Source organism: Tatumella sp. JGM91 (assembly GCF_018257575.1).
GTDB classification, from domain to species: domain Bacteria; phylum Pseudomonadota; class Gammaproteobacteria; order Enterobacterales; family Enterobacteriaceae; genus Tatumella; species Tatumella punctata.
On the sequence record NZ_JAERJP010000011.1, the window covers coordinates 57,672 to 171,151 of the forward strand.

General features: G+C 51.2%; 127 protein-coding genes (2 of these 127 cut by a window edge). 70 read left to right on the forward strand and 57 right to left on the reverse strand.

The genetic code is table 11. The annotated features are described in order from the left end of the window. Positions 1-671, reverse strand: the 5' portion of a protein-coding gene (locus JK198_RS09000; protein WP_249213288.1) for a zinc ABC transporter substrate-binding protein. It extends 322 nt beyond the left edge of the window; only the first 671 of its 993 coding nucleotides appear in the window; it begins with the start codon at positions 669-671; its stop codon lies off the left edge, out of view. A 159-nt stretch (positions 672-830) separates the two neighbouring features. Continuing rightward, positions 831-2,150 carry a shikimate transporter gene (gene shiA / locus JK198_RS09005; protein WP_212710638.1) on the reverse strand — a complete coding sequence of 440 codons (1,320 nt, stop codon included), beginning with the start codon at positions 2,148-2,150 and terminating at the stop codon, positions 831-833. A gap of 387 nt (positions 2,151-2,537) precedes the next feature. Here shiA and JK198_RS09010 point away from each other — a divergent pair, with 387 nt between their 5' ends. From JK198_RS09010 to dsrB, 5 genes are all read left to right on the forward strand, one after another. After that, on the forward strand, positions 2,538-3,257 hold the full coding sequence (locus tag JK198_RS09010; protein ID WP_212710639.1) for a phosphohydrolase: 720 nt from the start codon (positions 2,538-2,540) through the stop codon (positions 3,255-3,257). A gap of 161 nt (positions 3,258-3,418) precedes the next feature. Beyond that, entirely contained in the window at positions 3,419-3,697 is a 279-nt protein-coding gene (locus JK198_RS09015) for a hypothetical protein (RefSeq protein WP_212709306.1), read from the forward strand. A gap of 77 nt (positions 3,698-3,774) precedes the next feature. Continuing rightward, positions 3,775-4,689 carry a DUF808 family protein gene (locus JK198_RS09020; RefSeq protein WP_212709305.1) on the forward strand — a complete coding sequence of 305 codons (915 nt, stop codon included), beginning with the start codon at positions 3,775-3,777 and terminating at the stop codon, positions 4,687-4,689. 34 nt (positions 4,690-4,723) lie between these two features. Next, complete coding sequence (locus JK198_RS16940) at positions 4,724-4,855, forward strand: hypothetical protein (RefSeq protein WP_256441190.1); 132 nt, start codon at positions 4,724-4,726, stop codon at positions 4,853-4,855. Positions 4,856-4,958: 103 nt separating this feature from the next. Further along, positions 4,959-5,153 (forward strand): protein DsrB, encoded by a 195-nt coding sequence (dsrB, locus tag JK198_RS09025; protein ID WP_212709304.1) that lies wholly within the window; start codon positions 4,959-4,961, stop codon positions 5,151-5,153. Between the two features lie 56 nt (positions 5,154-5,209). Here dsrB and rcsA read toward each other — a convergent pair whose 3' ends face one another. The 14 genes from rcsA to fliF form a co-directional block, all read right to left on the reverse strand. Then, positions 5,210-5,842, reverse strand: coding sequence for a transcriptional regulator RcsA (rcsA, locus tag JK198_RS09030; protein WP_212710640.1), 633 nt, complete (start codon positions 5,840-5,842; stop codon positions 5,210-5,212). 273 nt (positions 5,843-6,115) lie between these two features. Continuing rightward, complete coding sequence (gene fliR, locus JK198_RS09035) at positions 6,116-6,889, reverse strand: flagellar biosynthetic protein FliR (RefSeq protein WP_212710659.1); 774 nt, start codon at positions 6,887-6,889, stop codon at positions 6,116-6,118. A gap of 5 nt (positions 6,890-6,894) precedes the next feature. After that, the gene (gene fliQ, locus JK198_RS09040) at positions 6,895-7,164 is read right to left on the reverse strand and encodes a flagellar biosynthesis protein FliQ (RefSeq protein WP_212709301.1); all 270 of its coding nucleotides are present in this window, start codon (positions 7,162-7,164) and stop codon (positions 6,895-6,897) included. 39 nt (positions 7,165-7,203) lie between these two features. Beyond that, positions 7,204-7,935, reverse strand: coding sequence for a flagellar type III secretion system pore protein FliP (gene fliP, locus JK198_RS09045; RefSeq protein ID WP_349290192.1), 732 nt, complete (start codon positions 7,933-7,935; stop codon positions 7,204-7,206). Then, complete coding sequence (gene fliO / locus JK198_RS09050) at positions 7,932-8,321, reverse strand: flagellar biosynthetic protein FliO (RefSeq protein ID WP_212710641.1); 390 nt, start codon at positions 8,319-8,321, stop codon at positions 7,932-7,934. Before fliO ends, fliP begins: the two co-directional genes overlap by 4 nt. Positions 8,322-8,323: 2 nt before the next feature. Further along, on the reverse strand, positions 8,324-8,728 hold the full coding sequence (gene fliN, locus JK198_RS09055; protein WP_212709298.1) for a flagellar motor switch protein FliN: 405 nt from the start codon (positions 8,726-8,728) through the stop codon (positions 8,324-8,326). Next, a complete protein-coding gene (gene fliM, locus JK198_RS09060; protein ID WP_212710642.1) occupies positions 8,721-9,728 on the reverse strand; it encodes a flagellar motor switch protein FliM in 1,008 nt (335 codons plus the stop codon). Before fliM ends, fliN begins: the two co-directional genes overlap by 8 nt. A 3-nt stretch (positions 9,729-9,731) precedes the next feature. Beyond that, positions 9,732-10,226, reverse strand: a complete 495-nt coding sequence (gene fliL / locus JK198_RS09065; RefSeq protein WP_212710643.1) for a flagellar basal body-associated protein FliL — start codon at positions 10,224-10,226, stop codon at positions 9,732-9,734. A gap of 160 nt (positions 10,227-10,386) precedes the next feature. Continuing rightward, positions 10,387-11,562 (reverse strand): flagellar hook-length control protein FliK, encoded by a 1,176-nt coding sequence (locus JK198_RS09070; protein WP_212710644.1) that lies wholly within the window; start codon positions 11,560-11,562, stop codon positions 10,387-10,389. Beyond that, positions 11,550-12,002 (reverse strand): flagellar export protein FliJ, encoded by a 453-nt coding sequence (gene fliJ / locus JK198_RS09075; protein WP_212710645.1) that lies wholly within the window; start codon positions 12,000-12,002, stop codon positions 11,550-11,552. The genes JK198_RS09070 and fliJ overlap by 13 nt, the downstream gene beginning before the upstream one ends. Continuing rightward, positions 11,999-13,372 carry a flagellar protein export ATPase FliI gene (gene fliI / locus JK198_RS09080; RefSeq protein ID WP_212710646.1) on the reverse strand — a complete coding sequence of 458 codons (1,374 nt, stop codon included), beginning with the start codon at positions 13,370-13,372 and terminating at the stop codon, positions 11,999-12,001. The genes fliJ and fliI overlap by 4 nt, the downstream gene beginning before the upstream one ends. Then, positions 13,372-14,100 (reverse strand): FliH/SctL family protein, encoded by a 729-nt coding sequence (locus JK198_RS09085; protein ID WP_212710647.1) that lies wholly within the window; start codon positions 14,098-14,100, stop codon positions 13,372-13,374. Before JK198_RS09085 ends, fliI begins: the two co-directional genes overlap by 1 nt. Beyond that, positions 14,084-15,076, reverse strand: a complete 993-nt coding sequence (gene fliG / locus JK198_RS09090; RefSeq protein WP_212710648.1) for a flagellar motor switch protein FliG — start codon at positions 15,074-15,076, stop codon at positions 14,084-14,086. The genes JK198_RS09085 and fliG overlap by 17 nt, the downstream gene beginning before the upstream one ends. Next, the gene (gene fliF, locus JK198_RS09095; protein ID WP_212710649.1) at positions 15,073-16,785 is read right to left on the reverse strand and encodes a flagellar basal-body MS-ring/collar protein FliF; all 1,713 of its coding nucleotides are present in this window, start codon (positions 16,783-16,785) and stop codon (positions 15,073-15,075) included. The genes fliG and fliF overlap by 4 nt, the downstream gene beginning before the upstream one ends. Before the next feature lie 218 nt (positions 16,786-17,003). Here fliF and fliE point away from each other — a divergent pair, with 218 nt between their 5' ends. Next, complete coding sequence (fliE, locus tag JK198_RS09100) at positions 17,004-17,312, forward strand: flagellar hook-basal body complex protein FliE (protein WP_212710650.1); 309 nt, start codon at positions 17,004-17,006, stop codon at positions 17,310-17,312. Between the two features lie 26 nt (positions 17,313-17,338). Here the strand turns inward: fliE and JK198_RS09105 are convergent, their stop codons facing one another. From JK198_RS09105 to JK198_RS09180, 16 genes are all read right to left on the reverse strand, one after another. Next, the gene (locus JK198_RS09105) at positions 17,339-18,631 is read right to left on the reverse strand and encodes a DUF3596 domain-containing protein (RefSeq protein WP_212710651.1); all 1,293 of its coding nucleotides are present in this window, start codon (positions 18,629-18,631) and stop codon (positions 17,339-17,341) included. 10 nt (positions 18,632-18,641) lie between these two features. Then, the gene (xisR, locus tag JK198_RS09110; protein WP_212710652.1) at positions 18,642-18,914 is read right to left on the reverse strand and encodes an excisionase family protein; all 273 of its coding nucleotides are present in this window, start codon (positions 18,912-18,914) and stop codon (positions 18,642-18,644) included. An 86-nt stretch (positions 18,915-19,000) separates the two neighbouring features. Next, positions 19,001-19,216 carry a hypothetical protein gene (locus JK198_RS09115; protein WP_212710653.1) on the reverse strand — a complete coding sequence of 72 codons (216 nt, stop codon included), beginning with the start codon at positions 19,214-19,216 and terminating at the stop codon, positions 19,001-19,003. 10 nt (positions 19,217-19,226) lie between these two features. Next, positions 19,227-19,550, reverse strand: coding sequence for a hypothetical protein (locus tag JK198_RS09120; RefSeq protein WP_212710654.1), 324 nt, complete (start codon positions 19,548-19,550; stop codon positions 19,227-19,229). A 64-nt stretch (positions 19,551-19,614) separates the two neighbouring features. Beyond that, entirely contained in the window at positions 19,615-19,887 is a 273-nt protein-coding gene (locus JK198_RS09125) for a hypothetical protein (RefSeq protein ID WP_212710655.1), read from the reverse strand. 302 nt (positions 19,888-20,189) lie between these two features. Continuing rightward, positions 20,190-20,522: a hypothetical protein gene (locus JK198_RS09130; RefSeq protein WP_212710656.1), complete on the reverse strand. Its 333-nt coding sequence runs from the start codon at positions 20,520-20,522 to the stop codon at positions 20,190-20,192. 55 nt (positions 20,523-20,577) lie between these two features. Next, complete coding sequence (locus JK198_RS09135; protein ID WP_212710657.1) at positions 20,578-21,045, reverse strand: single-stranded DNA-binding protein; 468 nt, start codon at positions 21,043-21,045, stop codon at positions 20,578-20,580. Positions 21,046-21,058: 13 nt separating this feature from the next. Further along, on the reverse strand, positions 21,059-21,940 hold the full coding sequence (locus JK198_RS09140; protein WP_212715361.1) for a RecT family recombinase: 882 nt from the start codon (positions 21,938-21,940) through the stop codon (positions 21,059-21,061). Further along, the gene (locus JK198_RS09145) at positions 21,937-22,755 is read right to left on the reverse strand and encodes a PD-(D/E)XK nuclease-like domain-containing protein (RefSeq protein ID WP_212710411.1); all 819 of its coding nucleotides are present in this window, start codon (positions 22,753-22,755) and stop codon (positions 21,937-21,939) included. The genes JK198_RS09140 and JK198_RS09145 overlap by 4 nt, the downstream gene beginning before the upstream one ends. A gap of 2 nt (positions 22,756-22,757) precedes the next feature. After that, positions 22,758-23,018, reverse strand: coding sequence for a hypothetical protein (locus JK198_RS09150; protein WP_212710412.1), 261 nt, complete (start codon positions 23,016-23,018; stop codon positions 22,758-22,760). Further along, positions 23,008-23,208, reverse strand: coding sequence for a hypothetical protein (locus JK198_RS09155; protein WP_212710413.1), 201 nt, complete (start codon positions 23,206-23,208; stop codon positions 23,008-23,010). The genes JK198_RS09150 and JK198_RS09155 overlap by 11 nt, the downstream gene beginning before the upstream one ends. Before the next feature lie 112 nt (positions 23,209-23,320). Further along, positions 23,321-23,461, reverse strand: coding sequence for a hypothetical protein (locus JK198_RS09160; protein ID WP_212710414.1), 141 nt, complete (start codon positions 23,459-23,461; stop codon positions 23,321-23,323). A gap of 17 nt (positions 23,462-23,478) precedes the next feature. Beyond that, positions 23,479-24,513 (reverse strand): hypothetical protein, encoded by a 1,035-nt coding sequence (locus JK198_RS09165; protein WP_212710415.1) that lies wholly within the window; start codon positions 24,511-24,513, stop codon positions 23,479-23,481. A 1,031-nt stretch (positions 24,514-25,544) separates the two neighbouring features. Next, complete coding sequence (locus tag JK198_RS09170) at positions 25,545-25,790, reverse strand: hypothetical protein (RefSeq protein WP_212710416.1); 246 nt, start codon at positions 25,788-25,790, stop codon at positions 25,545-25,547. Positions 25,791-26,459: 669 nt separating this feature from the next. Continuing rightward, on the reverse strand, positions 26,460-27,758 hold the full coding sequence (locus tag JK198_RS09175; RefSeq protein ID WP_212710417.1) for a hypothetical protein: 1,299 nt from the start codon (positions 27,756-27,758) through the stop codon (positions 26,460-26,462). A 100-nt stretch (positions 27,759-27,858) separates the two neighbouring features. Further along, positions 27,859-28,569, reverse strand: coding sequence for a S24 family peptidase (locus tag JK198_RS09180; protein WP_212710418.1), 711 nt, complete (start codon positions 28,567-28,569; stop codon positions 27,859-27,861). A 101-nt stretch (positions 28,570-28,670) separates the two neighbouring features. Between JK198_RS09180 and JK198_RS09185 the strand changes: the two genes are divergently transcribed. The 5 genes from JK198_RS09185 (at position 28,671) to JK198_RS09205 (ending at position 31,616) form a co-directional block, all read left to right on the forward strand. Beyond that, a complete protein-coding gene (locus JK198_RS09185) occupies positions 28,671-28,859 on the forward strand; it encodes a Cro/CI family transcriptional regulator (protein WP_212710419.1) in 189 nt (62 codons plus the stop codon). 104 nt (positions 28,860-28,963) lie between these two features. After that, positions 28,964-29,260 (forward strand): CII family transcriptional regulator, encoded by a 297-nt coding sequence (locus JK198_RS09190; protein WP_212710420.1) that lies wholly within the window; start codon positions 28,964-28,966, stop codon positions 29,258-29,260. 24 nt (positions 29,261-29,284) lie between these two features. Next, on the forward strand, positions 29,285-30,103 hold the full coding sequence (locus JK198_RS09195) for a DNA-binding protein (RefSeq protein ID WP_212709635.1): 819 nt from the start codon (positions 29,285-29,287) through the stop codon (positions 30,101-30,103). Further along, on the forward strand, positions 30,103-30,918 hold the full coding sequence (locus JK198_RS09200) for a replication protein (RefSeq protein WP_212710421.1): 816 nt from the start codon (positions 30,103-30,105) through the stop codon (positions 30,916-30,918). The genes JK198_RS09195 and JK198_RS09200 overlap by 1 nt, the downstream gene beginning before the upstream one ends. Beyond that, a complete protein-coding gene (locus JK198_RS09205; RefSeq protein ID WP_212710422.1) occupies positions 30,915-31,616 on the forward strand; it encodes a replication protein P in 702 nt (233 codons plus the stop codon). The genes JK198_RS09200 and JK198_RS09205 overlap by 4 nt, the downstream gene beginning before the upstream one ends. Positions 31,617-31,669: 53 nt before the next feature. Here the strand turns inward: JK198_RS09205 and JK198_RS09210 are convergent, their stop codons facing one another. Next, positions 31,670-32,260: a sugar O-acetyltransferase gene (locus tag JK198_RS09210; protein ID WP_249213191.1), complete on the reverse strand. Its 591-nt coding sequence runs from the start codon at positions 32,258-32,260 to the stop codon at positions 31,670-31,672. A 167-nt stretch (positions 32,261-32,427) separates the two neighbouring features. Between JK198_RS09210 and rdgC the strand changes: the two genes are divergently transcribed. The 12 genes from rdgC (at position 32,428) to JK198_RS09270 (ending at position 39,807) form a co-directional block, all read left to right on the forward strand. Beyond that, entirely contained in the window at positions 32,428-33,339 is a 912-nt protein-coding gene (rdgC, locus tag JK198_RS09215; protein ID WP_212710423.1) for a recombination-associated protein RdgC, read from the forward strand. A 115-nt stretch (positions 33,340-33,454) separates the two neighbouring features. Next, on the forward strand, positions 33,455-33,628 hold the full coding sequence (locus tag JK198_RS09220; RefSeq protein ID WP_212709631.1) for a hypothetical protein: 174 nt from the start codon (positions 33,455-33,457) through the stop codon (positions 33,626-33,628). Between the two features lie 97 nt (positions 33,629-33,725). Next, complete coding sequence (locus tag JK198_RS09225) at positions 33,726-34,175, forward strand: DUF1367 family protein (RefSeq protein ID WP_212710424.1); 450 nt, start codon at positions 33,726-33,728, stop codon at positions 34,173-34,175. Between the two features lie 12 nt (positions 34,176-34,187). Then, the gene (locus tag JK198_RS09230; RefSeq protein ID WP_212710425.1) at positions 34,188-34,397 is read left to right on the forward strand and encodes a hypothetical protein; all 210 of its coding nucleotides are present in this window, start codon (positions 34,188-34,190) and stop codon (positions 34,395-34,397) included. 156 nt (positions 34,398-34,553) lie between these two features. Further along, the gene (locus JK198_RS09235; protein ID WP_212710426.1) at positions 34,554-35,723 is read left to right on the forward strand and encodes a DNA cytosine methyltransferase; all 1,170 of its coding nucleotides are present in this window, start codon (positions 34,554-34,556) and stop codon (positions 35,721-35,723) included. Continuing rightward, complete coding sequence (locus JK198_RS09240) at positions 35,677-36,252, forward strand: recombination protein NinG (RefSeq protein ID WP_212710465.1); 576 nt, start codon at positions 35,677-35,679, stop codon at positions 36,250-36,252. The genes JK198_RS09235 and JK198_RS09240 overlap by 47 nt, the downstream gene beginning before the upstream one ends. A gap of 96 nt (positions 36,253-36,348) precedes the next feature. Further along, positions 36,349-36,981, forward strand: a complete 633-nt coding sequence (locus JK198_RS09245) for an antitermination protein (RefSeq protein ID WP_212710427.1) — start codon at positions 36,349-36,351, stop codon at positions 36,979-36,981. Between the two features lie 514 nt (positions 36,982-37,495). Further along, entirely contained in the window at positions 37,496-37,747 is a 252-nt protein-coding gene (locus tag JK198_RS09250) for a phage holin (protein ID WP_087488942.1), read from the forward strand. Positions 37,748-37,755: 8 nt separating this feature from the next. Continuing rightward, entirely contained in the window at positions 37,756-38,235 is a 480-nt protein-coding gene (locus JK198_RS09255; RefSeq protein WP_212710466.1) for a lysozyme, read from the forward strand. Beyond that, positions 38,232-38,708: a lysis protein gene (locus JK198_RS16985; protein WP_349290186.1), complete on the forward strand. Its 477-nt coding sequence runs from the start codon at positions 38,232-38,234 to the stop codon at positions 38,706-38,708. The genes JK198_RS09255 and JK198_RS16985 overlap by 4 nt, the downstream gene beginning before the upstream one ends. Continuing rightward, the gene (locus JK198_RS09265; RefSeq protein WP_212709609.1) at positions 38,705-39,037 is read left to right on the forward strand and encodes a hypothetical protein; all 333 of its coding nucleotides are present in this window, start codon (positions 38,705-38,707) and stop codon (positions 39,035-39,037) included. Before JK198_RS16985 ends, JK198_RS09265 begins: the two co-directional genes overlap by 4 nt. 224 nt (positions 39,038-39,261) lie before the next feature. After that, positions 39,262-39,807, forward strand: coding sequence for a KilA-N domain-containing protein (locus JK198_RS09270; RefSeq protein WP_212709610.1), 546 nt, complete (start codon positions 39,262-39,264; stop codon positions 39,805-39,807). A 61-nt stretch (positions 39,808-39,868) separates the two neighbouring features. Here the strand turns inward: JK198_RS09270 and JK198_RS16945 are convergent, their stop codons facing one another. Continuing rightward, on the reverse strand, positions 39,869-39,985 hold the full coding sequence (locus tag JK198_RS16945) for a small membrane protein (protein WP_212709611.1): 117 nt from the start codon (positions 39,983-39,985) through the stop codon (positions 39,869-39,871). Between the two features lie 149 nt (positions 39,986-40,134). Between JK198_RS16945 and JK198_RS09280 the strand changes: the two genes are divergently transcribed. The 24 genes from JK198_RS09280 (at position 40,135) to JK198_RS09395 (ending at position 66,220) form a co-directional block, all read left to right on the forward strand. After that, positions 40,135-40,335 carry a hypothetical protein gene (locus tag JK198_RS09280; protein ID WP_212709612.1) on the forward strand — a complete coding sequence of 67 codons (201 nt, stop codon included), beginning with the start codon at positions 40,135-40,137 and terminating at the stop codon, positions 40,333-40,335. Positions 40,336-41,117: 782 nt separating this feature from the next. Next, positions 41,118-42,107: a terminase small subunit gene (locus JK198_RS09285; RefSeq protein ID WP_212710429.1), complete on the forward strand. Its 990-nt coding sequence runs from the start codon at positions 41,118-41,120 to the stop codon at positions 42,105-42,107. Then, entirely contained in the window at positions 42,061-43,329 is a 1,269-nt protein-coding gene (locus JK198_RS09290; RefSeq protein WP_249213289.1) for a terminase family protein, read from the forward strand. The genes JK198_RS09285 and JK198_RS09290 overlap by 47 nt, the downstream gene beginning before the upstream one ends. Positions 43,330-43,332: 3 nt before the next feature. Beyond that, positions 43,333-44,754 (forward strand): DUF4055 domain-containing protein, encoded by a 1,422-nt coding sequence (locus JK198_RS09295; protein WP_212710430.1) that lies wholly within the window; start codon positions 43,333-43,335, stop codon positions 44,752-44,754. Then, positions 44,723-45,838 (forward strand): phage minor head protein, encoded by a 1,116-nt coding sequence (locus JK198_RS09300; RefSeq protein WP_212710431.1) that lies wholly within the window; start codon positions 44,723-44,725, stop codon positions 45,836-45,838. Before JK198_RS09295 ends, JK198_RS09300 begins: the two co-directional genes overlap by 32 nt. A gap of 87 nt (positions 45,839-45,925) precedes the next feature. Continuing rightward, positions 45,926-46,690, forward strand: coding sequence for a DUF6651 domain-containing protein (locus JK198_RS09305; protein WP_212710432.1), 765 nt, complete (start codon positions 45,926-45,928; stop codon positions 46,688-46,690). Between the two features lie 90 nt (positions 46,691-46,780). Next, complete coding sequence (locus JK198_RS09310; RefSeq protein ID WP_212710433.1) at positions 46,781-47,917, forward strand: P22 phage major capsid protein family protein; 1,137 nt, start codon at positions 46,781-46,783, stop codon at positions 47,915-47,917. 47 nt (positions 47,918-47,964) lie between these two features. Further along, on the forward strand, positions 47,965-48,144 hold the full coding sequence (locus tag JK198_RS09315; RefSeq protein WP_212710434.1) for a hypothetical protein: 180 nt from the start codon (positions 47,965-47,967) through the stop codon (positions 48,142-48,144). A gap of 2 nt (positions 48,145-48,146) precedes the next feature. Next, positions 48,147-48,557 carry a protein singed gene (locus JK198_RS09320; protein ID WP_212710435.1) on the forward strand — a complete coding sequence of 137 codons (411 nt, stop codon included), beginning with the start codon at positions 48,147-48,149 and terminating at the stop codon, positions 48,555-48,557. A 1-nt stretch (position 48,558) separates the two neighbouring features. Beyond that, complete coding sequence (locus JK198_RS09325; protein WP_212709620.1) at positions 48,559-48,948, forward strand: glutamate 5-kinase; 390 nt, start codon at positions 48,559-48,561, stop codon at positions 48,946-48,948. Position 48,949: 1 nt separating this feature from the next. Next, positions 48,950-49,372, forward strand: a complete 423-nt coding sequence (locus JK198_RS09330) for an HK97 gp10 family phage protein (protein ID WP_212709621.1) — start codon at positions 48,950-48,952, stop codon at positions 49,370-49,372. Next, complete coding sequence (locus JK198_RS09335) at positions 49,369-49,761, forward strand: phage tail terminator-like protein (RefSeq protein ID WP_212710436.1); 393 nt, start codon at positions 49,369-49,371, stop codon at positions 49,759-49,761. Before JK198_RS09330 ends, JK198_RS09335 begins: the two co-directional genes overlap by 4 nt. Positions 49,762-49,779: 18 nt before the next feature. Next, a complete protein-coding gene (locus JK198_RS09340; protein ID WP_249213290.1) occupies positions 49,780-50,754 on the forward strand; it encodes a phage tail tube protein in 975 nt (324 codons plus the stop codon). Between the two features lie 61 nt (positions 50,755-50,815). Beyond that, positions 50,816-51,244, forward strand: coding sequence for a hypothetical protein (locus JK198_RS09345; protein ID WP_212709624.1), 429 nt, complete (start codon positions 50,816-50,818; stop codon positions 51,242-51,244). Between the two features lie 170 nt (positions 51,245-51,414). Continuing rightward, complete coding sequence (locus JK198_RS09350) at positions 51,415-51,597, forward strand: hypothetical protein (protein ID WP_212709625.1); 183 nt, start codon at positions 51,415-51,417, stop codon at positions 51,595-51,597. Positions 51,598-51,662: 65 nt separating this feature from the next. Further along, positions 51,663-51,968: a hypothetical protein gene (locus tag JK198_RS09355; protein ID WP_212708866.1), complete on the forward strand. Its 306-nt coding sequence runs from the start codon at positions 51,663-51,665 to the stop codon at positions 51,966-51,968. A gap of 78 nt (positions 51,969-52,046) precedes the next feature. Continuing rightward, positions 52,047-52,280, forward strand: coding sequence for a hypothetical protein (locus JK198_RS09360; protein ID WP_212710437.1), 234 nt, complete (start codon positions 52,047-52,049; stop codon positions 52,278-52,280). A gap of 59 nt (positions 52,281-52,339) precedes the next feature. Continuing rightward, a complete protein-coding gene (locus JK198_RS09365; RefSeq protein WP_212710438.1) occupies positions 52,340-55,276 on the forward strand; it encodes a phage tail tape measure protein in 2,937 nt (978 codons plus the stop codon). Further along, entirely contained in the window at positions 55,273-55,617 is a 345-nt protein-coding gene (locus tag JK198_RS09370) for a phage tail protein (RefSeq protein WP_349290187.1), read from the forward strand. The genes JK198_RS09365 and JK198_RS09370 overlap by 4 nt, the downstream gene beginning before the upstream one ends. A gap of 52 nt (positions 55,618-55,669) precedes the next feature. Next, entirely contained in the window at positions 55,670-56,407 is a 738-nt protein-coding gene (locus JK198_RS09375) for a phage minor tail protein L (RefSeq protein WP_212710439.1), read from the forward strand. Between the two features lie 2 nt (positions 56,408-56,409). Continuing rightward, positions 56,410-57,138 (forward strand): C40 family peptidase, encoded by a 729-nt coding sequence (locus tag JK198_RS09380; protein WP_212708872.1) that lies wholly within the window; start codon positions 56,410-56,412, stop codon positions 57,136-57,138. Next, a complete protein-coding gene (locus tag JK198_RS09385) occupies positions 57,116-57,718 on the forward strand; it encodes a tail assembly protein (protein ID WP_212708862.1) in 603 nt (200 codons plus the stop codon). The genes JK198_RS09380 and JK198_RS09385 overlap by 23 nt, the downstream gene beginning before the upstream one ends. A gap of 51 nt (positions 57,719-57,769) precedes the next feature. Beyond that, a complete protein-coding gene (locus JK198_RS09390; RefSeq protein WP_212710440.1) occupies positions 57,770-65,158 on the forward strand; it encodes a DUF1983 domain-containing protein in 7,389 nt (2,462 codons plus the stop codon). A gap of 342 nt (positions 65,159-65,500) precedes the next feature. Further along, on the forward strand, positions 65,501-66,220 hold the full coding sequence (locus JK198_RS09395; RefSeq protein WP_212710441.1) for a hypothetical protein: 720 nt from the start codon (positions 65,501-65,503) through the stop codon (positions 66,218-66,220). A gap of 872 nt (positions 66,221-67,092) precedes the next feature. Here JK198_RS09395 and JK198_RS09400 read toward each other — a convergent pair. Then, the gene (locus JK198_RS09400; protein WP_212710442.1) at positions 67,093-68,736 is read right to left on the reverse strand and encodes a dihydroxyacetone kinase subunit DhaK; all 1,644 of its coding nucleotides are present in this window, start codon (positions 68,734-68,736) and stop codon (positions 67,093-67,095) included. A 242-nt stretch (positions 68,737-68,978) separates the two neighbouring features. On the opposite strand from JK198_RS09400, the gene JK198_RS09405 reads away from it, so the two are divergent. Then, entirely contained in the window at positions 68,979-69,677 is a 699-nt protein-coding gene (locus JK198_RS09405) for an RluA family pseudouridine synthase (RefSeq protein ID WP_212710443.1), read from the forward strand. Positions 69,678-69,742: 65 nt separating this feature from the next. Here the strand turns inward: JK198_RS09405 and JK198_RS09410 are convergent, their stop codons facing one another. After that, entirely contained in the window at positions 69,743-70,282 is a 540-nt protein-coding gene (locus tag JK198_RS09410; RefSeq protein ID WP_212708857.1) for a DUF2058 domain-containing protein, read from the reverse strand. 318 nt (positions 70,283-70,600) lie between these two features. On the opposite strand from JK198_RS09410, the gene JK198_RS09415 reads away from it, so the two are divergent. Beyond that, positions 70,601-70,795, forward strand: a complete 195-nt coding sequence (locus tag JK198_RS09415; protein WP_212708856.1) for a hypothetical protein — start codon at positions 70,601-70,603, stop codon at positions 70,793-70,795. Positions 70,796-71,121: 326 nt separating this feature from the next. Here JK198_RS09415 and JK198_RS09420 read toward each other — a convergent pair whose 3' ends face one another. The 4 genes from JK198_RS09420 to JK198_RS09435 form a co-directional block, all read right to left on the reverse strand. Next, complete coding sequence (locus JK198_RS09420; RefSeq protein ID WP_212710444.1) at positions 71,122-71,646, reverse strand: DUF523 domain-containing protein; 525 nt, start codon at positions 71,644-71,646, stop codon at positions 71,122-71,124. Positions 71,647-71,799: 153 nt separating this feature from the next. Continuing rightward, entirely contained in the window at positions 71,800-72,048 is a 249-nt protein-coding gene (locus JK198_RS09425; RefSeq protein ID WP_212708854.1) for a CsbD family protein, read from the reverse strand. A 347-nt stretch (positions 72,049-72,395) separates the two neighbouring features. Then, complete coding sequence (locus tag JK198_RS09430) at positions 72,396-72,740, reverse strand: hypothetical protein (RefSeq protein ID WP_212708853.1); 345 nt, start codon at positions 72,738-72,740, stop codon at positions 72,396-72,398. A gap of 98 nt (positions 72,741-72,838) precedes the next feature. Beyond that, positions 72,839-73,222 carry a DUF4186 domain-containing protein gene (locus JK198_RS09435; protein ID WP_212708852.1) on the reverse strand — a complete coding sequence of 128 codons (384 nt, stop codon included), beginning with the start codon at positions 73,220-73,222 and terminating at the stop codon, positions 72,839-72,841. Positions 73,223-73,372: 150 nt separating this feature from the next. Here JK198_RS09435 and JK198_RS09440 point away from each other — a divergent pair, with 150 nt between their 5' ends. Continuing rightward, entirely contained in the window at positions 73,373-73,783 is a 411-nt protein-coding gene (locus tag JK198_RS09440; RefSeq protein ID WP_249213291.1) for a hypothetical protein, read from the forward strand. A gap of 14 nt (positions 73,784-73,797) precedes the next feature. On the opposite strand, the gene ldcA is transcribed toward JK198_RS09440, so the two are convergent. Then, positions 73,798-74,733, reverse strand: coding sequence for a muramoyltetrapeptide carboxypeptidase (ldcA, locus tag JK198_RS09445; protein ID WP_212708851.1), 936 nt, complete (start codon positions 74,731-74,733; stop codon positions 73,798-73,800). 164 nt (positions 74,734-74,897) lie between these two features. On the opposite strand from ldcA, the gene JK198_RS09450 reads away from it, so the two are divergent. The 3 genes from JK198_RS09450 (at position 74,898) to JK198_RS09460 (ending at position 76,927) form a co-directional block, all read left to right on the forward strand. Continuing rightward, the gene (locus tag JK198_RS09450) at positions 74,898-75,533 is read left to right on the forward strand and encodes a transglycosylase SLT domain-containing protein (protein WP_212708850.1); all 636 of its coding nucleotides are present in this window, start codon (positions 74,898-74,900) and stop codon (positions 75,531-75,533) included. Between the two features lie 282 nt (positions 75,534-75,815). Then, positions 75,816-76,064 (forward strand): GlsB/YeaQ/YmgE family stress response membrane protein, encoded by a 249-nt coding sequence (locus JK198_RS09455; protein ID WP_212708849.1) that lies wholly within the window; start codon positions 75,816-75,818, stop codon positions 76,062-76,064. A 302-nt stretch (positions 76,065-76,366) separates the two neighbouring features. After that, positions 76,367-76,927 carry a molecular chaperone gene (locus JK198_RS09460; protein WP_212708848.1) on the forward strand — a complete coding sequence of 187 codons (561 nt, stop codon included), beginning with the start codon at positions 76,367-76,369 and terminating at the stop codon, positions 76,925-76,927. 66 nt (positions 76,928-76,993) lie between these two features. On the opposite strand, the gene JK198_RS09465 is transcribed toward JK198_RS09460, so the two are convergent. Continuing rightward, entirely contained in the window at positions 76,994-77,560 is a 567-nt protein-coding gene (locus tag JK198_RS09465; RefSeq protein WP_212710445.1) for a methyltransferase domain-containing protein, read from the reverse strand. 194 nt (positions 77,561-77,754) lie between these two features. Further along, positions 77,755-78,987, reverse strand: coding sequence for an amino acid permease (locus JK198_RS09470; protein WP_212708846.1), 1,233 nt, complete (start codon positions 78,985-78,987; stop codon positions 77,755-77,757). 328 nt (positions 78,988-79,315) lie between these two features. On the opposite strand from JK198_RS09470, the gene JK198_RS09475 reads away from it, so the two are divergent. The 4 genes from JK198_RS09475 (at position 79,316) to eco (ending at position 83,609) form a co-directional block, all read left to right on the forward strand. Further along, a complete protein-coding gene (locus JK198_RS09475) occupies positions 79,316-80,263 on the forward strand; it encodes an aminoimidazole riboside kinase (protein ID WP_212708845.1) in 948 nt (315 codons plus the stop codon). A 221-nt stretch (positions 80,264-80,484) separates the two neighbouring features. Beyond that, positions 80,485-80,733, forward strand: a complete 249-nt coding sequence (locus JK198_RS09480) for a FeoA domain-containing protein (protein ID WP_212708844.1) — start codon at positions 80,485-80,487, stop codon at positions 80,731-80,733. Continuing rightward, positions 80,730-83,057, forward strand: a complete 2,328-nt coding sequence (gene feoB, locus JK198_RS09485; RefSeq protein WP_212708843.1) for a Fe(2+) transporter permease subunit FeoB — start codon at positions 80,730-80,732, stop codon at positions 83,055-83,057. The genes JK198_RS09480 and feoB overlap by 4 nt, the downstream gene beginning before the upstream one ends. Positions 83,058-83,117: 60 nt before the next feature. Continuing rightward, on the forward strand, positions 83,118-83,609 hold the full coding sequence (eco, locus tag JK198_RS09490; protein ID WP_212708842.1) for a serine protease inhibitor ecotin: 492 nt from the start codon (positions 83,118-83,120) through the stop codon (positions 83,607-83,609). A gap of 50 nt (positions 83,610-83,659) precedes the next feature. Here eco and JK198_RS09495 read toward each other — a convergent pair whose 3' ends face one another. Together JK198_RS09495 and JK198_RS09500 are read right to left on the reverse strand one after the other, a co-directional pair. Further along, complete coding sequence (locus tag JK198_RS09495; protein ID WP_212708841.1) at positions 83,660-85,039, reverse strand: fructose-specific PTS transporter subunit EIIC; 1,380 nt, start codon at positions 85,037-85,039, stop codon at positions 83,660-83,662. A 77-nt stretch (positions 85,040-85,116) separates the two neighbouring features. Beyond that, complete coding sequence (locus tag JK198_RS09500; RefSeq protein ID WP_212708840.1) at positions 85,117-85,935, reverse strand: shikimate 5-dehydrogenase; 819 nt, start codon at positions 85,933-85,935, stop codon at positions 85,117-85,119. 148 nt (positions 85,936-86,083) lie between these two features. On the opposite strand from JK198_RS09500, the gene JK198_RS09505 reads away from it, so the two are divergent. Beyond that, complete coding sequence (locus JK198_RS09505; protein ID WP_212708839.1) at positions 86,084-87,871, forward strand: SgrR family transcriptional regulator; 1,788 nt, start codon at positions 86,084-86,086, stop codon at positions 87,869-87,871. 3 nt (positions 87,872-87,874) lie between these two features. On the opposite strand, the gene JK198_RS09510 is transcribed toward JK198_RS09505, so the two are convergent. From JK198_RS09510 to budA, 3 genes are all read right to left on the reverse strand, one after another. Further along, the gene (locus tag JK198_RS09510) at positions 87,875-88,045 is read right to left on the reverse strand and encodes a hypothetical protein (RefSeq protein WP_212708838.1); all 171 of its coding nucleotides are present in this window, start codon (positions 88,043-88,045) and stop codon (positions 87,875-87,877) included. Positions 88,046-88,224: 179 nt separating this feature from the next. After that, positions 88,225-89,901 carry an acetolactate synthase AlsS gene (gene alsS, locus JK198_RS09515; RefSeq protein ID WP_212708837.1) on the reverse strand — a complete coding sequence of 559 codons (1,677 nt, stop codon included), beginning with the start codon at positions 89,899-89,901 and terminating at the stop codon, positions 88,225-88,227. A gap of 35 nt (positions 89,902-89,936) precedes the next feature. Beyond that, positions 89,937-90,719: an acetolactate decarboxylase gene (gene budA, locus JK198_RS09520; RefSeq protein ID WP_212708836.1), complete on the reverse strand. Its 783-nt coding sequence runs from the start codon at positions 90,717-90,719 to the stop codon at positions 89,937-89,939. A gap of 104 nt (positions 90,720-90,823) precedes the next feature. Between budA and JK198_RS09525 the strand changes: the two genes are divergently transcribed. Next, entirely contained in the window at positions 90,824-91,699 is an 876-nt protein-coding gene (locus JK198_RS09525) for a LysR family transcriptional regulator (RefSeq protein ID WP_212708835.1), read from the forward strand. Positions 91,700-91,736: 37 nt separating this feature from the next. On the opposite strand, the gene gss is transcribed toward JK198_RS09525, so the two are convergent. From gss to JK198_RS09540, 3 genes are all read right to left on the reverse strand, one after another. Beyond that, the gene (gss, locus tag JK198_RS09530; protein WP_212710446.1) at positions 91,737-93,614 is read right to left on the reverse strand and encodes a bifunctional glutathionylspermidine amidase/synthase; all 1,878 of its coding nucleotides are present in this window, start codon (positions 93,612-93,614) and stop codon (positions 91,737-91,739) included. Positions 93,615-93,852: 238 nt separating this feature from the next. After that, positions 93,853-95,517, reverse strand: coding sequence for an acetolactate synthase large subunit (locus JK198_RS09535; RefSeq protein ID WP_212708833.1), 1,665 nt, complete (start codon positions 95,515-95,517; stop codon positions 93,853-93,855). Positions 95,518-95,568: 51 nt separating this feature from the next. After that, on the reverse strand, positions 95,569-96,498 hold the full coding sequence (locus tag JK198_RS09540; protein WP_212708832.1) for an AEC family transporter: 930 nt from the start codon (positions 96,496-96,498) through the stop codon (positions 95,569-95,571). 490 nt (positions 96,499-96,988) lie between these two features. Between JK198_RS09540 and cbpA the strand changes: the two genes are divergently transcribed. Genes cbpA through JK198_RS09555 form a run of 3 tightly spaced genes read left to right on the forward strand, consistent with a single transcriptional unit; the run spans position 96,989 to position 99,194 of the window. Next, a complete protein-coding gene (cbpA, locus tag JK198_RS09545; protein WP_212708831.1) occupies positions 96,989-97,921 on the forward strand; it encodes a curved DNA-binding protein in 933 nt (310 codons plus the stop codon). Next, positions 97,921-98,229, forward strand: a complete 309-nt coding sequence (cbpM, locus tag JK198_RS09550; protein ID WP_212710447.1) for a chaperone modulator CbpM — start codon at positions 97,921-97,923, stop codon at positions 98,227-98,229. Before cbpA ends, cbpM begins: the two co-directional genes overlap by 1 nt. A 41-nt stretch (positions 98,230-98,270) precedes the next feature. Next, positions 98,271-99,194 carry a hypothetical protein gene (locus JK198_RS09555; protein ID WP_212708829.1) on the forward strand — a complete coding sequence of 308 codons (924 nt, stop codon included), beginning with the start codon at positions 98,271-98,273 and terminating at the stop codon, positions 99,192-99,194. Here JK198_RS09555 and JK198_RS09560 read toward each other — a convergent pair. Continuing rightward, positions 99,181-99,909, reverse strand: a complete 729-nt coding sequence (locus tag JK198_RS09560; RefSeq protein WP_343876580.1) for a GntR family transcriptional regulator — start codon at positions 99,907-99,909, stop codon at positions 99,181-99,183. The two genes, JK198_RS09555 and JK198_RS09560, sit on opposite strands and share 14 nt — an antisense overlap. Positions 99,910-100,250: 341 nt before the next feature. On the opposite strand from JK198_RS09560, the gene JK198_RS09565 reads away from it, so the two are divergent. Then, positions 100,251-101,495: an MFS transporter gene (locus tag JK198_RS09565; RefSeq protein ID WP_249213130.1), complete on the forward strand. Its 1,245-nt coding sequence runs from the start codon at positions 100,251-100,253 to the stop codon at positions 101,493-101,495. 66 nt (positions 101,496-101,561) lie between these two features. Next, entirely contained in the window at positions 101,562-102,368 is an 807-nt protein-coding gene (locus JK198_RS09570; protein ID WP_212708828.1) for a putative hydro-lyase, read from the forward strand. A gap of 7 nt (positions 102,369-102,375) precedes the next feature. Here JK198_RS09570 and JK198_RS09575 read toward each other — a convergent pair whose 3' ends face one another. After that, positions 102,376-103,278: a helix-turn-helix transcriptional regulator gene (locus JK198_RS09575; protein ID WP_343876581.1), complete on the reverse strand. Its 903-nt coding sequence runs from the start codon at positions 103,276-103,278 to the stop codon at positions 102,376-102,378. A gap of 107 nt (positions 103,279-103,385) precedes the next feature. Between JK198_RS09575 and JK198_RS09580 the strand changes: the two genes are divergently transcribed. Together JK198_RS09580 and JK198_RS09585 are read left to right on the forward strand one after the other, a co-directional pair. After that, on the forward strand, positions 103,386-104,807 hold the full coding sequence (locus JK198_RS09580; protein ID WP_212710448.1) for an MFS transporter: 1,422 nt from the start codon (positions 103,386-103,388) through the stop codon (positions 104,805-104,807). Positions 104,808-104,927: 120 nt separating this feature from the next. Continuing rightward, entirely contained in the window at positions 104,928-105,848 is a 921-nt protein-coding gene (locus JK198_RS09585; protein ID WP_212708826.1) for a LysR family transcriptional regulator, read from the forward strand. Between the two features lie 13 nt (positions 105,849-105,861). Here JK198_RS09585 and JK198_RS09590 read toward each other — a convergent pair whose 3' ends face one another. The 3 genes from JK198_RS09590 to JK198_RS09600 all read right to left on the reverse strand — a co-directional run bounded on the left by JK198_RS09590 (position 105,862) and on the right by JK198_RS09600 (position 108,699). Then, on the reverse strand, positions 105,862-106,743 hold the full coding sequence (locus JK198_RS09590) for a DMT family transporter (RefSeq protein ID WP_212708825.1): 882 nt from the start codon (positions 106,741-106,743) through the stop codon (positions 105,862-105,864). A 309-nt stretch (positions 106,744-107,052) separates the two neighbouring features. Then, a complete protein-coding gene (locus JK198_RS09595) occupies positions 107,053-107,418 on the reverse strand; it encodes a diacylglycerol kinase (protein ID WP_212708824.1) in 366 nt (121 codons plus the stop codon). Positions 107,419-107,562: 144 nt separating this feature from the next. Continuing rightward, the gene (locus tag JK198_RS09600; protein ID WP_212710449.1) at positions 107,563-108,699 is read right to left on the reverse strand and encodes an N-acetyltransferase; all 1,137 of its coding nucleotides are present in this window, start codon (positions 108,697-108,699) and stop codon (positions 107,563-107,565) included. 612 nt (positions 108,700-109,311) lie between these two features. Between JK198_RS09600 and JK198_RS09605 the strand changes: the two genes are divergently transcribed. From JK198_RS09605 to JK198_RS09620, 4 genes are read left to right on the forward strand one after another with little or no spacing between them, the layout of a single operon-like run. Further along, positions 109,312-111,063, forward strand: a complete 1,752-nt coding sequence (locus JK198_RS09605) for a fatty acyl-AMP ligase (RefSeq protein WP_212710450.1) — start codon at positions 109,312-109,314, stop codon at positions 111,061-111,063. Next, positions 111,060-111,974, forward strand: a complete 915-nt coding sequence (locus JK198_RS09610) for an NAD(P)-dependent oxidoreductase (protein ID WP_212710451.1) — start codon at positions 111,060-111,062, stop codon at positions 111,972-111,974. The genes JK198_RS09605 and JK198_RS09610 overlap by 4 nt, the downstream gene beginning before the upstream one ends. A gap of 30 nt (positions 111,975-112,004) precedes the next feature. Continuing rightward, entirely contained in the window at positions 112,005-112,265 is a 261-nt protein-coding gene (locus tag JK198_RS09615) for an acyl carrier protein (RefSeq protein ID WP_212709317.1), read from the forward strand. After that, the gene (locus JK198_RS09620; protein ID WP_212709318.1) at positions 112,252-113,424 is read left to right on the forward strand and encodes an aminotransferase class I/II-fold pyridoxal phosphate-dependent enzyme; all 1,173 of its coding nucleotides are present in this window, start codon (positions 112,252-112,254) and stop codon (positions 113,422-113,424) included. Before JK198_RS09615 ends, JK198_RS09620 begins: the two co-directional genes overlap by 14 nt. Positions 113,425-113,474: 50 nt before the next feature. On the opposite strand, the gene JK198_RS09625 is transcribed toward JK198_RS09620, so the two are convergent. Beyond that, positions 113,475-113,480, reverse strand: the final stretch of a protein-coding gene (locus tag JK198_RS09625; protein ID WP_212710470.1) for a thymidylate kinase. Its footprint extends 720 nt past the window's final position; 6 of the gene's 726 nt are visible here — the last part of the coding sequence; its start codon lies off the right edge, out of view; the stop codon is at positions 113,475-113,477.

Below are 113,480 nucleotides of genomic sequence, written 5' to 3' on the forward strand. Positions count from 1 at the left end.
GCCCCCATAGCCTCCAGCAGATAGTCGCCTACCGGCTCGGTAACCGCAACCGGCGTATCAGGGAAGTCAGTCCTGAAGGCACTGATTGCCTGATCAACCGGTTGCATTGACTGACGGAATTTTTCGGCATTTTTACGGAACCAGGCGGCATGGGCCGGTAATTGTTCGGCGAGTTGTGTTGCAATCGCCTCTGCAACCACAGGCATGGTCTGAGGTTGATACCACAGGTGCGGGTTAGCCGTATTTTGTGGCAGATTTAACAGGGAGTGGACATTGATTACTTTACGTGCAGCATTCGGCGACGCTGCCATCAGTTTATCTGCCCAGTCATCATAACCGGCACCGTTTTCGACAATCAGGGTCGCGTCCGCTATCTGTCGTGCAATCCCCGGGCTGGCTTCAAAGGTATGCGGGTCGGTATTCGGGTCTGAGATAATCGAGGTGACATCGACATATTTTCCACCAATCTGACTGATGACATCGGCATACTGATTTTCAATACCGATAGCATGTACGACTGATGTTCCGGCGGCTATGCTCTGTGGGCTGGTGGTTAGCAGTGCGCTAAACAGTGTCATCAGGGCGAAAAACGGTTTTTTTGCCCTGCGTATCCTTGCGGCGGAATCCGCAGGTGAAGAAATATCAGCGACTGATTGTTTAAATTCTGGCATGAGCATCCCCGTGATAATGCGATAGATTATTTTAAGTATGTTATAACATAACAAAATGATACGATGCTAATCCTATACTTTCTGGCTGTAGTGTCAATAGGGCGGGGAGATGAAAAGGGCGTACCCCGGTAAGGATCCCGGGATACGCAACTGAAATTGTCAGCGGGAAGGGGTCTTCATAAATGCAGCAACTACCAGCGAGATAAGGCATCCGGCGGCCAGGTAAACGGCAACACTGTGCCATCCTCCGGCAGACCAGCTGACCAGCGCGGCAGCGATGAACGGGGTGAAACCACCACCGACCACACTGGCCACCTGATAACCAACCCCGGCGCCACTGTAACGGAATCCGGTACCGAACATTTCGGTAAACATCGGCTGCTGTACACAGACCACCATATCATGGGCAATATTGGCCAGCATCAGAGAAAAAAAGATGATCCATACTACCGACTGAGACTCCAGCGCCATAAAGAACGGGACAGCGCACACAGTGCCTGTTAACGCACCACCAATATAAACTTTCTTGCGCCCATAGGTATCGGCCAGCCAGGCGAAACAGGGAATAGTCAGGCAACTGATAGCACCGACCAGCAGCCCGATATTCAGGAATAGCTCGCGCGGAAGTCCAAGATTCTGCGTGGAATAATTAAGCGCAAAAGTAGTCACGATATACATTGTCAGAAGCTCACATAACCGCAGCGCAATAATCTGCAGAAATGCACCGGGGTGTCTGATCAATGCCTGCAATACCGGTAATCCTTTGCGCGGGGGGCAAGAGTTTACCGGTAATGCCTGTTGGCGGAACGCGGCTGACTCCTGCATGCCGTTACGGATCCAGAGTGCACCGGCAACCAATAACAGGCTGAAAATAAAAGGAATGCGCCAGCCCCAGCTCAAAAACTGCTGGTCAGTAGTAAAGTGACTGATCAGTGATACCAGTCCGGTAGAGAGTAACAGCCCGACACCGTAACCGACCTGAACACCGCTGCTGTAAAACGATTTTTTCTTCTCAGGGGCGCTTTCTACTGCCAGCAGAGCGGCCCCGCCCCATTCGCCACCGACGGCAAATCCCTGAATTGCCCGCAGGGTTACCAGCAGTACCGGCGCCAGCCAGCCAATCTGAGTAAATGAAGGCAGCAGACCGATAGCTGCAGTTGCGCATCCCATGATCCATACGGTCATCATCAGCATTCGCTTCCTGCCCAGTCGATCGCCGAAATGACCAAAGATAATGCCGCCTAACGGGCGGAATAAAAAGCCCACACCGAAGGTGGCAAATGCGGCCAGCGTACCCATTGCCGGGCTGATTTGCGGGAAAAATTCATGATTGAACACCAGAGCCGCGGTGATGCCATATAACAGAAAGTCATACCAGTCGACGACTGCGCCGGCGAAGCTTCCCCAGGCGGCACGTCTGGCCCGGGAAAGGGTGTCACCATTTGATCCATGGCTGTCTGATGTAAGTGTTGAGTCCATAGTTGTCCTGCCAGTAATTAGTTTTTTTTATCACTTTTCGGAATGACACCGCGCTATTATCGTCAGGGGGGCATTCAGGGGTAAGAGACTAGCGCGACAGAGAGGCTGTGAAAACAGTTTTACTGCAGTTTTGAAGATAAAATATAAAAAAGAGTTATATCAGCAATCAGACAACAGCGACCGGTGTGGGTAAAACGAATGACTCCGGCGGAGGTTAAGAATTTACGGCGCTGACTGCTGAGTAATCTTCCGGAGGAGGACAGTATTTCCACGGCGACACGACGATTGTTACATTAAATTTGGTTGTGATTCGTATTACTGTCAGAATGCGGGCTTATGATAAACAAGGATAGCAGTGTACTCAGGCCAGACAAAGGGAGTGTAAATATGAAATCAGTCGCTGAATGGCAATCCCTGTTTGACCAATGGTTCAGCGCTAACTGGGACCATCAGGATAAAGCTCATGATCTGGCGCATCTGCAACGCGTCTGGGCCAGTGCCCGTAAAATAATGGCCGGTACTGAAGCCAGCCCGTTGATTGTACTCACGGCATGTTATTTCCATGATATTGTCAATCTGCCTAAAAATCATCCGGAACGCCATCTTGCCTCACGTTATGCAGCCCGCGAGACTCTGCGTGTACTGCAGGCAGATTTTGCCGATTTTCCCGGTGAACTTTACCCGGCGGTCAGCCACGCCGTAGAAGCCCATAGTTTCAGCGCCGGAATCCCGGCACAAAGCCAGGAGGCGAAAATAGTGCAGGATGCTGATCGGCTGGAATCACTGGGGGCGATTGGTCTTGCCAGAGTGTTTTATACTTCCGGGGCCCTCGGCAGGGCACTTTTTGACAGTGATGATCCCTTTGCCCGCCAGCGGCCGTTAAATGATGTGCAGTGGTCACTGGATCACTTTCAGACAAAGCTGCTCGGTTTACCGGCGACGATGCATACGGAAACCGGCAGGGTGCTGGCCGAATATCACGCGTCATTCCTGGTTGAATATATGGCCAGGTTAAGCAGCGAACTGTCCGGGGGACAGCCGCAGCCGGATCAGAATATTCAGCAGGAATTTATGGCAAAAATTATCCCCGGAGTAACCCCCGGCTGACGGACCGGTGGCCTAAACTGGTCTGTCACGTTCAGGAGTATTTGTCAGTAAAGAGGCGGGCAGTAAATAGTGTTTCAGTGCTGCGGCTAAGGTTGCCTGTCATGCGGTCTATTGAGTAAAGTGAGGGGTGACCTTATATCCCCGTTATCAGGAACTCAGTTATGGCCAGTATCAAACTGACAGTAAAGCGTCTTTATGCCCTGCAGAATGAACGGATGGTCAGAACCCATGCGACTGCCACTGTTTATGTAGGAGACCAACCGGTAGCTACTGAAGAGATCAGTGGTCTGACAGAAACACCGGTGAGTAAATATATTCATCACCAGCTGACCGCGGGCCAGCCGGTGCGGGTAGAGTGGCAGACCCCGGGGATTGCCGATATGACCGTCACCGAAATGGAAATATGCCCGTGCTGCCATCCGGCGGATACGGAAATATAGCGCGTCACTCTGCTTAATCTTCAGTGCCGCATTATCCCGCGGCACGTTTACACCTGATAACAGGTAAGGAATTATTTTTGGCCGGAACCAGTCTGCTTGCTCTGCTTGATGATATCGCGACCTTGCTGGACGATATTTCTGTGATGGGAAAAGTGGCGGCGAAAAAAACCGCCGGAGTACTGGGTGATGATTTGTCCCTCAATGCTCAGCAGGTCACAGGGGTAAAAGCAAACCGTGAACTGCCGGTAGTCTGGGGTGTTGCTAAAGGATCTTTACTGAATAAAGTGATCCTGGTGCCTCTGGCATTACTGATTTCGGCGTTTGTTCCCTGGCTGATTACGCCGTTATTAATGCTTGGCGGCGCTTATCTCAGTTATGAAGGTATGGAAAAGATTATTCACTGGCTGACTGCGGATAAACAACGAAAAACACCGGAAGCCAGACAGAAACGACTGGAAAATTTCAGTCAGCAGGATGCTGTACGTTATGAAAAAGATAAAATTAAAGGTGCAATACGTACCGACTTTATTCTCTCGGCCGAAATTGTGGCCCTGACGCTGGGGATTGTTTCAGAAGCACCACTGCTGAATCAAATCCTTATCCTGTCCGGAATTGCACTGCTGGTGACGGTCGGTGTTTACGGTATCGTGGCATTAATTGTCAGAATTGATGACTTTGGCTACTGGCTGCAACAGAAAACATCATCTGTCGCTCGGCGTACGGGGGACGGATTACTGGTGCTGGCACCGTTGCTGATGAAGATTTTGTCGGTAGTCGGTACACTGGCAATGTTACTGGTCGGTGGCGGGATAGCGATACACGGTATACCCTGGTTACACCACTGGGTTGAACAACTCAGCCGCCCGGCGGGGAGCCTGTGGTTATCAGTACTGAGCAGCACGGCCGCCCCACTGGTTACCGGAGCGATAATTGGGTCGATTGTGCTGTGTCTGGTGAAACTGTTTGGAAAAATCCGTCGTGAACAGGTATAACTGGCACGGCATGTGAGTAGCGGAGTAACAGAGAATGAGCGACGATATTTTTGAATTTGACATTGATGCACAACTGGCCGATGCAGAAGCCAAAGCACAGCAAAAAGCCACTGAAATTCCGGCGGATCTCAGTGACGAGGCTGATTGCGAAGGCTGCAAAATCTGAGTCTGTGAGCAATGGTATCTATAGACAGTAAAACAGGACAACCTTCGGGTTGTCCTGTTTTGTTTTGACCCGGTAGTCAGATAAAGCCAGCAGAGGACAGCACATGCAGACAGGTGAGTGGGTAACGGTAAAAACCGCAGACGGGCCACGGCGTAAGGGTAAAGTACTGGCGGTGGAAACATTCAGTGAAGGTGTTATGTTTCTGGTCGCTCTGGATGATTACCCGAAGGGGGTCTGGTTCTTTAATGAAAAGAACGATCCTGACGGGATATTTGTCGAACCCGGGCAAGGCGATTAACCTGCACAGGCAGCCCGCAGCAGAGCATATCCGCTCTGCTGCGTAAAAAACGGCTGTCAGTGTCCGGAATGAAGACCAGTGGTCAGCGTCTGAGTCAGTTTCACCAGATGATAAATTACCTGTTTATTCTGCGTCTTAATTTTTTTCTTAATATTGCCTTTATGGGAAGAGATAGTTTTTGCTTTTATCTGCATCAGCCCGGCAATTTGTAAGGTGTCGTAGCCGGACATCCACATTTTCAGCATATCTGATTCTGCACGGCTTAAAGCCACCGGTTTCGCGACTGGCTGACGGCTACGGCGTGAGAATTTTTTGCCTGTTTTGCTCAGATAAGGGGAGATAAGACGTTCCAGTGAAAGTTTATCCAGTGCCTTGGTGGTGACAATAATATTCTCACGCAGATAGAGGTGATCGCTGAAATGACTGTTAGGCAATGCCATAAAAATAAAAAATACAGTATCGGGATATTGAGCGATGACTTTTTTAATTTCTGAGTTTTCCCGGCAATGGTTATCCAGACATTGTTCAGAAATAAATACCAGAGAAGGTGTTAAACTATCCAGTGTGCATTTCAATTGTTGCGGATTAATGACATCCTGACAGCAGTGGCTTATTACTCCTTGCGAATTAAGATACTCTTTTAATCCGGTCCGGGTGAAATGACATGGATCGATAATAACGCTTGACATAAATATGTTCCTGCCCGAATGAAAAAATCACACATACACGCGAAATACAAAACACATCCGGCAGGAAGGTTTAGTATTAGCAAAAAGTATCACAAAAGCATCCGGTGTCTGAAAAAAGTACAGCAATGTTTTTATAAGATTTTTATTTATATGCCAGGGTATAGTTCATCAGGCTCAGGTGATGAATGGCCCCACCAGCGTATTGTATTATTATAATCCCGCAAGCAAATCATTAGCCGGGACAGAGTATCAGCCAGTTCCTGTGAATACCAGTCATTGTAATAATATTCCGCTCAGTTGCTCTGATATTCGACTAAATAACTGACTGGTATAAGGTATAAACCATGGAAATAATAACCTGCTGCTGAGAATACCGAGGGTCAGTGTCAGGGGGAACCCGACCACGAATACCGATAATTGTGGTGACATGCGGTTAAGCAAGCCAAGAGTCAGGTTCAGGGTCAGCAGAAACATAATCAATGGCAGGGCCAGCCGCAGGGCACTGCTGAATATTATTGCCGCGAACTGGCACAGGGCGTTGACTCCCCCCGGTGACAGAGAGCGAACGCCGACGGGCAGAGCAGAAAAAGACTCTGTCACTGTTTCCAGTAACCACAGGTGACCATTAAAACTGAGGAACAATAACAGGGCCAGCATATAATAAATCCGGGCCAGTACCGATACAGTACTGTGACTGGACTGATCATAGAATGAGGCAAATGACAGTCCCATCTGCAGGCCAGTAACTTCACCCGCCAGCCGGACCGCGGCGAAAGCAAATGTCATCCCCCAGCCAAGCGCGGTTCCAATCATATATTGCTGACCGAGGGTCAGTACCCCCGACAGGGAAAATAACGGAATACCACTGGCTGGCAGTAGCGGGGTAATCAGCCCGGAAATGGCCAGCGCCAGCCCTGTTTTTACCCGCGGACTGACCTGTTTTTCGCTCAGCAACGGGGCGGCGCTGATCAGGGCCAGAATCCGGCAGAAAGGCCAGAAAAAATCACTGACCATGGACGGTAGCTGGCTGATACTGACAGGGGGCATCATCTCTAGCTCGTCGCAAAAGCCACGGAAGTCAGAATGCTGCGCATATATTCCAGTAAAAGATTCAGCATCCACGGGCCGGCAATCAGCAGGGTCAGCACCACAGCCAGAATTTTCGGGATAAAAGATAACGTTTGTTCATTAATCTGGGTGGCGGCCTGCAATAAACTGATCACTAATCCGCTGACCAGTGCCGCCAGCAATGGCGGGGATGCCAGCAACAATGCGACTTTCATCGCATTTTGTCCTACGGACATCACAGCTTCAGGAGACATCAGCTATTCCTTATCAGGTTTAAACGGTAATCCGCAGGGTTATTGAATAAAACTCTGTGCCAGTGAACCAATCAGCACCTGCCAGCCATTAGCCAGCACAAATAACATCAGCTTAAAGGGTAAAGAAATCGTTGCCGGGGGCACCATCATCATTCCCAGCGCCATCAGTATGCTGGCGACCACTAAATCGATAATCAGGAACGGAATAAATACTGTAAAGCCAATCCTGAAGGCTGTCTTTAATTCGCTGGTGATATAGGCCGGAACAAGAATACGCATAGGAACATCTTCGGGACGCTGGATTGGCGGATGCTTCGCCAGCCGGACAAACAGGGCCAAATCTGATTCACGGGTTTGTTTCAGCATAAACCGGGCCAGCGGACGGCTGCCTGCAGCCAGTGCCTCTCCGGCAGGCAGCCGGTTTTCACTGAAAGGCAGCCAGGCCTGCTGGTATACCTGGTCGAGGGTCGGTGACATCACAAAAAAAGTCAGAAACAGAGCCAGCCCGAGCATCACCTGGTTCGGCGGGGCCGACGGCGTGCCAAGTGCACTGCGTAACAGGCCAAAGACAATAATTATTCGGGTAAAGCTGGTCATCATCAGTAAGGCCGCCGGTAGCAGTGTCAGTGCCCCGATAAACACCAGAGTTTGCACCGGCAGGGGCCAGTCCGGACTGTCAGCCGTCAGTGATTGTAATGGCACGGGTGCCCCATATCCCGCGGCGGGGATCAGACAAAGTAATAACAGACAGGGCAGTGACAATTTCATTATCGGTATCCTCTATGTGTCAGCAGCGTCTGTAAGCGCAGCAGAAAAGTCTGGCTGTCGGTGGCCGGAGAAGCAGGCGCCGCGGGCGGCTCTGTGGCAGGTAATGTGTAAAGGTGGGTGATTTGCTGAGCTGTTACCCCCAGTACCAGCTGGCAGTCAGACAATGCTACCACCACAATTTTCTCATGCTGACCTACGACAAGGCTGTCATTGATCTGTAGCCCGCTACGGCCCGTATGGCGGGTAATGCGCTGTTTTTTAAGCAGCCAGCGCAGGGCAAACAGCACCGCCAGTAACACCAGTAAAACAGCACTGGTGTGGGCGATATCCTGTAGCGCGAACAGGTTGTCGGATGGAACAGGCGTACCGGTTAATGATTGCAGTGGCATGATTAGCGGCTCAGACGACGCATACGTTCTGACGGGGTGATAATATCGGTGATCCTGACGCCATATTTATCGTTAACCACCACCACTTCCCCCTGGGCTATCAGATAACTATTGATCAGAATATCCAGAGGTTCACCGGCCAGCCCTTCCAGCGGGACGATCGATCCCCGCGTCAGACGCAGCAGATCTTTAATGGTCATCCGGGTCCGGCCCAGCTCCACCGTCAGCCGTACCGGAACATCCATAATCAGGCTGACATCCTGTGCTTCCGCCGTGTCCGGGGCATCCTCGCTGGCGGTCTGCGGCGGGACAGTGTCGGTCACTGTAGCCGCCTGTTGCTGCATAGCCTCGGCCCACAGGTCCTGCTCTGGCCCGTTATTTTCTGACGGATGCTGTATATCACTCATCAGGCTGATCCTCGTGCAAAGAGTGTAATGTCGGATTAATCAGTGTCAGTACACGCAGGGCATACTGGTCGTTTAAAATGCCATGCTGTCCGGTAAATACCGGCACATTATCGACATGTGCTGTCACATGCTGAGGCTTATCCAGTGGCAGGATATCCCCTGTTTTCAGGGTTAAAATCCGCGACAGGGGCAGGGCGATATCGGCGAAGTGGGCGGTGACTTGCAGTGCTGAAAGCTGTACTTCTCTGACCAGGGTTTCACGCCACTGGCTATCTTCCTGACGGGAATTTTCCAGGGGAGGATTCACCAGCAATTCGCGTAATGGTTCGATCATCGGAAATGGAATACAGATATTAAACTCACCCACCAGATTACCAATTTCTACCTGGAACGGGGTATTCACCACAATATCGTTTGGTGACGTAGTGATATTAGTAAATTTGACCTGCATTTCTGAACGGACAAATTCTATTGATAACGGATAAATCGCCTGCCATGCTTCACTGTAGCTATCGAGTGCCAGTTTCAGCATCCGGTGGATCACCCGCTGTTCTGTATACGTAAATTCCCGGCCTTCAACTTTGGTCGGAAAGCGTCCATCGCCGCCAAACAGATTATCCACAGCGATAAACACCAGGCTGGGTGAGAACACCACCAGTGCGGTACCACGCAGGGGCTTCAGATGGATAAGGTTCAGGTTGGTCGGCACCGGTAAATTACGGGCAAACTCCTGATAGGGCTGAATATTAACCTGCCCGACGCTGATATCAGGGCTGCGGCGCAACAGATTAAATAATCCCATCCTGAACTGGCGGGCAAAACGTTCATTAATAATTTCCAGCGCCTGCAGACGCTCACGCACAATCCGGCGCTGGGTCGCCGGGTCATAAGCTTTAACCGCTTCTTCGCCGTGCAGCGGGCTTGCTGTGCTGTCGTTACTGCCGTTATCGCCATTCAGGAGCTGGTCAATTTCAGCCTGAGAAAGAATATTGTCAGCCATGGATTATCTCAGAATAAAGGATGTGAAAAGTACATCGTTAATCACCTGTGGCGGCTGACCGGGTATAAATGACGGTGCCAGTACCTGTTTAATTTTTCCGGTCAGGTCATGCTTACCCTGTTCTGTTTCCAGATCCCGCTGATTCTGGCTGGTCAGCAGTAAAATCAGACGGCTGCGGACTTCCGGTAAATACTGGTTAAGCCGGTTGCGGGTCGCCTCATCGGGCAGGCGCAGAGTAAATCCGGCATACAGAACCTTGTCTTCATCGTCGGGGGTACTGGCTGGCAGATTCACCGTAAAGGCATCCAGCGCCAGGAATACCGGGCTGGCCGGGGGAAGGGCAGCGACAGTCGCTGTTTTTTTCTGCGTTCCCGGATCGGATTGTTTCATTTTCAGAAAACTGTAACCGGCAATCGTGCAGGCAGCGATCAGAATCACAATAACCATCAGCGACAGTAACAGACGCTTTGCTGTTTTCTTTCTCGGGAGTGTAGTCATTAGCTAAATCAGTTCCTTGATAGAGGTAAATCTTTGCTGCTGCCCGGGATTATCACGGGTTAATCACCGGACAATGGGCCGAAAAGAGCCTGTTTCTGAACAGAGAGCAGCATACTTCCGGATATACCGGTACCATCAGCCAGGGTGATGACACAGCGTTTCAGGCGAAGAGGTCGACCCGGCCGTCGGTCAGTGTCAGCATCCTGACGCCGGCAGTGTTATGCATCACCGGCGGATCTTCGCTGGCCAGCGAGCTGCCGGCAGGGGAGCCCGACGGGTATTGTCGGCTATCCGGCGGGGTAAACATTGACGACGATGAGGGGTCCTCGTTACCGACGAAACTTCCTCCCAGACTGATACCATTCCCGGCCAGTGCATGTCGCAGGTCGGGTAATGCCGCTTCCAGTACCGTTCTGACCTGGCTGTGGCCGGACAATAACGTCAGGTACGCCTGATCGCTTTTCATCACCAGCGAAATTTTCAGACTGCCGAGTTCCTGCGGATGTAAGCGCAGTTCCGCCGTGTGTAAGCCTTGCTGATGCATAAAAATCACCTGACGGCTCAGTTGTTGTTGCCATGCCGGGTTGTCCGCGGGAACACTTACCGGTGTGCTGGCGGTCATCGCCCGCCCGGCAGCCAGAGGCCCCCCGTTATCGCTGCATAAGGCGATGATCGACGGCAAGTGAGTGTGTGCAGTGGACGCTGAGACCGGTGCCGGCCGGATATGGTCACTGACCGGCGCCGGACTGGCCTGCGGCACCCTGAACAATGGTATGGGCGGCACCGACTGGCGGGGCCCGGCCGCAAGGGGTGTTTCTGCCGTCAACGGATGCTGCCCCCTCGCTGGCGCAGCCGGTGCTGGCCGTTTGCCGGTTACCGGTAAGTGCTGGCGGGAATCCCCGCCGGGCAGGACAGGGAACCGCGACTGTCGGGGGAGATGTTGGTCAGACGACTGCGTCATGATATCTGTGGCGGCGGGCGGAAGATGACGCGGGGATGCAGACCGGTGGTCTGGCAGACCCGTGCTTGTCAGCGGGCCTGCCAGACGTTCCCGCAGTTCTGTCCCGGCTGGAGGCATCAGCCTGCCGGGGATAACCGGTGTTGTCAGCATGGCCAGCAATGGCGTGATATGACTGGCGGTGATGTTATTACCGGACGGCAGAACTGTCGCCTTTTTCGCGATCGGGTGGCGGCCGGATTTAGCGGTTATCAGCCCGTCAGGCGAGGAAATCAGGTCGGAGAAAGGCCAGGCCGCGACGGGTTTTCCCGCAGACAGGTTGTTACTGTGGCTACTGATTTTATTCAGCGCCTGCGCCAGGATAATCAGCTGCGACATGATTGTGCTCCGTGAAAACGGCGGGCAGAAAATTCATCAGTCAGTTTTTGCTGTTGTCGCTGTTGCTGCGCATTCAGGCGTTGCTGATGGCGGTGCAGCAATGTCTGCAACGCATTCAGTCGTTGTTTTTTGCTCTGCCAGTACGCCAGTGCGCTGGCGATATACTGCTCACCCTGTTGTATTGCCTGCTGCTGCAGGCTGATCGCCTGTTGCACCGCAGGAAGAAACTGCTGATAGTCATCCCAGTGGCCGACAGGCATCCCCGGTTGTATCTTCTGGTGCAGGTATTGCTGGTAATCCTGATAGTAACCGGTCAGCAGTTGTTGCTGGTTCAGGGCCTGTTGCTGTGCCGATTGCAGCTGACCCAGTTGCCGGGCTGCGTTGTCGGCCTGGTTGCTGGCCAGCTCACAAAGGGTGACAAGTACGGGGCGGTTATTCATGACTGTTCCTCCGGACGACTAAACAAATGTTCCAGCTGCTCACAGGCAGACGCATAACTGCAATACTGCCGGATACCCTGTTGCAGATAAGCGGTCATTACCTGATGCAGTCTGATCGCTTCATCCAGCAACGGATCGCTGCCAGAGACATACGCACCGACACTGATCAAATCATGGTTGCGCTGCCAGGCTGAAAGCAGTTGCTTACAATAACGTGCCTGTTGCAGTTGTGATCCACTGACTAATTCATACATTACACGGCTTATTGACGCTTCAATGTCGATGGCCGGATAATGGCCTGCCTCGGCAAGTTGCCGTGACAGGACAATATGGCCGTCGAGAATAGCCCTGGCCGCATCGGCAATCGGGTCCTGGGGATCATCACCTTCGGTCAGTACCGTATAAAAGGCAGTAACCGATCCCTTGCCATCATCACCGTTGCCCGCCCGTTCGACCAGAGCCGGTAAACGGGCAAAGACTGAAGGAGGGTACCCGCGGGTTGCCGGAGGTTCACCCATCGCCAGGGCTATTTCCCGCTGGGCCATCGCATAACGAGTCAGGGAGTCCATAATTAACAACACATGCTGACCGCGATCACGGAAATCTTCAGCAATCCGTGTCGCGTAGGCAGCTCCCTGCATACGCAGTAAGGGCGAAAGGTCGGCCGGAGCCGCAATCACCACCGAACGTGCCAGACCTTCTGCACCGAGAATATTGTCAATAAAATCTTTGACTTCCCGTCCACGCTCCCCAATCAACCCGACCACAATCACATCCGCGCGGGTATAACGGGCCATCATTCCCAGCAGCACGCTTTTCCCGACCCCGGATCCGGCAAACAGCCCCATGCGCTGACCACGGCCAACGGTCAGCAACCCGTTAATCGCGCGGATCCCCGTATCCAGCACCTGCTGAATCGGTGTGCGTTGCAGCGGGTTTATCGGGCGACTGCACAGGGATCCGTAATCAGTCACCCGCGGCGGGGGCAGGTTATCCAGCGGGCGGCCATTACTGTCGAGCACCCGGCCGAGCAGCGACGGGCCGAGGGGCAGTTGTTTCCCTTCGCCATTACCGGTATGACTCTGTCCGGCAGCAAACACTCTGGCTCCGGGTGTCAGTCCGTCGGTATTTTCCAGCGGCATCAGGAACAGCTTATGGTGACTGAATCCGACGACTTCGGTCTCGGCCGGAGGTGCATTCCTGCGCTCAATCAGACAGACCGCCCCCAGCGGTAATATCAGTCCGCTGGCTTCCAGCACCAGCCCCGTGGCCCGGGTCAGTTGCCCGTAGCGCCGGACCTCTGGCAGAGACAGTAATGATGTTTCAAAACGATCCAGTTGTTGCAGCCAGCGTTCGAAAGGATATTGCATCAGCAGGCTCCTGTTTGCGCTCTCTGACAAAGTGCCAGCCAGCGATCTGAGATGCTGCAATTCAGTTGGCCTTCCTCCCCCTGTAACAGGCAATCGCCGGGCTGCAGAGCAGTATCACCGGCCAGTTTCCAGCCACGGGCCGCGATTTGTTCGGCGAATATTTTCTCCGCCAGTGGCAAATCCTGCGGATGAACCCGTAACTGTGGCGTTCCGCTGAACAGCGGGTCCTGTTCCAGCAAGCGGCTGATCTGCCTGGCAACCCGCTGGCTGTCACATTTAACCGCGTCACCGGTGATCTGTAAGGCAATCTGCAGTGCCAGCTGTAATAACCGGCTGGTGATAACCGCGTCGATTATCTGTAACGAATGGGCAAAACTTTCCGCCAGTTGGCGGATCTGTTGTTGTTCCGGTGCCGGCTGAGGTGGCGGCGGCAGCTGTCCGGCAGCCAGTTTCCCCTCGAGATATCCGGCCTGATGTCCGGATGTTTCACCGGCGGTAAATCCCTGCTGATAACCTTGCTGCCATATCTGCTGCCGCTGCTGCTCCGGCAAGGGTTCCGCGGGGGCGCAGGATGTTGTGAGCGGTGCACTGTTAATCACTTCAGCCGTATCCGGCTCTGCGGCGGACAGAGTTTCCGGCTCTGCTGCCACGGGAGCAGGCAGTTCAAAATGTTCGGGCTGCCATTTGCGCCAGTGCATATTTTCCGGTAACTCAGACGTAGGTTTCATCTGCCCCTCCGATCACAATATCGCCTGACTCGGCCAGGCGGCGGACAATTAACAGTATCGCTTTTTGTTCGTTTTCCACGGCTGACATCCTTACCGGGCCACGGCTGCTTAAATCGTCACGCAAAATATCTGCAGCCCGTGTGGACATATTGTTTAGGAATTTTTCGCGTAGCGGTGGCTGAGCCCCTTTCAGAGCAACCAGCAACTGCTCTGAATCGACTTCCTGCAGCAGGCGCTGAATACTGCGGTCATCCACATCGACCAGGTTTTCAAACAGGAACATTTCATCAATAATTTTTTGCGCCAGTTCGTTATCAAACTCACGGACCGCTTCAATGACAGACTCTTCCTGCTGGGACTTCATCAGATTGAGGATTTCAGCCGCAGTGCGTACCCCGCCCATTTTGGCGCGTTTAAGGTTTTGTCCGTCGAGCAGGTTATTCAGTACTTCGGTCAGTTCGGCCAGAGCCGCAGGCTGCACTCCGCCGAAAGTGGCAATCCTCAGCATCACATCCTGGCGCAATTTATCATCGAACTGTGCCAGAATATCCGCGGCCTGAGGCCGTTTAAGGTGTACCAGGATAGTAGCAATAATTTGCGGGTGCTCTTCACGGATCAGGTCGGCCGCGGAAGGCGGATCCATCAGGTTCAGGGCATCCATTCCTGACGTTGTGTCGCGGGTATCAAGAATATCCTCCAGCAGACTACTGGCCCGCTCCTCACCCAGCGCTTTGACCAGAACGGTCCGCAGATATTCATTGTTATTCAGGTTCAGGGCGGCATATTGTTCAGCTTCTTTTTCAAACTGTTGTAATACGCTGGTCAGCTGTTGATGAGACACCTGTTTCATGGTGGCCATGGCTGCACTGAGGTGCTGGACCTCACGCTGGTTCAGGTGCCGGAATACCCCGGCAGCCCGTTCTTCTCCCAGTGCCATCATCAGAATGGCACTTTTTGTTGTTCCGTTCAGTGTCATAGTTCATTCCCCATCCAGTCACGGACTACCAGTGCGACCACCTGCGGGTCGTTTTCTGACATCTCGCGGATACGCCTGCTTAAAATTTCACTATTGATACGCTGTTGTGCCTTGCGTGCCGTTTCCTGTAAGGTGCCGTCACTGCTATTGTCAGGTTCAGTTTCCGGCGCAGACGAGGACAGGGCGATATCTTTTTCCTGACTGGCTGCAGCACGGCGTTGTTCGAGAAGCGGCTTCACGGCTTTACGGTAAAGCAGCAGGGCAGCAATAATCACTATCAGCCACCGGCCGCCAGACAGCAGCAGGTCAGCAAACTGCGGTGTTTTCCACAAAGGCGGACTGTTATCGTCTGTCACACGGTTAAAGGGCGTATTTACCAGCCTGACTGAGTCACCGCGGCTGGCAGAAAACCCCATTGCTTCCTTCGTCAGGGCGGTGATCTGCTGTAACTGTTGCTCCGGCAGAGCCCGGGCTTTTCCCTGTTCGCCGGCCTGATAATTGACTACCACGGCCACGGACAACCGTTTTATATCACCGGTATTGAGTTGCGTATGCCTGACTGTCCGGTCAAGTTCATAGTTAGTGGTTGAGTCATGCTGTGACTGCTGATTTTGGGGAACTGTGGCACGGGCTCTGGCCGCTGTACCGGCCGCCGTGCTGGTGGCTGCGCCATTTTGTGCCGCCGGAGTCGCTGGCGGGGCAGTTTGCGGCGTGGTCACCGGCGCAACAGGGGCCGGGGATGGCTGATTGGTCAGCGCCCCGGGCACACCGCCTGGTAATATTCCGCCATTTTGCTGACTGTCGCTGGACTGTTGTGAGCGTATCGCCTGGCTATCCGGTTTATTATTTGGCGTATAATGTTCGTCGGTTTGTTCCTGTTTATCAAAATTGATTTCTGCTGTGACCTGGGCCCGGACATTGCCACGGCCGACCACCGGTCCGAGAATATCTTCGATCCGCTGACGCATATTACGCTCGACTTCGGCGGTATATTTCAGCTGTACGCTATTCAGTAACTGTCCGCCGGAGACGGAACTGGTCAGCAACGCACCATTCTGGTCAATGATGGTCACATTAGCCGGGGGTAAACGACTGACGCTGCTTGACACCATATGCACAATAGCATTGACCTGGCCATCATCCAGCGCCCGTCCCGGCTGCAACTGTAAAGTGACCGATGCCGTCGGTAACGCATTATCTCTGACAAAGACCGAGGCTTTAGGGACGGCCAGGTGAACGCGGGCAGTACGGACCGCCCCGAGGCTTTCGATAGTCCGCGCCAGCTCACCTTCAAGCGCCCGCTGATAATTGATTTGCTCACTGAACTGGCTGATACCGAATTTTTCGTGATCCAGCAGCTCAAATCCTGTGCTGCCACCGCGCGGCAACCCCTGCTCAGCCAGTTTCAGACGCAGTTCACGTACCTGGCTGGCAGGTACCAGAATATTGCCGGTATTTTCATCCAGCCGGTAAGGCACATTCATCTGCCCCAGGCTGCTGATAATATTTCCGCCGTCCTGTTCGGAAATATTGTTGTACAGCATTTTATAATCCGGAGCTTTAGCCCAGAGTACTAAACCGACGACGATTGCCACAGAGACTGCGGCAGCAAAAATCAGCGGGATACCTGCGGAAGTGCGTAACTTCTCCAGAAGGTGTTGTGCTCTGGCGGAAAATGTTGTCGAAATATCTGCAGGGTTTATTGTCATTGGAATATCCCGGCCACAGAGCCTGGCCTTATTTCTGTTAACAACACATCATTCTCCTGTATTACGTGATGAGGGCAGGGGGGCAATATCCCGCATTATTTACCGGTTGACGGTGAATGATGGCGGAAATAATCGGCTTTTTAAGGGGTATATTCCCGCTTTATTATTTTGTGTCTGTTGTAGATTTTATTGACTGAAGGTTATTCGCAGGAAGATATATGTCATCATTAATTCAGCAAGTCTCCGCAGAGATGTCAGTAATGGCAGGGATTGCGGGCGGAAAAGAAAAAGCTGCAGAACAGGGCCAGTCATTCAGCGGTTTACTGCGGTCGGCATTAGGCAATATCAGCCAGCACTATAATCGCTCACAGGCTGACTCGGAAAAATTCGATGCCGGGAATAGTCATATTTCCCTTAATGACCTGATGCTGGAGATGCAAAAAGCCACAATATCTCTGCAAATGGGCGTTCAGGTAAGGAATAAACTGGTTAACGCTTATACGGACATTATGAATATGTCTGTGTGATGTGGTTAATATATTGTTTTTAAATATTAATTATTCATTGCTATTACTCCATGGGGCAGTGATGGGACAAAATCATTTAATTTTTCATTCAGGATAGCTCTCTGTGACTCATCATTATCTGGCATCCATGTCCCATAAACATTGTGTACCATCTGAGAATTTGTGTGGCCCATTTGGGATGCTATGAAGTTTGGGTTTGCTCCGGCAGCCAATGACCAGCATGCATATGTGTGTCTGGACTGGTATGCCTTTCTGTCTTTTATTCCCGCCAGTTTAAGTGCGGCTCTCCATGTCTGTGGGAGTGACTTAACACTGTAGTGATTTGCAGACTCTGATTTTGTTGCATTAATCTTTGGGCTAAAAACGAATGCCAGCACTTCAGTTTCCTTTTTCCCGTACTCTCTCTTTATTACTGAAACGGTACTTTCTGGCATCATTCGGGTTAACTCCATCTGGTCACGCAGAGATTCCCACGCGGCATCTATCAGAAATATTTTCCTGATACCGGCGTTGGTTTTCGGGACCGTAAAGTAGCCCTTTGATGTAAGATTCCTTCTTACTGAGATAGTCCTGTTCTTTGTATCGATATCCCCCCATGAAAGTGCGCATAACTCCCCATGACGCATTCCTGTGAAAACGGCCAGTGACCACAGGTTTTTCATTTGTCTGGTGCGCAATGAATCTATCATTCGGTAAAATTCATCCCTCGTTAGCGGGTCTGGTTTTACCTTGTCTTTCTTCAGGGGGGATACAGACAATGTAACGTTCCGGGATATGTACCCGCTTTCGTGTGCGAACTTCATAACTGACGACAGGAGTGTTATGCATCCGTTCACGAAGGGTACTGACCTTCCGTTTCTTTCGTGGTTTAAGTATCTCCCGGAAAAGAATTTACCTTTAAGCAGTCGTGAGCGAAGGGTAAGAATGTCCTCTACTGTGACTGAATCAAGCATTCTTGAGCCGGAAAGATAACTGAGAATGGTTCTGCAAATGTTCTGGTAAACAGAGTAGGTTGATGCGGCCACTTCTGTTTCTTTTATTGCCAGCCACTTAGACAGAGCTTCATTGAGGGTTATCGGAGCCTGAACAGAAAAGAACTTATGCAGGTTAACCGATGCCGGGAACATACTGGCATAGTCAAACGTCCCCGTTTTTATTCCATAGATTACTGTTTCACGTAGCTTTGCTGCCTGATTTCTGTTTTTGGCGTTGTCAGGAACAGATAGCTTTTCCCGAACTCTGACTCCCTTGTACATAAAACTGATACGCAGATATCCGCCATGGCTTTCTACTCCCGGCGGATATTTCCTCTCTGACATATTTCCTCTCTTAAGCCTTAAAGGCTGATTTCACTTTTGTTCCAAATCCGTTTGGTTGCTTCCTTATCTGGGACTCAATCCATTTTTCAATTGCCTCCGTGTTATACATACACTCGCTTGTCTCAAGCGGTTCTCCTTCTGGGGATACGTGCAAGTATTCGCGTCCCAGCAACCAGGATTTCTCCCGGGCCCGCCTGATCGTTCCTGGCTTCAGGCCGGTGGTCAAGGTTAACACTTCTTTGGTTACCCACTTAGCGGGCTTGAGTAAAACAACCTGACTCATAGCATTCTCCTTTACCCAACCCGCAGGCACGATGAAACCGCCGGTAACCGGTGCGGGAATAGGGTGGTGTGGTTTAGTTGGTGGGGTTAGTGGCGTTTAAATCTGGCGGCGCGTTCGTGCTTTTCTGCATCTTCGCGACATTCAGGGCAGCAGTAATTAGATTTCGGTAACGATGCTGTTCCGCAATCACCATTCAGACAAATTGCTGAGAATGGTTTCGGTAGTGGGCGATTAGCCATGGCTACCTGTAATTGTTGAAGCTCCAGTTCTGATGCCTGGTCGAGCGGGTCGGCGTGGGTCATGGTGGTTTCCTCAAAAATGAAATTTAAGGCTTGGGATTTTCCCGGCGCGGATGTTTTCGACGATCGCAGATACGAACTCGTAAGGCGAATAGGTATCTGGCATTTTTCCTTCAATCCCAAGCAGTTCTGAAATCGCCATCTGATTGCGCTTAGATATTCTGTCCACTTTTATAGCTGAGAGAACATCAATACAGTCCTCGCATATCAGAAGATTATTCCTCGCAGTAACCAGCCGGTCTCGGCCAGCATTAGCACCACATAAGGTACAGATATCCTCCGGGTCTGGCTGGTATTCAGAAAAAACAAAACACGACGAATTTTCGGTTGTCGGCATAGTGGTTTCCTTTAGGCAATAAAAAAACCGCCTCAGTGGGCGGCTTGGTACTGGTTGAAATTTATCATTTTGGTGTAACTGAAATTGTGAAATGTCTACCAATATGCCCCCCAATAGGGCTCACAGTCGTATTGATATTTTTATCACTGAGTAATTCCGAATCATTCAATATACTCATTATGTGATCACTGGCACTTTTCACCGAAATGGTAGGCTCGGCATAAATATCTATGCTTAGAATTTTTGAGTCCTTATAATTATCGCAAGTAGCAAGGAGTATAAACTGACTGGCGACTGTCTCAGTGTCTTCTAAATTTCCTACAGGAGTCGGCTCCATAATCCACCCTCAATCTTATCTAAAAGATTACTTATATATCACTCCTGTAAATCATTCCACACAATAACTCTGCAGCCGGCCGCCGCGTATGAAGTCTGTCAATGATAGTCTGGCATTGTGTTTCGGTGGGGTAGACTGTTTCAGTGAGGGGAGTTGCCTGGTTACCGGAGATAATGAGGATGACGTATCCGGCGAGTATCATCATTTCCTCCTGTACGCATCCCACAGAGCAATGCGGAACGCTATTCGCTTAATGTAAGCAGGGTACCAGCCCCTGATTATCAGCATGCTTGTTCTCTGGATCATCGCACCACCAAAAGGGCGCTTTGCTTCAGGTTTTCGAGCCATGTTTTATCCATTGCAGCGAGTCTCATGCTGATATTAAAACGGCCCTGACGATAAAGCCATGCCATTGAACCCATGCAGTGCGATTCTTTGCCACTATGCTGATACTGGCCATTATCATCTTCATGGCCTGAGAGTGTTTTGTGGCACAGAAACGGCGCCATATCATCAGCAAGAAGGCCTGATTTAATGTCCGCCAGCCTCCCGGGCCTTAGTGTGTGAGATATCGACTGCGGAGAGTCCAAAAATGGACAGTTACTGCATGGTCTGGTTAATGCGATTGCTTTCATCTTCTTCACGTTCCCCTCCAATAAGTAACCCTCCGGATAGGGAGGGTTATTTTATTCAGAATGGTGGCTCATCGTCCCTTTGGTGGCCTGATTGTGGCTGGCCCCATCCTTGCTGCGGGATACCGGACTGCTGGCCGCTGTTCTGGCTACCCTGATTCCCCCCCGATCCACCTTGTCGGCCACCAAGCATCTGCATTGTGCCGCCGACATTCACGACCACTTCCGTTGTGTACCGGTCCTGTCCACCCTGGTCTTGCCATTTGCGGGTTTTAAGCTGGCCCTCGATATAGACCTGCGATCCCTTACGCAGGTATTCCCCGGCGACCTCTGCCAATTTTCCGAACAGCACCACACGATGCCATTCCGTAACTTCCTTGTTCTCGCCTGTCTGCTTATCCCGCCAGCTCTCCGATGTTGCCAGCGTGATGTTGGTTACCGCCCCTCCATTGGGCAAATACCGCACTTCAGGGTCCTGTCCCAAATTCCCGACGAGTATCACTCGGTTTACGCCTTTGCTTGCCATTTAACTCTCCCTGTTATGCCGCGTTCTGGCTGAGTTCATCGGTACGCAGGCCATAAATGTCGGTGGCCACATCCAGTAATTCCTGTGTGCCGGCCAGTGCCCGGGCTGCATAGCGGTAGGCTTTATCCAGATCGGCAGGCGATGCGGCCTTGGTGGCTGCTTCTTTAAACGCTTCGAGGATTTCATCAGGACTTCGCTCATCAGTATGATGTTGGACAGTATTAGCCTGCTGTTCCGGTTTCTGGTTGATCAGGTTGTTCAGGTCACCCGAAGTACGCACCGGCGTGATATCCCGCTCAGCCCGCTTAGTCGGTTCAAATTCATCAGGCGTGTAAACACCAAGGATCACGTCCGGACAGTACAGCCGGGCCCAATATTTAACAGCGAGATAAGCAAGCTGCTGCTTGGGTGCTGTTTTCCATAACGGTGAGTTGCGGGTGGTGACGAACTCAAAATTCAGCCATTCCCCCCAGGTGACCTCCGTTTCGCCGCGAAGCACCGCACCCACGCGAACACATAATCCTTTCTCTGTATTCGGGTTTTTGTCGCCGGGTCGGAAGTTATCCCAGTTTCCGGCATACTCGTATTTGAAACGACCCTGAACAGCGGTAGAGCTGGTGATCACCGCATTGACCAGTTGCGCCTCATAACCCAAAGTACCGTTTACAAGGTGCGTCTTCTGTGCAACCGCATAGGGATTCATTCCCCACTGAGCTGCCTGTAACGCGATTGCCAGACAGTCTGCGGTGTTACCGGATAAATATTTTGGCACAGTAGCTTTTCCATCTGCCATGACCGCGGCAAAGGCCTGTAACTTTTGCAATCCGCTCGGGCTGAAAATGGCTGCTTTGGTATCGGCTTCATTAGCTGGTGTTTGTGCGATTTCGTGACTCATAGGGAATCTCTCCTTCTGGCCCATTCGGGCCGTGCAAGACGTTCAACACCGCCCCAATTACCGGTAGCGATGCATTCGTGATAGGTGGTCAGGTTTTTCCGGAACTCGTTATATCCGGCCTCGACATCCTGTGATTCGAGTTCAAACACCCTGACCGGGTATCGGCCGCAATTGATGGTTTCACTGACGGCGATGAAGACGAACAGGGGATATTCGCCAAATTCTTTCAGGTAACCCTCCCGATACATGGCATCCTGTACGTGGTACCGGAATTCTTCGACGTGACGGCTGAATCGGTCCATGTCAGCGACCTTTTTTACGTCAGCGATTACCGGCTGCGCTTTGAGAAACTTGTCCGGCCTGATCCGGCACAGTTCTTCGGTTTCATCATCCCGCCAGTAAATTGAGCTTTCGCAGAATCCGTCTGCCTCCAGCAACCAACGGGCACCGGTGTGGGCCATGGCACTGTCTCGCATGAGTTTCAGCTTCCTGTCATCGTCATGAGTGATTGGTGTGATACCCGTCCGCTTGCATCGATCCAGAAATTGTTGCTCTTCTTCGCGCCCTGCGACAGTCCGACGATTGACCTCCGGACCTATCTCAAAACGTTTGCTAAACTCTTCTGGTTCCAATAGCAGGCAGTGCAGAGCAGTACCCATATCGAGTGCCGCTGTCTTTTCTTCATCAACCGGTGCGAGCTTGCGCCACTGGTAAATTGCCGGACTGATAGCAATATCATCCAGCTGTGACTTACTGACACCCGCGCCGGCGTGGTAGTCATGGTTGGAAATGGCGTGATAGATACCTGGTTCCATGATTAGCTCCATTCGGCTTTTGCTTTATCCAGGCAGATGCGATCAATGAACTCGGCGTAAGCGTCCTGTGCGTCATCGCTGGCCAGCAGGAATGCATAGGCCGGATTAGCCGCGGCGAACAGTTCGATGTCGTCAGGGAATAGGGCGGACAACTCTTCAGCCCGTTCCCGCACCGCTTCGTCATAATTCAATTCGGCGTAGTGCCGATCCCATCGTTGGGCTTCGATACTTTCGGCAACTGCAAATGTCGGCTCACGCAGCATGGTTCACCTCCAGAAGCGAATTCACATACTCAACCAGTACGTTAAAATCCATCTGGCCACAGAGTTCCGTTTGCTGCTCCGAGGTCAGGCCATCGAACGCGCAATCCTCAAGAGATACGCTGACCTTCCCAGGCCTCATTGCTCCGCGCATCTGTACGTCTGAGCATTCGATTTTCAGGTTCAGACTCATTTCGACCTCCGGAAATCTCTGACCATGTCTAAATAACCAGCCGGTGTATTCGGATAGAAGTGAACCGACCCGCTGAATGCGATTACCAGCTCTGGGCCCTGAATGATGTACCTCATGCGAAAGCCTCCGGCCCCGGACGGGCAGCATCATTGACGAATTTCTGAATGCGATCCAGCTGGGTAGTGGTGAATGATTTAACGTGGTTTAACAGGTTGGTAGCAGCGCCAATGACGCCGCCGATGGTGGTAGCCATTAGCGATACTCCGTTGGTTAGTAGTTGATGGTTACTGCTGGTACCTGACCTTTAGCGATTGCTTTGATGCAGGCTTTTGCACAGTCCTCGGTCAGGCCGGATTCGACCAGTGCAGATACTGCTGCGAGATTGATATTGCGACGATGCTCGGTATCTCTGGCCCGGCGGTCGGCTTCATCTTTGATGCGTTTTTCTTCAGCCAGTCGAGCTAGCTCGACCTGAGCGGCTTTGCGGCGTTCGGCCTCGATAGCTTCCCGCTTATCACGCTCAGCCTTTTCACGGGCTTCCCGCTTATCACGCTCAGCCTTTTCACGGGCTTCACGCGCCTGACGCTCAGCCAGTTGCTGGGCTTCGATACGCTGCTGCTCGGCACGTTGCTCTGCGGCGATACGCTCCTGTTTTTCCTTTTCGGCTGCGGCTTGTAGCTCACGTTCCCGGCGCTCGGCTTCTTCGCGGTCACGCTTGGCTTTTTCCTCAGCCTCACGCTTCACACGCTCTTCAGTTTCACGGGCGATGCGCTGCTCATGCTCAATGCGTTGCTGCTCTGCCAACCGTGCGGCTTCGGCGCGGTCACGGTCATGCTTGTCATTCATCAGCAGGGCGATTTCATGATCGGACTCGAATTTCTCAGCTGCTGCTTTATCGAATGCGTTGTTCATTTCCAGCGCTTCGGCATGGGCGGTGTTCATAGCTTCAATCTCTGCCAGTCGCTGCTGCTCTGCGTCCCACTCCTCACGCACTTTCAGCACTGAATCTCGGATACTGTTGCATTCATCCACAAACCGCTTCAGCTCCTGCTCCGCAGGCTTAACGGCTTCTTTCAGGTGCTTCAGATAGGCACGACCCGGTTTCTCAATGGCAGTTTTGCTCCGGCTGATTGCTTGAGCCAGTGAGCCGATACGGTCACGGCCTTTTTTGGTAGTTACGTCTGGCACTTCCTTTGCCATTTCCCGGATCATCTCCAGATATGGATCGAGTCCACTCTGGACGTACAGGGCAGGGGATTGCTCCGGCTTAATTTCCAGTAAAGCTAAATCGGTTGTTTCCGTCATAATCCTCTCCTGAATGTGGTCATATAACCGCCCACTCAGTGAATGGACGCTTGTATAACAGGCATAAAAAAGCCCTCCACGAATGAAGGGCTGATATCAGAAGGCTTTAAAAATGATGCTTTAGTGCCTTTTTTACGGGCTTAATTACCCCTATCCCTAGTCTTGATATATAAATAAAACTGATTGTTTATATATTGACCTAATAATATGAGGGTGTAGCTATGGCGTGTGATATATATCTGCATTGCCCGCAATGTGGTAGTCAAAGCCTTGTATTTCCAGCCGATTTTGACTCCAGTAATGGGTATGATGGCGTCACCTGCGGCGGTTGCGGCAGGACTCTCACTGATGAAGATGTTACAGTTCAGGGCGAACAGACAATAAACAATGTTGTTGACGACATGCTGAACTATGGTTGGATGCGAGAATAGCATTCAGAATTTCTTAATTCATCAACCTATCTAAATATATCAGGACATAAAAATAGCGCCTGTTTTTACCGGGATAGGCTCCCGTTTTCCCTGCTTTCCACAGACAAAGGAAACTGCTACGTTGGCTATTCCACAGGCAGGTAAGGGAAGCTAATTAATGGCAAGATTTATTGTTCGAGTTGAGCTGCACGGTGCGGATTCAAACGACTACACTAAACTACATGAATCAATGAGAATTAGAGGCTATAACCAATCTATTCAAGATACAGATTTATCATGGTTTACCTTCCAACCGCTGAATACGTAATAAATGTTGATTCCAGCGCAGCTAACGTCAGAAATGACGTCATGGGTATTGTTCGGTCAGTTAATCAAAACTTTAGCTTACTGGTTATTGAGGTCGCTGATATAGCCTGGTATCTCACTAAGCGGTAGATCCACCACATGCAGAAACACCTTTAAATCTTTTCCTGCGCTGGACTTCATATTCCAGCGCGCTAACTGCCACCTTTACTGCCTCCTCGAAGCTAATACCCTCCTCGTCACAGAATGCTTGGACGGCAGCCCTCAGTTCTTCGTCGTGCTTTTCCATACTTCACCTCACATTAAAGGAATCGAACGACCGCGCGACTTCTGCCGGCCGGTGCATGTTACCCGGTCACCTTTGGTTCGGTGGCTGGCTGAGTAAATTGCGACATCCGGCATACACTGCGATACCTGCTCCGGACGGTTACGCCAGTTAGGTGCTTTCAGTGCCCGCTCAATCCGATCTACCGGCTTCAACTGCATAGCCTCTGCTGATTTACGGGCGTTGAACTCTGCCATGCGGCGTCTGTTTCTGTTCATTGGAATGTCCTCTGTAAGTTCTTTGGTGGAGTGGTGGCCGGCACTGATTTTCCGGCATGACTATCAGTAACCTAGTTGACACCGGAGTTTCACCGGGGCGAAGATTTCGGTTACTGTTTATTGGGCTATCACTGGACTTTAGGGCCGCTTACTCAACATTTTTTTCGTCCAGTCAGTCACGATACCCATCAGGTCTTACACTTACGCATCAGCCTGCGCATTCACCACTCCCCGAAGAACTCACTTCGGCCTGTGTATTCACAGGAACCTTGTTTTTAAATAGCAGCCTGACTTCATGTCCGGCGCGGTAGGCAGTCCGTTTACCGCATCGATGTTTCGTTTCGATGGCTTAAGAATACTTGCAGTATTTATTTATGTAAATACCTTTAGTATTCTTTTAGGGTGTGTTTTTATTATGTTATTGAATACTATGAATATTTATTTTTTACTCGACCGGATCGGCCATCAGGTGGGGAGGGTGCTGAGGATTTTGGGCACAAAAAACCCGGCGCGGTGGCCGGGTGGTGTAAGCGCTGGGTGTTATCAATTTTTTCGACTGACCAAGGCTTGTGAAGAAGTTCCGTTATTAGTACCAAATTTTTCTGACACTATAGCTTTATAAGCATTATCAAACATTTGCTGAACTGTCATAAATTCTCCTACGCTTAATTACGGGCGATTAAAAAAGCTTGTGTTCAATTCTTTAGGGAAGTAATGTTTTCTCTTTATCCATACAAACCCATCTCCCTTAGATATTACCGCAACATCAACTGGACCGCCAACAGTTTCATGATCATTAGTGATTCTTCGCTTGAAAGCTGTGATATCGATCAAAGATTCTGCCATGTAAGCTAGATCAACTTTCCCTAGTGAGTCAAGCATAGAGAGCATCTTTGTAACATGATTGGCGCTTATAAACGCATCTTTATTATTCCTAAAATCAACAAGCAAGTGATTTCTGAATAACTCAAATTGATCCGAGTAATCTTGCAATTGTTGATTAGTAAGCTTACCTGCTAAAAAGATCTCTGAAGATTTTTTGAATTCTAATAATACATTACTAACTAACTTATCTACTTCAACGCTGACATTTTCACTACACCCTTTTATAAAGGTGATTACCTCATCTTCTTGAGCGAAAGGAATAATTCCAGACTGGTAGGGATCATTACTTTTAGATTTATCATCATTGACAGTATAGAGAAGCTTATTTTTATAAACACCATGTACGTGTATTGATTTAACCGCTGGATAGTATTCTTTATCTCCATAACCAGCTATCACAACACCCGTAAAAAAAATATTTTTCCCACTGACTCTACTAATAATTAATTTCGCGAATTCTGTCAGCTTATTATGAAGAGAAACTGGGATAGATACTGCTGGATCTATGGGTATTATTCTTACATACACCTCTTGCACATACCCTGATACAAATGAATCTAGTTCAGCATCACTAACTGTATCCATTGACGGATAGAAAGGATTTCCTATCAAATACTGGATTTCTGTATCTAGTTTGACTTCCAAGCAATTGTAATAATCACTTACCGTCAAAGGTATCGGTGAAGCTTTCATTTCATTAACAAAATCAATAGTGTTAACGACCTCATTTATTTTGGATAAATTTATTCTAAACAGCTCCTGTGCATTTTGTAGTCGCATCTGACCGTTAATGATTGAATGATTAGATTGCAGAAAGTCAATTAACGAATCAGTATATTCGTTTATTGTATCCTTAGATGAGGTTATACTTTTTCTGAACTCTTTTATTAAAAGTTCCCATGGTGAACCTGCAAGAGAGGCATTGTTATAAATCATTATGCCTACAGGATGGCCTTTATAAAGCTCAAACAATTTGTTTGCAGAATTATTAATTTTCACCATGTTGTTTTGAGTGGTTGTTACGGCTGAATCGGCGGCAAGTGCTATTGCACTACTATTAAAAACTGCAATTTCTGCTGTCATTAAAAAACCTTATTATAAAATCTGGTGCTCAAAGTTTTATTGCTATCCAATCTTTGCTGGATTAGCACTGTGTGTGTCTTGGCAAATGCCGAAATTAGTACTACTTAAACCGCATCTTAGCTTCTACTGCCACGCCGATTATCTTGCAGTTCCCATTGATAGGGATCATCGGCCAAGCAGGGTTAAGGCCTTTCAGGTACTTCTGACCACCGTCGATAATCAGCTTCTTAAACGTGGCCTCATTGGAGTCGACCAGTTTTGCGATCACCAGGCTACCGTTGATGGCATCTTTGCCAGTATCAAACAGCACATACATACCCTCAGGCACGCTCATTCCGGTTGGTGCAGTCATCGAGTCACCTTCGACCTGTAACCAGAACGCCTCGCCCTGAATATGCGCATCAGACTCTAGCCATTCGCTCACATCGTTGATGGTATAGGCTTCGATAGCCTCGGCCCAGCAACCGGCTTGTACAGAGCTGAGGACGGGGTAGCGTTTGCCAGGAGCATAGGTGGTCAGGTTACTGACGTTACTTTCAAAAGCAGCGGCGTAGCGTCCAACCTCTTTGGCAAGCTTGGGGCTTATCTCTGAAACTTGAACCTGTAAAATTCTGGCGAATTCAGTGACTACGGGGACGTTTAATGCAATTCGACCGTTAATATAATGGCCAACAGCACCCTGAGAAATGCCCATCTCATCAGCAATAGTGTATTGAGTAACTTTTAATTGTTTCTTTTTTGACTCATACAAGGCCTTCAGACGCATCGCATCTTCAAGCTGTTCTGTCGTCAGGGTCTTTTTAGATTCCATGATCGCATTGTAATACTAGTAGTAATCAATAATGAAATACCTGGGATATTTACTTAGATAAATACTTGTAGTATTCTTGATGGATATCCAAGGAGGTATATATGAACAAAATGACGTTAGAGGATTACGCCAAGATCCATGGTCAGGCTAAGACTGCAAAAGATTTCGGCGTTATCCAATGCGCTATCAGCAAAGCGATTCGGACAGGGCGAAATATTTTCGTGACCGTCTTGAGCGATGGTTCGGTTAAAGCCGAAGAACTGAAGTCTTTCCCAAGCACCAGAAAGTAAGTATCACCCGCTCTTTAACAGTCAGTCACCCTCGGAATACCAGGGACCAACTCAAGTGACAGCCTTTGCTGATCACTCAACTAAACACACAAGGATATTAAGCAATGGATAACGCAAGTAACAGCAAGCTCTCTCAGAGAGCCATAGACCGAGCAGAGACTGACTTGCTCATCAACCTTGCCACATTAACGCAGCGCAAGCTGGCGACTCTCGTAGGGTGCCACGAATCGAAGATAAGCAGAACGGACTGGAGATTTATTGCTTCGGTGCTTTGTGCTTTCGGAATGGCATCAGACGTGAGTCCGATCAGCAGGGCGTTTCAGGAAGTATTTAAAGCTCTCACCAATAAAAAATCCCCGGCGGCAACCGAGGATTCTTCACAGATAACAATTGATTTTTAACTGGATCAATTTACAGGAGTAATTATGTCTTCACTTTATCAGCTTTACAAGCACAAAGAGAAAAACGGTACCGGCACGTCAGTTAACAAAACTTACGTGGTACCGCTGTCTGAACTGTACGTTGAACCTGGCTTTAACGTCCGCGAAATCGATCAGGAACATGTTGCCGAATTCCGGGATGCGTTCATTGCCGGTGAATACCTGCCTCCGCTGGCCGTTCAGGTCACAGAGAAAGGTATAAAGATTCTGGATGGTCACCATCGCTACTATGGGGCGCTGGCCGCTACGGAAGCAGGGCACCCGATCCTGCGCATTGAGTGTAAGGACTTCGTCGGGTCTGATGCTGATCGTATCGCATTCATGGTCACATCATCCCAGGGTAAGCCGCTGACACCTATTGAGCGTGGCTCTGCGTATCTGCGGATGATTAACCAGGGCTGGGAGCCGGCAGAGATTGCCAGAAAGGTTAAACGGTCAGTATCGGACGTTAACCTGCATCTGGATCTGGTCCGTTGTGGCACTGAGCTGCTCGACATGGTTCGTTCGGGTGAGGTAGCAGCAACAACGGCTGTGGCGTTATCCCGTGAGCACGGTCCGCATGCGATATCTGTTGCAGTCGGGCAACTGGATAAGGCTAAGGCCGCGGGGAAGAAGAAAATAACCCGTGCTGACGCTATGCCGCTGTTCAGTGCATCGAAAGCCAGGCGAGTGCTGGAGCTTCTGGTCGATGCATCAGAGGGAACTGCAGGGCCTGAATTTATTCATGTCCCGCTTGGTGTGAAAGACGAAATCTTTCGCATCCTGGAAGATTACAGAGCCGGTATCCGGCAAGGGGAGGTTTAATGAACCTCGCATATGAAAACGTTTCACCAATCAGGCCCGATCTCCGGGCCGTGGAGCGCCGTGTGGTCGATACCGATAATGGTTATACCAAAATCGCTAACGAGCTACTGGAGGCTATCGCAAGCGCCGATTTAACAGCGCGTCAGTTGAAGGTCATGATGGCTTACATCCGTAAAACGTATGGCTTCAACAAGAAAACAGATCGCATTGCTGACGAGCAGATATCTCAGGTTACCGGGATATCGAGACAGAACGTCAACAAAGCAAAAAAAGAACTGCTTTCAATGAATTGCCTGTTAATGGAAGGGAATCAAATCGGGGTTAACAAGGAGGTTTCGGCGTGGCAATTCAGCAAGTGTCTCCAAGTTAGTAACTTTGTCTCTAAGCCAGAGACAAAAAGTGTCTCTAAGTTGGAGACTTTACCTGTCTCTAATCCAGAGACACACAAAAGACATTATCCAAAAGAAAAGAAAGAAAGTAATAAACCCCCTAAATCCCCCAAGGGGGAATCGTCGAAATTTGACCCCCTGAGTATTCCCGTTCCTGACTTCCTGAACAGCCAGTCCTGGAGCGAATGGGTTGAATACCGTCGTCAGTCTGGTAAGCCAATCAAAACTCAGGTCACTGTGACCAAGGCCTTCAAGTTGCTACGCGAATGCTACGACGAGGGGCACGACCCAGCGGCGGTGATTGATTCCAGTATCGCCAACGGCTACCAAGGCCTGTTCAAGCCCAAGGGCAGACCTACATCGCCAGTCAACCAACAGTCTGAACCACACTGGAACAGCGCTGAATCGTGGGAGGAATTTATATGAGCCGATTACTTCAGGCGGTCGCCAGCCGTGACGCCAGTTCGTTATCTCAGATCGCCGGTAACTACCCTGACAAGCCATCCCAAAACGTGGTTAACAGCGAGGCTGAGAGCCTGGTCGACGCACTGTTCCGCCAGTTCCGGCAAGTATTCCCGGCGGCATCCGCAACAAATTTGCGCACTCCGGCAGACGAATCAGCCGCAAAAAAACAGTGGATTGCTGCTTTCGCTGAAAACGGGATCACTTCCCGGAAACAGCTGACGGCTGGCATGAAATGGGCGAGGGCGAAAGATACTCCGTTTATGCCGTCACCGGGTCAGTTCATCGAGCAGTGTAAGGCCGGAGCCTGCCATGCCGCCGGACTGCCGGATGCTGACGAACTGTACCGGCGGGTGATGAAATACTGTGGAGAACGCGGATTCTACGAGTGTCCTGAGAACTACCCCTGGGAGAACAACGCGGACTACTGGATGATCACCACCCTGTACAGCCAGATGCAGGCCGGCAACCTGACGGAATCAGAACTACGACAGCGGTGCGGTAAGCAGCTCAAATCAATGGCTGACCGGATAACCTCCGGTGAAGAAATTCCCGAGCCGCGCAAGCAGATACCCCAGCTGCACATACCGTCAACTACCCAAACAGCAAAATCACACATAGCCAACATCCGGCAGATGATGAAACAGTCCCGGCACAACTAACCCGAAGGAATACTCAGTGTATTCTGTTCAATTGGGCTGCGGCTCACCAAATGTCAAAAAAACTCACGGTCAGCATCATCCTGGCTGATAGCTCTCAACACTCGACATGGATTCCCGACAGCTAGCATGTTTGGCGGTATATCTTTGGTAACAATGCTCCCGGCTCCAATGACACAGTTGTCTCCGATGGTTACACCCGGAGTGATGGTCACTCCACCTCCGATCCAGACATTGTTACCTATGCTCACAGGCTTACCGTATTCAAGTCCCTGATTGCGACGCTTTGCATCAAGAGGGTGCCCGGCCGTATAAATACTCACGTTTGGTGCGATGAAAACATTGTCTCCGATTGTCACTTCAGAAGTATCAAGGATTATCAGGTTATGGTTTGAGTAAAAGTAATTACCAATTGAGATATTTTTCCCATAATCACAGACAAATGGGGGCTCAATCGTGGGATGGTCGCCACAGCCTTTGAGTAATTGCTGAATCATGGAGGTCCGTAATTTTTGGCTGCCTGGCCTGGTAGCATTGTAGTCGTAACAAATAGATTTCGCTTTTTCTCTTAATTCAAGAATCCGTGGATCATGGTTAGCATCGAACAATGTTCCATCAGGTACCTGCGTTATGTGATTAATTTTCAATTTGCTTACCTCTCCAGTGTTAATTATGAGCATGGTAGACCATGTGGCTAAGCTAAAAAATATCCTTAAATCTCATATGCGTTAGAAGTCAGTGCTCTAAGGCGCCGAAATACCCAAACTAACTACCCCAACATACTTCATCCACAACCAACCCGAAGGACTACCCGATGGAATTTTTTAAGAATGCGGCAATTTACCGTATGACCCGTGACGTCATTAGCCTGAGCGAGGTGGAAGAATTACTGGAACACTGCCGATTCACACCGTGTGGATCGCAGGAAATGGCAAGAACTGGCTGGATACCGCCAATGGGCGAAGCATTCAGCGACCAGCTGGCCCATATCTCCGGTGGCCACGTTCTGCTGACCGTTCAGCGCGAAGAGAAAATCCTCCCGGCACCGGTTATCAAGCAGGCATTGGAAGCCAAAATCGCCAGACTGGAAGCCGAGCAGCAGCGCAAGCTGAAAAAGACCGAGAAAGATACTCTGAAAGACGAGGTGTTTCACTCGCTATTGCCGCGGGCATTCAGCCGCTACACGCAGGAACGCATCTGGATTAACACGCAGGATAAGCTGATTGTGGTCGATGCTTCCAGTGCGAAGCGGGCCGAAGATTGCCTGGCGCTGCTGCGTAAGTCACTCGGCTCACTGCCGGTCGTGCCGCTGACTATGGAAACTCCAGTTGAGCTGACGATGACTGAGTGGGTGCGGGACGGCAATACACCGGCAGGAATGTCGCTACTGGACGAAGCCGAACTGGAAGCGGTGCTGGAAGAAGGCGGAACCGTCCGCTGTAAAAAACAGGCCCTGGTCAGCGATGAGGTATCAACCCATATCGAAGCCGGGAAGCGCGTTACCAGCGTAGGCATTGACTGGCAGGAGCGTATTCAGTTTACGCTCACTGACAGCCTACAACTGAAGCGTATCAAGCCAGCCACTGAACTACTGGAGCAGAACAACGATATCGACCGGGAAGACGTCGCGGCACGGTTTGACGCCGATTTCTGTCTGATGGCCGGTGAAGTATCGGTGCTTATTGATGTATTAGTCATGGCTCTAAGTGATGGAAATGAGCTTTAGAAGCTAAAATATCACTCTGTCGGTATAAAATAAGATATATCTCATGACATATAGCCCAATACAGACTACTTTTATACGGCAGTCGCTATTCTGCGACTCATAACGTGGCGGATACATGCAGATATTTGATACTGAACACGCGATTGGCTTTAAAATTGAGCAAGATGGAGAATTGATATTTTTGATTAATAAAAATGGTCACATCGCAATGGATAAAGAGCAGTTACTGGCTTTACTTGCGATGACAAGATCATGGGCTGAAGAAGGGCAGCCGTTAAGGAAAATATAATTGCATGATGACGCACTATCAGGGCCGCTTATTTGCGGCCCTTTTCATTGTTATAAATTGAACGTACTTGTATTAAATTCATTATCGAGAAGTGAAAATGCAATTCGACCTGGTGAAACACTCAGGCGGCGTATTCTCTCCAGCAAACGACATTGACCTCGAACGACTCCAGCGCTTCAAAACCGGCGAAACCTACACAGCCGAAATCAAACTGACCCGTAACCCAGCTTTTCACCGCAAGGTAATGGCCTTCTTTGGCTTTTGCTTCGATCACTGGTGCGCCAATCGTGCCGGCCTGGAGCATATGGACGAACACAGCCAGTTTGACCGGTTCCGGAAAGACCTGACGATACTGGCCGGCTTCTATGTCCAGACAGTCAGATTAAACGGTGAGATACGGACGGAAGCGGAAAGTCTGGCATTCGCCAGTATGGACCAGGAGAAATTCGAGAGGGTGTACAGCGCACTGATTAACGCCGCCATCAAACACGTATTTTCGGGCACCAGTGACCCGAACATCTTAAACAGGCTGTATGCCTTTTTCTGAGGAGTCAGACAGATGAAAACCGGAAAACATTTTGGGCAGGACGAACTCGACTACATCGTGAGGGTGGCCGGTAAGGTTCCGCTGCCGGTAATCAGCAAATCACTTAAGCGGACAGACAAGTCAATTATCCATAAGGCCTGGCAACTGGGCGTAAAACTCCAGGTTCCGGATGCTGTTTTACGCCGACACTGGCCGGAGTATGTGCGGGGTGATGATGAATAGTCCGACACAAAAAGCTCTCGATAACCTGATATTTCGCCCCATGACACTCTCCCGCAATAAACCCAAACCAATCCCGTCAGCATCTGAGGTCACTACCTACGACCCCGGGTATCTGCTGCGCAAAAGGAAATATGACTGCATGAGAACGAGGCGCGTATGACAGCGTACTACAACGAATTCGACCCAAAAGCCGCCGCATGGCTTCGGGAACTGATTAAACAAGGCCACATCGCTGATGGCGTGGTTGATGAAAGGAGTATCACAGATGTTAGACCAGAAGACCTCGAAGGATTCACTCAGTGCCACTTCTTTGCCGGTATCGGTGGATGGTCATACGCGCTACGACTTGCAGGAGTGCCCGACGATTACCCGTGCTGGACAGGATCGCCACCATGCCAGCCGTTCAGTGTTGCAGGGAAGCAAGAAGGTCAGCATGACCCTAGACACCTTGCCCCGACATTCATGCGGCTCGTTGAGCAGTGCCAGCCTCCAATCCTCTTTGGCGAACAAGTTGCGGCAGCGATTGGAAAACACTGGCTCGATGATTTATTCATTGAGCTGGAAGGACAAAACTACGCCTGCGGGTCGGCAGTATTGCCAGCGTGTAGCGTCGGTGCCCCGCACAAAAGGGACAGACTTTTCTTCGGTGCCGTTAATGTATTGGCCGACGCCGGATGTGACTATGACTCAAGCAAAATCAAAACCACCAATAATGTCAGGGAGGAAGCCAACAGATCCGCAAATATCACTTGCCGACGTGGCATATCATGTTGCTGCGTGGCCGACTCCGACAGCGAACAACGGAACCGGCTCGGGAACATCGGGGCGACAAGGGGGCATGAACCTGCAAACTGCAACCGCGATATCCTCATGGCCGACTCCGACGACTCGAGACTGGAAAGACGGGAAGGAATGTCACAACGTGCCACTGAACAGCCTGCTGGGTCGTGTGGTCTGGACGGCGGATCAGCCGATACGGATAACAGCTTCTGGCCAGGTGCTGACTGGCTCGGATGCCGGGATGGAAAGTTCAGGCCAGTTGAACCCGGAACATTCCCGCTGGCTAATGGGATTCCCGCCAGAGTGGTGCGCCTGCGCGGTTACGGCAATGCTATCGTCCCGCAAGTAGCTGCTGAATTTATCGGGGCATTTCTCGACAACCTGGCAGAGACACCATGCACAGCCTGCGGATTCCCGGCTACTGATAACCAGCTCTGCGATACCTGCGAGGAACTATACAGCGCAAAGAGTCCAAACTTTTACGACCTGGGAGGTGATGATGGTCAGGCAGAAAAAGCCGAAACCAAAAACTTGCCGCCACTGTAAATCAAAATTCTTCCCCCGCACCACCACCCAGATAGTCTGCTCACCATCCTGCGCAATCCAATACAGCAAGCACCAATCAGCGAAACAGGCTGAGCGGCAGGCTATTGCCGATCGGAAAGCGCACCGGGAACGTAAAGCAGACCTGAAGCCATTAAGCCACTGGATAAACATGACCCAGCGGGCGTTTAACGACTTCATTCGGGAACGCGACGGGGAGGTTTGTATCAGCTGCGGCAGTCGGTCGGCAGTCAGTTATCACGCCGGGCACTACCGGACTACGGCAAAGGCCAGTCAGCTTCGGTTCAACGAGGACAACTGTAATAGCCAATGTTCAGCCTGTAATACCCACCACTCCGGAAATATCGGTCCGTACCGTCTCAATCTGATAGCCAAAATCGGCACTGAGCGGGTCGAGGCGCTCGAAAACAACAACGAACCACACCGATATACCAGAGAGGAACTGGAATCGCTCAGGGCGCGCTACAGGAAGAAAACCAGAGAACTGATTAAACAGCGGGAGGATTCATGACCTGGCTAACCAAACTCCTCAACCATTTCACCCCGACAGTTCCGGATGTAAAACCCGCTCACTGGCAATCATGGGATGCCACACCCCGGAGGAAGAATGAATCTCGAAAATACAGTTAAGTTTCACAGCCCGAAATCTCCGCAATTCACCGACTCCCCACGAGCAACTGCATCAGAGGCATTAACCGGTACTGACGTTATGGGAGCGTTCGGGATGGTGCAGAGTCGCTCTCAACTCGGATTCACAGCTTTCAGCGGCAAAATGGATCTGAGTGAGAACGACAAACGAAAGGCAATTCAGTTACTGACACAGCATGGATTAAAGCACTGCGACAAGGTGGCAGCCTTACGCAAACTTGAAACAAAGGTTAAGGGAAAAGTGGTGCAAACACTCGCAACTTTCGCCTTTGCGTCATGGTCCCGTTCAGCGGCAACACCCGGAGCCAGGTGTAAAGACTGTCATGGTACTGGCCGAGCATGTGATCGGGAGAAAACTGAAGCAAGTGGGGTGTTCACGGAAAAAGAGTGTAACCGGTGTTCGGGCGATGGCTACACCAGACTGCCGGCTGTATCAGCTTACAAGGCAATAAAGTCCAATATCACTGATAAGCAGTGGCGCTATGAGGTGAAGCGATATTACGAATCACTGATATCGGAACTGGATAAATCAGAGAATCACGCCAATAGCATGTTGCGGCTGGTTACCACATTTTTTGACGAAGTTAATTAACTACAATCGATTGCAGTTGACTAAATGGCGGAAAATGGGTAGATTTTACACCAATGATGGGGTTTTTATATTTCGCATCTAATTGAATTCGAAGGGCTCGCAAATTGCGGGTCTTTTTTAGTTTATAGACTTTCAATTATGAGCAGACAAACTACTCTTAAATAGTGTCAGGAATTCAGAGGGACGTAGGGTCTTCTCTGAAGCTTGGCTTCTCCATTTAAGTCCCGCTTTCCCCGCGATCAAATCGCGGGGTTTTTTGTATATCGGGAAGGGGAATAATTACGTGTTCGCAAGCAAAGTTTCTAACTTGAACTAAATCGCTGAACGGACAGTGCGAAATTGTTGTATCCGTAAATTTTATCCAGGCTCTGCTACGGCAGGGCCTTTTTTATACTCAGATTTCACCCTCTGCCAATCGACGACCCGTTAAAAATCCTCTCTGACTGTAGCGTTAACGGCACAGGGTGAATCCCTACACACAGCACCGAGCTTTTCTCAAGCAAAGGTGGAACCCATGAAGATAAATATCATGCCCGACAAAATTGCATCGGCAGCAAGCTATTGCGTGTCCGGCACACTTGTCTGCGGAGGTAGCGTGGCCCAATGGATCAATGACCTCGACTGGAACAAGATAGCCGTTATCAGCGGGATCATCGTAGGTGTCGCAACACTACTGGTGAATGCCTGGTACAAAAGCCAGACGCTGAAAGCCTATAAAGACTCGATTGCCCGGGGAATCCCCAGCGCACCGCCAGAAGGTGACTGACCATGGCCATATCACCTTCACTCCGAAAGAAGCTGATTGCGGCCGCCGGTGGAGGTGTTATTGCCATTGCCTCAGTTCTGGTTAGCAGCCAGGAGGGGATAGAGCATATCCCGTACCGGGATGGCGGCGGGGTCTGGACTGTCTGCAAAGGACACACCGGACCTGATGTCATTCCCGGACGCACCTACACGGACGCTCAGTGCAATGCTTTCCTGTCTGCGGACATTGCTACCGCCAACCGGTCGGTCACCCGTCTGGTAAAGGTCCCGATGAATGAAATGCAGGAAGCCGCTCTGACCAGTTTCGTGTTTAACGTGGGGGCCGGTAACTTCTCTCGGTCATCGTTACTGCGTGAGCTCAACGCCGGTCATTATACCGAGGCCTGTAACTCGCTCACCCGATGGGTGTACATCGGCCGGACTAAATCCACTGGCTTAATGAACCGCCGGGAAATCGAGAAAGAAATCTGCCTGTGGGGTGCTCAATGATTTGGCTACTCGCAAACTGGCGTTATGTGCTGATCACTTTACTGGCCGGAATCCTGCTCAGTGTTGTAATCCTGATGGATCACTATCGGCATTCAGCGGATGAGTGGAAAGCAACGTCTCAGCAGCAATCATCTCTGGCAGATTCCCGGCTCAAAACTATCATCACGATGCAGGCGCAGCAGAAATCTGTCTCTGACATCGACAACCAGTACCAGAAAACTATCAAGGCGAAAGACGATGAAATCAGTTCTCTGCGCAACAGCGTTGACTCTGGTGCTGTCCGGTTGCGCATCAAAGCAGTATGTCCGGTCGGAGTGCCCAAAACCTCCGGCACCGCCAGCCGCTCTAATGCAACCAGCGCCGAAATCAGTCCAGACGCTCGACAAGATTATTACACCCTCCGCAGCCAACTGAATCAGGCCACTGCACAGATTAACGGCCTGCAGGCTTACATCAGGGAAATCACCAAATGAAATTCATCCAGTGGCTGAAAAGCCTTTTCACGAAAAAAGAGAGCGAAGAAATGTCAGATCAATCCGTAGTAGAACCAGTAGCAGCTACCCCAGTGGCAACTGAAACCCCAGCAGCGGCCGAAACACCAGTGTCAACTGATACCGGATCATCAGGCAGCGGTACCGCCGCTCAGGCAACATCCGACGCAGATACCACTGCAACCAGCTCACCGCTGGAGCAGGCCAAAGCCAAATTTGACGCTTTCGTGGAATTTGTTGAGCATGGTCTGGAAGTCTTCGGCAAAGAAGCCGAAACCGATCTGGTCGCACTGAAAGATAAGTTCCTGTAATCAGAACAGAGGCCATCACTGCGGTGGCCTCGATTGTGATTACCCGACAAGTAATTTCACTCCCCAAGCCCACTTTAACCGGTGGGCTTTTTTATTGGCGCAACGCACGCGCTTAAAACCCAGAACCTTTCAGGATGCACCTTGAGGAACCGGCTGGCTGTCGGAGCTCTCTGGGGGGCCGTTTTCCTGTGCGACAAGGTTCATCACTAAAAGGTAATTCCGATATGCAATATCCAACAGTAAAAGTGAATGGTATCTCTGTTCGTGTAGATGCTGAGGGCCGCTATAACCTCAATGATCTCCACGCTGCGGCAGTAAAAAACGGAGAGGCTACGGAGTCTCAGCGACCAAGCGTATTCTTACGAAGCGCCCAAGTTAAACGCTTTGTTAAGGCCTTAAAGTCCAAAGCACTAAAAAATGCTTTGGAACAAAATCAACCACTTATAGTTATACACGGTGGTGATAATCAAGGGGCGTGGGGCGTAGAGATGATTGCCGTCCGATATGCGGCATGGATAAAGCCCGAATTTGAAATTGACGTCTACAACACGTTCATTGAAAGCAGAACCAATGCACTGGATATTCTTAACCAGCTTAACCGCCTGGATTACCTGATATCTGGCGAAACCAAAGAGATAAGCCAGTGCGCAAGCAAAATGGGTAAATGGGGATCGGGCGGAAGAAAAGCGCTACTGAATGACGCGCGTCAAAACCTTATCGACCAGATAGATCCTGACATGGTGGCTCTGATGGAAAAATCAGTTGTGTGACCCGCAAAAAGTCGCTGGTTAACCCGAGAGCCACTTTCACAACGGCTCTCGGTGTTAGTTACTATCTTCTGCGGAAAATACCCCGTTTACTCCTTGACTCTTTGAAGAACGAAACACCCATCCAAACTGCCACGATCAATAGAGCTAAGGCTAAAGCCAAAAGGAAAAAGTTACTCATATAATATTCTTCAAATGTTCGAATCGCAGCATTATATTCCAACTCAACTTAAACTCAATTTGTAAGTGTTTCGTAAGGATAGGGTTTGTACGAATGTATCACAGAGCATCCGTCCGGGTGCTGTTTAATGCAATCAACAAGGAGCAACTATGAAACCTCAACTCGCTCATCTATACCGGAATGGCCGATTCTTCGGTTATGGGATAGTGGTAGATGGAGAGCTCATTGACCGGCAATTATCGGCAGGCATCCACTGTAGCCCTGACGATATACCGAAGGTTACAGCAACATTCAGCATTGATAACGAAATGATTGAGAATCCGGTAAGGATAGACCTTCCGGTTAAATAACAAGGAATAGGAATGGCGGCTGAAAAGAAAATCGGCTGTCTGACCGTTGTAACATCTGCTCATTAATCAACCTCTGTATTGGCAATGTTGATTTAGGTCAAAATCCAGCCTAAGTTTTAAACGTAAGGTTATTTAATCTCTGAGTTGTTAATTTTATGCGAGAGACGCCATGAAAACTGGATTTTACAGGGTAGGTAAGGACGGATGTGCTTCGAAGATATTACTTTTTCTTGAGGGATATGGATTTTTTACACCCAAGTGTAAAGTTGCCTTATCACTGAATCAACTTCAAGAAAAAGGCTTTCGCCTGATTGGTGATAAGATAGATATTAGTAAGTAATACCCCTTTGGTAAGTAATGAAATCAGAGCATTGTCATCTCATAGCATAGCCCACCTGATCATGTGGGCTTTTTTACATGCAATATCTGAGCACATTAAACTCTCTTACAACTCTGCGCCTTAGTGGATATTGTGCCTGGTTGATTCAATACAGTTACATTCTAGGTTTTGCATTGTGCCAGTGGATATGGGCGCAGTCATTTTTGACATGAAGATAGCACACTCTTTTGTCATGGAAGGTACATCCGGCCCTTTCTGAGCGCAGGAAACTAACGATAACGGTAGAAGTAAAAAAGAAACGAGCCTAATCAAATTTATCCCCTCTCATAAGTGCTAATCAGGTAGTTAAACAAAGCTGTAAAATTAATAGCTAAGTATCTTAACGGCAGTCCCCAATATCACAAGGTCATTATGGTTTTGGCTGTCTGGAAATGGAGAAACAATGGCAAAGCCGGATTGGAGCGAGCTTCAAGAACGGTTCCTGTCCGAATATGCCGAATCCGGCGTATCACCGAAAGAGTGGTGTGAGTCGCAGGGGCTGAACTATGCAACTGCTCGCCGATACATTAAGAAGCCTGCGCAGAGTGCGCAAAAAAGTGCGCAGCGTAAAACGCGCAGTGCGCAAAAGCTGGAATGCGCAGAAGAGTTAACTGAAAGTGATGGGCTGACAAAGCAACAACGGGAATTTGTTGCGGAGTACCTGAGCGATGGCAATGCTACACAGGCAGCTATCCGCGCAGGATATAGCAAGAAGACTGCTGAACAAATTGGTTATCAGTTGCTTCAGAAAACTTCAGTTGCGCAGGCCATTGCACAGCAGCAGAAAGCGTCAATCGCACGAACCATTGGCACCGCCGACGAAATCCTCTCCCAGATGTGGCAACTCGCCACCTTTGACGCCAACGACCTCACGCAATACCGTCGTGGCTGCTGCCGTCACTGCTGGGGCGTCGATCACAAATACCAGTGGACTGAATACGAATACCGGCAGGAGGAAGATAAAGCCGAACGCCAGGGGAAAGCACCGCCTGATTGCTCCGGCGGCCTTGATTACAACCGCACCATTGACCCTAACCCTGATTGCCCTGTTTGCAGCGGCGAAGGAGTGGGGCGCGTCTATATGCAGGACACTCGCAAGCTGTCTCCGATCGCCCGGCTGGCTTACTCCGGTACAAAGGTGACGAAAGGCGGCATTGAGGTGGTCAGCATCAGCCGTGAAAAGATGTTTGAAGCCATTATCAAGCGAATGGGCCTGTCTGATAGCGAGATTACGCAGAAACTCCAGCAGCTCGAACTGGAGCGCAGGCAGCTTGAGATTGAAAAACTGCGCAAGGAAATCAGTGCGCAGGGAAGTGACCAGCCGATAACACGAATGGAGGTGGTAATTGTCGGGGAGAACAATCAGAACGACCCTGACGCCACCACAGGGTAAGTTTTTCAACCTACAGTGCAAATATCCGGCCTTCGTCGGCGGCTTCGGCACAGGCAAGACGGAGACCATGGCGGTGAGCGCGTTCCGTGATGCCAGTCATTCATCTGACGCACTGATAGCGATGTACGAACCAACCTACGACCTGATCCGCTTAATCCTTGCACCACGCATGGAAGATAAGCTCAGCGAGTACGGTGTCCGGTACAAGTACAACAAGTCAGAGAACATCATCTACACCTCGTCACCGGGCATTGGCGACTTTGTCCTGCGCACACTGGATAACCCAGCGCGGATAGTCGGTTATGAGTCCTATCGCAGCCACATTGACGAAATCGACACGCTGAAAGAACAGCATGCGACCGATGTGTGGATCAAAGTGATTGCCCGTAACCGTCAGCGACCCAACGGATTGCCTGACCCGTTCAACCGGGTGAGTGTCTACACCACGCCTGAAGGTTTCCGGTTCGTGTATAAGACGTGGAAGCGCAACCCGAAGCCTGGCTACGAGATGGTTCAGGCCAGCACTTACAGCAACCCGTTTTTACCACCGGATTATGCTGACACATTGCGCAGTTCTTATCCCGCGCAGTTAATCGAAGCCTATCTGAACGGTGACTTTGTCAACCTGACCAGCGGGACGGTATATCACTGTTATGACCGCAAGCTGAATGGTAGTAGTGAGATTGTCACCGGTAGCGAACCAATTCATGTTGGGATGGACTTCAACGTCGGCAAAATGTCGGCGATTGTCCATGTGCTGCGCGGTGAGCATCCTCACGCCGTGGATGAAATTACGCAGGGCTACGACACGCCTGATGTGATTAAGACGCTGCAGAACCGGTTTCCGGCAAACAAGGTGCATGTCTATCCCGATGCCAGTGGCAACAGCCGCAAATCGGTGAATGCTTCCGAAACTGACCTCAGCCTATTACGCACCGCTGGATTTACCGTCCACGTTAACGGCACTAACCCATCAGTGAAAGACAGGGTGAACTCGGTCAATGCCATGCTGCTGAATGCAGAAGGTGAACGTCGGTACCGTATTAATGCTGACCGGTGCCCGGTTTACGCCGAATCACTGGAGCAGCAGATATGGTCACCTAACGGCGAACCTGACAAAACAGCAGGGTTTGACCACGCGAATGACGGCGGCGGTTATTTCATTGTGAAGCGATTCCCGATTATTAAGCCAACCGGCAAAGTAACTCAACTCCGGATGTAAACCATGCCAGATATCTCAACACCCAATCTCGACTACAACGATATGTGCGAGGCGTGGGACATTAACGATGCTCTCATGGGCGGTACGCTGGAAATGCGCCGCCAGGGTGAGACATATCTCCCGCGCTGGCCTAATGAAGACAAAGAAAGCTATAAGCAGCGCCTCAGTGTGGCCACACTTCTTCCTGCATACGAAGAAAGCATTAAGCAGAACATCGGCCGTATTTTCGCTGAGCCAACAGTGTTAAGTACATCAGCACCGGAAGCTATTAAGACGCTGACCGAAAACATCGATATGGAAGGTGATCGGCTGGATGTCTGGGCGCAGCAGTTCTTCAGTCTCGCGTTCCAGTACGGACTCGCGCATGCCCTGGTCGACTATCCGAAAACTGACCCCGCGATGGTGAAAACCCGGGCTGATGAACAGCAATCCGGCGCCCGGCCTTATGTGACCATGCTGAATCCGCGCCAAATTATCGGCTGGCAGTCTGCCGTGCAGGGCGGAAAGGTCGTTTTAACCGACCTACGCATCAAAGAAGTCGTAATCATTGATGGTGATGACTTCGGACAGACGAAAGTTGAGCAAATCAGGCATATCATGCCCGGCAAAGTCGAGATTTATCAGCCAGCGCAAGGTGAAAACGGAGCCATAGCCTGGACCATGGTCGATAGCTGGCAAACCAGCCGGCAGGATATCCCACTGGTGACGCTTTATACCAAACGCACCGGGTTTATGCGTGGCGCACCGCCGCTTCTGAACCTGGCTCATCTGAATGTTAAACACTGGCAGTCACAGTCTGAGCAGGACAACATTCTGCATGTTGCCCGTGTTCCGCTGCTGTCTGTGTTCGGATTGGCAGCAGACCAGGAGCTAACTATCGGCGCAGCCTGTGCAACGCAATTTTCTGACCGTTCAACGCAAGGTATGGAATACACCGAGCATACCGGCGCTGCGATTGGTTCCGGGAAAACCTCTTTGGATGACCTCGAAAACCAGATGCGGCAGGCAGGGGCGAAGCTCACTCGCGCTGAAAACACGTCGACCAAATCACTCGACCAGACTCATAGCGAACACATGCAGGAGAATTCGCCGCTATACACCATGGCAAACTCACTCGAAGACGCGCTGGATAATATCCTGCAAATCATGGCCGAGTGGATTGGCGAAAGTAATGGCGGCACTGTGGATGTTCGCACTGAGCTGGATGTATCCACACAGACCTACGATGCGCCGTCTGCATTGGCTGTACAGTCTCTGCAGCAGGGTGGAATCATTCGCAAGATTGATGCAGTACGCACGTTACAGGCGCTTAAGTTCATTGATCCGGATGCAGACCCTAACGAAGTCGTGGACGAACTAAACAATCTTCCGGTAACGCTAACAGGCGGTGATAATGTCAACATCGAACCAGGTGCTGCGGGATGAATACATCGCACACGCCATCTGGATTAGCAGGTTCGGCACTGGCGTTGCTAACCGGATAGTCAATATCCTCAACCAGAGCGATGCAGAGCTTACCGCGCGTTTGATAGTGGCAATGGACGGGATGGATGCTCAGAGCTTCACAGTGACGCGTCTGGAAGCATTGTTGTCCAGCGTCAGAACAACGAACGCCGCAGCCATTCGCGCTATGCAAACCGGCCTGACGGATGAACTGCAGCAACTGGCCCATCATGAAGCTGGGTATCAGCTCAGTCTGTTTGAGCATGCCATTCCTGATTCAGTGCTGGCATTGCACCCGATCATTGGTATCCATCCTGACACGCTATACGCCGCGGCAATGGCCCAGCCGTTTCAGGGTCGACTGTTGAGTGAGTGGGCATCCAACCTCGAATCAGACCGGATGACGCGCATCAGCAATACTGTCCGTCAGGGGTTTCTCCTCGGTGACACAACGGAGCAGATAGCCCGGAAGATTCGCGGCCAGGCCAATAACGGATATCAGGACAGCGCATTGCAGGTCAGTCGTGCGAATGCGGCCAGTATTGCCAAAACGGCAGTAGGGCACCTGGCATCAACCGCCAGAAACAGCTTTGCCAGCGCCAATGATGACATCATCAAAGGTAAGCAGTGGCTATCCACTCTGGACAACCGCACAACGCCAGCATGTCGCATCAGGGACCGGCTGAAATACACGCTGGATAATAAGCCTATCGGTCACAAAATCCCGTATCTGCAAGGCCCGGGCAAAATTCACTGGTGCTGCCGCTCGACCGAAACCTACATTCTGAAATCGGCTCAGGAGCTCGGTATCGATATCAAAGAAATCCCGCCATCAGCGCGTGCCAGTATGGACGGGCAGGTGGCAGGTGATACCGATTATCAGAGCTGGTTTGCCCGACAGTCCTATGACCGCCAGAAACAGATTGTCGGCGAAAAACGGGCACGGTTGATGCGTGACGGCGGCATGAAGCCGGATGAATTTTACAGCGACAAGGGTGAATGGCTGACGCTCGACCAGTTAAAGGAGCGGGACAAACAGGCATTCAGTAAGGCAGGAATCAACTAACAAGGTCACTTCGGTGGCCTTTTTTTACGGCCGCAATCCGGATGGCAAGCGGCGCAACGGTCGGATGACCACACCAAAGGTATAAGCATGAAACTGAAAACAGTAGAAGTGAACGGTCAGAATTACGCGGCTCTCGATGATAATGGTCTGCCGATCTATGTGCATGCAGACGGCAAAGAGATTGGTTTCGATGCTGCACAGGCTATCGGGAAAATCTCAGCACTGAATGGCGAGGCCAAATCACACCGTGAGGCCAAAGAAGCCGCAGAATCGAATCTGGCGAAATTCTCCGGCATCACCGACCCGTCAAAGGCGCTGGAAGCTTTGGACATGATGACCAAAATCGACCAGAAAAAGCTGATCGACGCGGGTTCTGTTGACCAGGTTAAGGCGGAAATCACCAAATCGTTTCAGACCCAGTTGGACGAAGCAAGTCAGCAGAATAAGGCTCTGCAAGGTCAGCTCTACAACGAGATGATCGGCGGTCGCTTTGCTGGCTCCCAGTTCATCACCGAAAAACTGGCGATTCCTGCTGATTTTGTTCAGGCCCGCTTTGGTCAGGCATTCAAAATCGAAGACGGTCAGGTCGTTGCCTATGACGGCAGCGGTAACAAGGTTTACTCCCGCTCCAAGCCCGGCGAAGTCGCAGGATTTGATGAAGCGCTGGAGTACCTGGTCGAGCAATACCCGCAGAAAGACCACATTCTGAAAGCCAGCGGCAATAGCGGCGGCGGCTCTCAGCAATCACAGCATGCAGCCGGACAAAAGACAATGAAGAGCGAAACCTTCAAAGGGTTGGGGCCTGTTGAGCAACGCTCTGCACTCAAAGACGGTGTCACCATCGTCGATTAACGATCACCAACTGCCACGCCTCGGATGGGGTTTGGTGCCTGAGCTGGATGGCTCAAAAAACCTCATATCAACTTAATAGGAAATCAAGAGATGGCGAATACGCTGACTAATCTAATCCCGACCATTTTTACCGCGCTGGACGTTGTTTCACGCGAACAGGTCGGCTTTATTCCTGCTGTGGCCCGTAACGCAAAAACTGACGCGGCGGCAAAAGGGCAGACGGTAACAGCACCAGTCGCACCGGTTGCAACTACCGTTGATATCACCCCGGGTCCAGCTGCACCGAATACCGGTGATCAAAATATTGGTACCGTTAACGTACAAATCACTAAGTCCAAAATGGCAGCGGTTAAATGGAACGGTGAAGAGCAACTGGCTATCGGACCATCCGGTACCTACAACACCATTCTGGCTGACCAGTTCAAGCAGGCATTTCGTGCGCTGGCGAACGAAGTCGATGCTGACCTGGGTGCATTGTATTTCAACTCATCCCGCGCAGTTGGCACAGCCGGTACCGCTCCATTCGGTGTGAAAGATGACCTGTCTGATTTCGCTCTATCTCGCCAGGTGCTTACTGACAATGGTGCACCAACCACTGACCTGCAAATGGTCCTGGGTTCAGCGGCCATCGCCAACATGCGCGGTAAACAATCCGTTCTGTTCAAAATGAATGAAGCCGGCACGGATCAATTACTCCGCGAGGGTGTGATTGGTCGGGTTGAAGGCTTCAATATCCATGAGTCGGCGGGTGTTGCAAAAGTGGCTGCAACGGCTTCGACTGGCTATCTGGTGAACGGGGCTAAAAAAGAAGGCGATATCATCATTGCGGTAGACTCAGGCACTGGCGGTATCCTGCAGGGTAATGCGGTTAAATTTGCGGGCGATGATAATACTTACCTTGTAGTGGCTACGACGGCGACCACTATCACATTGGCGGCACCCGGCCTGCGACAAGATCTGGCTGATGATGCTGAAATCACCGTTATTGGTGGCTTCACCGCAAACATGGCTTTTGACCGCAACGCATTCCTGCTGGCTGCACGTACTCCTGCGATGCCGCAGGGCGGCGATACCGCTGATGACGTGATGAACGTAACTGATCCAGTGTCTGGAATCACTTTCCAGGTGGCGCTGTACCGTCAGTACCGTCAGGTGCGTTATGAAGTTGGTCTGGCATGGGGTGTGGCATCCATCAAGCCAGAGCACGCGACCATCCTGCTGGCTTAAGCCTGGTTACAACCTCGGGGCTTCGGCCCCGTTTTCATGGAGGGCTTATGGCCGGACTGACGAAAGAACAACGGGCACAGCGCGAGGCTGAGAAAGCGCAAAGCCAGCCGGCATTTATCTGCATGGTGACAGAGTTTCCGGCGTTCGAGGACGCACCCACCAAAGCGAATGTGCATCCGGAAGAAGTTGAAGTCTGGAAAGCGCATGGCTGGAAAATTGAGGTGTAATCATGGTCACCTTTATCACAGTTGATGATGTTGATGCATTGCTGGGTAGCGCTTGGGCAGATACCGGCGGCAAAGCGAAAGCAGTATTAATGGCTAATGCCTGGCTGAATGGCCTGTCACTGCGCCTGCCGTGCGACAAGGTAACGCATGAACAGGTCATCCCTGATGATGTGAAAACAGCAGGTGCCTATGCAGCTCTGGCAGCGTCGACTGGCGGCCTGTACCAGCAAAAGACCGATTCAGGATCACTGCTGAGTAAGTCCGTCGATGCCAACGGCGTCAGTGTATCGAAAACCTTTGCTGAACTGGATGCAAACAGCTCAACTCTGCTGGATTCAAACCTACAGCTGGCGATGGCGATACTGAAACCGTACGGGCTCAGCACATCGCAGGTCAGACTGGTAAGGGGGTAGTGTGGGCATTCGTGATGAGCTGCAAACCGAGATTGCCGCTGCTTTCGATGATGCTGGCGGCCTGGCTGATGCCGTTAACAAATTCACTGCCAGTTATGTCGTGGCCGGTGAAGTTGACCCGGTGACTGAGAAAACAACTAGCCAGACGGTCAGCTACTCGGGACGCGGTGTGTTATCAGACTATAGTCTGAGTCGCATCGATGGCGTAAACATCCTTCACGGTGACTTGAAGTTAACCGCGCTGACCAACGAAGTCACTGACAAGCCAGCAGAAGGGCATGTTGTTTTGACCGATGATCTGGTCTCTGGCGAACAGCAGGCGTACAAGGTTGTCACTGTTGGTACTGATGCGGCGAAAGCCACGTATTCTATCCAGTTGCGGAGGGCATAGCGTGGCGAAAGGCTGGAGTTTTGACCCGTCAGAGTTTGCAGGAATGGTCAAAGAGGATGTCGGAAAAAAACTGAGGGTTATTTCCGTTCAGTTACTGAATGAGATTGTGATGACATCGCCGGTCGGAAATCCCGAACTGTGGATGAGTAAACCGCCTCCCGGCTATGTCGGCGGTACGTTCCGGGCGTCAAATCTTGTCAGTGTCGGTGAGCCTGATTACTCAGAGCCTGCCGGTCCCGATGAAGAAGGTTCCCGCACCATTCAGCAGGGGAATGCAGTCATCGCCACAGGTAAGCCTTTCTCAGTTATCTATATCCAGTCGAATCTACCTTACAGCGTCCCACTCGAAAACGGGCACTCAAAGCAAGCCCCGACGGGTGTCTACGCCAATGCATTTAACGGAGTAGCGCAGGCCAACAAATGACCCTTACCGAAATACGCAACGCTGTCATTAAACGAATGACGGTGCAGTCAGCCATGCCTGCAAATTCTGTGACTTATCCGAATGACCCGATTTTCGACCCGACAGGGAAAACCATCTGGGCGCGGTTAACCAACCTTCCCGGACTGGCTGGCGCGGTTGAAATCGGTGACGGCCCGGTTGTCCACCGTACCGGTACCATCATCATCCAGTTGTTCGTCCCATCCGGTGCCCGATCGCTGCTTATCACCGAAACGGCTGATGCCATTCGTGAATTGTTCGAGTTCCAGACGGATGGTGCACTGGATTACTTCGCTGTAAGCGCGGTCGATGCCGGAGAAACAGACGGTTGGGCGCAGTTAAATCTTTCCATCCCATACCGCGCTATGTAGCGCTAATCAGGAGACAAAATGTCATCTGGAGCAAAAATACAGTTGGCTTACTGCCGCGAAACAACTGCCGGCACTACGCCGAATAACCCGTCATGGCTGTTGTGGAAACGTACGTCCAATGGACTGAAACCTACGCAGAACATGATCGACAATGCCGAAATCGGCGGTACTCGTATGGCAAACGGTAAGACGCCGGGCACCACTGATGTTGGCGGTGATGTGGTCTGTAAATTCCGCTACGGTCAGCATGACCTTTTCCTGGCATCCTGCTTTGGCAGTGACTGGGCCGATAACAAGCTGGTTATGGGGAACGACCGCATCGCATTCTCAGTTGCCACATTTGCCTCAGACATTGGTGTGGCGTCCATCGCTACCGGCTGCCAGGTTGGTACCTTCAAGCTCGAAATCCCGAACGATGGCGATTTGCAGGCTACCGTCACGCTATCCGGACTCGGCTGGGCTGACAAAGACGATGGCACCAGTTATTTCAGTTCACCAACTGATGCTGACGGCAAACTCCGTTTCTCATTCAAACAGGTAACTGCAATCAGCCTGAATGGTGTAAGTGGTGGTGACGGATTCTGTGTCGATACTTTCAACATCCAGTTCGACAACAACCTGCAGACACAGCGCTGTATCGGTACCGGAACTGGTTTTGCTGGAGCAAATATCCCGACCACGTTCACACCGTCTGGCCAAATCACACTGTCCTGGTCGAAATCAGCCTATGAGGCGTGGAAGAAAACACTCACCGGTGCATCAATGCCTTTCAGCTTCACGATCGCGAATGACGAAGGTTCGTATACCTTTAACTTCCCGTCTGTGCAGGTTGATGGTGACTGGCCGGATGGTGGCAATACTGACATCGTTCAGGTGCAGCTTAATATCACCGGTTCGGACACACCCCCGACCATTACCCGTGTACCAGCTGTAAAATCTCATTCACAGGCAGCTGCCGACTCAAATACTACAAGCGGGTCAACCGCTGGTTAATTCCTCATCTTTGCCCATGTCGTTCTGTATGGCGACTCGGGCCTTTTAACACGGAGGTATCATGTTAATTATTAATAAACATCTGGACGCTGATGGCACCCGCTGGATTGAGCCTGTCGCCGGGTTGAAACTGAAAGTTGGCAGCACCTCAAATCACGGTTTTAAATCCCGTACCGCGCTGGTTCGCCGCCACATCGATAAGCTGGACAGTCTGTTTAAAGCAGGTACCACTGATTTCAGCCTGGACGCTGTAGGTGATATCGACTCCATGGATGACTTGCTGCTGGAAACGTGTAGTCGTCACCTTCTACTGGATTGGGATGGTGTTGGCGAAGTGGTGAACGGTAAAGAGCAGGCGATCCCCTATACGCCGGAAGCCGGGCTGGCATTCCTACAACAAAACCCTGAGTTCTACTGGACTATAATTCAGACCGGTGCCGAGATTGCTGCTGGCAAAGAAGAACGGAAGCAGGATGCAGTGGGAAAGTAATAACCGCGCAGAAGTGGCTTAACCGTTACTCTGGGCTGGAGGGTGAACGTAATCGCTGGCGTGAAGAACGATTAGGTATCAAATCTGGTGACGAACCAGATGTTGATGAACTGACTGCACTACTATTGTCTTCCTATGCCACGATAAGCCGCGGCAGGCGATACACGGGAATGGCTGCATCACCTTTGCCAATCTCCATCAGAGATATTGATGCTTATCTGGCACCACGCCCGTTGGTGGTAGATCGTGAGTTATTCGAAGCAGCTATTTTCGCACTGGATGATGAATATCGGGCAGAATGGTCACGACAACAGCAGCAGGTCGAAGCGAATTCGGACGGTGACGAGGGCTGATTTGCTTTCCTTTGCATAATTTTAGTCCTAGGATTAATCCTGACTTTATCAATGAGGGTAGGGATGTGAAGAAGCTTATTTTGATTTCAGCTTTAGTTCTGTCGGCTTGTGCTTCTCATCAGGAGCAGGATATAAAAGAACGCGTGATGAAAACAGACAATATAATTGTTCACTATTCGGAAGAGAGTAAAGCGGACGTTATTTCCGCTGCTAAGGCTGATGATATACGTGTTGTTCATGATCTGAAAACAATGAATGTTTTAGTCTTTGGTGTTGCAGAAAAAGATGTAGATAAAGAGATCCATCGAATGGAGAAAGTGAAAGGTGTCCTCGGAGTTCAGAAAGATAGCAATACGGCAACACTGCAATAGTTAATACTCATCTTGCTGTTTTTTTATGCACTAATTCGTAGAAGAATATCACTATAAATTATTCGTTGGGATGTATATATGAAAGGGATTCTCTGGGCTATTTTTGCCGTGGTTGTTGTATTTTTTCTGTGGGGTTCCATTTTGAATTCTTCACCAGAGGAAAAAGCAAAAGCTCATGCTCGTGATGCGATCAGCTTGTGTAAATCTAATCAGGATAAGGTTTCAAACACACAGTCTGAGAGGCAATTCATTGCCAGCGTTTGTGAGCAAATGGAAAGTAATTATAAGCAGGAATATGGCACGACCCCATAGTCAGCTAGTTTTTATGGACCCAGCAAATGCTGGGTTTTTTTATGCCCGGAGAAAAGTAAATGGCAGAACAATCTTCACGTCTCGCAGTCATTATAGACAGCTCTGGGGCTCAAAAGAATGCCGACTCACTGGCAACATCCCTCGCAAAACTTACCCAGGCTGGTGAGAAAGCCGAAACAGCTACTGAAAACTTATCTGGGGCGACAAAAGATTACAACTCTTGGATGAAGCAGGGTCCCAGGCTTGTAGATGATGTTACTAAGTCCACACAGGCGGCGACCAAAGCCACGAATGACGAAGCCAAAGCCCTTGGTTCTTTGCTGGACAAAATCAATCCAATTAATGCCGCTCTGAACCGACTTGATGATCAGCAGCAGGCTCTATCTAAGTTCAAAAGCAAAGGTATGCTGGATGAAGAAACCTTCACTGAATACAGCGACAGGATTGACCAGGCCAGGAGTAAGTTAACTGGTTTTTCTGAGGCGCTGACAAAGACAGGTGACACCTCCAGACATGCGGCCCACAACATGGCAATGATACCGTCCCAACTGTCGTGGATGGTAACGAGTATTGCCAGTGGGCAGTCGCCTATCATGGCGCTGGTTCAGCAGGGCAGTATGTTAAGCGGCATGATGGGTGGACTTGGGCCGACAATTAAAGCAGTCGGCACTTACCTTGCTGGATTAGTCAATCCACTTACCATTGCAGGTGCCGCAGTAGCAGTTCTCGGACTGGCATATTATCAAGGAGAACAGGAGCAAGAGGCTTTTAAAAAGTCACTTATCCTGACCGGTAACCAGGTTGGGAAAACGGCGGATCAGCTTACTGATATGGCGGACACCGTAAGCGCAGCCACTGGAGCTACACAAGGGCAGGCGTCATCAGTTATCGCTCAAGCGGTATCGACCGGCACTATTGCGGGAGATTCTCTACAGAAAGTTTCAGCGGCCATTGTGAGTATGAGTGATGCTACCGGTCAAGCCACAGATAGCCTGGTGGCTGACTTCAGCAATATTGCCGCAGACCCTGTGGCGGCTATTACCAAGCTGAATGACCAGTACCATTTCCTCACTCTGGCTACTTATAACCAGATTAAGGCACTTCAAGACGAAGGTAATCAGCAGGGCGCGGCAAAAGTAGCTAATGACGCTTACGCCAATGCGCTAACCCAGAGAGCAAATGAGATTAAAAACAGCCTTGGTACACTGGAAACTATTTGGAATTCAGTGGGTGAGGCAGCGAAGGGCGCCTGGGATAGCATGCTGGATATTGGTCGTGGCCAGACCCTCCAACAGCAGATAGCGAACGTCCAAAAGCAAATCGCCGATATCCAAGGCAATGTTAAGCCGGGTATGTTTGGTTTGGGTGGGATCGGCGATGGCGGTGTCCAGGATAAACATCTTGCCTCATTAAAAGCACAGCTTTCCTTTTTGCAAAGTCAGGCTTCTACCCAAGATGTGCTAAATGGCTTTATCGATAAGCATAATCAGGCCCAGCAGGCTGGTATTAAGGCACAGGAGTATATCGATAATCTCCAGGAACAATCCTTATCTAATGCTGAAAAAAGGACAAAAGAACAGAACCTGCTTACCGAAGCATTGAAGAAAACTCGGGCCGCTGGGACGAGCATAAGCGCCGCTGAAGAAGCGCAACTCAGGCAGGATATCGATAACAAATATAAAGACCCCGCGCAGCCGAAACAGCGTCATGAAAAAGCCTATACAGAGGATGCAGGAACCAGGTTGCTCGAGCAGCTGAATCAACAGCATGCTGTAATGGTGTCACAGCTCGACACGACGGATAAGCTATCTACAGCCCAGCAATCGCTTGTGAAATGGGAACAGCAGCTGGCTAATCTGAAAAGTAAGTCTACATTGACAGCTGATCAGAAGTCATTGTTAGCAAATCAGGATAAAATCACGGCGTTATACCAACAGAATGCAGCCCTCGAACATCAGCAACAGTTACAAAAACAAGTAACGCAGCTTTCCGGATATCAGTCAAACATCAATAAAGATATCGGCAACAGACAATCACAGTATGGCACTGAGGAATTGTCTGCATCTGGTTCTATCAGCGCTTATCAGCAAGGGATTCTCACGCAAAGAACGACACTTGAGCAACAACTGAATGACAAGGTTATCCAACTGAGACAGCAGCGAACCTCTGCTACAACGACCATTGACCGCGAAACTATAGATAAAGAAATATCTATGCAGCAGGCAGCAAATGACCAGATGCTTTCAGATTACGATAAGCATACGCAAAGCATGAGCGCTATACGAGGCTCATGGTCAAACGGAGCCGATAAAGCGTGGCAAGAGTATGCTGATAGCGCTTCAAATGCATCAGGAATGACGCAAACACTATTCAGTGACGCTTTTTCAAGCATGGAAGATTCCATCGCTACCTTTACCACAACGGGTAAGCTGTCATTCAAAGGGTTTGCCAATTCGGTTATTGGTGACATATCCAGAATCGCAGCCCGCATGGCTATATCCGGTATCGCGAGCAGTATCATTGGTGGTTTAAGCGGAATGTTTACAGGTGGAGGAGGGGTTAAGGCATCATCCGGCAGTTCCTTTTCATCAGGTGCTTACAATAACCTATCACTGAATGCAAAGGGTGGCGTTTACGACTCTCCATCGCTCAGTGCATACAGCAATCAGGTACACAGCTCACCCAAACTATTCGCTTTTGCTAAAGGCGCTGGCGTGTTCGGTGAGGCGGGACCAGAGGCTATCATGCCATTGACTCGCGGTAAGGATGGTTCACTTGGCGTAAGAGCCGTCGGTGGTCAATCAGCGGCAGGAGGGGGGATTCACCTGGGGGGCATTATCGTGAACGTAAACGGTCAGGGGCAGGCGTCAGCAAACAATTCAGGTACTGACGGGCAGGGCATTGCCAAGCAAATACAGGCTGCAGTAGTGAATATCATTAACGAGCAGGCAACGAAGCAAGGTACACCACTCTGGCGGGCAATCAAGGGGAAATGATGACTACTGATACCTTTGATTACTGCGTAAGCATAGGCGCATCAGGCACACTGCCGGTTAAGACATCCTCAGCCCAGTTCGGAGACGGATATAAGCAGGTTTCCGGAGTTGGCTTAAATGATGCTCTTGAAACCTGGGAACTGACCAGCAAAGGGCGTCCGGAGAATATGCTGGAAGTCCGCAATTTTTTGAGCAGCCATTGTGTTCATTCCTTTTATTGGACTAATCCTTGGGGAGAAAAGAAGCTTTATCGGGTCAAAGCTGACTCGATTGCCCCCTCTTTTGTTTATGGTAACTGGGCCGAAATATCTTTCACCTTTGAAGAGGCCGTAGCACCGTAAATCTGATCACAAACAATAGGCCGCCTGCGGGCGGTTTTTTTATGGGTGAAATATGAGCTTTACAGCCGACTTGCAACACCTGGAACCCGGTGCCCTTGTACAGCTTATTGAGGTTGACGGCACAGAATTTGGTATGCCGGATGTGCTGCGGTTCCATGCGTATAATATTACCGATCCTGACTGGCAGTCCTTCACCACCGGCAATCTGCCGTCAGTTATCTGGCAGGGGGAGGAATACGATCCGCACCCCTATGAGTTAACTAATCTTGCTGTTACCAGCGAAGGTGCTCAGGCAACGCCGACCCTGTCAGTGGGCAATGTCGGTAATTTTGTGGCCGCACTTTGTCTTGAATATGACGATCTGGTGAAAGCGAAGGTCAGAATTCATATAACGTTTAAAAAATACCTCGATGCGGCGAACTGGAAGGGCGGAAACAGCGCCGCCAATCCAAATGAATCACGAAAGCAGCTGTTTTACATCAATTCAAAAACCTCAGAGACCCGCGCACAGGTCGATTTCGAGCTGTGTTCCCCGTTTAACATCCAGAGCCTGCAACTACCATCACGTCAGATTACGCCTGGCTGCACGTGGTGTATGCGCGGCTGGTACCGGTCGGGCACTGGCTGTGATTATGCCGGTGAGAAATATTTTACAAAGGACGGCGTGTCGACAGATGACCCGTCGAAAGACGTGTGTGGTGGTTACCTCAGTGACTGCAAACTGCGTTTCGGTACCGACTCCCCGCTGCCGTTCGGCGGTTTCCCGGGCGCTAACCTGCAGGGGAAATAATGCTGCGTGAGAAACTGACTGACGCGATCCGGCAGCATGCCGCTGCCGAGTACCCGAACGAGTGTTGCGGCGTGATTGTACAGTGCGGTCACCGGCAACACTATATTCCATGCCATAACGATGCTGGCAGTCCGGAAGAGCAGTTCCTGATGCGCGATTCTGATTACCGGTCAGCAGAAGCACAGGGCGAAATTATCATGATTATCCACTCTCACCCAGATGTGCCGGTGCTTATCCCATCTGAAACTGACCGGATTCAGTGTGACTACTCCGGTCTTGAGTGGGGCATTATCTCCTGGCCGGAGGGTGATTTTTGCACCTTCTCACCCAGGGCAGACCGGGATTATACCGGCCGTCCGTGGGTGCTAGGACATGCTGACTGCTGGTCACTTATTATGGATTACCACCGGCGGGAGTTCGGCATTGTATTGAAAAACTGGTCGGTACCGTACGAATGGTGGAAGGACGGCAAAGAAAACCGCTATGAAGATCACTGGTATGCGGAGGGCTTTCGTGAAGTTCAGCACCTTCAGCCAGGTGACATGGTTATGATGCGCATCGGTTCGCCGGTTACCAACCACGCCGCCGTTTATCTCGGCAACAATCTTATTCTTCATCACAATTTCGGCAATCTCTCAGCGCGGGTCCCTTACGGACAATATTTCCGTGACCGGACTGTGCGGATTGTCCGGCACAAGGATATTCCTGATGTTAAAAACGCTCATCCTTAAAGGTCAGGCCGGTAAGCGATTCGGTAAAGAGCACCGGTATCATGTTGATGACCTGAACGAAATGCTGAGGGCTATGTGCGCCCAGGTGCCCGGTTTCCGTAAATACATGGCACTGGCGCACCATGACGGTATCCGGTTTGCTTTCTTTACCGGTACAGACAATATCGGTATTGACGGATTTGGCCTGACGCGCACTTCGGAGACTTACACAATGCAGCCGGTGCCCCAGGGGGCAAAATCCGGCGGACTCCTGCAGGTTGTTATCGGTGCCGCTGCACTGGTCGGAGCATACTTTACCGCCGGTAGTTCACTTACACTGCTTGGTCTCAGCGCAACGTCAGTCAGTACGGCATTAACAGGTATCGGATTGTCGATGGCGCTGGGCGGTGTTGTCCAGATGCTGACCCCTCAGCCCAAATATGCCGTCGGCAGCTCATCCACCGAAAACAAGCCAAACTATGCTTTCGGCGCACCGGTGAATACCGTAGCGATGGGTTACCCGGTACCGCTGCTTTACGGAGAACGGGAAGTGGGCGGGGCGATTATCAGTGCCGGTATATTCTCCGGCGACCAGCAGTAAATCATTCAGAAATGTTCAGCCACCTCAGGGTGGTTTTTTTATGGAGTTTTTATGTCAATGAATACCATTCAGGGTGCCAAAGGCGGGGCTGCAAGTGCCCATACGCCAGTTGAACAGGCGGATGACTTACTGTCGACGGATAAGCTGAAAATGCTGGTTGCCGTTGCCGAAGGTGAAATAGAAGGTTCGCTGTCACCACAGGATATTTTTCTGAATGATACGCCACTCGCCAACAGTGACGGGTCTTACAATTTCACCGGCGTTAAATTTGATTTCCGTAACGGCACACAGGATCAGTCGTATATCCAGGGCATGCCAGAGGTGGATAATGAATTGTCAGTCGGTATCCTCGTCAAAAAGGCATCTCCCTGGACGCGTCAGTTTACCAATGCTGCGCTGGATGCTGTGCGGGTAAAATTGTCCCTGCCTGCGCAGTATCAGTACAAAGACAACGGCGATATGGCCGGAACGGTCACGGAATATGCTATCGATCTGTCCGTCGGCGGCGGAAGCTGGCAGACCATGGTATCCGGTAAGTTTGACGGTAAAACCACCTCAGAATACCAGCGTGATCACCGTATTAACCTGCCGGCATCAGCGTCTGGCTGGGCCGTACGTGTCCGCCGTATCACCGATGATTCGACAGACAGCAAACTGGTTAATGCCTTTAAAGTCTTTTCATTTGCGGAAGTCATCGACAGTAAACTGCGTTATCCGAATACCGCCTTACTGTATATAGAAACCGATGCTGAGCAGTTCAGCGGCAGCGCCCCGAAGGTGACGTGTAAAGTCAAAGGTAAAATCATCCGCGTACCGGATAACTATGACTCTGAAGCCAGAACTTACACCGGTGCATGGTCCGGTGGCTTTAAGCTTGCCTATTCAGATAACCCGGCCTGGATTTTTTACGATCTTCTGCTGGATAAAGTTTATGGTATGGGTAACCGTGTTGATGCCTCAATGATTGATAAATGGGAGCTGTATCAGATTGGCGTTTACTGTGATCAGAAAGTGTCAGATGGTGCAGGCGGGACCGAACCGCGGTTTACCTGTAACGTATTCATTCAGAGTCAGGACGATGCCTATACCGTACTGAACGACCTGGCTGCTGTATTCCGCGGCATTACCTTCTGGGGAAATGATCAGATTACTGTCACTGCTGACACACCCGCGGATGATCCGGACTGGACCTATACGGCGGCAAATGTCATTGACGGACTGTTCACTTATGCCGGCGGTTCATATAAAAACCGTTATACCTCCTGCCAGGTCAGCTACTCAGACCCGCAAAATCATTACGCCGACACAGTTGAGCCTGTCTGTGAGCCCGATCTGATTGCCCGCTACGGCGTGAACGAAATGACTCTGACGGCCATTGGCTGCACGTCACAAAGTGAAGCCAACCGGCGGGGCCGCTGGGCACTGCTGTCAAACTCGAAAGACGGCACCGTAAGTTTCAGTGTCGGTCTTGACGGTCATATTCCGCTGCCTGCTTCAATCATTGGTGTGGCTGATCCGTACCGCGCCGGAAAACAGAACGGCGGCAGGCTGTCTGCTGTAAACGGGAATGTCTTTACGCTCGACCGCGCTGCCGATTTCGCAGCAGGTGACCGGCTGATTCTTAATCTGCCTGACGGCACATCACAGGCACGGACCATCGGTAATATCAGTGATGATAAAAAAACGCTCACTGTGAATACTGCATACAGCCAGACACCGGTCGCTGGTGCGGTTTGGGTGATTGACAGTGATAACCTTGCGGTGCAGCAATTCCGGGTAACCTCTGTTTCTGATAACGGTGACGGTACCTTTACGATCGCCGGCGTTCAGTACGACCCGAATAAATTTGCCTATATTGATGACGGGGTGAAAATTCAGGCCGCACCGGTAACGATAACCCCTGCAGCCGTTATGCCCGCGCCTGTAAATATAACGGTAAACGAAGTCAGTTACACATCCCAGGGGATCAGTGTGTCTTCACTTCAGGTGTCATGGGGTGCCGTGAAAGGTGCGGTTAAATATTCTGCCCAGTGGCGGCGTGACAACGGGGAGTGGATCAATACCGGGACGGTCAGCAGCCAGGGATTTGCCGTCAATAATATTTATGCCGGTGTTTATGAAGTCAGAGTCCGTGCGATAAACTCCTCCGGAATATCTTCACCCTGGGGAACGGCTGATACCGTCACCCTCAGCGGGAAGCAGGGAAAACCGCCGGTACCGGTCTCACTGACTGCCTCTGATAACACTGTGTTCGGGATAGATCTGACCTGGTCATTCGGTACCGGCTCTGATGACGGCCTGAAAACTACGCTTATGGTTTCAACACTTGCTGACCATTCAGATGAAACGCTGCTGGCTGATATTCCGTACCCTCAAAGCACTTATTCACTGACCGGACTTGCGGCCGGCGTGGTGCGTTACTTCCGGGCTGCATTCACAGATAAATCGGGTAATCAGTCTGACCGGACTGATTATGTGAAGGGGCAGTCGTCTTCCCGTGCCAGCGATGTACTGAGCTATATTTCCGGGGAAATCAGCAAAACAGATTTAGCTAAAGACCTGACCACTGAGATTGATAATAAAGCGGAACAGTCGAAAGTTGATGCTCAGATATCCGGGGCCAGTACTGCCGCCAAAAATTCACTTGATAGTGCGATCTCTGCGGTAAATCAGCAGCTGGCAGACGCGAAGAAAGACGCTGCCGCGGCTGTTGCCGCCGAAGCAGAGGCCCGTGCAGTCACGGACCGGGAAAACGCGAATGCGATAATTAAGGAAGCACAGGACAGAACTGCTGCTGTTGCGGCTGAAGCTCAGCAAAGGGCGTCAGCGGATAAGAATAACGCCAGCGCAATATCACAGGAGGTGAGTGACAGAGCGGATGCTGTCAACGCTGAAGCTCATGCCAGGGCTGACGCCCTTCTGAATGAGCAGAATTCACGTACAGCAGATATCGCGACCGTGAAAACGCTGATTCAGAACGGTGATAACTCCCTCGCTCAGCAGATAGCCAAAGTCGCCGCCGGTACCGGTGAACAGTTCGACTCCCTCGATATCTGGTATTTCGACAACGGAACCCGCGAGGGATGGACAAGCCACGGCGGCGATCCTGTTATCTCAAAAGACGGCTGGATGCGTCCGGCGGTCAGTGGTGATGAGTATATAAACTCACCCGCGGGATTAAACATCAATTCATCGGCGTACCGATTTCTCAAAGTCAGACTGAGAAAGACAGGAACACTGCATTGGGACGGGCAGCTACGGTGGAAAGACAGTAAGGGGTCATTTAATGACACCAATATGGTCACTGTCGCAGAGCCTGAATGGGACGAAAATAATACAGCAACGATCACATTTCATGATGTACCGTGGACCAATGTTTCCGCCGTTGACCAGTTCCGCTTCGACTTATCAACCGCGGTTGATGCTAATAATTACATTGAGTATGACTGGATTGCTGTTGGCCGGCCAACACCGGGGGCCGGGATGGCAGCATTACAGAATGAGCAGGCAGCGCGTGTGAATGCGGATGCCGCCGAGGCAACGCAGAGGACCACGCTGGCCACTCAGCTTCGCGGGCCATATACGGGGAGTGATGCCTCTCAGTTAACGTCCGGCCTTATCTACAGTGAGCAGCAGCTGAGAATTACCGCGATAAAAGCGGAGGCCACCGCCAGACAGGCGCTTGAAACTAAGCTTGATGGCAGTGTGTCTGACATCGATAAATCACTGGACACGCTGAACACAGCAACTCAGGCCAACGCATCAGATATTACGAAGCTTAATAGCAGCCTCAGCACCACTGACAGCAACGTGGCAAAAAAAGCCGAAGCAACTGCTCTGAATGCTCTGCAGCAGACCGTCAGCCGGCAGGGAGACACCGTTACCTCGCAGGGTAATTCCATCACTACTCTGCAAAACAGCCTGACACAGACTAATAAGAATGTGGCGACGAAGGCAGATGCTTCAGCCCTCAGTGCATTGAGCAACACCGTCAGCCAGCAGGGGAGCACACTCTCATCGCAGGGAAGCGCCATCACCAGTCTGCAAAATGGCCAGGTACAAACCAATAAAAATGTGGCCACTAAAGCCGATGCCAGTGCTGTGAGTGATCTCAGTAGCGCAGTAAAAAGCCATGGGGATGAGATAACCTCCCAGGGGGCTGCAATCACAACGCTGCAAAGCAACCTCTCACAGACCAATAAGGAGGTGGCGACTAAGGCGGATGCCTCGGCGCTAACAACGCTGAGTAATACCGTCAGCCTGCAGGGGACTGTAATAACCTCTCAGGGGAATGCAATCACTCAGCTAAACAATACTGTGAGCAGCCAGGGTACGGCGATAAGTAAAAAGGCTGATGCCTCAGCATTAAATGATTACTATACGAAGTCTCAGGCGGATCAGGCCACGGCCGGGCAGGTAAGTCAGTTCTCCTCATCGCTGGTTATTGGTGGCCGTAACCTGATAGCCAATACTGCAACGCTGCATAATGCCGGTACAACTGACGGAAGCTTTAACGGCAACCGGGTAGCCACGATTAAGAAAGCAAAAGCAGATGCGGGTAATTACGTTGATTTGTGGAATACAAACACAATTAACCCCGTGACAGGCACAACGTATGTTTACAGCTTTTATGCAAAGGCTCTCCATGAGGGTGATTATGCTCAGTGTTACTTTTACTCGCCGAATACGACAGTAAAAGCCGTCAGCTCTCAGGGAACCACCACCACAGGATCGGATGGCGGCATTCAGATTAAGCTGAGCACCACGATGCAGCGTTACTGGATTGTCTGGACGCAAGGTGCGACAACAACAGCCAAAAGTATCGTTTCGCTTCGCATCAGTAAGGACAGTACGAAGGATCAGCAAGTCTGGCTATCATGCCCGCAACTGGAAGCTGGTTCAGTCCCCTCTGACTGGTCCCCGGCACCGGAGGATGTTCAGTCGGGTATTGACGCAAATGCTCATGCGGTCAGCGGTCTGAGTAGCACTGTCAGCCAGCAGGGTGACAAGATAACGTCGCAGGGTAATTCTATCACCAGCCTGCAGAACAACCTGGCGCAGACCAATAAAGATGTGGCGACTAAGGCCGATTCATCGGCGCTCAGCACACTGACTAACACGGTGAAAAGTCAGGGTGACAAGATAACGTCGCAGGGTGATGCGATCACCAGCCTGCAAAATAACCTCGCGCAGACCAATAAGACCGTGGCTACAAAGGCGGATGCCTCAGCACTGAGTAACCTGAGTAATACCGTTACTCAGCAAGGAAACTCATTAACCACGCAAAGCAACGCTATCACCAGCCTGAATAACAGCCTCAGCCAGCAGCAGGCAAAAGGCGGGAATCTCGTCACAGACCCCGGCTTTGAGTCTTTCACCGAGTCACGGGATGGCGTTGGCCTTATTACTGACGGGACGCACCATTCAGGGAGTAAGTGCGCTAAGTTACGCAGAACAGCTCCGACAGGCTCAGGCGGGAATAATGATGTCAATTATGGCGGATGGTTTAACGTCAGACCCGGGCAGGTATTCTATGTCGAAGGATGGTTCAGGTATGACGCGAATAGTACCAGCAAGAATGGTTACGCTAACGTGGGGATATGGACAAATAATTTCGCCGGACAAAACAACTGGTCGACGTGTTTTCAGGTGAAGATTGCAGACTTACCATCGGATATCTCATGGAAGAAATACAGTGGCTACGTCACCGTACCCGCTGACAGCATTAAAGGTGTGCTTTGGTTCGCTATTCCGCAACAGCCAGCCAATACGCAAGGTACATCAATGCTGGTTGATGATGTATATGTCTGTGATGCAACTGAAGGGTACAAGGCTCAGCAGTCAGCTGATGCTAATGCGAAGACGATCAGCACTCTGAGTTCAACTGTAACCAGCCAGGGCAACACGCTCACCTCGCAGGGTAATTCTATCACCAGCCTGCAGAACAACCTGGCGCAGACCAATAAAGATGTGGCGACTAAGGCCGATTCATCGGCGCTCAGCACACTGACTAACACGGTGAAAAGTCAGGGTGACAAGATAACGTCGCAGGGTGATGCGATCACCAGCCTGCAAAATAACCTCGCGCAGACCAATAAGACCGTGGCTACAAAGGCGGATGCCTCAGCACTGAGTAACCTGAGTAATACCGTTACTCAGCAAGGAAACTCATTAACCACGCAAAGCAACGCTATCACCAGCCTGAATAACAGCCTCAGCCAGCAGCAGGCAAAAGGCGGGAATCTCGTCACAGACCCCGGCTTTGAGTCTTTCACCGAGTCACGGGATGGCGTTGGCCTTATTACTGACGGGACGCACCATTCAGGGAGTAAGTGCGCTAAGTTACGCAGAACAGCTCCGACAGGCTCAGGCGGGAATAATGATGTCAATTATGGCGGATGGTTTAACGTCAGACCCGGGCAGGTATTCTATGTCGAAGGATGGTTCAGGTATGACGCGAATAGTACCAGCAAGAATGGTTACGCTAACGTGGGGATATGGACAAATAATTTCGCCGGACAAAACAACTGGTCGACGTGTTTTCAGGTGAAGATTGCAGACTTACCATCGGATATCTCATGGAAGAAATACAGTGGCTACGTCACCGTACCCGCTGACAGCATTAAAGGTGTGCTTTGGTTCGCTATTCCGCAACAGCCAGCCAATACGCAAGGTACATCAATGCTGGTTGATGATGTATATGTCTGTGATGCAACTGAAGGGTACAAGGCTCAGCAGTCAGCTGACGCGAACGCTAAGGCTATCAGTAACCTCAGCACAACCGTAACTAACCAGGGTAACACGCTCAGTTCGCAAGGTACGGCGATCACCAGCCTGAATAGCAGCCTGTCACAGACGAATAAGACTGTTTCAGGCAAGGCGGATGCATCAGCATTAAGCTCTCTGACAACAACAGTCAACAACCATGGTTCTGAGATAGACTCGCAAGCTAAGTCCATCAATAGCCTGTCCACGTCAGTGAATAATAATAGTTCTCAGATATCGGCGGTTAATAAGACTGTAGCGGCCCTTGATGGGACAGTTTCAGCAACGTATTCACTGAAAGTTCAGACGGACTCGAACGGCAATAAACGCGTGGCTGGCTTCGGGCTTTCCAGCGACAATACCGGTACTCAATTCCTGGTGCAGGCAGACCGGTTTGCGGTGATAAGCGGTGATAATGGGCAAGTGACATCTCCTTTTGCAATTTCTGGGAATCAGGTTTTTATTAATTCAGCAGTCATTAATGACGGAACAATAACAAGTGCTAAGATTGGGGATTATATCGCATCAAATAATTATAATTGGAATAATGGCTCAACTGGATGGTTGATCAGGAAAGATGGATTTGCAAGCTTCATAGATATAAATGTTAGTGGAGGGAAAATCCAGATGAAAGATAGTAATGGGGTAGTGAGGGTTGAACTTAGCTCAAGCTAACAATAATGCGGGGCTAATGGTCCCGCTAAGGATAATAAGTGGCCGGGATAGTGGTTCGTGATGAAAACGGAAATATAATTCTTGATTCTAATGATTATTACCTTAGGAAAGTGGACTCATTGAGTCTGACTTTAACTCAAAAAAAAACTTTTATCAGTTATCAGGGGATGGATCATTCTTCGCATATTGTGTCAACTGTGTACAATGACGATCACCCAATGTTGTCGAACATGATACCTTGTGCTGCATCAAATGGTGGGTTTTGGATCTACTGTACTAGCGCGGGCCCTGAGGATTATCAAAAAGTTAATATAAATATTGATGTGTTCAGGAGGAATTAACATGGCTGGGATAGTTATAAGAAATAAGGACGGAAATGTTTCTATATCGTCAGATAACCCTACGTATAATTATTATTTCAAAACGGACATAGGCGGTAACTTTGCTCCAGGTGAGGGTGATGGGGCGGGTGATGATTTCATGCCGTCACCTTTCACTGGCGGCGTTAGATATGGAAGTTTTAATTCATACTCTGGATCTTCGGCTATAAGACAATATGCATATACTGACGAGTATTCAAATCTAAGTCAGTTAATATGGTTTAATCTTTTTGACGGGTTTGAAGCGGCTCCGGGTGGGTACTTCCAGAGAGATTCGGGGGCGTTATTATTTACGAAGCAAGCAATCCCAGAGAAAGGTAAGTATTTAAACGTTTACGATGCAAATGGCACTCTAATATGGACGGCTGAATCATGTGCAACAATGCCACGGATAATTGGTGAGTTATTTATACCTCCAGATATTAATTTAAACTCTGAAATTTCCTTCTATAACATACCTAAGGATATATATTTTTTAGTTTCTCCATTTTATTGTGACAGTGATAGTAGCGATGCTTCGACTATATATATTGCATTTTGCATAAAAAGAGAAGGTGAGAAGATAAGGTTTATCTTCTCATCAAAAGACTTGTCCGGAGGTTCGATGGGGGTTCCATTCGGTAGCTTTAAAGATATATACCCTGATGGTCTTTACATCCCGTACGCAATTATAAATGTATAGTATGTTAATGAAATAAAATGAGTGAGGATAAATAGAATGCTGGGGAAATAGCAGTAAACATGAAATCAAACACCGTAACTGGCACCGGGACAAAGTGCAAACCTGAACTTGCTATCGGGTACTGCATTTAATGTTCAGGGGCCGAGTGCAACTACACAATGAGGAGATTTTTGTCTTAATGTTTATTCACCGCAGATCCCTGCACGTCAGGCACTATCAGAATCAGATAAGCAATCTGCACTGAAAGCACTTGCAGGACAGATATCTGATGAAAAAACTTTGATTAACAGGTAACTATAGAATTCCCCTTTCGTAAAACTACGCTCACCATTGGTTCATTCGATAGCCTGTATATGCCGTAAATTTTTCAATCATCATTCTTACGCAGGAATAGTTGTTTCCTCCAAGTCATCTGACCAGTAAATATTGCTTATGGTGGAATTATCGAGGGTGATGCTCTGGATGATGCCAGGGTGATCGGAGTGGTGATGTTTATGGTGAAGAGTTTTGAAAGGCCGGAATAGTGGGGCATGTATGGGACAAAAAATTGCCGCGATATAACTCAAACTAACAAGTGTCAGGTCGAGGGATATTGCGGCAATGCTCTGTGTGCACGAACTTACTCAATATAACCTAATTAAATCATTGCATTAGGCACATTATGAATATGTCTGTGTAACGGGGCGGGGATTAATTTAGATCTGATTTTTATATATTCACCCTCCTTGTGAAATACAGATACCTCAAAGCTAAAGCTATTGGTTGGTTCCTGATTGCTTTTATATTGCAGGGGGTGTTTATGATAAACAGGGACAGTATGACTCTGTCCGGCAGCACGGCAGCGTACAGGCTCCCGTGCTGACCCGCTACCCTCAATGGCGGCGGATTGCGGAAAATACTTCGCTGACAGCCCGGGCTCCGGGATCAATATGACCCTGCAGGCTGTCTGCATTCAGGTAAGCAGAGCGGCCGGCTCCGGCTTTTTTCATCTCCGCTGTCGCCGCGGCCCCTTTCTCTGCTGCTGCGACTACCTGATCCCAGTCAGCATTTGCTGCCAGGGCCTCCAGAGCCGGTTGCAGGGCATCAACCATGGTACGGTCTCCCGTTTTTGCCCCGCCATATTTTTTCATTTGTTCCAGTCCTGCCAGCAATGCCTTACCTATATGCTGCTGCTCTGCATATCCCTCAGCGGCCGCACTAAATAATAACGACAGCAATACTCCTCCTGAACCGCCCATCGGGGTGGTAATACTTTCTCCCAGCCAGCGCAACAGTGCTGCCGGATCATTGAGCGGCAGTTGCTTATCCTGTACCGCCTTTACTACAAACCGTGCGCCGGTCGCCAGCGTAGAACCCGTGTCACCATCACCCACATGACTGTCCAGCCGGTTAAGCTGTTGTTCATTATCGATTAATGCCTGGCATGCTGAGACCAGAATAGCAGCAGTTTGTGCATTTTTTGACGGGGTCACCGGGCTATTTTCCGGCAGCGGGGCGGCCTGATGCCAGTGCATCTGTGACGGTGTATACACCGGCGACCAGCCGGAGACTTCCACCGGTGCCTGCAGGGCTGCCAGCAGTTGCGGGGTCAGAGGCAATACGGTCAGTGAAACGCCTTTCATATCCAGCGCACTGACCAGGGTCGCGGGGCCCTGCAGATAACTAACCCGCTTGCCTAATGGGGAGCTGAGCAGCTCCTGACTGAGTATTGCCAGTTCCAGTGCTGAGAAACCGCCGAGATTATTTATCATCAGTAACAGATCTGATGAGTCCCCGAGATGAGATAACAGCCGTTGGGTAAGTTGCTGTACAATTTCACGGCTGTTCTGTGTATCAAGTGTTGCGACCCCATGCTCGCCGTGAATTCCCATTCCCAGTTCACTTTTCCCTGCCGGCACCCGGTCTTCTTCATCAGACGCCGGTAAATGACAGGAAGAAAGGGCAACCCCGAGGGTCGCTGTTTTATTTAATACGGCCCGCGTCTGCTCTGTGACCTCGGTTAACGACAGGCCCTGACTGGCGGCATATCCGGCCACTTTATGGGCGAGGATGGTCCCCGAAAGACCGCGCGGCTGCGGATTGTCAGGCAGGGAGATATCATCCCCGGCCAGCACCATTTCCACCTTATAACCCAGTGCCCGGGCTTTTTCTGCTGCCAGCCCGAAGTTCAGGCGGTCTCCCGTATAATTTTTCACAATTAACAGGCAGCCCGCGTCACCGGTGACATTAATAATCGCACTGAGGACCGCATCAACCCCCGGTGAGGCAAAAATATCACCGCAGACGGCGGCCGTCAGCATACCTTTCCCGACAAAACCGGCATGCATGGGTTCATGGCCAGATCCGCCACCGGAAATCAGGGCGACCTGTTGTTTATCCCAGTCATTGCGGATCACTACCCGCAACCCGGTATCGGCTTTCAGCCGCGTCAGATTAGCATGCGGACTGGTCCGGATAATCCCCTCAAGGACATTGTCAATAATCTGGTCTTTGCTATCGTAGAAAAAATGACTCATCAGTATTACTCCGCAACAAAAAACACCGACTCTCAGTGTGAGACAGATTTATCCCCGCGGGGAAGTGCATCCCAGTTAATGTGATCTAAGTCACAATTTAATCGGTACTGATACCGGTCATTCGCAGGAAAATAGCGGCAGGGAAGTGCGCTGAATCAGCGGTAATGATGAAGACCGGCAAAGGTCGCCAGCAGTACAGAAATTGGTTATGATCCGCTGCCTGTTATTCTCCGGATCATCTGATGTCTGCTATTGTCGATACTTTTATTGCGCCTCCCTGTACTGATTCGATTGAAATTCTTTATCAGGATGAGCATTTGCTGCTGATTAATAAACCGGCCGGTTTACTGAGCCTGTCAGGGAAAAACCCGCAAAACCTGGACTCAGTACATTACCGGCTGGTGAAAGAATTTCCCGGTTGCACACTGGTGCACCGGCTGGATTTCGGCACCTCGGGAGTGATGGTCGTTGCCCGTAATAAAGCAATAAATGCGGCACTTAGTCAGCAGTTCAGTCAGCGTCGGGTCACCAAGCAATATGAAGCATTACTGTGCGGTTATCTGAAACAGAGTGAAGGAATCATTGATGCACCGATAGCCAAAGATCCCGCCCTGTTTCCGAGAATGTCGGTCTGTGCTGTTAAAGGGAAGGTATCCCGCTCTGTTTACCGGCTGCTCGGGTATGAAACATATCCGTTAGCCGACGGGACGTTATTACCGGTCAGCCGGGTACGATTACTGCCTGAAACGGGCCGGACGCATCAGCTGCGAATTCACTGTCAGCATCTGGGATTTCCGATTGCTGGTTGTGATCTCTATGGTGGTCGTGAGCAGCCAGGCAGTGACCGCTTGCCGAGACTGATGCTGCATGCCAGTCAATTACACTTTACTCATCCGGTCACCGGTCGGGTGGTGGATGCCGGTAGTCACTGCCCGTTCTGAACTCCGTACCGTGGCTGCTGTTGCCGCCAGCGAACAGAGAGATACCCTGTCCGCCGCAGCAAGGGTTACCACATCAGGTCATCAGGTACTTTAAAGTCTGCATAGGGATCGTCTTCATCCTGTTCCTGAGGCGTCAGAGTACTGTTCAAAACAATACTCCCGGCGTCGCGTTGTGCAATCTTGTCGGCGACGACGGCGGGAATAATCGCGTAGTCGGGGCGGTCTGCATGCGCAGTTATCAGACGTGCAATGGCAAGACGGCCACTGATTAGCTGAGACTGGGTGGTTTTATCGACAGTTATTTTTTTGATAAGGTTATTATCGGTGAAATTGAATTCAATATCGCCTTTGGTAATCAGTACCCGGTTCATATCAATTAACTGGCGTACCTGGGCTTTATATTCCTTAGATAATGCAGCCAGTTTCTGTTGTTCATTCAGTTGCCGGTCTCGTTCCAGCTGCGCTTTTTTATTTTCTTCTACAGCTTCTCTAGCCTCACGGGCCTGCACACGGGACTTTTTTGCGGTTCTCTGAACTTTATCCATCTTTTTGCTGGTGACGAGTCCGGCTTTCAGCATCTGTTCTTGTAAGCTAAGTTTTGTCATCGTAATACCTGAACATATTGAATAATTTTCCGGATTATAACGTTAATTCGGTTGTCTGTTGCGGGTTTTGCCAGTGAATAGCAGAAATGTTTATCACAAAAACCGGTCTCAGCTGTGCTTTACAGAGAGCGACAGAGATTCAGGGTCTATACTCTGTTGCAGAGAGAGTTAAATACGTTGTAACCATGCTAACTATATGGTTAATATGGCGACCCTGTTGTCATTCTGTCGCAGACACGAAAGGAAAAAAAACCGGTGACACATTGCTGTAACCTGACAACAGGATAATTAAGCAGATAACATAAAAAAGGAAATAATATGTTGGCGAAAATGTTTTTACACGGGCGTCATTGTTACGTCGCTGTCACTGAGATGACAGAAATCGAAAATGGCCATCTGGCTGCTGGCAATAAAGAATTTATGGTTAAGCTGGCAAATGGTATGCAGGAAAAAGTGGTGATGAACCCCGACAGCCAGGCCGGTATGGATAATGGTTGTATCCGGATAGGCTGAACTCAGACTGATAAGCAGTAAGCAGTAAGCAGTAAGCAGTAAGCAGTAAGCAGTAAGCAGTAAGCAGTAAATACTGTCATGAGCGCTGCCATCTTCTATGGCAGGCTCTGAGCTACAGCACAGTCTCCGGTGCTGTACTGTCTGCGCAACCGCAGACAAAAAAAAACCCGCGGTCAGCGGGCAAAGATAACTGGAAGCAATGTGAGCAATGTCGTGTCAAATAGTTGACTGTTTTAATCAACTATTCGACAGAGCTAAAGATAGTGGTAATGATTCTCAATTGCAACCCCTTTCTGTCAGTATTAACCCTTCAGATGAATTATTTCTCAACCGGCAAAATGTGGCAGGACCCGCGGATTGGTTTCGGTGATCGCTATTCTGGCGAGTAACTGTTCAGGGTGTCGGTGAGAAAATACTTCAATGCCATGCTGACGTAATAAAGCCGCCGCTACACCCTGGCCATTGACCTGTTGTCCTGAAAACGCTCCGTTATAAATGTGCTGACTGCCGCAGGTCGGACTGCCATCTGTCAGTAAGGCAAAACGACAACCGTGCTGCAGGGCGGTTGTCAGTGCCAGTCTGGCAGCCAGCCGATAGACCGTACTGGCATCTGTTCCGTCACTTTCCACAATACTGGCTGCACCCGTCAGTACCTGGTCACCATTGCCGCCCCGTATTTCTGCCGGCAGACGGGGCGTCTGTAGCCCGGCTGCCACTTCAGGGCAAAAAATAACCAGACGGTTTTGCTGGCGGAGTTGTTGCAGGGCATCAGAGACAAAAGGTTTATCGCGGCCGTTATAACGGACATTGAAACCCATCAGGCAGGCACTTATCAGTATTTTACTTTTCATTGCTGTTTCAGGTAGTCATCCGGGAAGGGGGGATTATAACGGTTTCTAGTCCGGTGTATGATTATTTCCGCGGCTATCACTGTCAATAAAAAGCCCCGTTATCTGAAAAATAACGGGGCCGGAAGTAATGTACTAACTGTAAACAATCCGCGGTTATTTACGGCCGAGGAGATAACCAAACACCACCCCGACAGCCGCCGCAATCGCGACACCGGTATAAGGTTTGTCGGAGACCTGTGTTTTGATGGTATCAGCAGCATCCCGCACAGCATAGCTTGCCTGTGAAGCGTATTTACGCGCAGCACCCTTTACTGAATGCTCAGGTGAGTCGGTGATATCACCATAAGCTTCCTGTGCAGCACCGGCCAGTTCCTGCGCTTTATCCTGAAATTTATCACTCATACAGAACTCTCCTTTGTTTGACTGATTTGTTTGGCTGTTTTATCAGTTGTTTTTAAGTATAGCAGAGGATTTTTTCCTCATCAGGGAACCGGAATTTTCTTAAGTCAGGGTGAAGGATCTTTACGGACCAATCGGGCAGAGACAGCCCTTTAAGAAAGAACAGTGGTACATAATACCTTACCGGCAGGCTGTTAAGCCTCCGGGCGAGGATAGCGCGCTCTTCAGGTGATAGTTGATGTATTCATGCTTTCTGCTGCCGGGCAGCAGGTGGCGGGTTATGCAACAAAATATAAAAATCTGCTACAGGAAATACCAGAAATACCTGTCGGAAAAGCCGGCCACCATGACTATTCAGTGCCGGGGGCAGGGCAGGTCCAGGTGACCATCAGGTTTTGCGGTGAATTAATCAGCCGGAAACGGTTATCTCCCAGTCGCTGGGCATAATAGCCTTCCGCGGTGACGGCCGCCGGAATATACAACTGGCGATCTGCTGAAATTAATGGTCCGCTGTTAATACGCACAGCATTTTTGCTGACAGTAAAATAATTCACCTGATCAAATACCCATGCATTACTGCGGCCGAGATTCTGACCATACAGGCTGGACACTTCTCCGTCACACAAACGCCCGCGGGGCTGGGAGGTACAGCCAGTGATTAATACCAGTACGGCAGCCATCAGCAGATAACGCATAACATCACCTTAGTCCATTGCGGGTAATTATCGTTTTACCGGGATCTCAAGCATAGCATTTCCGGAGGCGACAGGGTGAACGATAATACAGCCGCGGATTACTTTCCGGAGATAACAGATGGGGCGGGAGCAGTTATCTCACCCTGTAGCCAGCGGAACAGAACATCGCAGATATAACGCTGGCAGGCATCATCTAATGGCTGACGGGCGGGAATACGGTGCCATTTTTCAAGACAGCCGCGACAACATGTTGCCGTTGCGTGCTGGGCAATAAATACCGGATGGCCGCGCATCGGGGTTTGCTTACCGTCGTTTACCGGCTCTGCCGCCGACAGCCGCTGGCGGACAAAGTCGGCGGCATGCTGCATCACCACCTCAGCACCTTTTTCCAGGCAATACTGCCGTTCTTTTACGCCAAGATGAAACCGGCTGCGAAACGGAGAGCCAGCCAGACGGCGGGATAATTGCTGATAAGAGATCATAAAGTCTTTACCTGTACACGCGGGAATATATCACCAGTCATCAATTTTATTATGTTGTAACCTAAGCGGATAGTTTTCTGTTGTTTAATCTGGTTATCATTTGCTACACAGTAAATAATTATCTCCGTTAAACATATCTCAGGATGAGTGATGAAAAAGATCATTGCCACAGTATTAGGCATCGTGATGCCTTTAAGCACAGCATTAGCTTTTGCGGCCCCTAATGACGGGGACGAATTCCAGATTTCATGTGCCGGACGTCCGACCATGACCATTGATCGTGCGGAATATGGTATTTCAACACTGATGTGGGGTGATAATAACTTTCAGATTGCCGCAGGGCAGGACCGTACCCGGTTACAGGATGGTCAGCCCGTATCCATTACCCTGTTTCGTAACGGCGACCAGCTGATGGTGGATAACGCCACACAAAATACATTTTTTGTGTATGCAGGCACCACAACACTGGTGCCCTGTGAAAGAACTGACAGCCGTCCCGATCCGCTGCTGACACTTACTCCCCTGAGCTATTCAGCCGCAACTGGTTCAGTCAACAGTTAACCGGAAACAGTGGATTACTGGCGGGAACTGCTGATCACCGGATAACCACTGAGGGTCAGGCTATTCTGACCCGCTCTGCTGGTTAACTCTGCTGTCGCTCCGATTGGCAGAGTTACAGTTTGTTGTTCATGACCAAAACTCAGGCCATCAATAAAGGGAACGCCGCTCAGTTCCTGCAGGTATTGCCATACACTGTCCAGTGAGAAATCCTGATCATATTCAGAGGGACGGGCACCGCTGAAACTGCCGGTGATTACTGCCTGCTGACGTTGCAGGATACCCGCATGCCACAGTTGCAATAACATTCTTTCAATGCGGAACGGATGTTCATTCACATCTTCAATCACTAAAATACCGTTATCTGTCTGTGGCATCCAGGGGGTACCGGTCAGTGAACTGATCATCGCCAGATTCCCGCCCCACAGTGTGCCGCTGACGCTGAAATCTTTTTGTTTATTTCCTGACCAGTGGATGGTATAACTTTTTTGCCTCAGAATATTACGAAAGTGCTGCAGGGTAAATTCAGACGGCGGGCTGGCGCCAAAATTACCTGCCAGCATCGGCGCGCTGAAAGTAATTAAGCCGCACCGGGATAACAATGCCAGCTGAATGGCGGTGAAATCGCTGTGACCACAAATCGCGACCGGCTGTCCCGCTAAACGCTTTCCCAGTGCAGAATAATCAATCTGACTCAGTAACCGGCTGGCACCATAACCACCACGTACCGCGAGTACAATATCCGGCAGATTTTCACAGTCAGCAAGGTGGTTGAGGTCAGCAAGTCGTTGTTCATCCGTGCCGGCAAATCGCTGATAGCGCCGGGTAACAACCCCGGTATTCTCCAGCCTGTAACCGGCAGTCAGCAGATAATCCAGTCCGCGCTCAGCGGCCTGCTGGTTAATACAATAGCCCGAAGGGGCGATTAATCGGATTGTAGGGTTAACAGACATAGCAGTAAGTTTGCAGCAAATAATTCAGACAATAGAGCCATCATGGCGAAAATAGCGGGATAAGTCACGCCTTTCAGTCCCGGGGTATTTAAGACAAACGGTAATTTTCTGCGGATGAGAAATCTGTATCATAGGCGACGCAAAATGATCAGGATAACGATAACGTGAAAATAAAATTTCTTGTGCTCTCTGCCTTATTACTGGCAGGGTGTGCCAGTGAACCACCGACGCATACAGTACAGCAAAAATATACACCACTCATTGAAGCACCGCCTTCCAGAGTACTGACCAGTAATGATGACTGGTCCCTTTTCACCGAAGATGCTGCCAGTCATTATGGCGTTGATCAACGTTTAATCAGCGCCATTATTAGTGTCGAGTCTGGTGGAAACCCGAATGCAGTAAGCCGTTCTGATGCGGTGGGTCTGATGCAAATAAAGGCATCCACCGCAGGCCGTGAGGTTTACCGGGTGCAGGGTAAACGGGGGCAGCCCACCCGCAGCGAGCTGAGAGATCCGGCTAAAAATATTGAGATTGGCACGGCATATATTAGAATCCTGCAAAACAGTATGTTGTCCGGCATTCATAATCCTGTCACATTGCGATATGCAACCATCGTCTCATACTCCAACGGAGCCGGTGCCTTATTACGCACCTTCTCCCGCAACCGCAATACAGCGATTGCGATGATTAATGATATGACGCCACAGCAGTTCTATCGTTTTATTGAGCGCAGACATCCGGCCAGCCAGGCTCCGCGTTATTTGTGGAAAGTCACGAATGCTTATCGTGACAGTTAATACGAGTTACTAAGGCTGCTGGTTAAATATCCGGCAGCCAGTCATAATTTTTTCTGACAGGTCGCCTTCTGCTGACTCTGTGACTATACTTACCTGCTGTACAGGATGTATTAATGTGACTGCAGGATAATTCCGGTACCATTGATGCAAAATGCCTGACAGTCTGCGTATCTGCTGCGCAGTCCATTACCTGGCTATTAGCGGGTGAAAAAAAGCAGACAGTGATTACACTGAATAACATTGTTCTGATTTACGTAAAGTCATCAAATGTAAGGAGCTGTTATGGGTATTATTTCATGGATCATTTTCGGGCTAATCGCCGGTATTCTGGCTAAATGGATTATGCCGGGAAAAGACGGTGGCGGCTTTATTATGACGGTGATCTTAGGGATTGTCGGGGCACTGGTCGGCGGCTGGATCAGTACGTTTTTTGGCTTTGGCAAAGTCAACGGGTTTAATTTCGGCAGCTTTATAGTCGCAGTGATCGGTTCGCTGGTGGTACTGTGGATTTACAGAAAAGTTAAAAGCTGATCCCGGTAATACATTCTGCTTTGCGGGGTAACAGAACCGGCTAAACGGCCTGTTCTGGCATTACTGAACAAAGGGCCATACCTCCGGTATGGCCCTTTTTGTCTGCATCTCTGATATTTCTGTCATGATAGCCGGATATACCGCTATCTCCCGCAAAAACCTCACAATCGGCAAGCTTTAATTGACAACTGCCGGCAGGGGACTTTAAATACTGCGCTATATTACTTTCCGGCAACCCGCTTTTATTCGCCGGGCATCAGAATCTCGCGGGCCGGATATTAACGCGCAAGGAATTATCCTCCATGAATGAATTTTCACTGATCTGTCGTATTCTCGGTTCATTGTATAACCGCTCACCGGCCGATCCGGTAATGCAGCCACTGCTGACGGTAATCAGCGAAGGCAAACTACAGCAGCAATGGCCACTGGAACAGGATGAATTACTGGCGGTGTTACAAAAAAGCTGTGACCTTCCTGCGCTGGAACAGGATTATCGTGCGTTATTCGGCGGAGAAGTACCGGCAGTCTCACCGTTTGGATCTGACTGGGAAGGCGGCCCTCAGCAGGATGAGGTCCGGACATTTCTGCAACAACGCGGTATGCCTCTGAGTGAAACGCCGGCTAACCATTTCGGGGTATTATTACTGGCGACCTCCTGGCTGGAAGACCAGTCACAGGAAGATGAATATCTGGCGCAGATGACAGTGTTTGAACAGTTTTTACTTCCGTGGTGCGGGGCATTTCTTGGTAAGACTGAAGCGAATGCAGAAACGGCATTCTATCGCAGCCTGGCAGGACTCACCCGGGGGGCGATTCAGGCGATGTATGAAGAGTTGTCAGAACAGCAGCAGGAACCCCGTTAATTTATCACGGTAGTTATCAGTATCCGCTCAGGGGGTGTTTTTACCGCTCTGAGCCGGATAACCCGTTTAACCTTGTGTCCAGTGATGAGTGCAGCGGTATACCCAGGCCGGCGGAACATTTTTCAGCACCCGTTTCCGTTCCCAGGTAAAGTAACGCGACAGTTCTGACTGGGTAAGGGAGGTATACTGAAATTGCACGAATACCCCGCCCGGCGCGAGGCTTTTATGCACCGCCGACAACACGGCATGGCGAACCGGAGGGTCTAATGATAGCAGGGGAAGTCCGGAAAAAATCACGTCGTACTGACCGTTGAGCCGCTCGGCAGAATTGGCATGCACCCTGACCCTCGGGTCGTTAATTGCTCTCAGACTGCGTACCAGTGGCGGACTGATTTCAAACACATCAATTTCTGCCTGTGTCGCCATATGCTTCAGCAGAACTTTCGTTAACACACCATCTCCGGCACCCAGTTCCGCGACCCGGCGGACATCTTTCCAGTCAGCACAGGCAGCCATTGTTTCACACAATGCTATCGATGATGGGGTGATACTGCCCACCTTTCGCGGATTACGAATAAATTGCTGGACAAAACCTGCCTTGGACCGAACCAGACTAATGGCAGACGCTAGCATGCAGACCTCCATGACCAAATTAACTGTTACTACTATGTACCTGATTCCGCGATAAAGTGCCTGTCTTCATACGGAAACTTACAATTATCAGAATAGTCTGTAACCGGGGGATGTGTGATTTTTATAGCAAAACAGATGCGATATTGGCAGGGAGAAAACAAGCCAGCCTGTCAGGAAAACAGGCTGGCAGGGGATTATTTAAAAAACATTACCGAGACACATAACACACCGACAATCAGCACCAGCACATTGGCCAGGGAACGGTATGGCCGTAATACAGGTACCAGCCAGCAGGAGAGGGTTGGCATAATAAACAGGATCAGTGCGATTAACGGACCGCTGATGGCATAAATCATCGACAGTGCATTCGGGTTAAGGCAACAGATAATAAACGTCACCACCGACACGATAGCCACAGATAAGCCGCGGCTCAGTTTCGGGCCCGGCTTGAAACCTGCCTGCTGCGCTGCAGAAGAGACCAGCTGAGTCGCCCCTTCGATCACACCAAAGTAGGTGCCGAGAAACGATTTAGACATCGCGACAACCGCGACAACAATCCCTGAGACACTCAGCCAGCCGGCAGAGGAAGACATCATTGACAGTGCAGACAAGATGGTCAGACCCTGCTGTTTAGCCACCTCGACATTAGCCTCCGGAATGGCCATAAAGCAGCTGAAGACAAAAAACAGCACACTCAGGCAGATAATCAGATAAGCAACCTTCATGATTTTTTTGCACTTAGCCATCGCCTGGTCATGATATTTCTCGCGCTGTGCAACAGCAAAGGTAGAAATAATGGGGGTATGGCTAAAGGCAAACACCATAACAGGGATAGAAAACCAGATGGCATGAAGGGTAGAGGGGGTATAAGTCAGACCGGAGGTCAGCAGGGCAGGCTGCCAGTGGCTGCTGAGGTAGACGGACAGGAACAGAAAGTAAGCTATCAGCGGGAAGACCAGAAAGCCCATCACCTTAATCGTCATACCTCGTCCGGTGAGAAAGATCAGGTTCAGTACCGCGACCACTGCCAGACTGAGCAATATCCGGGTACCGTGACCAACGGTCATATGCCTTGCCAGCTGTTCCGCCAGTGAATTAGTAATAGCAACAGCATAAATCAGTATCACCACGAAAAAAGCGACAAAGTATAACGCAGAGATCAGATTGCCGACTTTGCGGCCAAAAAACTCCCGTACTGCTGCAGTAATACCATCCTGGAGATGACCGGCTTTGGAAGCCAGAATGAACTGACATAATGCTTTATGTGGCCAGTAGGTCAGAGGCCAGGCCAGTAATGCTGTCAGAAACAACACAACTGCGCCTGCGGAGCCTAACTGAATGGGCAGAAACAGCGTTCCGGCCCCTACCGCAGTGCCATAGAGCGCAAAACTCCATAAAGTTTCTTCTTTCGACCAACATTTAATCATCTTGCGAGAGTATCCACCCGATAAATAAAAAAAGTGGGCTAATCTACCATAATAAAAAGTTATATGTTAGACGCTGTCGCCGGACAGAAGTGTAAGAGAAATGTAACTGAGGGCCTGATTCCTGTGGTTATTGTCCTTTTATGGCCACTCTGCACGGGAATAATGGCTTAATCAGCGGTTATGCATAAAAAATTAATAAATAAATTTTGTGATTATGAACGAACATTATTTATTTTCCGTTATAATTCGTCGCCGTAAAAACCGGGTGTCTCTGAAGCGTCAACCGGGGTTGCCGGTGTCCCCTGACAGACAAAATGAAGGAAATAACATGAAAATTTGGGCTCTGGGTGACGCGGTAGTTGACCTGCTTCCCGTCGGCGAAATGCGCTACCAGGCTTGTGCCGGCGGAGCGCCATTTAATGTGGTTGTCGGTGCGGCCAGGCTGGCGGCAGAAACCGCGTTTATCGGCCGGGTAGGTGAAGACACCTTCGGTCGCTTCCTGAAAAAAACACTGGAAGAACAGGGTGTTGACGCGGGATATATGATCCGCGATGCAGAACACCGCACCAGTACCGTGATGGTCGATTTAGCCGAAAGCGGCGAACGGAGTTTCTCTTTTCTGGTGAATCCATCGGCAGATCAATTTCTGACCAGTGATGATTTGCCGCCTTTCGGTCGGGATATTTTACATTTTTGTTCACTGGCCCTGGCGGCAGAAACCTGTCGCGATACTACATTGCAGGCAGTATCACGGATTAAAGAAAACAATGGCAGTGTCAGTTTCGATCTTAATCTGCGTGAGCAAATGTGGGCCGATAAGCAACAGATGAGGCAGGTCGTCCGGCAGCAGTGTGCTGCCGCCGATATTCTGAAACTGTCTGATGATGAATTATTCTGGCTGGCTGACGATCAGAGTACGGAATTACAGCAGGCGCTGCATTGCCTGGAACCTTATCCGGCTGCCCTGAAAATTATTACCCGGGGTAAAGACGGTGTGGTGGTTATCTATCAGGGACAGACCCTGAGCTTTGCCGGCTATCCGGTGGACAGCATTGATACCACCGGGGCGGGGGATGCTTTTATGGCAGGCTTACTGGCCTGGCTGGCACGCCATGGCATGCCGGATCTCAGTCAGATCAGTGCACTTATCTCTCAGGCCAGTGCCTGTGGCGCACTGGCAACCACCCGCAAAGGTGCACTGCCGGCATTACCTACCCCGGTACAACTGCACAGCTTTATTCATCAGTACGGGTTACTGGCTTCCTCCGGTTGCTAAACCTGCCAGCCGGCTGGCGGTGAGCACCGCCGGCTGGTTTTTGCTGTCAGCCTTCTGTCTGCTGTATTTGCGACCCTCGCCGCGTCCTGCCTGCTGCCCCTGCCTCGCGTCAGATCACACAATTGGCGGATTCTTTGCTTTGCGTCAAATCAATTGAGAACTATTCTCATTATTATACCGGTCATTGACTGATACCGAATGACTGAATAAGGAATATTGCTATGACAGTGACTGCCGGTCACCGTTATCTTATCCGCGCGATTAACCCGCAAACACCGCCTGCATTCCGGCAGAGGTTACTGTCACTGGGCTTACTGCCGGGTACTGATTTTCAGGTAGTCAGGGTCGCCCCGTTAGGTGATCCGCTGGAGATCCATACCCGCACCATGAATCTGATGTTACGCCGCAGAGATTTACGCTCACTGAGCCTGGAAAGACTGCCAGCCACTGGCGGAGGCGATCAGCGATGAGCAGAAAACCACTGACCATTGGGCTGGCAGGAAACCCGAATACCGGTAAAACCACCCTGTTCAATCAGTTAACCGGTGCCAGTCAGCGCACAGGTAACTGGGCAGGTGTGACCGTCGAACGTAAAGAAGGTTTTTTTACTACCGGCAGTGCGCTGGTCCAGCTGGTGGATTTACCGGGGCTCTATTCTCTGACCGTGACCTCGCCAGAAGCCTCGGTTGATGAGCAAATCGCAGCGCAGTTTATTGTCGGGCATAACGCCGGACTACTGATTAATGTGGTTGATGCCAGTGCCCTGCAACGCAACTTATGGCTGAGCTTACAGTTACTTGCTACCGGAATTCCCTGCATTCTGGTGCTTAATATGATGGATGTGGCGGCACAGCGCGGCATTATTCCGGATATTCCGCGACTGGCGGCACGGCTGGGATGTCCGGTGATCCCGATGGTATCGACCCGTAAACAGGGGCTGGTGGCCCTGAAACATGCTATCGATCACAGCCAGGCCTCACCGCCAGCCAGGCAACCGCCTGACTTACTGGCATTACCCCCGGCAATAGATCAGCTGGCATCGCAAATCTCAGCGCATATTAGTGCTTCTTTTCCGCCGGCACTTCGGCGCTGGCTGGCATTGCAAGTACTGGAAGGGGATATCTGCAGTCGGCAGTATCTTTCAGAAAACGTCCTGACAGAGACCGATGCACTGCCGGGAGAGGAGGAGGATATTCCATTAAAAATGGCCAGGTTACGTCAGCAGACAGCGCGGCAACTGGCGGATGATGTTGTCAGCCAGCAGTCCGCCACACCGCACCTGCTGACCCGCAGACTGGACCGGATAGTCATGAACCGCTGGCTCGGATTACCGGTATTTTTTCTGATGATGTACCTGATGTTTTTTCTGGCGATTAATGTCGGCGGGGCCCTGCAACCCCTGTTTGACCTTGGTTCCGTGACCCTGTTTATTCACGGCATTCAATGGCTGGGCTGGGCCGGACAGTTGCCGTCCGGTGTGACGGATTTTCTGGCCAGCGGTATTGGCGGAGGGATCAATACGGTACTGCCTTTAATACCGCAAATCGGCATTATGTACCTGCTGATGACCTTTATGGAAGATTCCGGCTATATGGCACGGGCGGCCTTTGTCATGGACCGGCTGATGCAATGGCTGGGATTGCCCGGTAAATCCTTTGTCCCGCTGATCACCGGATTTGGCTGCAATGTCCCGGCGGTGATGGGGACCCGCAGTCTCGACTCCCCGCGGGAACGACTGATGACGATATTAATGGCACCTTTTATGTCCTGCGGTGCCAGACTGGCGATTTTCGCTGTTTTTTCGTCGGTATTCTTCGGTCACCACAGCGCCCTGGCGGTGTTTGCCCTGTATCTTACCGGGATTGTGGTTGCGATAATGACCGGCTTATTACTGAAATACACATTGCTGCGTGGCGAAGCCCGGCCATTTATTATGGAACTGCCGCTCTACCATCTGCCGCATATGAAAAGCCTGATGCTGCAAAGCTGGCAGAGATTACGGGAATTTGTCTGGCGGGCAGGGAAAGTGATAGTGGTGGTCAGCTTACTGATCAGTGGCCTGAACAGTTTTGCAATTAACGGACAAGTGGTCAGCCCTGAAAACCCGCCGGCACTGCAAACGGTCGGCCAGTTTATCACACCGTTGCTGCAGCCAATGGGTATCCGGCAGGATAACTGGCAGGCAACGGTTGGCCTGATCACCGGCGCGATGGCGAAAGAAGTGGTGATCGGCACGTTAAATACGCTCTATACTTCACAAATGATGGAAGAACAGTCTTTTGATCCGTCACAGTTCAGTCCATGGGAAGAACTGACAGCAGCCTGGCAAGCGACGCGTGACAGTCTGGCAGCAACCTTTAGTCCGGCGGCACTGGAAAATCCTCTGCAGGCCAGCCAGGGGGATGCAGAAATGGGGATTGCCGCCTCAGGGCTGATGCAGCAGAAGTTTGCCGGCAGTGGCGGCGCATTTTGTTATCTGCTGTTTGTATTGTTGTATGTACCCTGTGCCTCGGTTATGGGGGCGATCACCCGCGAAAGTAATCGTTACTGGATGCTGTTTTCGGTGTTCTGGGGGCTGAGTATTGCCTGGTCCGTCGCGACAGTCAGCTGGCAGTTAATCAGTTTTCGCGAATCCCCTCTCAGTGCCGGACTGATTCTGACAGGGGTGATAGTATATAACCTGCTGCTGATACTGTTAATGTCCCGCTGTACACCACGCAGTTTCAACCCGGCCAGTCCGGCGATGGCCTGCAGACAATGTACTGCCTGTCGTGGCGGCAGGGGTTGTCACTGAAACCTTAGCGGTTGAAGGCCAGTACAGAATGATGTTGTATTACTTACTTTAGGAAATTCTATGATCAGACTCTCCGTAGCCTTAGTGTTTGTTCCGGCAATATTGTTCGGCAGTGCGGCACAGGCCGCCACAGCGGACGCTGAAGCACAGCTTAAACCTTATCCTCCGGCTGCTGAACATATGCAGCGCCATGTCATGTTGTTGCCGGTACTTGCCGACGAACCACAGCACAGGGTGGAACTGATTATTGGTAAACAGATGCTGACCGATTGTAACCAGGTCCGGCTGGCCGGGGAACTCAGTGAGCAGACCGTCAAAGGCTGGGGCTATCCTTATTATCAGGTCAGCCTGCAGCCCGGGGCGGTATCAACTCGCATGGCTTGTGTCGATACCCCTAAGAAAAATACTCTGGTGACGCTGCCTGCGGCCGGGGAGCAATTACTGCGCTATAACAGTAAACTGCCGCTGGTTGTTTATGCGCCTGAGGGCGTACAGGTCAGCTATCGTGTCTGGCAGGCGGGTAAACAGGTGATCTCTTCTCAGGTCCGTTAATCTGTTTCAGCCAGTAAACGGCTCCGGTGCTCACCGGAGCCGTTTAACCGTCAGGATTTTACTGTTGTCAGTGCCAGCCCCGGTTTCAGTAACGCATACATTGCCCCGGTCACCAGGCTGCCAGTAATAATGGCCAGCAGATACAGTCCCACATGATCAACCGCGTTTGGAATAGCCAGTACAAACAGCCCGCCGTGTGGTGCCATCAGGGTACAGCCAAAATACATCGACATCCCGCCGGCCAGTGCGCCGCCTGTCATTGTTGACGGGATAACCCTGATGGGATCCCTGGCGGCAAAGGGGATAGCACCTTCTGAAATAAAGCACAGGCCCAGAACAAAGGAGGCTTTACCGGCTTCCCGCTCCTGCTGACTGAACTTAGTTTTCGCCAGCCAGGTGGAGATTCCCATGCCGAGGGCCGGAACCATGCCTGAAGCCATAATTGCGGCCATCGGACCGTAGGTATGGGATGCCAGCAGACCGACGCCGAAAGTATAGGCCGCTTTATTGACCGGTCCCCCGAGATCAAAGCATTGCATTGCTCCCAGTAACACCCCCAGCAGTACTGCATTGGCGGTTGTCATACTGGCGAGGAAATTCGTCAGGCCGGCCATTACCCGTGCCACCGGTCCGCCCACCACGAAGATCATAATCAGCCCGGTCACCAGAGTGGCCAGTAAAGGGATCACCAGTACCGGTTTTAATGCCTCCATGGACGCCGGCAGACGGATTTTCTGCGTCAGAAAGCGGGCGGTGTAACCGGCCAGAAATCCGGCGACAATCCCGCCGAGAAAACCGGCGCCACCGGTTGCGGCCAGCATACCGCCAATCAGGCCGGGTGCCAGCCCGGGACGGTCAGCAATCGAATAAGAAATATAGCCTGCCAGCACCGGCACCATCAGGGCAAAAGCCGCTTTCCCCCCGATATCCATTAATGCCGCCGCCAGGGTGCCCGGTTGTTTAAATGCTTCAATCCCGAAGACAAAAGATAAGGCGATACATAATCCCCCGGCGACTACCAGCGGTAGCATATGTGACACCCCGGTCATCAGGTGTTTGTAGACGGAGGGCAGTTGGTTTTTTGTCCCGCCACTCCTGCCGGAGGCGGCGGTATTGTACACAGTGGCTGACTCGCCGGCCTGTTGCAGTACCTGCTGCGGGTTTTTCAGTGCCGCACTGGTGCTGGTGCGGTAAATACGTTTTCCCACGAAACGGGATAAATCAGTATCAATATCTGCGGCAATAATGACGACATCTGCCTGCCGGATATCGTCATCACTCAGTAAATCCCGTGCGCCCACGGAGCCACGGGTTTCCACGTTAAGCAGGTAACCGAGCTTTTCGGCGGCGGTTTTCAGAGCCTCTGCGGCCATAAACGTATGTGCGACACCTGTAGGACAGGCGGTTACTGCAACCATTCGCTGACTCATGGAATACACCTTATATTTCAGTTCGTATTATTGGTTTAACAGGTGTTTTAAGCTTACCGGGTACAGAGGCCGGCAGATTATTGTCGTGAATAGGCGGCGGCCTCACGGAACAATTGGTTCGACGGACGAATCCCCGTATAGAGTGCAAATTGTTCAACGGCTTGAATAGCAAACACTTCCGAACCGGTGATCACGGTTTTATTCAGTTCACGGGCACAGTTAATCAACGGCGTTGTTTCCGGCAGGGCGACCACATCAAAAACTATCTCTGCCGCCTGTATCTGCGAGACGGAAAATGCCAGTTTCTCTGCGTCCGGGCTTCCTGTCATACCGATAGGGGTGGCGTTAATCAGTAACTGCGGTTGCAACGATGTCATATCGGTCGCTGAACGAAAACCACAAAGCTCCGCCAGTTCCGCTGCGCTGTCGGCATTGTTACCGATCACCCAGCCGTCTTTAAAACCGGCATCTTTCAGGGCACAGGCGATAGCTTTTGCCATACCGCCACTGCCAAGCAGGACAAAACTGAGCTGATTACTGACCTGGTATTGTTTCAGCAGGGCGGCGATCGCAATGTAATCCGTATTATAGGCTTTCAGATAACCGTCAGTATTGACGATAGTATTGACTGAATTAATCGCCGCGGCGGAGGCATCCAGTTCATCGACCAGCGGAATACACTGCTGTTTAAAAGGCATTGAAATCGCACAGCCACGGATACCTAATGCCCTGACACCGCCGATAGCGGCAGGTAAATCGCGGGTAGTAAAGGCCTTATACAGATAATCGAGATCCAGGGCGTCATACAGGTAATTATGAAAGCGGGTACCGAAGTTACTGGGGCGTGCGGCCAGTGACATACAAATGGTGGTGTCTTTATTAATCTGGCGGGTCATACATTACTCCTTGTCGCTCTGTTTTTTTCAGGTTGTCCGGACGGCAGACCACACTGATAAATTTGTTAAAACTTGTCGTCACTCTGATAATGAACTAAAAAGAGGAAGGTAAAAACGGCTGTGTTTTTATTAAAGGAGTTCCTCTTTTATGCCGGTAACACGACTTGAACAACATTATCTGAGATTACTGAACTATTTTCCGTCACGGGATATCACTACCACCTTAGGGGCGCTGGCTGATCAGCTGTGCTGTACCAAACGGCACATGCGGTCATTACTTTTAAGAATGCAGGATGCGGGCTGGCTGGAATGGCAGGCAAATGCGGGACGTGGTCATCAGTCGCGGCTGATCCTGCGTTGCAGCGAACAGCAGCTATTGTTAGCAAAAGCGGAACATCTGCTGGATGACGGCGACATTGGCAGCGCCGTGCGGTTACTTGATAATCAGCAGCCGCTGGTGTCGGCATTGCTCAGGAAAAAACTGGGCTACAGTGTTCGCCAGGATCGTCAGTCTCTGCGGATCCCCTATTACCGGACCATGCCGCATCTGTACCCGGGGACCCCTCTGCGTCGTTCAGAAGCGCATCTGGTGAAACAGATTTTCAGCGGGCTGACCCGTATTAATCCGCAAAGTGGCCGGCCGGAAGCCGATCTGGCTCATTTCTGGTCACAGAGCAGTGAGCTGAAGTGGTCTTTTCATCTGCGGCCGGCGGTCCGTTTCCATGATGGTAAAGAACTGACCAGCAAGGATGTGGTGGCCTCATTAATCCGCAGCGCAGAATTACCCTTGTTTTCGCACCTGCGGCAGGTTACGGCACAGGGCAGTCTGACGGTAGTGATTGAACTGAGCCAGCCTGATCCGCAATTACCTTTATTACTGACCGACACTGCTGCCTTGATCCTGCCAGCTGACCATGCCAGCCGCAAAGACTTTGCTGTCAGACCGATCGGCAGCGGACCGTATTTTGTCGCCGAAAATGATCAGTGGCATTTACGGATGCAGGCATTTGATGACTATTTCGGTTTCCGCGGGCTGCTGGATGATATCGAAGTGATTGTCTGGCCTTTATCGGAACAGGGAGAGGCTGCGCCGCCGGCAGAAGCCACCGCGCGGCTGCATCCGGTTGCTCCGGCGGCATGGCTGAGTTCCAGCCTGAGTGATATCGAATACACTTCGGGGATGGCCGCAGGACTGAGCGGCCCGCCGGACGATGTTTCCGGTGAGATGTTTCCCGAAAAAGGCGGTTATTTTTTGCTCTGCGACAGCCGTTCGGCTTACTGGAAAAAACCAGAACACCGCCGCTGGATCCGTGAAGTACTGAACCCTTACGCGCTGATCCAGCGTTTTATTGCGCCGATCCGGCCATTCTGGATCCCTGCAGGCAGCCTGTTACCGGACTGGCTGCACTATATGGATGACGGCCCGGTGACCATTCCGCCATTTACACGCCTGTCAGAGGGCTGCGGGCAACTGACCCTGGCGTATCATCTTCAGCACCCGGAATTTGCCATGCTGGCCTGCGAAATGCAGCATCTGCTGCAGCAACACAATATTACCCTGACTCTGCTCGGGCTGGAGTATCAGCAATGGGCGCGCGGCGATGCGGAAGCCGATCTCTGGCTGGGGACGGTTAACTTTGCGGTCCCTGAAAGCTGGCACGTCGGCAGCTGGCTGCTGGGGATGCCACTGCTAAAACACTCAGTATCCGGCGGGGACAGGCAACGGTTTGCCGGCTGGCAACAGCAGTGGCGGGAGCAGACACTGGGGGCAAAACAACTGACCCGTGAAGTGATCCGCGATGGCTGGTTACAGCCGCTGTTCCACCACTGGATGCGGCTGAAAGGTCCGGGGCAGGCACAGGGTATTCATCTGAATAACCTCGGCTGGTTTGACTTCACCCGCGCATGGATGGTGCCGCCAGCGGCAGACAACTGACCATTACATATAGCTGCCGCGCATCACCTCACCACACAGCAGTGGCGTTTTCGGATACTTTGGCTGCTGCTGGCTGATGGCGGTCTGGCAGCGGGATTCCGTAGAGTACAGGGCGACAGAAAAAGGCAGTACACGGGAGTGAGCAATCATCAGGGCAACAAATCCGGCTATCATCTGAAACCTCCGGTTATAGGATAATAAATCAGCAATTCAGAGTGTAGCTTAACCCCGGCGAATTATTGCAGCGAAAGTGTTTGCAACGGCTAACCCGGGTAACAACCCATGTCCGTAACCCGTATCACCACAGCCGCAGGGCAGCACTTTTGCTCCCCTGCGGTGATGACCGCCGCGGGTTAAAACATTTCGGCCATATTCAGCTGGCTCATCAGCAGGGCATTGGCGCTGTAATCCACAGGGATGGCGATAACCGCCGGGCCCTGAACATCCATTGCGGCACGCAGCGTGCTTTCCAGCGTTTCAGAAGAAGTGACGGCAAAACCTTTGGCGCCAAAGGCTTCAGCGTAGGCTTTAAAATCAATCGGACCAAAATCCACCCCGGAGGTGCGGGCATATTTTTTGTCTTCCTGAATCGCCACCATATTGTAGCAATTATCCACCCAGATAATATGCAGCAGGTTAACGCCCAGCCGGACTGCGGTTTCCAGCTCCATACTGGACTGCATAAAACCACCGTCTCCGGACACAGACACCACTTTACGCTGCGGGTCAACCAGTGCGGCACCAATCGCCCATGGCAGTGCCACGCCCATGGTCTGCTGCCCGTTGGAGATCAGCACCTGACGGGCACGGAAACTGTAAAGGTAACGGGCAATCCAGATATGGAAGCTGCCCATATCCACGCACAGGGTGACATCGTTATTCACGATATCCTGCATTGCCCTCACCAGCCGTAACGGATGGATGGCAAATTGCTGCAGGCTGTGACCCTTGCGCGACAGTAACTCACGTTGCTGCTGGCGTTCCTGCAAAATGGCGGCTGTGCCGCTGCTTAATATATAACGCTGATCAATCTGTCCGGCCAGCAAATCGACGGTCTCTGCAATATCGCCGATTAATTCAACATCCGGAGAGTAATTACTGTCATTTTCGGCCGGCAGCACATCAATATGCACCAGTTGTGCCGCGCCGCGGTTCCATTTTGCCGGTTCATATTCTACCGGACTGTAACCGACAGTAATAATCAGGTCAGCATTACGCAGTAACTGGTCGCCGGCCTGGTTATTAAATAAACCGACACGGCCGGCAAAGCGTGAGAAGTGATCCTGATCGATCACCCCGGCAGCCTGATAAGTGCTGGTCACAGGGATGTCGCTTTTTCTCAGTAACTTGCGTACGGCATCGGCGTTACGTGTCTGGCTGGCCATCAGACCGAGCAGCAATACGGGGTTTTTGGCCTGACGGATCAGTGCGGCAACCTGATTAATCTCTTTTTGTGGTGCGCTGCCAAGTGCCGGCAGGCGTGCGCTCAGCACATGTCCGCTGGCGGGCTCGTTGACAATATCCATCGGCAGGCTGATAAATGATGCCCCCGGACGGCCAAACTCAGCGGCACGGAACCCGTTAGACAGGACTTCGGCAATCGCCGATGAGGAGGTAACTTCGGCCGCATATTTGGTGACCGGACGGAACATCGACACGGTATCCATGGTCTGGTGTACCTGTTTCAGATGGTCCTGCCGGCTAACGGCCCCGCCGATGGCGACAAAGGGGTCACCTTCGGAGGTGGCAGTAGCGGCACTGGTAATCAGGTTTGAACACCCCGGGCCTGAAGTGACCAGCGCCACACCGGCTTTACCCGTCAGACGACCAATGGCCCCGGCCATAAATCCGGCGTTTGCTTCCAGCCGCACCGGAACAGTGATAATCGGAGAGTCTTCCAGAGAGTCAAATACCCGGTCAATTTTCGCACCGGGGATACCGAACACATACTTAACTTGCTGCTCTTCCAGCTGAGCGACCACCAAATCTGCGCCGCATTCCCACCCGGTTTTTTTCTCAGTATCTTTCACAGTAAAATCCTTACTTAGCCGTTACGCGCAGAGGGTTAACCTTCCACTGACTGGATAGCCGCACTGAGATCGTCCGGATTCAGATCGGCGTTACGGAAATCGTTATCTCCGGGGAAATCAATCAGCAGTTTTTCGATAGTGCCAAACGTCAGTTTCCCTTCACTGACCTGGTAATCGAGCACATGGCCGCCGCTGCTGCGCTGCTGATTAATAAAGTGTTCGTGGTAACCCGCCACATTAATGCCTTGCATATACTCGGGCGTCAGAAAACCAATCAGCACGCCGTCCTGGCGCTGAATATGAAATACCGGCTGTTCTTCAACAGCCTGCATCATCGGTTTATAAGGACGGTGCTGTTCCGGCACGGTACGGGTATCTACCTTTTCGAAATGACCGTCGATGCGCAGGGCACAAAACAGGTTTTTACTGGCGACCGTTTCGTCAATAATCTGATGGATCTGCTGGCGGGTATGGGGGCGGTCAATAGTATATTCATGGGTCGGGTTGAAAAAAGTCATCACCGCGAACGGCGTTTTCTGGTCCGGGTGGGCGCTGCGTGCACTGCCATCGCTGCGTAACTGAAATACGTCACTGTTAAAAGCGATCATTTCACCATCCAGATGATTAAAGGTGCCGAGCCCGAAATCCCCGTGCTCCAGTAATTCACGGATTGTGGTATCGCCTTCATAAACACCGCTCAACAGGGCGCTCATCAGGGAAGCCTGATAAATGACATTCTCACCCTGTTTTTTTTCCAGTCTGAGTGCTGCCCGGGTGATATCGCTGATGCAGCTGCATCCGCAACTTGCTGTTTCCATGATTATTTCCTGCGGTTTTTTACTTAACCTTGTGGCCTAAAGGTTGACAGGTCACCGCAGATAATTCCAATATGATGCAGTACCCACTTTGAGACGTTTTTGATATGGAACTGCGCCATTTACGCTATTTCGTTGCGGTGGCAGATGCGGGGAATTTCACCCGTGCTGCCGAAAATCTCGGGATATCACAGCCCCCCCTCAGCCAGCAGATACAGAGGCTTGAACACGAAATAGGCAGCCCGTTACTGCGCCGTCTGACCCGCAGTGTCGAACTGACCGATGCCGGCCGCGTGCTATATGAAGATGCTATTAAAATATTGAAAATGTCTGATGCCGCCTTTGAAAAAGCCTGCAGTGTCGGACGCGGGCTGAGTGGCTGGCTGCGGATTGGTTTCGCCTCATCAACGGCCCTCAATCCACGGGTGTTCACTTTGCTGCACACTTTCCGCGACCATTATCCGATGATCAATCTGCACCCCGGTGAACTGCATATGTCAGCGCTGGTGGATGAACTGCTGAAGGGAGCGATTGATCTGGCCTTTATCCGGCTGCCCTGCGCCCGCAGCAGAGAACTGGAGTACCGGATCATTGATAATGAAGAAATGGTGGTTGCGTTACCCGCTAATCATCCTCTGGCGGCGAATCATCAGCTCAGCTCTCTGGCTGAATTACGTAACGAAACGCTGATTATCTTCCCGCGCGAGATCTCTCCGGGGCTGTATGATTCGGTGATCAATGCCTGCAGTGATGCAGGTTTTACTCCGCCCAATGTTGCGCAATCACCCCAGACCACCTCGGCTATCAGCATGGTCGCCACCGGTTTTGGTTATACGATAATACCTGCGTCGCTGAGTAAAATTGATCAGGCCAACGTACGCTACCTGCCGGTAAAAGGCACTCCGCTGACCGCCCAGGTTGCACTGGCATGGCGGCGACATAATCTGAGTAAAGCCGGAGAACATTTCCTGGCGTTATTATAAAAAAGCCCGTGGCAGGATTGCCACGGACAGGGCGGAGTTAACGGCTGAAATCCCTGTCTTTAATAATGCGCAGGGGTTCGATATCGCTTTCTTTTTTAATCACCAGTGTCGGGTCGGAACGCAGACAGGCTCCGCCATAGTGGCCGCCGACCGTAAAGGTACAGACCTGAATATAGCGTCCGGCCACCTGCGGTAAACACCATAGCTGCTGATAAATATTAGTCTGATGAGCAAATTTACCGGCAGTCTCATCCAGCATTTGCTCCTGATGGCTGACCAGCCCGATATTACTGCCACAGCGCCCGCCGATAGGTTTGATGGCGTAGCCGGTCTGTTGCAGTTCCTGATTTACGGTGAAATCTGTATCCAGCAGGTATTTATGATGCGGAAACAGGGACCAGAGGATCGGCAGGATAGCTTTATTGCTCGGAATAACAGTCCACAGGGGTTCAAATACCATCACCTCTGGCCGTAATAACACATCCATCAGCCGCACCTGATCGGCTTCACCGGTACGTACCGGCAGGGTAGCGGTGGCATCGTTTTCTGTTTCCTGACGCAGCTGTTCCAGCACCGTTTCCCAGGCCCAGGTTTTCCAGACACAGTTAACTTCCCGCTGGTCATCGTCAATCAGTAATCCGGTCGCACTCCAGTGTAACTCACCGAGACCATGAAGAATTTTACTGTCAAAACCGGCATCGGTTAACGCCTGCTGCATCAGTAATGCATGATAATTTTCTTCAGCATCCTCGTCCTGCAGAATATGGACAAACGGCAGCGCATCGCTGTGTTTCCAGGCCGCTGAAAGGTTTTCCACCAGCCGGCGACAGGGATCTTTTCCGGCACTGACTCCGCCCTGTTGCGCCCATTTCCCGAGGATCACTCCGGCTTCCGTATGACATGAAGCAGAATCGGCATTGTATTCGTACACTTTCAGCCCGCGTTCATCCAGACAAAAATCAAGTCGTCCGGTCACCATATGGTGACGCCGCCGCTGCCATGACAGACGCAGCCGTGGCCAGAGGATTTCCGGGATATCAAACAGGCGCAACAGGGCATCATCCCGTAACACCTTATCGGTAGCGTGCAGGTACATCAGATGCAGTTCGTTGGTTGCCCTAATCAGTTCCTGTTCGGCACTGCGTGAAAGGGTGAAATACTGGTGAGGATCGGCGTTAATTATATGACCATGGCTGGCACGGATATAGGCCGACTGAACAGGATCGTCTTCATTCAGCCACGGACCGGAAAACTGGCCGTTATCCCTGATTCTGTGCGGGTGGATTGCCAGTAATTTACCGGCAGTCACCGGTTCCGGCAGGCTGTCACTGTTATCACAGGTCTGTATCATCCAGCCGAGGATTTGCGTATCGTCAAAGGTATCATCAATAAAAAACAGGCCATTCTGTCGGCGCAACGGCAGTTGCCGGGTCCACTGTTGTCCCGCGGGCAGCGGACTGTGGATAACATTCTGTTCGACAATTTGCACTTTATCGGCAAATACCCGCGTAATCATCGCGACGTGGCCGGTATCAGCAAATTCGCCGCCCTGTTGCCAGATTAATAATGCACCCGATACAGGAGGGCGCGGACAGCCGTTGGCAAAGGCCTGCAACGGCAGAATATCGTCATTGATGACCTGGCGCAGAAAACGCAGAGAAAAAATCTCATAAGCCATTCTGACATCGGTAAACACCATACCGTAATTGAGATACAGAAAACGTCTGGCAAATTCCACGCACTGCCATTTGTAGCCCATAAATTCATTACCGAGGAAACTGCGTAATGACGAGTCATCCGGATACTCTTCACTGTCCAGTGAGTCGTAATCGGAGGAGTAAATCGCTACGCCGCCGGGCGCGTAACCGAGCAGGGTACCGAACGGGGCGTGATTATTAGTGAGATCCACAGTCATACTTTTGCCTTATGCCTTACAGAAAAGCAGCCGCTAATCGCTGCTGTTCACAGAGAGCACCGCCGCAGTCACCTGAAGACGGGCTGACGGCGGCACATTGGCCCGGAGCAAGGTGCTGTGCCGGATGGACAGCAGATGGGGCGGGTATTATCAGCATAGCACTGTTTTCTGCCGGCGGAACCTCGATCCCCTTCCGGTAATTAAGTGACAGTGTCACTCATTGTCTGCCGGAGGCCGTTCAGAGGGCGATAGTCAGTTCACCGAGCTTACTGACCAGTGCCATATTCTCCCGGTAGTCCACCGGGCAGGCGATGACTGTCACGCCGTCTTCTGCGAGGGCACGGTTCAGTGCCGGTAACAGCTGTGCTGCTTCGGCGATCAGACAGCCGCGAGCCCCGAAGCTCTGCGCATATTTCACAAAGTCCGGGTTACCAAAATCCACCGAATCATGGGCACCTTCTTCCATATCCATTTTCCATTTAATCAGTCCGTAGCTGCCGTCTACCCAGACCAGCACCACCAGCGGGATCTGTTCACGTACCGCTGTTTCGATCTCCTGAGAGTTCATCATAAAGCTGCCGTCACCCATTACCGCCAGCACTTTACGCTGTGGAAAAGCCAGCCTGGCCGCCAGCGCGCCGGGTAAAGAAAAAGCCATCGTTGACAGGCCGTTCGAGGTCAGGCAGGTCAGAGGCTGCCAGGCCGGGTATAGGCGGGATACCCACATTTTTATTGCCCCTGTATCGGCCAGCACAATATCATCATCCCCCATCGCAGCGCGGATATCCGCGACTATCCGCTGAGGTTTGAGGGGAAAGCTGTCATCCTGCTGACCGTTATCCAGCTCCTGCTGGCGTAACTGACGAATACGGGCGGTAGCCGGCTGACTGTGTAACGGTGCTTCCCCCAGTGCCCGGCCCAGGGCCTGCAGACTGAGGGTAATATCGGCCACAATACTGATATCCGCCACATAATGCTGATCGGTATCCGGAAGGAACGTATTGATATGGATGATTTTTTTATCAGCATCCGGGTTCATTCGCTGGGGGGCGAACTCCTGTAACTCATAACCGACAGACAAAATCAGGTCGGCCTGATCGAACGCGAAGTTTTCGTAATCATGACGCATAAACCCCATAACACCCAGCGCCTGTGTACTGCGGTCACTGATCACCCCTTTTCCCATAAAAGTGGTGGCGACAGGCAGCTGGTAGTGTTCCGCAAAATGGGTCAGGGCCTCAGAAGCGCGGTTACGGGCGACGCCGTGGCCTGCCAGAATCACCGGGAAGCGGCTGTTACGCAGTAATTCTGCCGCCTGATGTATCGCGGCATCTTCCGGGGCTGAGCGGCCTGTCACTGAGGGCATTAACGGGGTGAGTGTTGCGTCCACCGGCATGGCTTCAACATCCTGAGGCACCGCCAGATAAGTGGCGCCGGGACGTTCCTGCTGGGCCAGCTGAAAGGCTTTACGCACCATTTCGGCGGTGGCGGCCGGGGTATAAATAGTCTCAGCCCAGTGGGTTACCGGCCTGAACATGGCGACAAGGTCGATAATCTGATGTGATTCTTTATAAATCCGGTTCAGACCGACCTGGGCAGAAATAGCCACCAGCGGACTGGAATCGGTCTGGGCATCGGCGGTTCCCAGCAGCAGATTAATTGCCCCGGGGCCGAGGGTTGCGGTACAGACACCGGCTTTTCCGGTCAGGCGGCCATAAATATCGGCCATAAACGAGGCTGCCTGTTCATGACGTACCAGGATAAAACGTATTTTATCGGAAGCGGTGACAGCCCTGACAAACTTAATATTTTCCTCACCCGGAATACCAAACACATATTCCACCCCTTCTGCTTCGAGACAGGACACCATAAATTCTGCGACATTGCTGGTTTGAGTCGTCATACAACACCTCCGGGAGACTGGTTATCAGGTAACCCTGGTGCGGAATGCTAGCTACCCCCCGAGGTAGTATAATAATCCGCCCATGGTCAGAATTGAGAACAGAGTACTGAAGAAAAGAATCGACGCCATTTCCTGCTCTGCGGTTTTATACTGCACCGCCAGGATGACGCAGACTGAGGCGGTGGGGATGGCCATACTGATCACCGATAAATCGAGCGTCTGCTTATCCGCATGCATCCACAGGGCAAGGGCCATAATCACCAGCGGTAAAATAATATTTTTGGCAATCACTGACAGGATAACGCCGCGGTTAAAAACCACATGGTAGGAATAAAGAATAACCCCGGAGGCAAACAGAGCAACACCGCCGGTGGTGCCGCCCAGCAGCTGTAATGCATTGCGGAACTGATCGGGAATATGCAGGTTGCACAGCAGTAACACCAGCGCCAGCAGCGGGGCCCACACCACCGGTTCTTTTAGCGTATGCACAATATGCTGTATAAATCCGGCGTCTTTTCTGTCAGGTGCGCCAGAGGAAAGTATCAGTAACGTCAGCGGTACCTGGAACAGGTTCATAATAATGCTGCACAGGGCGATCGGCAGGGTACTGATGGTGCCGTATAAATGGCCGAGTACCGGAACACCGACAAAAGGCACCGCCGGGCCGGCGATTGCCAGAGCCAGTAACGCGGCAACCCCCGCGGCCTGGCGAAACACCAGCCGTGCCAGCAGAAACACCAGTAAATATCCGCCAGCCATCCCTGCCAGCAGAATCAAGGCAATTGTTCCTTGTGAGAGCAACACGGACCGCGATAATCCCATCATTCCGGCAAATAATGTCAGGGGCAGTGCATACAGCATCACCATCCGGTTCAGAACCGCGCCTTGCCCGGCGTCAAAATCATGGTGCCATCCGGCGACAAACCCCAGCATCAGCGTTACAACAATCGGTAACAGAGCCGCAATTATCAATTCAATCACAATATTCTCCCTGCAGATAAGCCGGTGACATTATTTAGCATGCTGTCCGCGGCCGGCAGCAACCTATAAAGTAGTCCTGATTGACAGTTCTGTATACGGACTGAAACGGGCGCGGGCACAAACCTCCGGCAGTTATGTTGTAAGGTAAATAAATATTATCCGTGGCCATCGCCGGATAAACGCAGTGTTATATGCGCTGATCAATGCCTGACAGCAGGGACTGCTGCTAAGGGCGGGGGGCCGCAGAGTGCAGGGCTGGTCGGCAACAGGGATACTTTCAGCCAGGCGGATAAATTAATGTAAGCTGAGGTGTCAGGGCCTGTTGCCTCTGCCGGCTTCAGCTCAGAGTGTTGCGGCCGGTGTTTTTCCGCAAGCGGCTGATAAATTACCGCTGCAAATCCTCCTGGCGGAGACTATATTTACTGCACGGTAACCCTAATACCGTTATCCATCCCGTATAATTCTGTTTACTGATCCGGAAGATAATACTATGGAATTAAAGGATTATTATGCCATCCTGGGCGTTGAACGTACCGACGACCTGAAAGCGATTAAAACGGCTTACCGGCGGCTGGCCCGCAAGTACCACCCTGATGTCAGCACCGAAAAAGATGCTGAAACGCGGTTTAAAGAAATCGCTGAAGCTTATGAAGTCCTCAAAGATCAACAACGCCGCGAAGAATATGACCAGCTGTGGCAGCACCGTAACGATCCCCGTTTTAATGCACACCAGTCTGGCGGACAGTCTCAGCACAGCTACGGTGACGAGCACAGTGCCGATTTCTCTGATTTCTTTAGTTCGATGTTCGGCCAGCAGGGCCGCCAGTCTCGTCAGCAGCGTCCGCAACGCGGACAGGATATTGAAACCGAAGTTGCTGTGTTTCTGGAAGAAGCACAAACCGGTGAAACCCGGACTATCCGTTATACACTGCCGGAGTATGACGTCTTTGGCTCAGTGATCCGCGAAACCCCTAAAACGCTGAAGGTGAAAATTCCTGCCGGGGTCGGTGACGGCGAGCGTATCCGGCTGAAAGGGCAGGGAGCACCGGGGAGTGCCGGCGGACCGGCGGGCGACCTCTATCTGGTGGTCCGTATTGCGCCGCACCCGTTATTTGATGTGGTGGGTAATGATCTGGAAGTGGTATTGCCTCTCGCCCCCTGGGAAGCGGTACTGGGGACCAAAGTGGCGTTACCCACCCTGCATGACAGCATTCTGCTGACCATCCCTGCCGGTACTCAGGCCGGTAAACGCCTGAGACTGAAAGGGAAAGGATTATCCGGTAAAAAACAGCAGGGGGATTTGTACGCAGTGATCAAAATAGTGGTCCCTGCAACCACGGATGAAAAAAGCCGTGAGTTATGGCAACAGCTGGCGGAAGCCGGATCCGGCTACGATCCGCGGCAGGGATGGGGGAAAAAATAATGGCTACCGTCAATATCCGCTTTACGGTCACTGAATTTTGCCAGCATACCGGACTGTCCCGGACCGAACTGACGGAGATTATCGGGCTGGGTGTACTCCGTCCGGCAGAGCAGGAGACTCCGTCCGAGGAATGGCGCTTCGATGACCAGGCGATCGCTGCCTTTCACCGGGCACAGCGTCTGCAGCGTGAGCTGGAGCTGGACTGGCCGGGGATTGCCGTCGCATTATCATTACTGGACCGGATTGACCGGCTGGACAGGGAAAACCGCCGCCTCAGTCAGCGATTATTACGTTTTATTGCCGATTAATCCCGGCTGTTTCGGCCCCCTGATATGCACAGGAATCTGAGATGACGATGATGCGGAGCGATAAAATGGGCAAAAAACTGTATCTTTTGCAGGTCACTACGCCGGGCCGGATCCTTGAACTGGATCCTGACACTGGCGGATTACGAACCCTGGTTGCCGGGCTTAACACCCATCCGGACGGTATTGCAATCGATCCTCTGAACCGGCGCCTGTTTGTGACTTATATGGGGGCTGCGACCCGCGCCGATAGTTCGGAGTTTTTCCAGGCCGACGGGCGACTGGAGTCGATGACCACAGAAGGCCGTGATCGTCGTCTGCTGGCGGGAAACGGGATCTTTGTTACCGGTAAGCAGTTAATCCATGATGCGGAAAACGGTCTGTTGTACTGGTGTGACCGTGAAGGAATGCGGGTTTTCTGTGCCAGGGAAGATGGCAGTGACCTGAAGGTGCTGGTACAAACCGGCCTGTTTCCGGCCGATAGCGGCGACTATACCCGGCATTGTGTGGGGGTGGCGATAGACAATCAGCAGGGCTATATTTACTGGACCCTGAAAGGGCCGCCGAAAGGGGGACAGGGACAGATCTTACGTGCCGGGCTGAGGCTGCCCCGCGGTTCAGAAGCCAGTAATCGTCCGGATATTGAAGTCATGCTGTCAGGACTGCCGGAACCGATTGACCTGGACTATGATGCTGCCCGCGGGATCATGTACTGGACGGATCGTGGTGACGACGCCAGCGGGGGGAACTCTCTGAACTGTGCCCGGCTGGTGGATGGCCGTTTGACCGACCACCAGATCCTGGCGCGCGGGTTACAGGAAGCGATAGCCCTGGTCAGAGATGCGGACAACCGCCGGATGTGGATCACCGACCTCGGCGGTAATGTCTGGGAATATTCCCTGAGTCAGGGGGGCCCTTTACGCAGTATCGCCAGGCTGGGGGCGCTGACGGGGATTACTTATGGCTGAATCCGTTGCCGCGGCTATCGGTCCTCATCCGGCGGCTATAAGCGGCAATGATCACCCGCTCCGAATGATGCAGATAATCACTCAGTAATTCTGCTGCGGTATCCGGTTGTTGCTGTTCCAGCAGAGTGGTGATCTGCCCGTTCATCGGCAGATAGGGGGAGTGCAGAAACTCAGCATCATCCAGCAGACCAAACGCCAGCCGTAATTCAGCCAGCAGGTGATCAAACAGTGCAATAACACGCGGGCTGTCGGTCAGTTCAGCAATCGCACGGTGAAAGTCCATATTGGCAGTGCCGACCGCTGCCCAGTGTTTTTTTTGCTGATAAGCTTCTGCCTGGCTGACCGCACTGCGCATCCGTTTCACCGCCGGATGCAGCGGATACGCCAGTGACACAGCCCTGCATTCAATCAGTTTACGTACCCGGTAAATATCAATAATCGTTTCCAGTGTCGGGACAATCACACTGACCCCGCGGTGAGGAATATGCTGCAACAAGCCCTCTTTGATCAGCACTCTGAAAGCTTCGCGCAGGGTGTTCCGCGAGACGTTCAGCTGTTCACAGAGACCGGCTTCTGACAGGTGCATCCCCGGCGCATATTTTCCGTGAACTAATTCATTTCTTAACTGATCGGCAATCCGGTCAGCCAGATTTTGTGGGGATAACCCGGGAACAGGAGTATTAACCATAAGCTCTGCAATATTGATGATATTCACTTCACATTCTCATATCAGGCAGGAAAATGCCAAATAACCCGTCCTGACCAGCGGTTATCCGCTAAATGCACCTTTATGGTGCTATCTGCCCCCTTGCCTGCACTATAAAAGTGCTTCCCTGGCAGGCCGTTGCGGGCAGAGCCGGTCCGCTAGTGGAACACAGCCCTGAATATTGTTCAACAATATGGCTGACGGAGGTAAACAACCGCCTGCAGGGGCAGGAGAATACTGGCACGGGCCTTGCTTGTGACAGTAAGACAACCAATAAAAATATATGCAGATGACCTGAAAAACGGGCCGTGTGATATACGGCCTGCAACACCGGACGGCAGGGGACGATTATGTGGTTAAAAGAAACAAACAGCAGCGAGCGCAAGACACTGGCGGCGGCATTTATGGGGTACGGGATCGATGCGTTCGATTCAATGATCTATACCTTTATGATCCCGACCTTTATTACTCTGTGGGGCATGAGTAAAACAGAAGCCGGATATATTGCAACCGGCGCGCTGATTTCGTCGGCGATCGGGGGCTGGATAGCCGGAATTCTGGCCGACCGTTATGGCCGTGTCAGGATCCTGCAACTGACCGTATTATGGTTCAGTTTCTTCACCTTATGCAGTGGCTTTGTCACATCCGCCGAGCAATTGTTATTTACCCGTGTGATGCAGGGGCTGGGTTTCGGCGGAGAGTGGTCGGTCGGGTCAGTACTGATAGCTGAAATGATCCGTGCGCGGCATCGGGGGAAAGCTGTCGGACTGGTACAAAGCAGCTGGGCGGTTGGCTGGGGTATTGCGGCTATCGCTTACTGGGCAATATATGCGCTGGTGGATGCGCAATATGCCTGGAGAGTGCTGTTCTGGGTCGGGGCGTTACCCGCATTACTGCTGGTTTTTCTGCGCCGGCAATTGCAGGATCCGGAGATTTTTGTTGCTGCCCGCCGTCAGCGGCAGGCCACCGGACAATCTGCCGCCGGTTTTATGCAGATCTTTCATCCGCGGATACTGCGTATTACTCTGCTGGCCAGTCTGCTGGCAACAGGTATGCAGGGAGCTTATTATTCCGTGACAACCTGGTTGCCGACCTACCTGAAAGCAGAGCGGCACTTGTCGGTACTCAATACCAGCGGCTATCTGGTGGTCCTGATTGCCGGTTCGTTTGCCGGGTATCTGACCAGTGCCTGGCTATCGGATTATTTAGGCCGCCGGCGCTGTTTTATTCTGTTTGCCGTCTGCGCTATTTTGCTGGTGTGCGGCTATACCTTACTGCCGATCACTAACCAGGTGATGATGATCCTCGGTTTTCCGCTGGGCTTTTTCCTGTCGGGGATTTTCTCGGGAATGGGGGCCTATCTCAGTGAACTTTTTCCCGGCCATATACGTGGTTCTGGTCAGGGGTTTTGTTATAACGCTGGCCGTGCTATCGGCGCTATTTTCCCGGGGATGGTCGGCTTTCTCAGCGGTTATATCCCGCTGGGGACCGCGATTGGTTATATGGCGGGAGGCAGCTATCTGCTGGTGATTATCGCCTGTCTGGCTCTTCCGGAAACCCGTGGGATGGCGCTTAATCAGGATCAGCCATCCTGATCACTGTTTTCGCGGCGCGACAGAAAAAACGGTTTCGCCGCAAATACCGATATAACGGAGATAAGCATGTCAGCAGATAATGATACAGCTGTATATCAGGGGGTAACCGCCCCGGTTGCCCGGGCAGCATTTCGTCAGGGGCGGGTGATGCCGACTGCCGGTATTGCCCCCGGCATGACCCAGGCCAATATGATTGCTTTACCGGCCGACAGGGCCTGGGATTTTTTGCTGTATGCGCAGCGTAACCCCAAAGCCTGTCCGGTACTGGATGTGATAGAAGCCGGAAAAACAACGACCCCGCTGGCAGCAGGCGCAGATATCAGCCGCGATCTTCCTCTATACCGGGTCTGGCGGGATGGCGCACTGGCCGAAGAAATTGCCGATGCGTCGTCACTCTGGGCACAGCATCCGGATCTGGTGACCTTTCTTATTGGCTGTAGTTTTACCTTTGAGACACCGTTGCAGCAAGCCGGTATTGAGATCCGGCATATTAGCGCCGGTTGTAATGTCCCCATGTATCGCACTAACCGTCAGTGTCGTCCGGCGGGATGTTTACAGGGCGAAATGGTGGTTTCAATGCGGCCGGTGGCGGCGGATCGGGTAGCAGATGCGGTGGCAATCACTGCCCGCTATCCCGCAGTACATGGTGCGCCGGTACATATTGGTGAGCCTGCGGCACTGGGGATCCGTGATCTGGCGCAGCCTGACTTCGGTGATGCCGTACAGATTAAACCGGGGGAAATCCCCGTGTTCTGGGCCTGCGGAGTGACTCCCCAGGCGGCAGTGATGGCCTCGCGGTTACCTTTTGCTATCAGCCACGCTCCGGGCCATATGTTTATTACTGATATCGCCGACAGCAGCTTTCATGTATGACAACGGATTATTCCCTGTCATGGGGGGACTGACCGGCCTGCGGGCCGGCAGCAAGGGCAGCGACAGTCTTTTCACCACTGGCATCCAGTGGCAGGTAAACCAGCAACCTCGAACCATCGCGTGGTGCTGAATACCAGTTCATCTGCTGCAGAGTAATAGTACCAAGTTGCGGATGGTTAAAGTTCTTTATATGATTTTCGATGCTGCGGATTTCATAGTGCTGATTCCACAATTCATGAAACCGCGGAGATACGGTAAAAAAACGTTCCAGCAGCGTATCCCAGCGCGGGTCCCCGCGGTATTCTGCCATTCCGGCACGGAAATAAGCGACAAATACGGGTAACACTTTGTCTTCCCCACAGAAACGGCTGCGCCATTCGGCACTGGTCAGGTACTGATAAATACAGTTGCGATCTTCCGGCGGTACCTGATCCAGGTCGACGCCCATTAACCGGCAAAAACTCTGGTTATAGCCAATCAGATCAAAATTAGGCCGTTCCAGTGCCGCCGGATTAGGCATCAGCGATCGTAGCAGCCGCTGGGAAGCGGGCCCGGCTTGCTGACACACGGAAGAAGGCGGCTCTCCGGGCACCGGCAGTCCCGCCAGTATAAACAGGTAGCGGGTTTCGGCCGGGGTACATTGCAGTGCCTGGCTGACCGAGGCCAGTACGGCAGCCGAAGGTTTCATCTGCCGGCCCTGTTCCAGCCAGGTATACCAGGTCACCCCGACATCGGCCAGCATGGCCACTTCTTCCCTGCGCAGACCGGGTGTCCGGCGACGGCCACTGCGCGGTAATCCAAGCCTTTGAGGATCAAGACTTTCTCTGCGGGTACGTAAAAAGGTGGCCAGCAGCTGGCGGCTGTTTCTTTCAGGAGAACTGAGGGTGGCCTGGCGGGTGATGATAGTCACTGAAACTCCTGCATAGTAGTGCCAGTACCAGTATAAACAGCTACTGGTACCCTGTTAAATTATCGTCAATACTACGGCCAGAAAGTGAATCACGCAACGGAGTTTCAATGAACGCTTCACCTGCCTCGCCGGGGAAAATCGGCCTGATACTGTTATTAACCGCCCAAATGCTGCCACTGATCGATACGTCGATTACTAATGTGGCACTGGACTCTATTACCCGTTCTCTGGCGAGTACTGCCACAGATCTGGAGCTGATTGTCGCCCTGTACGGGGTGGCATTTGCTGTTTGTCTGGCCGTTGGCAGTAAACTGGGTGACAACTATGGCCGGCGGCGGGTACTGCTGGCCGGGGTGGTTATTTTTGGTATTGCTTCATTATTTTGTGGTCTGGCCGGAAGCGTCAATACCCTGTTAGTGTCGCGGACAATACAGGGGGCCGGAGCGGCATTAATTGTCCCGCAGATCCTCGCCACTCTGCATGTGACGCTGAAAGGCACTGCCCATGCGCGGGCGATCAGTCTGTACAGCGGGATCGGCGGTATCGCCTTTATTATCGGTCAGATGGGGGGCGGCTGGCTGGTTTCGGCGGATATCGCCGGTCTGGGCTGGCGTAATGCCTTTTTTATTAATGTTCCTATTTGCCTGCTGGTATTGCTGTTCAGCCGGCACTTTATTCCTGAAACCCGTAGTGACAGGGCATCACGTATCGACTGGCAGGGCACATTGTTACTGGCAATCATTCTTTGCTGTCTGTTGTTTCCGCTGGCTCTCGGCCCCTCTCTGCACTGGCCGTGGCAAATGCAAGTGATGCTGCTGATTACTGTGCCACTGGCATTACTGATGCGTAAAGGGGCGCTGGCCCAGCAACAGCGCGGTCAGCAGCCGCTGTTACCGCCGCATTTGCTGAAACTGCCAGGGGTACGCTTTAGTTTATTGATCGCATTTCTTTTTTTCAGCTGCTGGTCAGGATTTATGTTCTGCATGGCACTGACGTTACAGGCCGGTGCCGGAATGGGGCCCTTACAGTCGGGAAACAGTTTTATTGTGCTGGGAGTGGCTTATTTTCTGTCGGCACTCTATGCCCCGAAGCTGATCCGTCGTTATTCGACGGCCCCGGTGTTACTGACCGGCATTTTAATTCAGGTCAGCGGGGTATTGGTGCTGATGATGACCCTCTGGATACTGGGGAATTCAACCGGCGCCCTGGCTATCGCCCCGGGCAGCATTTTACTTGGGCTGGGTCAGGCAATTATTGTTAACTGCTTTTACCGGGTAGGGATGCGGGATATCCCGGCCAGCGATGCCGGGGCCGGAAGCGCGATTCTCAGTACCCTGCAGCAGGCAGCCCTTGGATTAGGTCCTGCCGTTGCCGGTGCAGTTTACCTGCATCAGTATCATCAGCAGGGCAGTTACCCGCAGGCGATGGCCGGGTTTCTGGCCGCCGAAGCGCTGGTCATGCTGATTCTGGCAGCGGCAACCCTGATAAAACGTAAATCTCTTGCAGAACTGGCACCGGCCGGACAGTAAATGGCGGCAGCGATGGCACTCAGGCACAGTGCTATCCGGTCAGGGGCTATTACCGGCCATATTGTGTTCGCCGCCTGCTCCCCCCGGCAGGCGGATGGGTCGTAAATAAGGAAGCGGGTAGTGCTGAAAGAAAATTTTAACGAACTACAAAACTTTCTGGTGGTAGCCAGGGAACGCAGCTTTACTAAAGCCGCGGCCCGGTTAGGAGTATCCCAGTCGGCGCTGAGTCACGGGATGAAAGCCCTGGAGAACCGCCTTAACCTGCGGTTGCTGACACGAACTACCCGCAGTGTGGCACCGACTGAGGCCGGAGAACGGCTGATTGCCTGTCTGGCACCGCGCCTGTCGGCACTGGAACAGGAGTTTGATGCCCTGTTACAACTGAGTGGTCAGCCGACAGGCAGTTTACGGTTGTCTGTCAGTGAGCATGCGCTGGAAAGCCTGCTATGGCCTAAAATAAAGCTCTTTACCCGCCAGTATCCGCAAATCAGTATTGAACTGGTGGCCGATAACCGTTTTATCGATATTGTTGAGCAGCGGTTTGATGCCGGAGTCCGGCTCGGGGAAAGTATCGAAAAAGATATGGTGGCAGTACCTATCGGCCCCGATATACGGATGGTGGTTGCCGGTTCTCCGGACTACTTTGCCGCACGGGGGATCCCACAGACTCCGCAGGATTTACTGCAACACCAGTGTATTAATATGCGCCTGCCCGGAAGCGGTGCATTGTATCACTGGGAATTTGAAGCACAGGGCAAGCCGCTGCGGGTACGGGTTAACGGGGCACTGATCATCAGCAGCCTTTCACAACGCATTGATGCAGCGCTTTGCGGGCTGGGACTGGTATTTGTCCCCGCGGACCAGATATCAGAGGCGATTGCCGGGGGACGGTTACTGACGGTACTTGATGACTGGTGCCCGGCTTTTGCCGGGTACTCTCTCTATTATCCGAGCCGAAGACAGCACCCGGCAGCATTTTCCCTGCTGATTGAAGCACTGCGCTACCGGCCAGAGCTTTCGCCGACGCAGGCCGGAGTGTAGCAGGGCAGAAACTTCAGCGGGATTTATACTTACCGATAAGCCCCGGTACTACCAGTGACAAGACAATAATCAGACAGCCGACAATCTGATCGATGTTGATTTTTTCGGCCAGAATCAGGTACGAAAAGACATACGCCGCCGGCAATTCGATGGTCACCAGCATACCGGCCAGTGACGGGGCGGTTCTTGGCATCCCCAGCCCGAACAGTAATACGGGCAGTATTGACGAGAATACGGCGGTTAACAGCGACCAGTAACTGTCGGTGGTAAACGGCGAAATATCGACGTTATCTTTCATGACACAGATGGCGGTAATAAACGCCCCGAGAGTCAGTAATCTGGCCTTATCAATAACACGGCTTTCTTTGGCTATCTGTGACGACGAAAGTATCACCAGGCTATAGCAGAGAGCCGCCCCCAGTCCCCAGCTGATACCGATAATGTTCAGGCGCATCGACCCGCGAAAGACCCCGGTGGCAATGGCGACCCCGGTGATAATACAGAGTAACAACAGTATATCTTTACGGGCGACAGGCGTTCTTCTGATAATGGCGTTAATGAGCGGCACAATCCATGACGACTGCATCATCAGTAATGTTGCTGTCGGGACTCCGATATAAAAGACCGACTGAAAAAAGCAGTAAGTGACGCCCAGTAGCGGCATCCCTGTAAACAAGGCGATAGCTTTTTCTCTGGTCGGGATGGTGGCTTTTTTATTCCGGGTAAACTCCGACAGCACAAAAAACAGAATAAAAGAGAATAAGTATTGTGTGGCAATAATGTTACTGGTGTGTGCGCCATGGCGGAGTGCCAGACTGAGTATAATCCCCGGCATGCCATAACAGATGGCTCCTGCAATGATCATTATTGCGCCAGCAGCGTGTTTATTTAACATTATTGCTCCTTTAAATAACCGATACTCCAGCCTGCCACCCACGGCTCTGTCGTTATGATTAGTGTATGCAAATGAATTAACATCAATAATTAAGATGTTTCCGGCCGGTTATTGATAACACAGAGACCGGTACAGCCGGCAGCCGAAACCTGCCGGGAAGGGTATTGCACCATCAGTATTGTTGTTCCACTGCCCGGTCACTGGCCGGTTTCAGATGAAAACGGCTAAAGTATAGCAGCGAAAAGGTGGCTTGAGCAGGGATAATTCTGAGAAGCAGTGTAGGTCAGTGGCGGGAAAATTAACTGGCCATCAGCCCCACACCAGTACCACGGTCCACACCAGAATAGTCAGGGTTACGGCCACCAGCTGGGCGGCACCGCTGATATCCTTTGCTCTTTTTGAAAGGGGGTGGATCTGTGAGGATATGCGGTCAACGACGGTTTCGATGGCCGTATTCAGGAGTTCCACCACCAGTAACAAGAAACTGCAGGCGATCAATAGCAGTTTTTCCAGCGGCGGGACAGGCAAAAACAGGATAATGACCAGCAGCACACTATTAATAATGATTAACTGACGAAAAGCCTCTTCCGTAGAGAGTGCATTTTTAAACCCCTGCCAGGAGTTATTGATACTGGCAGTTAATCTTGCTAATCCTTTTTTTCTGCTCAGATTCATAAAAATAATATTTTCCTTGTTGCGGTCAGTGTTAACCCGCGCTGGCCGGTCAGCACCGGCAGTAACAGGGTGATTACCGCCTTCTCAGTCACAGTTCTTCGTCTGTCACAGGTCAACGGGTAATTGCCCTGTGGGGGGCTGAGGCTATACCGGCGATGACAGTTGTTTATGATAGATACGGTAGCGTTTATAAACCACGGCACCAATCCGCTCCAGGATAGTGCGCATTCCGCTATTCGATTCCAAAATCCACGACATTTCCAGGCAATCAATCCGGTGGCGGGCGAAAGGCTCACGTAATGCTTCGATCAGTAATAAGGCAATAACCGGCCCGAGGCGGCTGAACTGATATTCGTGACGGACGCCCATTAAAGGGACTCTGGCTGTGCGTACACCACGGATTTTCAATCGCCACAATAGCCGGGCCCAGCCAAAGGGGAACAGGCTGCCATTCAGGCCGTTAATGGCTTCATTAATATTGGGCAGGCCGACGATAAATGCGCAGGGCACGCCATTGATTTCGGCAATGTAAATCATATCATCGGGCACCAGATATTTCAGTTGTCCCCCCATAGTGGCGAATTCATGGGCAGTAAAGGGGACAAATCCGCGGTTGTGCTGCCAGCCGGAGTTGAAAATATCACGCAGCAACTGCATTTCTGCGGAGAACTGCTTACGGTCCAGACGCCGAAGGGTGACTTTGCTGCTGGCCTGTGACATCAGTTTTCTCAGTGAGTCTGAGAAACACAGGTCTGTCCTTTTCATCCGGTAGGCCAGTAAATCCGTATCCTGAGCGTATCCCTGTTGTTCCAGACAGGCAGCGTAATAGGGTTTACCGTGGTTCATCATCGCCGACGGCGGGGTATCAAAACCGTCAATCAGTAATCCGCTTTCCTGATTAATATTCAGGCTAAAGGGACCGGTAATCATCACTGCCCCTTTGGACCGCAGCCAGGCCTCTGCAGCAGTAAATAATGCAGCGAATACGGCATTATCGTCGATAGCATCAATCATACCGAAATGACCACTCTGGTTACCGTATAACTGCTGATGCAGGCGGTCGATCTGTGCCGTAATTCGTCCGACGATATGACCATTTTTTCTGGCCAGCCACGCCTGCCATTCGATATGTTCTGCAGCCGGATTTTTGTCTGAAAGATGTTCTGCACGTTCGACAAATAAAGGAATGATCCAGTTCGGGTCATCAGGGTACAATGATGAAGGAAAATTAATAAAATCTTTAAGATCGTCTTTATCCTGTACAGCGTCAATTTGAATCATAAAAAGCCTTAAATAATATTACCGGCATCAGCCAGTACCGGTCAGTAACGGGGTATTTATATAACGGATATACTCACTGCCTCAGCAGCATTATTTCTTTCATTTATCTGAATAATAACTGGCGGAAAATATAATTTCATATTATATCCGATGGCTATTGCTATTCTCTTGCGGATGAAAAGTAATGACAGATATTTTTATAAAGCGTTAATCGTTTGGTGCTATTCAAAATAATAGTTAATTAATGATTAGCTCCTGTTAATCGGAGTTTAAGATTTTTTCAATCTGTTATACTGTATTTTTATCACTTAATGCCTTTGGGTGCTGTAAAACAAATCAGAGATTCACTTTTAAACTACTTCCGGTTATTGTTTACGATATGTTTAACTTTGTTCGATCGCCGATAATACAAGGTGACTTTATAATGTTCCGGTTATAGCAGGGAAGTTTAGCTGCTGCTTGTTATTCTCACGGAGGTAAGCTGAAATAAAAATATTATCCTTTAGTGCGGGAGGATTTTCTCCGGGGAAAGCACTATTCAGTGAATGTCTTAAAAAATAAAACAGTAGTTTTTCAACCAATAATATCTGTCGTCGTTGGTGAATTAAATTTATGGCTAATTTTTCTGTTAAAGAAACCAGTGCTACCCATTCTCTTCCCATGCGTTATGCTGATTTTCCGTCGCTGACGGCAGCGTTAGATTATGCTGCCCGGGGAAACAGCGGAATGAATTTCTATGATCGCCGTAATCAGCTGACTGAAGTACTGGACTACACTGAACTCAGGCTACGGGCAGTCTCTGCCGCCGGTCGTTTGCTGTCGCTGGGGCTGAAAAAAGGTGACCGTGTTGGCTTAATTGCCGAAACCAGCGCCGGGTTTGCTGAGTCATTTTTCGCCTGTCAGTATGCGGGGCTGATTGCGGTCCCGCTGGCAATTCCGATGGGGATCGGTCAGCGAGCCTCCTATATTACCCGGTTACAGGGCCTGATTAATGACTGCGCACCGGCAGTGATTATTAGCGGTGAAGAGTGGCTGTCGCTGGTTCGTTCGGCGATGACGCAGGGATCCGGCCCTTATGTCCTCAGTCATCAGGAGATGCGTGCCTTGCCCTGCGGCCGGATACCGCTGAGCGAACCGTCCGGCGATGATATTGCCTATCTGCAATATACTTCCGGCAGCACGCGCTTTCCGCGCGGGGTGATCATTACCCAGCGGGCGGTCATGGCCAATCTGCAGGTCATCAGCCATGATGGCATTAAATTACGTCCCGGCGATCGCTGTGTTTCCTGGCTGCCTTTTTACCATGATATGGGGCTGGTAGGGTTTCTGCTTACACCGGTGGCGACCCAGTTATCCGTTGATTATCTGCGTACCCAGGACTTCGCCATGCGACCGTTACAGTGGCTGAAACTGATTGATAAAAACCGCGGTACTGTCACGGTGGCACCACCGTTTGGTTATGATCTCTGTTTACGCCGCAGCAGTGAGAAAGAACTGGCAGGGATGGATCTCTCCTGTCTGCGGGTTGCGGGGGTCGGTGCCGAACCTATTCCTGCGGAACTGTTAGCCCGGTTCAGTGAGCACTTTGCCGTGGTCGGCGCTAACCCGACGGCATTTATGCCCTGCTATGGGCTGGCTGAAAATACCCTGGCGGTGAGTTTTTCTGATGAAAACTGCGGCGTACAGACGGATACGATCGACCGCGATATTCTGGAGTACGAGGGGCGGGCGGCTGTACCATCTGCCCGTACCCGCGCAGTATCTGTGTTTGTTAACTGCGGTAAAGCATTACCCGGTCACCGTATTGAAATCAGAAATGAAGCCGGAATGAGACTGCCTGAGCAACAGGTCGGCCATATCTGTATTTCCGGCCCCAGCCTGATGAGTGGCTATTTTGGTGACCCGCAAATACGAAAACAACTACTGAATAACGGATGGATGGACACGGGAGATCTCGGATACCAGTCGGCAGGTTACCTGTATGTCACCGGACGTAAAAAAGATTTAATTATCATCCGCGGCCGCAATATCTGGCCACGGGATATTGAGTATCTGGCGGAGTCGGAACCCGAAGTGAACAGGGGCGATGCCATCGCTTTTGTGACGGAGGATCACGGGGAGAATGCCCGGATAATCCTGCAAATCCAGTGTCGGATCAGCTCAGAAGAACGTCGTAAACAGCTGGTCCGCTCGTTATCTGCCAGCATCCAGAGCGAATTCGGGGTGGTGGTGGAGATCGAACTGTTGCCGCCCCATAGTCTGCCGCGTACTTCTTCCGGTAAACCGGCGAGGGCAGAAGCGAGGAAGCGCTGGATGACCACGGCAGTCTGTCCTGCGCTGCCGGTCCCCGGATTCGCCCCATGAACCGTACGGTTGCCCTGACCGGCGGCACCGGCTTTATTGGCCGGTATATCGTCGGTGATTTGCTACGACGCGGGTTCAGGATCCGCGCCCTGACCCGTACTCAGCGTTCAGCCCCTGACGCACGGCTAAGCTGGGTGCATGGCTGTCTGGAAAGTCCGCAGGCGCTCTGTGAACTGGTTCGCGGGGCCGATGATGTGATCCATTGTGCCGGTCAGGTCAGAGGCGGCAGCGAAAACGTTTTTACCCGCACGAATCTGCACGGCAGCCAGGCGTTGTTACAGGCAGCTTTGCACAGCGGTCAGTGTCGCCGTTTTCTGTTTATCTCTTCTCTGGCCGCCCGCCATCCGGAACTTTCCTGGTACGCCGCTTCTAAACACCGGGCTGAGCAGCAACTGCAGACGCTTGCAGGAGATATTTCCCTCGGTATCTTCCGGCCGACAGCGGTCTATGGCTGTGGTGATAAAGAACTTTACCCGTTATTGAACGGCCTGTTACGCGGGGTATTACCCTGCCCGGCAGGCCATGACGGGACACTTTCTTTTCTGCACGTCAGTGATTTAGCTACTGCAGTCAGCCAGTGGCTGCTGAGCGCATCTCCGGCCACCGGTATTTATGAACTCTGTGACGGCATGCCAGGAGGCTATAGCTGGAAACGCCTGCAGCTCATCGGGGTCAGTGTCCGCCGGGGGCCGGTATGGCGGGCCAGTATCCCGTTAACGGTGCTGAGATTACTGGCGGCGATCTCTGTGCAGTGCCACCGCGTGACGGGGAAAGCACCAATGCTTACCCCGGCTAAAATCCGCGAAATCATCCATCCGGACTGGTCTGCCAGTAATCAGCGGCTGACTGCCGCTATCAGCTGGCGTCCTGAAGTGAGTCTCGAACGTGCTTTACGTGAGCGGCTTTTTTAATTCTCTGAACCGAGGTTTTACAACGTAGCTATGCTAAATCGTGATGCTGTGATGACCTGTATTCTGACCTGCCTGAAAAATATTGCTGACAGTGGTGTGGAAATCACCCCCGACAGCGATTTGATTAATGACCTGGGGCTGGAATCTGTCAGGGTGCTGGATTTGCTGATGATGCTTGAAGATAAACTGGATATCTCGATTCCGATTAATATCCTGCTGGACGTCAGAACTCCGCGGCAGTTACTGAACGCCTTGCAACCCTGGCTGGAGAACGCAAATGGGTCTTTATGATAAATTCTCCCGTTTGAAAAACCAGCGGCAGTATTTCAGTCACTCGGGACTGAATCCGTTCGGTACCTGCATCGATGAAGTTTATTCGGCAACTGAGGGACGTATCGGCGACCGGCGGGTAATACTCGCCGGGACCAACAATTATCTGGGCCTGACTTTCGACCCGCAGGCAATAGCTGACGGTCAGATGGCAATGGCACAGCAGGGCACCGGAACCACGGGCTCACGGATGGCCAACGGCAGCTATGGTTCCCACCTTGCACTGGAACAGGAACTGGCGGCATTTTTTGGCCGTCCGTCGGCGATTGTGTTCTCTACCGGATATACGGCTAATCTGGCAGTGATCAGTACGCTGGCCTGTCCCGGGGCAGTGGTATTAATAGATGCGGACAGCCATGCCAGTATCTATGATGCCTGCGCACTGGGCGGGGCAGAGATTATCCGCTTCCGGCACAATGATGTGGCCGATTTGGATCGCCGCCTGCAACGGCTGGGAGAGCGGGCTGCAGAGGCACTGATCATTGTCGAAGGCATTTACAGCATGCTGGGGGATGTTGCCCCGCTGGCGGAGATTGTCGCTGTAAAAAAACAGCGGGGTGGCTACCTGCTGGTGGATGAAGCGCACTCGTTCGGCGTGACCGGGCCTAATGGCCGCGGACTGGCTGAAGAAGCGGGTGTGGAACAGGATGTTGATATTATTCTGGGCACATTCAGTAAAAGTCTGGCCGCGATTGGCGGTTTTGCTACCGGCAGTAAAGAGATGGAAGTACTGCGTTACAGCAGCCGGCCATATATTTTCACCGCATCGCCTTCCCCGGCCAGTATTGCCTCAGTGCGGGCCTCTTTACGTACCATTGCCGGTTGCCCGGCATTGAGAAATAAGTTGTGGGACAACGCGAGACGTTTATACCACGGGCTGTCATTGGCCGGTTATCAGTCGGGGCCGCGCATTAGCCCGGTGGTGCCGGTGATGATTGCTTCGCAGGAGGAAGGGCTGCGCTTATGGCGTGACCTGATTGATCACGGGGTGTACGTTAATCTGGTCTTGCCCCCGGCGGCCCCGGCCGGTATGACTCTGCTGCGCTGCAGCGTCAATGCGGCGCACAGTGAACAGCAAATTGATAAAATTATTCAGGTATTTACCCGGCTAAAACAATAACCGTCACAGGATTACGCATAATGATGGCGGATGCGTAATCCGGACAATGGTTATTG

What these genes read in the sequence shown, in the direction of transcription:
- JK198_RS09370 (WP_349290187.1), top strand. Translation starts at nt 55,273, where the DNA reads ATGATGACTACTGATACCTTTGATTACTGCGTAAGCATAGGCGCATCA.
- JK198_RS09390 (WP_212710440.1), top strand. Translation starts at nt 57,770, where the DNA reads ATGTCAATGAATACCATTCAGGGTGCCAAAGGCGGGGCTGCAAGTGCC.
- fliI (WP_212710646.1), bottom strand. Translation starts at nt 13,372, where the DNA reads ATGCAATATCCTTTCGAACGCTGGCTGCAACAACTGGATCGTTTTGAA.
- JK198_RS09405 (WP_212710443.1), top strand. Translation starts at nt 68,979, where the DNA reads ATGTCTGCTATTGTCGATACTTTTATTGCGCCTCCCTGTACTGATTCG.
- JK198_RS09250 (WP_087488942.1), top strand. Translation starts at nt 37,496, where the DNA reads ATGAAGATAAATATCATGCCCGACAAAATTGCATCGGCAGCAAGCTAT.
- JK198_RS09605 (WP_212710450.1), top strand. Translation starts at nt 109,312, where the DNA reads ATGGCTAATTTTTCTGTTAAAGAAACCAGTGCTACCCATTCTCTTCCC.
- JK198_RS09315 (WP_212710434.1), top strand. Translation starts at nt 47,965, where the DNA reads ATGGCCGGACTGACGAAAGAACAACGGGCACAGCGCGAGGCTGAGAAA.
- fliE (WP_212710650.1), top strand. Translation starts at nt 17,004, where the DNA reads ATGTCATCATTAATTCAGCAAGTCTCCGCAGAGATGTCAGTAATGGCA.
- JK198_RS09225 (WP_212710424.1), top strand. Translation starts at nt 33,726, where the DNA reads ATGCAATTCGACCTGGTGAAACACTCAGGCGGCGTATTCTCTCCAGCA.
- JK198_RS09615 (WP_212709317.1), top strand. Translation starts at nt 112,005, where the DNA reads ATGCTAAATCGTGATGCTGTGATGACCTGTATTCTGACCTGCCTGAAA.
- fliJ (WP_212710645.1), bottom strand. Translation starts at nt 12,002, where the DNA reads ATGAATAACCGCCCCGTACTTGTCACCCTTTGTGAGCTGGCCAGCAAC.
- JK198_RS09610 (WP_212710451.1), top strand. Translation starts at nt 111,060, where the DNA reads ATGAACCGTACGGTTGCCCTGACCGGCGGCACCGGCTTTATTGGCCGG.
- JK198_RS09305 (WP_212710432.1), top strand. Translation starts at nt 45,926, where the DNA reads ATGAAACTGAAAACAGTAGAAGTGAACGGTCAGAATTACGCGGCTCTC.
- JK198_RS09185 (WP_212710419.1), top strand. Translation starts at nt 28,671, where the DNA reads ATGAACAAAATGACGTTAGAGGATTACGCCAAGATCCATGGTCAGGCT.
- JK198_RS09470 (WP_212708846.1), bottom strand. Translation starts at nt 78,987, where the DNA reads ATGATTAAATGTTGGTCGAAAGAAGAAACTTTATGGAGTTTTGCGCTC.
- rdgC (WP_212710423.1), top strand. Translation starts at nt 32,428, where the DNA reads ATGGAATTTTTTAAGAATGCGGCAATTTACCGTATGACCCGTGACGTC.
- feoB (WP_212708843.1), top strand. Translation starts at nt 80,730, where the DNA reads ATGAGCAGAAAACCACTGACCATTGGGCTGGCAGGAAACCCGAATACC.
- JK198_RS09410 (WP_212708857.1), bottom strand. Translation starts at nt 70,282, where the DNA reads ATGACAAAACTTAGCTTACAAGAACAGATGCTGAAAGCCGGACTCGTC.
- JK198_RS09435 (WP_212708852.1), bottom strand. Translation starts at nt 73,222, where the DNA reads ATGATCTCTTATCAGCAATTATCCCGCCGTCTGGCTGGCTCTCCGTTT.
- fliF (WP_212710649.1), bottom strand. Translation starts at nt 16,785, where the DNA reads ATGACAATAAACCCTGCAGATATTTCGACAACATTTTCCGCCAGAGCA.
- JK198_RS09535 (WP_212708833.1), bottom strand. Translation starts at nt 95,517, where the DNA reads ATGACGACTCAAACCAGCAATGTCGCAGAATTTATGGTGTCCTGTCTC.
- JK198_RS09525 (WP_212708835.1), top strand. Translation starts at nt 90,824, where the DNA reads ATGGAACTGCGCCATTTACGCTATTTCGTTGCGGTGGCAGATGCGGGG.
- JK198_RS09395 (WP_212710441.1), top strand. Translation starts at nt 65,501, where the DNA reads ATGGCTGGGATAGTTATAAGAAATAAGGACGGAAATGTTTCTATATCG.
- budA (WP_212708836.1), bottom strand. Translation starts at nt 90,719, where the DNA reads ATGGAAACAGCAAGTTGCGGATGCAGCTGCATCAGCGATATCACCCGG.
- fliO (WP_212710641.1), bottom strand. Translation starts at nt 8,321, where the DNA reads ATGCCACTGCAATCATTAACCGGTACGCCTGTTCCATCCGACAACCTG.
- JK198_RS09310 (WP_212710433.1), top strand. Translation starts at nt 46,781, where the DNA reads ATGGCGAATACGCTGACTAATCTAATCCCGACCATTTTTACCGCGCTG.
- JK198_RS09565 (WP_249213130.1), top strand. Translation starts at nt 100,251, where the DNA reads ATGTGGTTAAAAGAAACAAACAGCAGCGAGCGCAAGACACTGGCGGCG.
- JK198_RS09010 (WP_212710639.1), top strand. Translation starts at nt 2,538, where the DNA reads ATGAAATCAGTCGCTGAATGGCAATCCCTGTTTGACCAATGGTTCAGC.
- fliQ (WP_212709301.1), bottom strand. Translation starts at nt 7,164, where the DNA reads ATGTCTCCTGAAGCTGTGATGTCCGTAGGACAAAATGCGATGAAAGTC.
- JK198_RS09140 (WP_212715361.1), bottom strand. Translation starts at nt 21,940, where the DNA reads ATGAGTCACGAAATCGCACAAACACCAGCTAATGAAGCCGATACCAAA.
- JK198_RS09120 (WP_212710654.1), bottom strand. Translation starts at nt 19,550, where the DNA reads ATGCCGACAACCGAAAATTCGTCGTGTTTTGTTTTTTCTGAATACCAG.
- JK198_RS09160 (WP_212710414.1), bottom strand. Translation starts at nt 23,461, where the DNA reads ATGGCTACCACCATCGGCGGCGTCATTGGCGCTGCTACCAACCTGTTA.
- JK198_RS09510 (WP_212708838.1), bottom strand. Translation starts at nt 88,045, where the DNA reads ATGATAGCCGGATTTGTTGCCCTGATGATTGCTCACTCCCGTGTACTG.
- rcsA (WP_212710640.1), bottom strand. Translation starts at nt 5,842, where the DNA reads ATGTCAAGCGTTATTATCGATCCATGTCATTTCACCCGGACCGGATTA.
- JK198_RS09220 (WP_212709631.1), top strand. Translation starts at nt 33,455, where the DNA reads ATGCAGATATTTGATACTGAACACGCGATTGGCTTTAAAATTGAGCAA.
- JK198_RS09600 (WP_212710449.1), bottom strand. Translation starts at nt 108,699, where the DNA reads ATGATTCAAATTGACGCTGTACAGGATAAAGACGATCTTAAAGATTTT.
- JK198_RS09425 (WP_212708854.1), bottom strand. Translation starts at nt 72,048, where the DNA reads ATGAGTGATAAATTTCAGGATAAAGCGCAGGAACTGGCCGGTGCTGCA.
- JK198_RS09430 (WP_212708853.1), bottom strand. Translation starts at nt 72,740, where the DNA reads ATGCGTTATCTGCTGATGGCTGCCGTACTGGTATTAATCACTGGCTGT.
- JK198_RS09465 (WP_212710445.1), bottom strand. Translation starts at nt 77,560, where the DNA reads ATGCTAGCGTCTGCCATTAGTCTGGTTCGGTCCAAGGCAGGTTTTGTC.
- ldcA (WP_212708851.1), bottom strand. Translation starts at nt 74,733, where the DNA reads ATGTCTGTTAACCCTACAATCCGATTAATCGCCCCTTCGGGCTATTGT.
- JK198_RS09590 (WP_212708825.1), bottom strand. Translation starts at nt 106,743, where the DNA reads ATGTTAAATAAACACGCTGCTGGCGCAATAATGATCATTGCAGGAGCC.
- JK198_RS09595 (WP_212708824.1), bottom strand. Translation starts at nt 107,418, where the DNA reads ATGAATCTGAGCAGAAAAAAAGGATTAGCAAGATTAACTGCCAGTATC.
- JK198_RS09175 (WP_212710417.1), bottom strand. Translation starts at nt 27,758, where the DNA reads ATGACAGCAGAAATTGCAGTTTTTAATAGTAGTGCAATAGCACTTGCC.
- JK198_RS09170 (WP_212710416.1), bottom strand. Translation starts at nt 25,790, where the DNA reads ATGAACAGAAACAGACGCCGCATGGCAGAGTTCAACGCCCGTAAATCA.
- JK198_RS09115 (WP_212710653.1), bottom strand. Translation starts at nt 19,216, where the DNA reads ATGACCCACGCCGACCCGCTCGACCAGGCATCAGAACTGGAGCTTCAA.
- fliG (WP_212710648.1), bottom strand. Translation starts at nt 15,076, where the DNA reads ATGACACTGAACGGAACAACAAAAAGTGCCATTCTGATGATGGCACTG.
- JK198_RS09125 (WP_212710655.1), bottom strand. Translation starts at nt 19,887, where the DNA reads ATGGAGCCGACTCCTGTAGGAAATTTAGAAGACACTGAGACAGTCGCC.
- JK198_RS09365 (WP_212710438.1), top strand. Translation starts at nt 52,340, where the DNA reads ATGGCAGAACAATCTTCACGTCTCGCAGTCATTATAGACAGCTCTGGG.
- JK198_RS09480 (WP_212708844.1), top strand. Translation starts at nt 80,485, where the DNA reads ATGACAGTGACTGCCGGTCACCGTTATCTTATCCGCGCGATTAACCCG.
- JK198_RS09350 (WP_212709625.1), top strand. Translation starts at nt 51,415, where the DNA reads ATGGCTGCATCACCTTTGCCAATCTCCATCAGAGATATTGATGCTTAT.
- JK198_RS09155 (WP_212710413.1), bottom strand. Translation starts at nt 23,208, where the DNA reads ATGAGTCTGAACCTGAAAATCGAATGCTCAGACGTACAGATGCGCGGA.
- JK198_RS09230 (WP_212710425.1), top strand. Translation starts at nt 34,188, where the DNA reads ATGAAAACCGGAAAACATTTTGGGCAGGACGAACTCGACTACATCGTG.
- JK198_RS09200 (WP_212710421.1), top strand. Translation starts at nt 30,103, where the DNA reads ATGAACCTCGCATATGAAAACGTTTCACCAATCAGGCCCGATCTCCGG.
- JK198_RS09245 (WP_212710427.1), top strand. Translation starts at nt 36,349, where the DNA reads ATGAATCTCGAAAATACAGTTAAGTTTCACAGCCCGAAATCTCCGCAA.
- fliL (WP_212710643.1), bottom strand. Translation starts at nt 10,226, where the DNA reads ATGACTACACTCCCGAGAAAGAAAACAGCAAAGCGTCTGTTACTGTCG.
- eco (WP_212708842.1), top strand. Translation starts at nt 83,118, where the DNA reads ATGATCAGACTCTCCGTAGCCTTAGTGTTTGTTCCGGCAATATTGTTC.
- JK198_RS09165 (WP_212710415.1), bottom strand. Translation starts at nt 24,513, where the DNA reads ATGACGGAAACAACCGATTTAGCTTTACTGGAAATTAAGCCGGAGCAA.
- fliN (WP_212709298.1), bottom strand. Translation starts at nt 8,728, where the DNA reads ATGAGTGATATACAGCATCCGTCAGAAAATAACGGGCCAGAGCAGGAC.
- JK198_RS16945 (WP_212709611.1), bottom strand. Translation starts at nt 39,985, where the DNA reads ATGAGTAACTTTTTCCTTTTGGCTTTAGCCTTAGCTCTATTGATCGTG.
- JK198_RS09505 (WP_212708839.1), top strand. Translation starts at nt 86,084, where the DNA reads ATGCCGGTAACACGACTTGAACAACATTATCTGAGATTACTGAACTAT.
- JK198_RS09015 (WP_212709306.1), top strand. Translation starts at nt 3,419, where the DNA reads ATGGCCAGTATCAAACTGACAGTAAAGCGTCTTTATGCCCTGCAGAAT.
- JK198_RS09375 (WP_212710439.1), top strand. Translation starts at nt 55,670, where the DNA reads ATGAGCTTTACAGCCGACTTGCAACACCTGGAACCCGGTGCCCTTGTA.
- JK198_RS09105 (WP_212710651.1), bottom strand. Translation starts at nt 18,631, where the DNA reads ATGTCAGAGAGGAAATATCCGCCGGGAGTAGAAAGCCATGGCGGATAT.
- JK198_RS09180 (WP_212710418.1), bottom strand. Translation starts at nt 28,569, where the DNA reads ATGGAATCTAAAAAGACCCTGACGACAGAACAGCTTGAAGATGCGATG.
- JK198_RS09285 (WP_212710429.1), top strand. Translation starts at nt 41,118, where the DNA reads ATGGCAAAGCCGGATTGGAGCGAGCTTCAAGAACGGTTCCTGTCCGAA.
- JK198_RS09295 (WP_212710430.1), top strand. Translation starts at nt 43,333, where the DNA reads ATGCCAGATATCTCAACACCCAATCTCGACTACAACGATATGTGCGAG.
- JK198_RS09280 (WP_212709612.1), top strand. Translation starts at nt 40,135, where the DNA reads ATGAAACCTCAACTCGCTCATCTATACCGGAATGGCCGATTCTTCGGT.
- JK198_RS09620 (WP_212709318.1), top strand. Translation starts at nt 112,252, where the DNA reads ATGGGTCTTTATGATAAATTCTCCCGTTTGAAAAACCAGCGGCAGTAT.
- JK198_RS09150 (WP_212710412.1), bottom strand. Translation starts at nt 23,018, where the DNA reads ATGCTGCGTGAGCCGACATTTGCAGTTGCCGAAAGTATCGAAGCCCAA.
- JK198_RS09385 (WP_212708862.1), top strand. Translation starts at nt 57,116, where the DNA reads ATGTTAAAAACGCTCATCCTTAAAGGTCAGGCCGGTAAGCGATTCGGT.
- fliM (WP_212710642.1), bottom strand. Translation starts at nt 9,728, where the DNA reads ATGGCTGACAATATTCTTTCTCAGGCTGAAATTGACCAGCTCCTGAAT.
- JK198_RS09400 (WP_212710442.1), bottom strand. Translation starts at nt 68,736, where the DNA reads ATGAGTCATTTTTTCTACGATAGCAAAGACCAGATTATTGACAATGTC.
- JK198_RS09270 (WP_212709610.1), top strand. Translation starts at nt 39,262, where the DNA reads ATGCAATATCCAACAGTAAAAGTGAATGGTATCTCTGTTCGTGTAGAT.
- JK198_RS09205 (WP_212710422.1), top strand. Translation starts at nt 30,915, where the DNA reads ATGAGCCGATTACTTCAGGCGGTCGCCAGCCGTGACGCCAGTTCGTTA.
- JK198_RS09345 (WP_212709624.1), top strand. Translation starts at nt 50,816, where the DNA reads ATGTTAATTATTAATAAACATCTGGACGCTGATGGCACCCGCTGGATT.
- shiA (WP_212710638.1), bottom strand. Translation starts at nt 2,150, where the DNA reads ATGGACTCAACACTTACATCAGACAGCCATGGATCAAATGGTGACACC.
- dsrB (WP_212709304.1), top strand. Translation starts at nt 4,959, where the DNA reads ATGCAGACAGGTGAGTGGGTAACGGTAAAAACCGCAGACGGGCCACGG.
- JK198_RS09070 (WP_212710644.1), bottom strand. Translation starts at nt 11,562, where the DNA reads ATGTCGCAGCTGATTATCCTGGCGCAGGCGCTGAATAAAATCAGTAGC.
- JK198_RS09420 (WP_212710444.1), bottom strand. Translation starts at nt 71,646, where the DNA reads ATGAAAAGTAAAATACTGATAAGTGCCTGCCTGATGGGTTTCAATGTC.
- JK198_RS09085 (WP_212710647.1), bottom strand. Translation starts at nt 14,100, where the DNA reads ATGAAACCTACGTCTGAGTTACCGGAAAATATGCACTGGCGCAAATGG.
- JK198_RS09300 (WP_212710431.1), top strand. Translation starts at nt 44,723, where the DNA reads ATGTCAACATCGAACCAGGTGCTGCGGGATGAATACATCGCACACGCC.
- gss (WP_212710446.1), bottom strand. Translation starts at nt 93,614, where the DNA reads ATGACTGTGGATCTCACTAATAATCACGCCCCGTTCGGTACCCTGCTC.
- JK198_RS09335 (WP_212710436.1), top strand. Translation starts at nt 49,369, where the DNA reads ATGACCCTTACCGAAATACGCAACGCTGTCATTAAACGAATGACGGTG.
- JK198_RS09440 (WP_249213291.1), top strand. Translation starts at nt 73,373, where the DNA reads ATGAAAAAGATCATTGCCACAGTATTAGGCATCGTGATGCCTTTAAGC.
- JK198_RS09475 (WP_212708845.1), top strand. Translation starts at nt 79,316, where the DNA reads ATGAAAATTTGGGCTCTGGGTGACGCGGTAGTTGACCTGCTTCCCGTC.
- JK198_RS09320 (WP_212710435.1), top strand. Translation starts at nt 48,147, where the DNA reads ATGGTCACCTTTATCACAGTTGATGATGTTGATGCATTGCTGGGTAGC.
- JK198_RS09570 (WP_212708828.1), top strand. Translation starts at nt 101,562, where the DNA reads ATGTCAGCAGATAATGATACAGCTGTATATCAGGGGGTAACCGCCCCG.
- fliR (WP_212710659.1), bottom strand. Translation starts at nt 6,889, where the DNA reads ATGCCCCCTGTCAGTATCAGCCAGCTACCGTCCATGGTCAGTGATTTT.
- JK198_RS09500 (WP_212708840.1), bottom strand. Translation starts at nt 85,935, where the DNA reads ATGACCCGCCAGATTAATAAAGACACCACCATTTGTATGTCACTGGCC.
- JK198_RS09460 (WP_212708848.1), top strand. Translation starts at nt 76,367, where the DNA reads ATGAATGAATTTTCACTGATCTGTCGTATTCTCGGTTCATTGTATAAC.
- JK198_RS09190 (WP_212710420.1), top strand. Translation starts at nt 28,964, where the DNA reads ATGGATAACGCAAGTAACAGCAAGCTCTCTCAGAGAGCCATAGACCGA.
- JK198_RS16985 (WP_349290186.1), top strand. Translation starts at nt 38,232, where the DNA reads ATGATTTGGCTACTCGCAAACTGGCGTTATGTGCTGATCACTTTACTG.
- JK198_RS09235 (WP_212710426.1), top strand. Translation starts at nt 34,554, where the DNA reads ATGACAGCGTACTACAACGAATTCGACCCAAAAGCCGCCGCATGGCTT.
- cbpA (WP_212708831.1), top strand. Translation starts at nt 96,989, where the DNA reads ATGGAATTAAAGGATTATTATGCCATCCTGGGCGTTGAACGTACCGAC.
- JK198_RS09455 (WP_212708849.1), top strand. Translation starts at nt 75,816, where the DNA reads ATGGGTATTATTTCATGGATCATTTTCGGGCTAATCGCCGGTATTCTG.
- xisR (WP_212710652.1), bottom strand. Translation starts at nt 18,914, where the DNA reads ATGAGTCAGGTTGTTTTACTCAAGCCCGCTAAGTGGGTAACCAAAGAA.
- JK198_RS09415 (WP_212708856.1), top strand. Translation starts at nt 70,601, where the DNA reads ATGTTGGCGAAAATGTTTTTACACGGGCGTCATTGTTACGTCGCTGTC.
- JK198_RS09135 (WP_212710657.1), bottom strand. Translation starts at nt 21,045, where the DNA reads ATGGCAAGCAAAGGCGTAAACCGAGTGATACTCGTCGGGAATTTGGGA.
- JK198_RS09145 (WP_212710411.1), bottom strand. Translation starts at nt 22,755, where the DNA reads ATGGAACCAGGTATCTATCACGCCATTTCCAACCATGACTACCACGCC.
- JK198_RS09265 (WP_212709609.1), top strand. Translation starts at nt 38,705, where the DNA reads ATGAAATTCATCCAGTGGCTGAAAAGCCTTTTCACGAAAAAAGAGAGC.
- cbpM (WP_212710447.1), top strand. Translation starts at nt 97,921, where the DNA reads ATGGCTACCGTCAATATCCGCTTTACGGTCACTGAATTTTGCCAGCAT.
- JK198_RS09130 (WP_212710656.1), bottom strand. Translation starts at nt 20,522, where the DNA reads ATGAAAGCAATCGCATTAACCAGACCATGCAGTAACTGTCCATTTTTG.
- JK198_RS09580 (WP_212710448.1), top strand. Translation starts at nt 103,386, where the DNA reads ATGAACGCTTCACCTGCCTCGCCGGGGAAAATCGGCCTGATACTGTTA.
- JK198_RS09360 (WP_212710437.1), top strand. Translation starts at nt 52,047, where the DNA reads ATGAAAGGGATTCTCTGGGCTATTTTTGCCGTGGTTGTTGTATTTTTT.
- JK198_RS09555 (WP_212708829.1), top strand. Translation starts at nt 98,271, where the DNA reads ATGACGATGATGCGGAGCGATAAAATGGGCAAAAAACTGTATCTTTTG.
- JK198_RS09195 (WP_212709635.1), top strand. Translation starts at nt 29,285, where the DNA reads ATGTCTTCACTTTATCAGCTTTACAAGCACAAAGAGAAAAACGGTACC.
- JK198_RS09495 (WP_212708841.1), bottom strand. Translation starts at nt 85,039, where the DNA reads ATGAGTCAGCGAATGGTTGCAGTAACCGCCTGTCCTACAGGTGTCGCA.
- JK198_RS16940 (WP_256441190.1), top strand. Translation starts at nt 4,724, where the DNA reads ATGAGCGACGATATTTTTGAATTTGACATTGATGCACAACTGGCCGAT.
- JK198_RS09340 (WP_249213290.1), top strand. Translation starts at nt 49,780, where the DNA reads ATGTCATCTGGAGCAAAAATACAGTTGGCTTACTGCCGCGAAACAACT.
- JK198_RS09240 (WP_212710465.1), top strand. Translation starts at nt 35,677, where the DNA reads ATGGTCAGGCAGAAAAAGCCGAAACCAAAAACTTGCCGCCACTGTAAA.